The 115,343-nt window shown below is 44.0% G+C and carries 109 protein-coding genes and 2 riboswitches; of the genes, 29 read left to right on the plus strand and 80 right to left on the minus strand.

The features are described from left to right. Positions 1 to 94: 94 nt before the first annotated feature. Complete coding sequence (locus ACFPRA_RS20680) at positions 95 to 1,777, minus strand: methyl-accepting chemotaxis protein (RefSeq protein ID WP_381438940.1); 1,683 nt, start codon at positions 1,775 to 1,777, stop codon at positions 95 to 97. A 580-nt stretch (positions 1,778 to 2,357) separates the two neighbouring features. After that, entirely contained in the window at positions 2,358 to 2,618 is a 261-nt protein-coding gene (locus ACFPRA_RS20685; protein ID WP_381438942.1) for a DUF1871 family protein, read from the minus strand. A gap of 75 nt (positions 2,619 to 2,693) precedes the next feature. Here ACFPRA_RS20685 and ACFPRA_RS20690 point away from each other — a divergent pair, with 75 nt between their 5' ends. Continuing rightward, positions 2,694 to 3,869, plus strand: a complete 1,176-nt coding sequence (locus ACFPRA_RS20690; RefSeq protein WP_381438944.1) for a MalY/PatB family protein — start codon at positions 2,694 to 2,696, stop codon at positions 3,867 to 3,869. A gap of 118 nt (positions 3,870 to 3,987) precedes the next feature. Here the strand turns inward: ACFPRA_RS20690 and ACFPRA_RS20695 are convergent, their stop codons facing one another. Both ACFPRA_RS20695 and ACFPRA_RS20700 read right to left on the minus strand, forming a co-directional pair. Continuing rightward, positions 3,988 to 4,206, minus strand: coding sequence for a hypothetical protein (locus ACFPRA_RS20695; protein WP_381438947.1), 219 nt, complete (start codon positions 4,204 to 4,206; stop codon positions 3,988 to 3,990). A gap of 39 nt (positions 4,207 to 4,245) precedes the next feature. Next, positions 4,246 to 4,995 (minus strand): peptidylprolyl isomerase, encoded by a 750-nt coding sequence (locus ACFPRA_RS20700; protein WP_381438949.1) that lies wholly within the window; start codon positions 4,993 to 4,995, stop codon positions 4,246 to 4,248. A gap of 127 nt (positions 4,996 to 5,122) precedes the next feature. On the opposite strand from ACFPRA_RS20700, the gene ACFPRA_RS20705 reads away from it, so the two are divergent. Both ACFPRA_RS20705 and ACFPRA_RS20710 read left to right on the plus strand, forming a co-directional pair. Further along, entirely contained in the window at positions 5,123 to 6,355 is a 1,233-nt protein-coding gene (locus ACFPRA_RS20705) for an MFS transporter (RefSeq protein WP_381438952.1), read from the plus strand. A gap of 24 nt (positions 6,356 to 6,379) precedes the next feature. Beyond that, positions 6,380 to 8,233, plus strand: coding sequence for a transglycosylase domain-containing protein (locus ACFPRA_RS20710; RefSeq protein WP_381438954.1), 1,854 nt, complete (start codon positions 6,380 to 6,382; stop codon positions 8,231 to 8,233). On the opposite strand, the gene ACFPRA_RS20715 is transcribed toward ACFPRA_RS20710, so the two are convergent. Beyond that, on the minus strand, positions 8,230 to 8,787 hold the full coding sequence (locus tag ACFPRA_RS20715) for a YufK family protein (protein ID WP_381438956.1): 558 nt from the start codon (positions 8,785 to 8,787) through the stop codon (positions 8,230 to 8,232). The two genes, ACFPRA_RS20710 and ACFPRA_RS20715, sit on opposite strands and share 4 nt — an antisense overlap. 247 nt (positions 8,788 to 9,034) lie before the next feature. Here ACFPRA_RS20715 and ACFPRA_RS20720 point away from each other — a divergent pair, with 247 nt between their 5' ends. The 7 genes from ACFPRA_RS20720 to mnhG are packed head-to-tail and all read left to right on the plus strand — an operon-like array spanning position 9,035 to position 14,777. Next, positions 9,035 to 11,443, plus strand: coding sequence for a Na+/H+ antiporter subunit A (locus ACFPRA_RS20720; RefSeq protein ID WP_381438958.1), 2,409 nt, complete (start codon positions 9,035 to 9,037; stop codon positions 11,441 to 11,443). After that, a complete protein-coding gene (locus ACFPRA_RS20725; protein WP_381438960.1) occupies positions 11,430 to 11,852 on the plus strand; it encodes a Na(+)/H(+) antiporter subunit B in 423 nt (140 codons plus the stop codon). Before ACFPRA_RS20720 ends, ACFPRA_RS20725 begins: the two co-directional genes overlap by 14 nt. Beyond that, positions 11,852 to 12,193: a Na(+)/H(+) antiporter subunit C gene (locus tag ACFPRA_RS20730; protein WP_381438962.1), complete on the plus strand. Its 342-nt coding sequence runs from the start codon at positions 11,852 to 11,854 to the stop codon at positions 12,191 to 12,193. The genes ACFPRA_RS20725 and ACFPRA_RS20730 overlap by 1 nt, the downstream gene beginning before the upstream one ends. Next, positions 12,186 to 13,667, plus strand: coding sequence for a Na+/H+ antiporter subunit D (locus tag ACFPRA_RS20735; protein ID WP_381438964.1), 1,482 nt, complete (start codon positions 12,186 to 12,188; stop codon positions 13,665 to 13,667). The genes ACFPRA_RS20730 and ACFPRA_RS20735 overlap by 8 nt, the downstream gene beginning before the upstream one ends. Positions 13,668 to 13,673: 6 nt before the next feature. Beyond that, complete coding sequence (locus tag ACFPRA_RS20740; protein ID WP_381438966.1) at positions 13,674 to 14,153, plus strand: Na+/H+ antiporter subunit E; 480 nt, start codon at positions 13,674 to 13,676, stop codon at positions 14,151 to 14,153. Next, positions 14,150 to 14,431 (plus strand): Na(+)/H(+) antiporter subunit F1, encoded by a 282-nt coding sequence (locus ACFPRA_RS20745; protein ID WP_381438968.1) that lies wholly within the window; start codon positions 14,150 to 14,152, stop codon positions 14,429 to 14,431. Before ACFPRA_RS20740 ends, ACFPRA_RS20745 begins: the two co-directional genes overlap by 4 nt. Beyond that, positions 14,415 to 14,777, plus strand: a complete 363-nt coding sequence (gene mnhG / locus ACFPRA_RS20750) for a monovalent cation/H(+) antiporter subunit G (RefSeq protein WP_381438970.1) — start codon at positions 14,415 to 14,417, stop codon at positions 14,775 to 14,777. Before ACFPRA_RS20745 ends, mnhG begins: the two co-directional genes overlap by 17 nt. Positions 14,778 to 15,062: 285 nt before the next feature. On the opposite strand, the gene ACFPRA_RS20755 is transcribed toward mnhG, so the two are convergent. Next, positions 15,063 to 15,308 (minus strand): hypothetical protein, encoded by a 246-nt coding sequence (locus ACFPRA_RS20755; protein WP_381438972.1) that lies wholly within the window; start codon positions 15,306 to 15,308, stop codon positions 15,063 to 15,065. Between the two features lie 69 nt (positions 15,309 to 15,377). After that, entirely contained in the window at positions 15,378 to 16,883 is a 1,506-nt protein-coding gene (locus ACFPRA_RS20760) for a leucyl aminopeptidase (RefSeq protein ID WP_381438974.1), read from the minus strand. Between the two features lie 157 nt (positions 16,884 to 17,040). Between ACFPRA_RS20760 and ACFPRA_RS20765 the strand changes: the two genes are divergently transcribed. After that, positions 17,041 to 17,517: a divergent PAP2 family protein gene (locus tag ACFPRA_RS20765; protein ID WP_381438976.1), complete on the plus strand. Its 477-nt coding sequence runs from the start codon at positions 17,041 to 17,043 to the stop codon at positions 17,515 to 17,517. 165 nt (positions 17,518 to 17,682) lie between these two features. On the opposite strand, the gene ACFPRA_RS20770 is transcribed toward ACFPRA_RS20765, so the two are convergent. The 3 genes from ACFPRA_RS20770 to ACFPRA_RS20780 all read right to left on the minus strand — a co-directional run bounded on the left by ACFPRA_RS20770 (position 17,683) and on the right by ACFPRA_RS20780 (position 20,067). Next, positions 17,683 to 18,021 carry a YuiB family protein gene (locus ACFPRA_RS20770; RefSeq protein ID WP_381438978.1) on the minus strand — a complete coding sequence of 113 codons (339 nt, stop codon included), beginning with the start codon at positions 18,019 to 18,021 and terminating at the stop codon, positions 17,683 to 17,685. Positions 18,022 to 18,245: 224 nt separating this feature from the next. Beyond that, the gene (locus tag ACFPRA_RS20775) at positions 18,246 to 19,460 is read right to left on the minus strand and encodes an NAD(P)/FAD-dependent oxidoreductase (protein ID WP_381438980.1); all 1,215 of its coding nucleotides are present in this window, start codon (positions 19,458 to 19,460) and stop codon (positions 18,246 to 18,248) included. 244 nt (positions 19,461 to 19,704) lie between these two features. Then, on the minus strand, positions 19,705 to 20,067 hold the full coding sequence (locus ACFPRA_RS20780) for a HesB/IscA family protein (protein WP_381438983.1): 363 nt from the start codon (positions 20,065 to 20,067) through the stop codon (positions 19,705 to 19,707). A gap of 195 nt (positions 20,068 to 20,262) precedes the next feature. On the opposite strand from ACFPRA_RS20780, the gene ACFPRA_RS20785 reads away from it, so the two are divergent. Continuing rightward, positions 20,263 to 20,943: a DUF2225 domain-containing protein gene (locus tag ACFPRA_RS20785; RefSeq protein WP_381438985.1), complete on the plus strand. Its 681-nt coding sequence runs from the start codon at positions 20,263 to 20,265 to the stop codon at positions 20,941 to 20,943. Positions 20,944 to 21,175: 232 nt separating this feature from the next. Here ACFPRA_RS20785 and ACFPRA_RS20790 read toward each other — a convergent pair whose 3' ends face one another. Beyond that, positions 21,176 to 21,412 (minus strand): NifU family protein, encoded by a 237-nt coding sequence (locus tag ACFPRA_RS20790; RefSeq protein ID WP_239390895.1) that lies wholly within the window; start codon positions 21,410 to 21,412, stop codon positions 21,176 to 21,178. Between the two features lie 83 nt (positions 21,413 to 21,495). Here ACFPRA_RS20790 and ACFPRA_RS20795 point away from each other — a divergent pair, with 83 nt between their 5' ends. Then, positions 21,496 to 21,825 carry a YuzD family protein gene (locus ACFPRA_RS20795; protein WP_381438987.1) on the plus strand — a complete coding sequence of 110 codons (330 nt, stop codon included), beginning with the start codon at positions 21,496 to 21,498 and terminating at the stop codon, positions 21,823 to 21,825. Positions 21,826 to 21,994: 169 nt separating this feature from the next. Here ACFPRA_RS20795 and ACFPRA_RS20800 read toward each other — a convergent pair whose 3' ends face one another. Further along, positions 21,995 to 23,062 carry an NAD(P)/FAD-dependent oxidoreductase gene (locus ACFPRA_RS20800; RefSeq protein ID WP_381438990.1) on the minus strand — a complete coding sequence of 356 codons (1,068 nt, stop codon included), beginning with the start codon at positions 23,060 to 23,062 and terminating at the stop codon, positions 21,995 to 21,997. A 142-nt stretch (positions 23,063 to 23,204) separates the two neighbouring features. On the opposite strand from ACFPRA_RS20800, the gene ACFPRA_RS20805 reads away from it, so the two are divergent. Beyond that, a complete protein-coding gene (locus ACFPRA_RS20805; protein WP_381438992.1) occupies positions 23,205 to 23,441 on the plus strand; it encodes a YuzB family protein in 237 nt (78 codons plus the stop codon). A 347-nt stretch (positions 23,442 to 23,788) separates the two neighbouring features. On the opposite strand, the gene ACFPRA_RS20810 is transcribed toward ACFPRA_RS20805, so the two are convergent. From ACFPRA_RS20810 to ACFPRA_RS20945, 28 genes are all read right to left on the minus strand, one after another. Beyond that, on the minus strand, positions 23,789 to 24,550 hold the full coding sequence (locus ACFPRA_RS20810; protein WP_381439983.1) for a TIGR01457 family HAD-type hydrolase: 762 nt from the start codon (positions 24,548 to 24,550) through the stop codon (positions 23,789 to 23,791). Positions 24,551 to 24,552: 2 nt separating this feature from the next. Beyond that, positions 24,553 to 25,002, minus strand: a complete 450-nt coding sequence (locus ACFPRA_RS20815; protein ID WP_381438994.1) for a DUF86 domain-containing protein — start codon at positions 25,000 to 25,002, stop codon at positions 24,553 to 24,555. Positions 25,003 to 25,173: 171 nt separating this feature from the next. Next, entirely contained in the window at positions 25,174 to 25,488 is a 315-nt protein-coding gene (locus ACFPRA_RS20820; RefSeq protein ID WP_381438997.1) for a YutD family protein, read from the minus strand. Between the two features lie 28 nt (positions 25,489 to 25,516). Further along, complete coding sequence (gene lipA / locus ACFPRA_RS20825) at positions 25,517 to 26,470, minus strand: lipoyl synthase (protein ID WP_381438999.1); 954 nt, start codon at positions 26,468 to 26,470, stop codon at positions 25,517 to 25,519. A 193-nt stretch (positions 26,471 to 26,663) separates the two neighbouring features. Continuing rightward, complete coding sequence (locus ACFPRA_RS20830; RefSeq protein WP_381439986.1) at positions 26,664 to 27,371, minus strand: ABC transporter ATP-binding protein; 708 nt, start codon at positions 27,369 to 27,371, stop codon at positions 26,664 to 26,666. Then, positions 27,358 to 28,152 (minus strand): ABC transporter ATP-binding protein, encoded by a 795-nt coding sequence (locus tag ACFPRA_RS20835; RefSeq protein ID WP_381439002.1) that lies wholly within the window; start codon positions 28,150 to 28,152, stop codon positions 27,358 to 27,360. Before ACFPRA_RS20835 ends, ACFPRA_RS20830 begins: the two co-directional genes overlap by 14 nt. Beyond that, the gene (locus tag ACFPRA_RS20840; protein ID WP_381439004.1) at positions 28,142 to 29,092 is read right to left on the minus strand and encodes a branched-chain amino acid ABC transporter permease; all 951 of its coding nucleotides are present in this window, start codon (positions 29,090 to 29,092) and stop codon (positions 28,142 to 28,144) included. Before ACFPRA_RS20840 ends, ACFPRA_RS20835 begins: the two co-directional genes overlap by 11 nt. A gap of 13 nt (positions 29,093 to 29,105) precedes the next feature. Further along, positions 29,106 to 29,981 (minus strand): branched-chain amino acid ABC transporter permease, encoded by an 876-nt coding sequence (locus tag ACFPRA_RS20845; protein WP_381439006.1) that lies wholly within the window; start codon positions 29,979 to 29,981, stop codon positions 29,106 to 29,108. 158 nt (positions 29,982 to 30,139) lie between these two features. Then, a complete protein-coding gene (locus tag ACFPRA_RS20850) occupies positions 30,140 to 31,327 on the minus strand; it encodes an ABC transporter substrate-binding protein (RefSeq protein WP_381439990.1) in 1,188 nt (395 codons plus the stop codon). A gap of 184 nt (positions 31,328 to 31,511) precedes the next feature. Then, positions 31,512 to 32,291: a sporulation protein YunB gene (gene yunB / locus ACFPRA_RS20855; protein WP_381439008.1), complete on the minus strand. Its 780-nt coding sequence runs from the start codon at positions 32,289 to 32,291 to the stop codon at positions 31,512 to 31,514. Positions 32,292 to 32,368: 77 nt separating this feature from the next. After that, positions 32,369 to 33,742: a bifunctional metallophosphatase/5'-nucleotidase gene (locus ACFPRA_RS20860; RefSeq protein ID WP_381439012.1), complete on the minus strand. Its 1,374-nt coding sequence runs from the start codon at positions 33,740 to 33,742 to the stop codon at positions 32,369 to 32,371. Between the two features lie 4 nt (positions 33,743 to 33,746). Continuing rightward, positions 33,747 to 34,571 carry a sulfite exporter TauE/SafE family protein gene (locus ACFPRA_RS20865; protein WP_381439014.1) on the minus strand — a complete coding sequence of 275 codons (825 nt, stop codon included), beginning with the start codon at positions 34,569 to 34,571 and terminating at the stop codon, positions 33,747 to 33,749. Then, positions 34,571 to 35,434 carry a DUF72 domain-containing protein gene (locus ACFPRA_RS20870; protein ID WP_381439016.1) on the minus strand — a complete coding sequence of 288 codons (864 nt, stop codon included), beginning with the start codon at positions 35,432 to 35,434 and terminating at the stop codon, positions 34,571 to 34,573. The genes ACFPRA_RS20865 and ACFPRA_RS20870 overlap by 1 nt, the downstream gene beginning before the upstream one ends. A gap of 701 nt (positions 35,435 to 36,135) precedes the next feature. Then, positions 36,136 to 37,533, minus strand: coding sequence for a Fe-S cluster assembly protein SufB (gene sufB / locus ACFPRA_RS20875; protein ID WP_239390909.1), 1,398 nt, complete (start codon positions 37,531 to 37,533; stop codon positions 36,136 to 36,138). Between the two features lie 132 nt (positions 37,534 to 37,665). Further along, the gene (sufU, locus tag ACFPRA_RS20880; protein WP_381439020.1) at positions 37,666 to 38,106 is read right to left on the minus strand and encodes a Fe-S cluster assembly sulfur transfer protein SufU; all 441 of its coding nucleotides are present in this window, start codon (positions 38,104 to 38,106) and stop codon (positions 37,666 to 37,668) included. Next, on the minus strand, positions 38,096 to 39,325 hold the full coding sequence (locus ACFPRA_RS20885; RefSeq protein ID WP_381439022.1) for a cysteine desulfurase: 1,230 nt from the start codon (positions 39,323 to 39,325) through the stop codon (positions 38,096 to 38,098). Before ACFPRA_RS20885 ends, sufU begins: the two co-directional genes overlap by 11 nt. Next, positions 39,325 to 40,632, minus strand: coding sequence for a Fe-S cluster assembly protein SufD (sufD, locus tag ACFPRA_RS20890; RefSeq protein WP_381439025.1), 1,308 nt, complete (start codon positions 40,630 to 40,632; stop codon positions 39,325 to 39,327). The genes ACFPRA_RS20885 and sufD overlap by 1 nt, the downstream gene beginning before the upstream one ends. Positions 40,633 to 40,651: 19 nt before the next feature. Then, positions 40,652 to 41,431 carry a Fe-S cluster assembly ATPase SufC gene (gene sufC, locus ACFPRA_RS20895; RefSeq protein WP_381439027.1) on the minus strand — a complete coding sequence of 260 codons (780 nt, stop codon included), beginning with the start codon at positions 41,429 to 41,431 and terminating at the stop codon, positions 40,652 to 40,654. A 411-nt stretch (positions 41,432 to 41,842) separates the two neighbouring features. Beyond that, positions 41,843 to 42,703, minus strand: coding sequence for a MetQ/NlpA family ABC transporter substrate-binding protein (locus ACFPRA_RS20900; RefSeq protein WP_381439029.1), 861 nt, complete (start codon positions 42,701 to 42,703; stop codon positions 41,843 to 41,845). Positions 42,704 to 42,775: 72 nt separating this feature from the next. Then, the gene (locus ACFPRA_RS20905) at positions 42,776 to 43,444 is read right to left on the minus strand and encodes a methionine ABC transporter permease (protein WP_381439032.1); all 669 of its coding nucleotides are present in this window, start codon (positions 43,442 to 43,444) and stop codon (positions 42,776 to 42,778) included. Next, complete coding sequence (locus tag ACFPRA_RS20910; RefSeq protein WP_381439034.1) at positions 43,437 to 44,462, minus strand: methionine ABC transporter ATP-binding protein; 1,026 nt, start codon at positions 44,460 to 44,462, stop codon at positions 43,437 to 43,439. Before ACFPRA_RS20910 ends, ACFPRA_RS20905 begins: the two co-directional genes overlap by 8 nt. 334 nt (positions 44,463 to 44,796) lie before the next feature. After that, positions 44,797 to 44,902, minus strand: a riboswitch (SAM riboswitch). A gap of 53 nt (positions 44,903 to 44,955) precedes the next feature. Further along, complete coding sequence (locus ACFPRA_RS20915; RefSeq protein ID WP_381439036.1) at positions 44,956 to 45,255, minus strand: thioredoxin family protein; 300 nt, start codon at positions 45,253 to 45,255, stop codon at positions 44,956 to 44,958. Positions 45,256 to 45,366: 111 nt separating this feature from the next. Further along, positions 45,367 to 45,834 (minus strand): toprim domain-containing protein, encoded by a 468-nt coding sequence (locus ACFPRA_RS20920; protein WP_381439039.1) that lies wholly within the window; start codon positions 45,832 to 45,834, stop codon positions 45,367 to 45,369. Between the two features lie 57 nt (positions 45,835 to 45,891). Continuing rightward, complete coding sequence (gene gcvH, locus ACFPRA_RS20925; RefSeq protein ID WP_381439041.1) at positions 45,892 to 46,275, minus strand: glycine cleavage system protein GcvH; 384 nt, start codon at positions 46,273 to 46,275, stop codon at positions 45,892 to 45,894. A gap of 75 nt (positions 46,276 to 46,350) precedes the next feature. Beyond that, positions 46,351 to 46,710: an arsenate reductase family protein gene (locus ACFPRA_RS20930; RefSeq protein ID WP_381439044.1), complete on the minus strand. Its 360-nt coding sequence runs from the start codon at positions 46,708 to 46,710 to the stop codon at positions 46,351 to 46,353. Between the two features lie 95 nt (positions 46,711 to 46,805). Continuing rightward, complete coding sequence (locus ACFPRA_RS20935) at positions 46,806 to 48,593, minus strand: acyl-CoA dehydrogenase family protein (protein ID WP_381439046.1); 1,788 nt, start codon at positions 48,591 to 48,593, stop codon at positions 46,806 to 46,808. A gap of 90 nt (positions 48,594 to 48,683) precedes the next feature. Then, positions 48,684 to 49,859, minus strand: coding sequence for an acetyl-CoA C-acetyltransferase (locus ACFPRA_RS20940; RefSeq protein WP_381439048.1), 1,176 nt, complete (start codon positions 49,857 to 49,859; stop codon positions 48,684 to 48,686). 26 nt (positions 49,860 to 49,885) lie between these two features. After that, complete coding sequence (locus ACFPRA_RS20945) at positions 49,886 to 52,270, minus strand: 3-hydroxyacyl-CoA dehydrogenase NAD-binding domain-containing protein (RefSeq protein ID WP_381439050.1); 2,385 nt, start codon at positions 52,268 to 52,270, stop codon at positions 49,886 to 49,888. A gap of 211 nt (positions 52,271 to 52,481) precedes the next feature. On the opposite strand from ACFPRA_RS20945, the gene ACFPRA_RS20950 reads away from it, so the two are divergent. Next, entirely contained in the window at positions 52,482 to 52,802 is a 321-nt protein-coding gene (locus tag ACFPRA_RS20950; protein WP_381439052.1) for a thioredoxin family protein, read from the plus strand. Positions 52,803 to 53,081: 279 nt separating this feature from the next. On the opposite strand, the gene ACFPRA_RS20955 is transcribed toward ACFPRA_RS20950, so the two are convergent. From ACFPRA_RS20955 to ACFPRA_RS20980, 6 genes are read right to left on the minus strand one after another with little or no spacing between them, the layout of a single operon-like run. Then, the gene (locus tag ACFPRA_RS20955) at positions 53,082 to 54,503 is read right to left on the minus strand and encodes an aldehyde dehydrogenase family protein (protein WP_381439055.1); all 1,422 of its coding nucleotides are present in this window, start codon (positions 54,501 to 54,503) and stop codon (positions 53,082 to 53,084) included. Between the two features lie 15 nt (positions 54,504 to 54,518). Further along, entirely contained in the window at positions 54,519 to 55,271 is a 753-nt protein-coding gene (locus tag ACFPRA_RS20960; protein ID WP_381439057.1) for an SDR family NAD(P)-dependent oxidoreductase, read from the minus strand. A gap of 15 nt (positions 55,272 to 55,286) precedes the next feature. Continuing rightward, positions 55,287 to 56,666, minus strand: a complete 1,380-nt coding sequence (gene lpdA, locus ACFPRA_RS20965) for a dihydrolipoyl dehydrogenase (RefSeq protein WP_381439059.1) — start codon at positions 56,664 to 56,666, stop codon at positions 55,287 to 55,289. A gap of 14 nt (positions 56,667 to 56,680) precedes the next feature. Then, positions 56,681 to 57,997, minus strand: coding sequence for a dihydrolipoamide acetyltransferase family protein (locus tag ACFPRA_RS20970; RefSeq protein ID WP_381439062.1), 1,317 nt, complete (start codon positions 57,995 to 57,997; stop codon positions 56,681 to 56,683). A 14-nt stretch (positions 57,998 to 58,011) separates the two neighbouring features. Continuing rightward, entirely contained in the window at positions 58,012 to 58,992 is a 981-nt protein-coding gene (locus ACFPRA_RS20975; protein WP_239390929.1) for an alpha-ketoacid dehydrogenase subunit beta, read from the minus strand. An 18-nt stretch (positions 58,993 to 59,010) separates the two neighbouring features. After that, the gene (locus ACFPRA_RS20980; RefSeq protein WP_381439065.1) at positions 59,011 to 59,994 is read right to left on the minus strand and encodes a thiamine pyrophosphate-dependent dehydrogenase E1 component subunit alpha; all 984 of its coding nucleotides are present in this window, start codon (positions 59,992 to 59,994) and stop codon (positions 59,011 to 59,013) included. 172 nt (positions 59,995 to 60,166) lie between these two features. On the opposite strand from ACFPRA_RS20980, the gene ACFPRA_RS20985 reads away from it, so the two are divergent. Beyond that, a complete protein-coding gene (locus ACFPRA_RS20985; protein ID WP_381439066.1) occupies positions 60,167 to 61,828 on the plus strand; it encodes a sigma-54 interaction domain-containing protein in 1,662 nt (553 codons plus the stop codon). A gap of 130 nt (positions 61,829 to 61,958) precedes the next feature. On the opposite strand, the gene ACFPRA_RS20990 is transcribed toward ACFPRA_RS20985, so the two are convergent. From ACFPRA_RS20990 to ACFPRA_RS21010, 5 genes are read right to left on the minus strand one after another with little or no spacing between them, the layout of a single operon-like run. Next, complete coding sequence (locus tag ACFPRA_RS20990; protein ID WP_381439070.1) at positions 61,959 to 63,260, minus strand: TRAP transporter large permease; 1,302 nt, start codon at positions 63,258 to 63,260, stop codon at positions 61,959 to 61,961. 14 nt (positions 63,261 to 63,274) lie between these two features. Beyond that, the gene (locus ACFPRA_RS20995; RefSeq protein ID WP_381439072.1) at positions 63,275 to 63,763 is read right to left on the minus strand and encodes a TRAP transporter small permease; all 489 of its coding nucleotides are present in this window, start codon (positions 63,761 to 63,763) and stop codon (positions 63,275 to 63,277) included. A 42-nt stretch (positions 63,764 to 63,805) separates the two neighbouring features. Continuing rightward, on the minus strand, positions 63,806 to 64,840 hold the full coding sequence (locus ACFPRA_RS21000; protein ID WP_381439074.1) for a TRAP transporter substrate-binding protein: 1,035 nt from the start codon (positions 64,838 to 64,840) through the stop codon (positions 63,806 to 63,808). A gap of 14 nt (positions 64,841 to 64,854) precedes the next feature. Next, positions 64,855 to 65,607, minus strand: coding sequence for an SDR family NAD(P)-dependent oxidoreductase (locus tag ACFPRA_RS21005; RefSeq protein ID WP_381439077.1), 753 nt, complete (start codon positions 65,605 to 65,607; stop codon positions 64,855 to 64,857). Positions 65,608 to 65,651: 44 nt separating this feature from the next. Continuing rightward, a complete protein-coding gene (locus ACFPRA_RS21010; RefSeq protein ID WP_381439079.1) occupies positions 65,652 to 66,110 on the minus strand; it encodes a VOC family protein in 459 nt (152 codons plus the stop codon). Between the two features lie 501 nt (positions 66,111 to 66,611). Here ACFPRA_RS21010 and ACFPRA_RS21015 point away from each other — a divergent pair. After that, complete coding sequence (locus ACFPRA_RS21015) at positions 66,612 to 67,082, plus strand: STAS domain-containing protein (protein WP_381439081.1); 471 nt, start codon at positions 66,612 to 66,614, stop codon at positions 67,080 to 67,082. 24 nt (positions 67,083 to 67,106) lie between these two features. Continuing rightward, entirely contained in the window at positions 67,107 to 67,619 is a 513-nt protein-coding gene (locus ACFPRA_RS21020; RefSeq protein ID WP_381439083.1) for a cysteine peptidase family C39 domain-containing protein, read from the plus strand. A gap of 47 nt (positions 67,620 to 67,666) precedes the next feature. Here ACFPRA_RS21020 and ACFPRA_RS21025 read toward each other — a convergent pair whose 3' ends face one another. Beyond that, the gene (locus tag ACFPRA_RS21025) at positions 67,667 to 68,560 is read right to left on the minus strand and encodes a 5'-3' exonuclease (protein WP_381439086.1); all 894 of its coding nucleotides are present in this window, start codon (positions 68,558 to 68,560) and stop codon (positions 67,667 to 67,669) included. A gap of 165 nt (positions 68,561 to 68,725) precedes the next feature. Here ACFPRA_RS21025 and ACFPRA_RS21030 point away from each other — a divergent pair, with 165 nt between their 5' ends. Beyond that, the gene (locus ACFPRA_RS21030; protein ID WP_381439088.1) at positions 68,726 to 69,964 is read left to right on the plus strand and encodes an NAD(P)/FAD-dependent oxidoreductase; all 1,239 of its coding nucleotides are present in this window, start codon (positions 68,726 to 68,728) and stop codon (positions 69,962 to 69,964) included. A 7-nt stretch (positions 69,965 to 69,971) separates the two neighbouring features. Here the strand turns inward: ACFPRA_RS21030 and ACFPRA_RS21035 are convergent, their stop codons facing one another. Together ACFPRA_RS21035 and hutH are read right to left on the minus strand one after the other, a co-directional pair. Further along, positions 69,972 to 70,481 (minus strand): hypothetical protein, encoded by a 510-nt coding sequence (locus ACFPRA_RS21035; RefSeq protein WP_381439091.1) that lies wholly within the window; start codon positions 70,479 to 70,481, stop codon positions 69,972 to 69,974. A 127-nt stretch (positions 70,482 to 70,608) separates the two neighbouring features. Continuing rightward, entirely contained in the window at positions 70,609 to 72,087 is a 1,479-nt protein-coding gene (gene hutH, locus ACFPRA_RS21040) for a histidine ammonia-lyase (RefSeq protein ID WP_381439093.1), read from the minus strand. Between the two features lie 253 nt (positions 72,088 to 72,340). Between hutH and ACFPRA_RS21045 the strand changes: the two genes are divergently transcribed. From ACFPRA_RS21045 to ACFPRA_RS21055, 3 genes are all read left to right on the plus strand, one after another. Next, positions 72,341 to 72,970, plus strand: a complete 630-nt coding sequence (locus ACFPRA_RS21045; protein WP_381439096.1) for a hypothetical protein — start codon at positions 72,341 to 72,343, stop codon at positions 72,968 to 72,970. A gap of 466 nt (positions 72,971 to 73,436) precedes the next feature. Further along, on the plus strand, positions 73,437 to 74,954 hold the full coding sequence (locus tag ACFPRA_RS21050; protein ID WP_381439099.1) for a glycine betaine uptake BCCT transporter: 1,518 nt from the start codon (positions 73,437 to 73,439) through the stop codon (positions 74,952 to 74,954). 127 nt (positions 74,955 to 75,081) lie between these two features. After that, complete coding sequence (locus tag ACFPRA_RS21055; RefSeq protein ID WP_381439101.1) at positions 75,082 to 75,777, plus strand: ZIP family metal transporter; 696 nt, start codon at positions 75,082 to 75,084, stop codon at positions 75,775 to 75,777. Between the two features lie 68 nt (positions 75,778 to 75,845). On the opposite strand, the gene dctP is transcribed toward ACFPRA_RS21055, so the two are convergent. The 3 genes from dctP to ACFPRA_RS21070 all read right to left on the minus strand — a co-directional run bounded on the left by dctP (position 75,846) and on the right by ACFPRA_RS21070 (position 79,513). Beyond that, on the minus strand, positions 75,846 to 77,141 hold the full coding sequence (gene dctP / locus ACFPRA_RS21060; protein WP_381439104.1) for a C4-dicarboxylate transporter DctP: 1,296 nt from the start codon (positions 77,139 to 77,141) through the stop codon (positions 75,846 to 75,848). A gap of 112 nt (positions 77,142 to 77,253) precedes the next feature. Then, positions 77,254 to 77,952: a response regulator gene (locus ACFPRA_RS21065; RefSeq protein ID WP_381439106.1), complete on the minus strand. Its 699-nt coding sequence runs from the start codon at positions 77,950 to 77,952 to the stop codon at positions 77,254 to 77,256. After that, entirely contained in the window at positions 77,939 to 79,513 is a 1,575-nt protein-coding gene (locus ACFPRA_RS21070; RefSeq protein WP_381439992.1) for an ATP-binding protein, read from the minus strand. The genes ACFPRA_RS21065 and ACFPRA_RS21070 overlap by 14 nt, the downstream gene beginning before the upstream one ends. Before the next feature lie 105 nt (positions 79,514 to 79,618). On the opposite strand from ACFPRA_RS21070, the gene ACFPRA_RS21075 reads away from it, so the two are divergent. Further along, positions 79,619 to 80,680, plus strand: coding sequence for a DctP family TRAP transporter solute-binding subunit (locus ACFPRA_RS21075; protein ID WP_381439109.1), 1,062 nt, complete (start codon positions 79,619 to 79,621; stop codon positions 80,678 to 80,680). 374 nt (positions 80,681 to 81,054) lie between these two features. Here ACFPRA_RS21075 and ACFPRA_RS21080 read toward each other — a convergent pair whose 3' ends face one another. The 6 genes from ACFPRA_RS21080 to nikR form a co-directional block, all read right to left on the minus strand. Further along, the gene (locus ACFPRA_RS21080) at positions 81,055 to 81,657 is read right to left on the minus strand and encodes an ABC transporter ATP-binding protein (protein WP_381439111.1); all 603 of its coding nucleotides are present in this window, start codon (positions 81,655 to 81,657) and stop codon (positions 81,055 to 81,057) included. Further along, positions 81,647 to 82,570: an ABC transporter ATP-binding protein gene (locus ACFPRA_RS21085; RefSeq protein ID WP_381439114.1), complete on the minus strand. Its 924-nt coding sequence runs from the start codon at positions 82,568 to 82,570 to the stop codon at positions 81,647 to 81,649. Before ACFPRA_RS21085 ends, ACFPRA_RS21080 begins: the two co-directional genes overlap by 11 nt. 35 nt (positions 82,571 to 82,605) lie before the next feature. Further along, on the minus strand, positions 82,606 to 83,478 hold the full coding sequence (locus tag ACFPRA_RS21090) for an ABC transporter permease (protein ID WP_381439116.1): 873 nt from the start codon (positions 83,476 to 83,478) through the stop codon (positions 82,606 to 82,608). Continuing rightward, complete coding sequence (locus ACFPRA_RS21095) at positions 83,475 to 84,434, minus strand: ABC transporter permease (RefSeq protein WP_381439994.1); 960 nt, start codon at positions 84,432 to 84,434, stop codon at positions 83,475 to 83,477. The genes ACFPRA_RS21090 and ACFPRA_RS21095 overlap by 4 nt, the downstream gene beginning before the upstream one ends. Before the next feature lie 43 nt (positions 84,435 to 84,477). Continuing rightward, complete coding sequence (locus ACFPRA_RS21100; protein WP_381439118.1) at positions 84,478 to 86,097, minus strand: ABC transporter substrate-binding protein; 1,620 nt, start codon at positions 86,095 to 86,097, stop codon at positions 84,478 to 84,480. A 62-nt stretch (positions 86,098 to 86,159) separates the two neighbouring features. Then, a complete protein-coding gene (gene nikR / locus ACFPRA_RS21105) occupies positions 86,160 to 86,579 on the minus strand; it encodes a nickel-responsive transcriptional regulator NikR (RefSeq protein WP_381439121.1) in 420 nt (139 codons plus the stop codon). Positions 86,580 to 87,146: 567 nt separating this feature from the next. Here nikR and ACFPRA_RS21110 point away from each other — a divergent pair. Then, positions 87,147 to 88,145 carry a YpdA family putative bacillithiol disulfide reductase gene (locus ACFPRA_RS21110; RefSeq protein WP_381439123.1) on the plus strand — a complete coding sequence of 333 codons (999 nt, stop codon included), beginning with the start codon at positions 87,147 to 87,149 and terminating at the stop codon, positions 88,143 to 88,145. Between the two features lie 124 nt (positions 88,146 to 88,269). On the opposite strand, the gene ACFPRA_RS21115 is transcribed toward ACFPRA_RS21110, so the two are convergent. The 5 genes from ACFPRA_RS21115 to ACFPRA_RS21135 all read right to left on the minus strand — a co-directional run bounded on the left by ACFPRA_RS21115 (position 88,270) and on the right by ACFPRA_RS21135 (position 93,391). Further along, positions 88,270 to 89,337 carry a YkvI family membrane protein gene (locus ACFPRA_RS21115; RefSeq protein WP_381439125.1) on the minus strand — a complete coding sequence of 356 codons (1,068 nt, stop codon included), beginning with the start codon at positions 89,335 to 89,337 and terminating at the stop codon, positions 88,270 to 88,272. Between the two features lie 103 nt (positions 89,338 to 89,440). Beyond that, positions 89,441 to 90,553, minus strand: coding sequence for an o-succinylbenzoate synthase (gene menC, locus ACFPRA_RS21120; RefSeq protein WP_381439127.1), 1,113 nt, complete (start codon positions 90,551 to 90,553; stop codon positions 89,441 to 89,443). Further along, on the minus strand, positions 90,550 to 91,392 hold the full coding sequence (locus ACFPRA_RS21125) for a GNAT family N-acetyltransferase (RefSeq protein ID WP_381439130.1): 843 nt from the start codon (positions 91,390 to 91,392) through the stop codon (positions 90,550 to 90,552). Before ACFPRA_RS21125 ends, menC begins: the two co-directional genes overlap by 4 nt. Continuing rightward, a complete protein-coding gene (locus ACFPRA_RS21130) occupies positions 91,389 to 92,534 on the minus strand; it encodes a M20 peptidase aminoacylase family protein (protein ID WP_381439133.1) in 1,146 nt (381 codons plus the stop codon). Before ACFPRA_RS21130 ends, ACFPRA_RS21125 begins: the two co-directional genes overlap by 4 nt. Next, positions 92,531 to 93,391: a MurR/RpiR family transcriptional regulator gene (locus ACFPRA_RS21135; RefSeq protein WP_381439135.1), complete on the minus strand. Its 861-nt coding sequence runs from the start codon at positions 93,389 to 93,391 to the stop codon at positions 92,531 to 92,533. The genes ACFPRA_RS21130 and ACFPRA_RS21135 overlap by 4 nt, the downstream gene beginning before the upstream one ends. Positions 93,392 to 93,625: 234 nt before the next feature. Beyond that, positions 93,626 to 93,736: riboswitch (SAM riboswitch) on the plus strand. 86 nt (positions 93,737 to 93,822) lie between these two features. Here ACFPRA_RS21135 and ACFPRA_RS21140 point away from each other — a divergent pair. Both ACFPRA_RS21140 and metH read left to right on the plus strand, forming a co-directional pair. Next, a complete protein-coding gene (locus tag ACFPRA_RS21140) occupies positions 93,823 to 95,670 on the plus strand; it encodes a bifunctional homocysteine S-methyltransferase/methylenetetrahydrofolate reductase (RefSeq protein ID WP_381439137.1) in 1,848 nt (615 codons plus the stop codon). Next, positions 95,663 to 99,112 carry a methionine synthase gene (gene metH / locus ACFPRA_RS21145; RefSeq protein ID WP_381439140.1) on the plus strand — a complete coding sequence of 1,150 codons (3,450 nt, stop codon included), beginning with the start codon at positions 95,663 to 95,665 and terminating at the stop codon, positions 99,110 to 99,112. Before ACFPRA_RS21140 ends, metH begins: the two co-directional genes overlap by 8 nt. Positions 99,113 to 99,271: 159 nt before the next feature. Here the strand turns inward: metH and ACFPRA_RS21150 are convergent, their stop codons facing one another. Continuing rightward, on the minus strand, positions 99,272 to 100,402 hold the full coding sequence (locus ACFPRA_RS21150; protein WP_381439142.1) for a glycerate kinase: 1,131 nt from the start codon (positions 100,400 to 100,402) through the stop codon (positions 99,272 to 99,274). 447 nt (positions 100,403 to 100,849) lie between these two features. Beyond that, positions 100,850 to 101,824 (minus strand): Rpn family recombination-promoting nuclease/putative transposase, encoded by a 975-nt coding sequence (locus ACFPRA_RS21155; protein WP_381439144.1) that lies wholly within the window; start codon positions 101,822 to 101,824, stop codon positions 100,850 to 100,852. 299 nt (positions 101,825 to 102,123) lie between these two features. On the opposite strand from ACFPRA_RS21155, the gene ACFPRA_RS21160 reads away from it, so the two are divergent. Then, positions 102,124 to 102,339, plus strand: a complete 216-nt coding sequence (locus ACFPRA_RS21160; RefSeq protein ID WP_381439146.1) for a hypothetical protein — start codon at positions 102,124 to 102,126, stop codon at positions 102,337 to 102,339. 136 nt (positions 102,340 to 102,475) lie between these two features. Here the strand turns inward: ACFPRA_RS21160 and ACFPRA_RS21165 are convergent, their stop codons facing one another. The 6 genes from ACFPRA_RS21165 to ACFPRA_RS21190 form a co-directional block, all read right to left on the minus strand. After that, positions 102,476 to 103,192 carry a LutC/YkgG family protein gene (locus ACFPRA_RS21165; RefSeq protein WP_381439149.1) on the minus strand — a complete coding sequence of 239 codons (717 nt, stop codon included), beginning with the start codon at positions 103,190 to 103,192 and terminating at the stop codon, positions 102,476 to 102,478. Positions 103,193 to 103,194: 2 nt separating this feature from the next. Beyond that, positions 103,195 to 104,619 carry a LutB/LldF family L-lactate oxidation iron-sulfur protein gene (locus ACFPRA_RS21170; RefSeq protein ID WP_381439151.1) on the minus strand — a complete coding sequence of 475 codons (1,425 nt, stop codon included), beginning with the start codon at positions 104,617 to 104,619 and terminating at the stop codon, positions 103,195 to 103,197. Between the two features lie 38 nt (positions 104,620 to 104,657). Beyond that, complete coding sequence (locus ACFPRA_RS21175) at positions 104,658 to 105,374, minus strand: (Fe-S)-binding protein (protein ID WP_381439154.1); 717 nt, start codon at positions 105,372 to 105,374, stop codon at positions 104,658 to 104,660. 165 nt (positions 105,375 to 105,539) lie between these two features. Continuing rightward, entirely contained in the window at positions 105,540 to 106,271 is a 732-nt protein-coding gene (locus tag ACFPRA_RS21180; RefSeq protein WP_381439156.1) for a FadR/GntR family transcriptional regulator, read from the minus strand. A gap of 249 nt (positions 106,272 to 106,520) precedes the next feature. Next, entirely contained in the window at positions 106,521 to 107,819 is a 1,299-nt protein-coding gene (locus ACFPRA_RS21185) for an MFS transporter (protein ID WP_381439158.1), read from the minus strand. A 316-nt stretch (positions 107,820 to 108,135) separates the two neighbouring features. Continuing rightward, on the minus strand, positions 108,136 to 110,742 hold the full coding sequence (locus ACFPRA_RS21190; RefSeq protein WP_381439161.1) for a cation-translocating P-type ATPase: 2,607 nt from the start codon (positions 110,740 to 110,742) through the stop codon (positions 108,136 to 108,138). A 264-nt stretch (positions 110,743 to 111,006) separates the two neighbouring features. Between ACFPRA_RS21190 and ACFPRA_RS21195 the strand changes: the two genes are divergently transcribed. Further along, on the plus strand, positions 111,007 to 111,765 hold the full coding sequence (locus ACFPRA_RS21195) for an HpcH/HpaI aldolase family protein (protein WP_381439164.1): 759 nt from the start codon (positions 111,007 to 111,009) through the stop codon (positions 111,763 to 111,765). Between the two features lie 159 nt (positions 111,766 to 111,924). Next, complete coding sequence (locus ACFPRA_RS21200) at positions 111,925 to 113,100, plus strand: pyridoxal phosphate-dependent aminotransferase (protein ID WP_381439166.1); 1,176 nt, start codon at positions 111,925 to 111,927, stop codon at positions 113,098 to 113,100. Between the two features lie 135 nt (positions 113,101 to 113,235). On the opposite strand, the gene ACFPRA_RS21205 is transcribed toward ACFPRA_RS21200, so the two are convergent. From ACFPRA_RS21205 to ACFPRA_RS21220, 4 genes are read right to left on the minus strand one after another with little or no spacing between them, the layout of a single operon-like run. Then, positions 113,236 to 113,415: a hypothetical protein gene (locus ACFPRA_RS21205; protein ID WP_381439168.1), complete on the minus strand. Its 180-nt coding sequence runs from the start codon at positions 113,413 to 113,415 to the stop codon at positions 113,236 to 113,238. Positions 113,416 to 113,429: 14 nt separating this feature from the next. Beyond that, positions 113,430 to 114,038, minus strand: a complete 609-nt coding sequence (locus tag ACFPRA_RS21210; RefSeq protein ID WP_381439170.1) for an ABC-2 transporter permease — start codon at positions 114,036 to 114,038, stop codon at positions 113,430 to 113,432. Further along, on the minus strand, positions 114,031 to 114,900 hold the full coding sequence (locus tag ACFPRA_RS21215) for an ABC transporter ATP-binding protein (protein ID WP_381439172.1): 870 nt from the start codon (positions 114,898 to 114,900) through the stop codon (positions 114,031 to 114,033). The genes ACFPRA_RS21210 and ACFPRA_RS21215 overlap by 8 nt, the downstream gene beginning before the upstream one ends. Beyond that, entirely contained in the window at positions 114,900 to 115,277 is a 378-nt protein-coding gene (locus ACFPRA_RS21220) for a GntR family transcriptional regulator (RefSeq protein ID WP_381439174.1), read from the minus strand. The genes ACFPRA_RS21215 and ACFPRA_RS21220 overlap by 1 nt, the downstream gene beginning before the upstream one ends. Positions 115,278 to 115,343: the final 66 nt, after the last annotated feature.

Here is a 115,343-nt window from a genome sequence, read left to right on the forward strand (position 1 = left end):
AATACAGAGATCATCTTCTTAATACTGCCTAGGCTTTTTAAAAATGTCCTTTACAAGGGGTACAGTTTATCCATATCCATGGGTCTTTTCCTTTTTATAGTTTGAATTGTTGTACTAAGCCATTGAGCTCCTCAGCCAATTTGGCGAGTTGTTCGGCGCTTCCTGCAACTTCTTCCATAGAGCTGCTTGTTTGTTGGGAAGAGGCGGATGTTTGCTCGACACCAGCTGCTGCTTCTTCGGTGATGGCTGCAATTTCTTCGACTGCGCTGCCCATTTCTTGGCTGCCTGCTGTGATGTCAGCTAAATTCTCAGAGACGGACTGGATATGCTGTGCCATTTCAGTTACCGCATGATTAATCTGCCCGAATGTTTTGTTCGTAATTTGAATCTGCTCAGTTCCCTTTGTCACTTCCTCATAGCCCACTTGCAATGAATCCGCTACGGAGCTGGATTCCTGTTGAATGCTTCCGACAATGCCTGTAATATCTGTGACAGACAAGGAGACTTGTTCTGCCAGTTTTTTCACTTCTTCCGCTACAACTGCAAACCCTTTACCGTGTTCTCCCGCTCTTGCCGCTTCGATTGCTGCGTTTAATGCGAGAAGATTTGTTTGATCGGCTATATCTTTAATGACTTCCACCAATTTAGAGATTTCTTGGGCTTGTTCATCCAAGCCATGGATTTTTTGAACGGATTCTTGTACGATATGATCGATTTTTTCCATTTGTTCATTGGATGATTGCATCAGGCGACTCCCTTCTGCAGTCATTGTGAGTACTTCTTCAGACGACTGGTGAATCTGTTCTCCTTTTTCATTCGCTTCTTCCACCTTATGAGAGAATGCCTCCATTGACTGAGCCAAATCACCTGCATGATTGGCCTGCATTTCTGCCCCTTCGGCCAATTCATACATCGTCGTCGCGATTTGATTCGTCGCCGCTTTCACTTCAGTTGCCGATTGGGTTAACTCTTCACTTTGGCCTGTTACTGAACCAGAAACTATATTGATATCATGTACCAATTGACGGGTATTACCACTCATCTCATTAATAGCATTCACGAGTTGACCCACTTCGTCTTTTGAACGACTTTCGAGTGGTTCGCCGCTTAAATCCCCACTTGCTATTCTGTTCATCCGATCAGTTACCATTCGGACCGGTTTAGAGAGCGAATTAGCAGTCACTAGCGCTGCCGCTGTACTTAGTAAAATGACTAAAACGGTGACAATCGCAACAGTTCGTAATGTCGCTTCTCCACTCTCGATAATCGATTGTTCAACTTCGTTAATCGTCGCTTCACTATCTTTAGCCATTTTTTCATAACCAGACATGACTTCCCGGACCATTTCGGTGGATGCCTGTAAATTCCTACGGGCCAATTCTTCGTTTCCTTTATCATATTCCTGAAAAACTTCCGTATCGACCATCGTCCGCCAAGCGATTGTCTTCTCAATCAGGCGGTCGAATTCTTCGGAGTCGCGTATGCCTCTAATAATTGCTTCATATTCCTTCCCTTGTTCCGTATAGGCATTGAACCGCTCTTTATAGTCGCCACCGTATAGTACATAACCGCGGGCGGTCGATATACGATTCGCCATCGTCAATGCCATCTGCTCATTAGCTATCAATAACGGCAGCTCTTTCTCTATGATCATTTCCGCGTTCTGATTACTTTTCACAACGACTGAAATGTTATAAATACCAAGCAAGATGACGAGTACAATAACAATTGAAAACGCACTCAGTAACTTGGTTTTAATACTTTTAAACTGAAACATCTCTTTCAATCCTTCTCTCCATTATTTTCTTAGCAGGAAGTCCTGCACATCTTTATTACTATCGGATGAATTGAATTGATTTCAAGTGATTTTTGTTAATCAATTACGCCTCGGCGAAATTGCGTCCAGATTTTGAATTGAGGCCTACAGGATGTAGGTCATGCAGTCGTTGCGACAGGACGTCGCGCACTTAGACTGCCTTCCATAACTCCCTTCAAAATCTGTGACATCCGCCGGAGGCTTGGGCCAACAGGATGTTGGTCACTCAGGCGTTGCCAATCAAACAGCGAAGGGTTTGATTTGCCGTATTTCTGCGCTTTTTGCAGAAATTAAGGCACTTTCATTCAGGACGCGGCGAATTTAGCCTGAGTTCCTCTAATCAGCAATTCTATTTGTACTGAAAGCGAAGCGTCAGCTACAGGGAGTTTGAACCCCCTCTGAATTGAAATGCTTTCTGGCATTCATCCCGCTACTTATGGAAGCGGGGGACTTCTGCTGGATCAAGTTAAATTCAACCTTTTCTTAGCAGTATAATGAAATATAAAAAAGCCGCATCCCGATATCAGGTACGGCTCAGAGGTCAGACGATACATTTCGCCTCGTATTTTATCGCTAAAAGTTTGTAAGAAATTTGTACACAGTTTTCGATTGGAATCCATATTTCATAAGAATGCTCGTAAATCTCCCGAATACGCTTGGCCAAATCTGTCGGATGGTCAAGACGATGCAATTCTGAAACGACATCGACAATTTCCAGTTCATATGCTTTTGCGCCTACGTCGAATGGATCCCATTGTTCAAGAAGGGCAATCGCTTTTTTATTCATTTCGATTGTTCGCACGATGAGTCACCTTATTTTTTTGTTTTGTCTTGTTTATGATAACATAGTAAAGAAAAAATGAAAGAGGGGATATTCGTGAGTATATTCGAACAGATGATAGATAGACGTCAAACAAGGTCTGTCAAATGGGATCGGATGGAGGTCGTTTACGGCATTGAAGATGCATCAGATATCTTGCCGATGTGGGTGGCCGATATGGATTTTGCGGCTCCGGAGGCCGTCATCGATGCCATCAAAGAACGGCTGGATCATCCTGTCTTCGGCTATTCCTACATTTGTGAAGGGTGCAAGGACGCAGTCCGCACGTGGCTTTCGGAGCGTCATGGTTGGGAAACGAAAAATGACTGGATGCTGTTTCATCAGGGAGTTGTTCCTGCCATTGCATCCGTCGTGGAAACCTTCACTTCAGAGGGCGATGGCATTCTAGTCACTTCCCCTGTGTATCCGCCGTTTTTCAATATCCCTAAATTACAAGGGCGCCAGGTCATCGAATGCGTGATGAAAGAACAGGATGGAATCTATTCAATCGACTTTGAAGCGTTCGAAAAATGCCTGAAACAAAATGTCAAATTATTCATTCTCTGTAATCCGCATAATCCTGGCGGCATTGTATGGAAAGAGCATGAATTAAAAGAAATGCTGAGACTTTGTGCAAAATATGATGTGCTTATTTTATCAGATGAAATCCATGCCGACCTCGTCTTCCCGGGTCACACTCATCTGCCACTCGCAACTTTAGCGGGAGAAGAAGTGGATCGGATTATCACTTGTGTAGCACCTACAAAAACGTTCAACCTTGCAGGTATCCAAGTGGCTCTCATGATTGCCACTGACGAAAATGTCAGGGAGAAGTTGAGAATGAATGCGATGTTCCACGGTCAAATGGATTTAAATGCTTTCGCAGGTGCGGCATTGACCGCTGCTTACAATGAAGGCGGTCCTTGGTTAGAAAAACTGCTCACGACGGTTTCAGGTAATATGGATTATGTAATCCATGAACTAACAACAGCAGTACCCGGTTTGAAGATCGCCAAACCGCATGGAACATACTTGCTGTGGATTGATTATCGTGACACAGGTTTTACAGAAAAAGAAATGATGGACAAACTGTTGCAAAAAGGGAAACTTGCCCTCGAACCGGGGACGAAATACGGGGAAGCCGGTCGCGGATTCCTTCGCATGAATGTGGCGGCTCCTCGTTCCACGGTCGAAGAAGGTGTAAAACGCTTCATCACTGCGATGAACGGATGATCGATAGATTTGCTAGCGCTCCTATGATGTTTGATTGCACTCAGAAGCTGTTTGATTGCACTAAATCAGTGTTTGATTGCAAACCAAGAATTTAGTCACTACACCAAAAACAGCATCCTCAGTTTTGAGGATGCTGTTTTTCTTTAACTTCACGGCGTTCACGCAAGATGCGTTCTTCCAGTTCTTTCGTCTCGGCTTCTTGTTTTTTCGAATTGCGCCTAATCCATGTAAAGGTGAGGATTAAAAGAATCATGAAAAATACAAACGAAATGGCCGCCGGTATATATTCTGACTTATCTTCCGGAAAGTAAAGGAACGGCATTAAAAGTGCGTTCAATTACATACACTTCCTCGCTGCGTTATTTTCACATGACGCTTACTTTTGAAGAATTTCGATGGATTCAATCACAACATCTTCAACCGGCTTATCTTGTCGTCCTGTTTTCACGGATGCAATTTTATCGACGATATCCATGCCTTCGATGACTTGTCCGAAAACAGTATGCCGTTGGTCAAGATGTGGTGTGCCGCCCATTTTTTCATAAGCTTCAGCAATTTCTTCCGGCCAGCCGCCTTGTTTCATTTGCTCTGCTGAACCCGGTGCTTGCGATGCTTGAACGATGAAAAATTGGCTGCCATTCGTACCAGGACCGGCATTTGCCATGGAAAGCGCTCCACGTATATTAAAGAGATCCATCGTGAACTCGTCTTCGAATGTATCGCCGTAAATGCTTGCCCCGCCCATTCCAGTTCCAGTCGGGTCGCCACCTTGGATCATGAAATCTTTAATAATACGGTGGAAGATGATGCCGTCATAATAGCCGTTTTCCGCATGTGTTAAAAAGTTTTCGACTGTTTTTGGCGCCTGCTCTGGGAAAAGTTTGATTTTCATAGAGCCTTGGTTTGTGTTCATCACAACGAGCGCTTCGTTTTCTGCTACTTCATTGGACAATTGTGGATACATAATTGTTGCCTCCTTTTGATCGTTCACACTATTTTCTTCTACAGGAGCGAGTCCTGCTGTTTGTTCTTTTTTCTCCAGTTCCATGATCTTATCACCTGTCCCACAAGCGGTTAATAGGATAAGAGCAAAGAATGAGAATAGAGAAATAGACACTTTTTTCAACTTTCATTCACCCTGCCCTATTTTATCATATCAATTCGTTGATTTCGATGTTTAAGCACGTTTCTTCCTTCGAATATCGAAATGTTTTATACTAGTTAAGAGCACGCTACGGAAAGAAGGTTATTATTTGAACGTGCAAAAACGGAATTTTATTATTATCTGGATTTCTAACGTACTCGTAGCAGGGACTATGACGATGATCATGCCCTTTCTTTCACTCTATATTGAGACATTTGGCGATTATTCGGATGCCTATGTGCAAAAGTGGTCCGGTCTTATTTTCGGGGCGACATTTGTCACAGCTTTCATCATGTCTCCAGTTTGGGGACGGGTTGCCGACAAATATGGGTTTAAACCGATTTTGCTTGTGAATGGATTCGGAATTGCGACGTCCGTCTTTCTGATGGGCTTTGTCAACTCAGTCGAAACATTTTTCATCTTGCGACTTCTGAATGGCGTCGTTTCCGGTTTCATACCGACTTCCCTTGCCTTCATTTCTTCACAGACTGCAAAAGAGGAAGCGGGAAAAATGCTCGGGACGTTACAAATGGGCAGCGTGACGGGTACGTTATTTGGTCCATTGCTTGGTGGATTGTTGGCAGATGCATTCGGATTCCAATACACTTTCATCATCACATCCGTTTCCGTCATCATCGCAGCGCTTCTTGTCCTATTCGGCATTCGGGAGCAAATTCGGGTGAAAAGCTCGAAAGCGATCCCCTATTCACGCAAATCCATTTTGAGTGGGTTACTGCATCATCGCCTCATGCTGAACGTGATGATTGTCACTTCTTTAATCCAAATCGGCAATTTTAGTATCCAACCATTATTGTCGCTATACGTCGCACAATTGACAGAAGCAAAAGATGTCGCGTTTCTTGCCGGCCTGACGTTCAGTGCCACCGGTTTAGGTAATCTCCTATTCGCCCGGCAATGGGGGAAACTTGGAGATGATATCGGCTATGAAAAAGTGTTATCTCTATTGCTTGTCCTATCATGCGTTTTCATTGTTCCTCAAGCATTTGTCACCACGTTATGGCAACTGATTATTTTACGTATCCTTTTCGGAATCGCGATAGGCGGGATGATCCCGCTGACGACCGCATTGATTAGACGGGAGGCCCCGGTTCATATCCAAGGTGAAGTGATGGGGTACAATACGAGCTTTCGTTTCCTGGGAAATATTATCGGTCCGATGTTCGGCGGTATTCTAAGTGCATTTATTGGCATTTCTTCCGTCCTCATTGTTACCGGCTTTCTCTTCCTTCTCGGCTTTGCATTTCTATTTTATGCAAACCGGAAGCCTGGGAAAGATTTTGAAGACTTCCTGGCAAGTGAGGAACACTCACAAAAAAGTTAAATATCCCCAAATGGAGGAGCAATTTTGAAACAGGTCTTCGGCTTTATAATCATACTGACAGCAGTTCCCATTTTATGGTTCGTTCAAAAAGCGATTGCAGATGAATGGCAGCATGCCGACTCGTTCAAACACCAAATCAGTGACGCCATCGAATTGTCCTCCCCTCCAGTTGACGTGCCGATTGTGATGAAAGATCGACATGGTCATATTTTTGCGGAAGAGTATGTCGAGTGGCGCGAACCACTCCCGTTGTCGGACATCCCCCTATTTGTCCGACAAATCTTTTTGGAAAGTGAAGATCGGGGCTTTTTTGAACATCGAGGCTATGACGTTGCAGCAATTGTCCGTGCATTTGCTGTCAATGCCGCCAATGATGATGTGAGACAAGGGGCTTCCACCATTACCCAACAGTTGGTCCGCATGCGTTTCTTATCGACTGATAAGACGTATGAGCGGAAAGTGACAGAGCTTTTGTATGCCGCAGAATTGGAGAAGCAGGCAACGAAAGAAGCGATTCTTGAAATGTATTTGAACGAAATGTATTTCGGTAACCAAGTATATGGAATCGGCGCAGCCTCAACTTATTATTTCAGCAAACCTTTACATGAATTGAATGAAGCGGAAATGGCCTTCATCGCTGCGATTCCGAATAACCCTTCATTGTATAACCCTTTGGATCATTTCGAACGGACCAAACAAAGGCAGGAGCGGTTGCTCTCCACACTCTCCAAAAGCGGTTTCTTGACAGGAGAGAAAGCCGATGCCTTTGCTACTATGCCAATCGAATTGCATGTCAAGAAGAAGGAAAATCAATTCCCCGCTTATCAGACGTATGTCCTTGCAGAACTTTCCGATCTGATCGCTGAATCGGAGGGTATGAAGGACAAAATCGCCAATGCGGACGGCGACGCTGAAAGAACAGCTCTTCTAGCACAAGTGAAACAACGGAGAGATAAATTGGTGACAAAGGGGATGGTGATTGAAACAGCCCTAGATCCGCACAAGCAGCGCCAAGACGAGCGGACCATATCTTCCCTCTTGAAGCCGACAAACGTGCAAGCGGGCGCCGCTGTCATCGACAATGAAACGCGGGGAATCGTCAGTCTATTCGGGGGAAGTCATTATAAAAAAGCTGATTTCCACCGTGCCTTTCAAGCGGTACGGCAACCCGGCTCTGCCATCAAGCCATTGCTCGTCTATGCTCCCCTTTTCGAAAGTGGATCCTATACGGAAAATACGTTGATTAACAGTGGCAATATATGTATCGGTTCGTATTGCCCGACCAATATCGGTGGCTATGTGTACGGCAATGTTTCCATTAAAGAAGCTTTTCGGCATAGTCATAATACGGCTGCTGTCCGGCTATTGCGGACGGTCGGAATTGAGGAGGCATTCGGTTTTCTTGAACCTTTTGCATTTCAATCGGTGTCTACAAAGGATTGGACTTACGCAGCTGCACTTGGAGGATTTTCAAAAGGGGTGACGCCACTAGAGATGGCGGGTGCCTATACGAGTTTCATAGATGGCAGCTTCACACCTGTACACGCCATCCGTGCCGTAAAAGATAAAGAAGGGAATATCCTTTACAAGTGGCCGGACGAACAGGTCAATGTCTGGTCCCCGGCTACAGTGACGAAAATGCGCCATTTATTGTCCGATGTTGTACTCAACGGCACCGGAAAAGGAATTTCGTATGCGCATCATTATACAGGTGCCAAAACAGGAACGACAGACCATTACAAAGATTTATGGGTAGGCGGCCTCAATGATAACTATACGACCGCTGTCTGGATCGGCTATGATCAACCCCAATCCGTCAAACGGCTTAGCGATCAGAAACTGCATTTGCGGGTTTTCTCCGCCCTTTTACGGGACTAGAAAGGCAAACTCGCCATCACTCCATTATACAGTTTCAGCACAATATAGATGAGGCTGGAGATGAGAACAGACCAAACAATGATTTCAAATACGATTAGACCAATCGTATTTGTCATCGTCATGAATCGGCTCATTTTATAGACGATATAGACAAAATAGACAAAAGTGGTCAGAAGGAACAGCGCCGCTAAGATGTAAATTGAATGAATTCCGCCGGCTGAAGCGAGGGAGCCGAAAAAGTATATGACGTTCCCTCCCCGCGCTTCACTAAACGACTTTCCTTCCTCGTCTTTGGAAAACAACAGCATGGCAGTTTCGTGAATCGTCTCCGCAATCAGTTTTAACGCAGAAAAGATCATAAAAAATAGAAGTGCATACATAACCAACAGGAAAATACGTAGTTGCAAGTCAGAAAAAAACTCCCGCATACCTGCATATAAACCGATTTCCTTGAAGAAATCGACGGATAGCCCCACTGTATAAACGCCGAAGGTCAAACTGAATAGACAGATCGTGACAAACGGTAAATAACCGAATAGATAAGGATTTTTCATAAGACACCCCGAATACAGTTGATTCTATATTTCTATCATAGCAGAAATGAAGTTGCCAAGTACGCACACATTTCGATGTCTATTTAATTGTATGAGGTTTACAAACTTCCGAGGCTATGGTATATTGGCTTCAATCAGTTGAATGCACGTACTTGGAGGAGTCTGTCACCAAGGGGGTATCTATGCCCTTTGGTGACGGACTCTTTTTGTGTTTTTTTTGCGTTCAATTTTTGAAAGGGGGATTTTTTTGGAATTCGTGTATTTGATTTTTTTACCGATGGTGGTCGCTCTTATTATTCCTTTGCTTTTTAAGAAGCTGAATGGCGTCCATACCGGATGGTTCGTATTGTTCGTACCGCTTGTTCTATTCGTCTATTATGTGGGGTTCATTCGATCGATTAGGGATGGCGGACATGCCGTATCCGAATTGCAATGGATTCCATCACTTGGCATTTCTTTTGTGTCCTACTTGGATGGGCTGAGCCTGTTGTTCACCTTACTCATTACCGGAATCGGGGCACTAGTGGTGCTCTACTCGATCTTTTATCTCGATAAAAGCCGGGAGAAGTTAAATCACTTCTATGTCTATTTGCTTCTTTTCATGAGTGCGATGTTAGGTGTTGTCCAATCGGATAATATGATTTCTCTGTATCTGTTTTGGGAATTGACGTCCATCTCTTCATTCCTACTTATCGGGTATTGGAATACGCGAGACCGTTCCCGTTTTGGTGCGTTGAAATCGATGATGATCACTGTCTTTGGTGGGCTAATGATGCTTGGAGGATTTGTGTTGCTAGGCATCATGGGCGATACGTTTTCCATCCGTGAACTGATTGCCAGTTCCGCTTCTTTTATCGGACATGAGTACTTTACCCTCGCGCTCATTCTCATTTTACTCGGCGCATTTACGAAGTCCGCCCAGTTTCCGTTTTACATTTGGTTGCCAGATGCGATGGAAGCGCCTACACCTGTTAGTGCCTATTTGCACTCTGCCACGATGGTGAAAGCTGGCCTTTACCTTGTCGCGCGCTTCACACCGATTTTTGCCGTTTCGGAAGTGTGGATCTGGCTTGTGACTGGTATCGGGCTTCTGACGTTGTTCTGGGGGTCGTTCTTTGCCGTAAAACAGACCGATTTGAAAGCGATCCTCGCTTTTTCCACGGTCAGTCAGCTCGGGCTGATTATGTCGTTACTCGGTGCAGGTGCGATTGCTTTTCATAGCGATGATGCACTATTTAGGTTTGCAACATTTGCGGCGATTTTCCATTTGATCAATCATGCGACTTTTAAAGGCAGCTTATTCATGATTGCCGGAATAGTCGATCATGAAACGGGTACACGGGATATTCGGAAGCTGGGGGGCTTGATGAGCATCATGCCTGTCAGTTTTACGGTCGCATTCATCGGTTCTATGTCGATGGCAGGATTGCCGCCTTTCAACGGCTTCCTAAGTAAGGAAATGTTTTTGCAATCGATGTTGGCGCTTCGCCATTTTGAACTGTTCAACTTTGCTACTTGGGGTATGCTGTTTCCGGTTGTCGCTTGGATTGCTAGTGTGTTCACATTTATCTATAGTTTCTATTTCGTTTTCAAAACATTTGGAGGAAAGGGGAAAAAAAAGCCTCTTCCAAATACGCCGCACGAGGCACCATTCGGGATGCTCATTTCCCCGGTCATTCTAGCATCACTGGTCGTCGGAATTTTCTTCATTCCGAATGTGATTGGGAAATATTTTGTCAAACCCGCTGTGATGGCTATTCAACCTGAATTGTACAGCCATCCGTCTGACGTTGCTGTTCATGTCGCGGCTTGGCATGGGTTTGCCTCCCCGGAATTATGGATGACCATTGCCATTGTCGGGGTTGGGGCGATTCTGTATTTGACACTTGCCAAATGGCAAAAGCTTTACGATATTCAACCATCCTACTTATCGTTGAATGCGTTATACGATGCGACGATGTTATTTGGTGAAAAAGGAATGAACCAACTCTCCCGCTTTTATATGACCGGCCTGATCCGGACGTATTTGTTGTATATGTTTGCGTTTATCATCGCCTTGACGACAGCCACTTTGTTTATCAAGGAAGCGTTCGTTGTCGATATGGACAGCTTTTCAGCGTTGAATGCCTATGGACTGATGACGGCGGTTATTCTGATTATTGCCGTTTGCATGGTTGTATTAGCGAAAACACGATTGGCAGCTATTATCGCGCTTGGTGCTGTCGGCTATTCGGTCGCCCTATTCTTTGTCATCTTCAAGGCTCCAGATTTAGCGTTGACACAGCTTGTCATCGAAACGGTTTCCGTCGCACTGTTCCTATTGGCGTTCAAACATTTGCCAGCTCTTCGTAACCATGGGCAAACGAATCGGAACAAAGTTGCGAATCTTATCATTGCCGCAGGTGTCGGCGTGACGGTTGCACTGGTCGCATTGTCCGCGCATTCACAGAAACTGTTGCCGTCGATCTCACACTATTACAAAGAAACCGTAGCAACCGAAGCAGGCGGGGGTAATATCGTAAACGTCATTCTCGTGGATTACCGTGGATTTGATACGTTGTTTGAAATTGCCGTTTTGGCAATTGCCGGTATCGGCGTCCTTGGGATGATTCGTCTGCGATTGGCGAGAAAGGAGCGAGCTGATGAAAACAAATGATGTCATTTTACAGACGACGACCAAAGTCGTGTTTTTCATCATTTTTCTTTTTTCCATTCATATCTTTTTCGCGGGGCATTACACACCCGGGGGTGGCTTTGTCGGTGGTTTGCTGACAACGGGGGCACTCGTCCTTTTATTGCTGGCTTTCGATTTGAAGACCGTCCAACAGGCGTTGCCGTTCAACTTTACAATTGTGACGGGGATCGGATTATTGCTGGCTCTTGGAACGGCCTCCGCTTCACTCGTTTTTAATGTGCCATTCTTCACTCATGCATTCGACGATTTTAATCTACCTTTATTCGGTGAAACGTCCTTGCATACAGCGATGATTTTTGATGCAGGTGTTTATTTGGTTGTTGTAGGCGCCGCGATCACCATCATTCAATCGATTGGAGGGGACGCCTAATGGAATTCGTTATGGCAATTGTGATCGGCATCCTTTTTATGGCCGCTGTCTATTTGATCCTCTCCCGCAGCTTGCTAAAAGTGATTTTAGGGACAGGCTTGCTCAGTCACGGTGCCCATTTGCTCATTTTGACGATGGGCGGCCTAGGCGGATCTTCCCCGCCAGTACTTGCGGATGGGGTGACGGACTATGCTGATCCCCTGCCACAGGCCCTTATTTTGACTGCGATCGTCATCAGTTTTGGGGTGACTGCTGTCATTCTGGTACTCGCTTACCGGGCCTATGCAGTTCATAAAACAGACAATATGAATCTTTTGAAGGGAAATGACGAGCATGATTAATCTACCTTTACTGCCCATCATTTTGCCATTCCTGTTCGCGATTCTCCTGCTCTTTTTCAAGGAGAACATCCGTGTGCAGCGCTCATTGACGCTGATCGGGCTTCTTGCCAGCTTGGTTGCCGCATTGTTCCTCGTGTTCAAAGTGAAAACGGATGGCATTCAAACAGTCACGCTCGGTAGCTGGCCTGCACCATTCGGGATTTCCATGGTATCCGATATGTTGGCCGCGTTGCTCGTGACAACAACGATTTTACTAACTTTGTTTATCGTCATGTACAGCTTTTCGTCCATCGGAGAAGGACGGGAACGTTTCTTTTATTACCCGGCGATCCTTTTCATGGTGACAGGTGTCAATGGGGCTTTTACGACAGGGGACATTTTCAATCTATTCGTCTTCTTCGAAGTGTTACTCATTGCATCGTATGTATTAATTGTTCTAGGCGGCGAGAAAAAGCAGCTGCGCGAATCAATAAAATACGTGCTCGTCAATGTCATTTCATCTGCGTTGTTTGTCATTACGATCGCATTTCTCTACTCCGTCATTGGAACACTGAATATGGCGGATATTTCGGTGAAAATTGCGCAGATCGGGCAACCAGGGATCATTACGGTCATTGCCATCCTGCTACTGATTGTCTTCGGAGTCAAAGGGGCCATCTTTCCGCTGTACTTCTGGTTACCGGGGTCCTATGCTGCACCGCCGATTCCCGTACTGACGCTATTCGGTGCGCTTTTGACGAAAGTAGGCGTCTACGCCATTATGCGGACGTATACACTGTTCTTTGTGCATGATATCGGGTTTACGCACGGAATTCTCTCTGTGCTATCCATTTTAACGATTATTGCAGGATGTATCGGAGCGCTCGCTTATTTTGATTTAAAGCAGATCATCATTTACAACATCGTCATCGCAGTTGGGGTCATTTTATTCGGCGCTGCACAGATGAATGAATCCGGTCTTTCCGGTGCGATTTTCTATTTGATCCACGACATGCTCATCAAAGGGGCTTTGTTCTTGCTGATCGGCATCATCATTTACGTAACAGGGACATCCAATTTACGCAAAATGGGCGGATTGATACAGACCCATGCACCACTTGGCTGGTTTTATCTTATCGCGGCGTTCGGGCTCGCAGGCATTCCCCCACTCAGTGGATTTGTCGGCAAGCTGCTCATTGTAAAAGGGGCTTTTGAAGCGGGGAACAGCTGGGGGGCGATCATTCTACTCGCATCGAGTCTGATTGTCCTGTTATCGGTCATCCGGATCTTTATCTATGCGTTTTGGGGCAAGCCGGTTACCCTACCTAAAACAGATCGTCGTCCATATCGGCACATGATGATTCCAGCTGTCGCTCTCGTCGTTTTGTCCGTGCTTTACGGCATCGGTACGGAATGGCTATTCCCTTATATGACGGACGCGACAAACGGATTACTACAACCATCCATCTATGTGGATGCGGTATTAAAGGAGTAGATGTCGATGGCTTTTCAACTCATACTGAACGTTTTCATCGCAATTGTTTGGATGTTTGTGAATGGCTCGGCAAGCGCCTCCACTTTCATCATCGGTTACTTGATAGGGTTGATCCTCATCATGATGATGAGACGCTTTTTCAAGGAAAGGCTGTATATTGCGCGGCTGTGGGCAGCCTTTAAATTGACACTTCTGTTCTTCAAAGAACTAACGCTATCGAATATTTCGGTATTACGGGTCGTTTTACAGCCAAAAATGGCTATCCAACCGATGATTTTCGCGTTGCCGACAGACCTTGAACATGACTGGGAAATCACTTTGCTCTCCAGCCTCATTACATTGACCCCCGGGACGATTGTTTTGCATGTTTCGGACGACCAGCGGACGCTCTATATCCATGCTATTGACGTGGACGATGTCGATGATGCCATCGATTCAATTAAACATACATTCGAAAAAGCCATTAAGGAGGTTAGCCGCCCATGATGACATTTTTCTGGATTTGTCTCATCGTTGTCATTCTCTCGATGGCTAGTCTGCTCTACCGTGTCTTCCGCGGTCCATCTAATCCGGACCGGCTTATTGCACTGGATGCAATTGGAGTCATGCTCATTTCATCCATCGCCTTGTTATCGATTTTATTCGATACCGGCTTTTTCATGGAAGTCATTTTGCTCATTGCCATCATGTCTTTCATCGGCACGGTTTCATTTGCCAAATTCATTGAGAAAGGGGAGATTATCGAACATGACCGTAATCGCTAACATCCTTATTGTTGCGGCCATTGTTGTCGGGTTGCTGTTCACAGTCGTGGCGGTCATCGGTGTGTTGCGTCTGCCCGACGTCTATACGCGGGCACATGCCGCTTCTAAAAGTGCGACATTAGGCGTGCTAAGCATTCTAGTGGGTGTATTTTTGCATTTCTGGTGGAATAAAGACCACATCAGCATCCAGCTTCTTCTCGCCATTGCCTTCCTTTTCATCACCTCACCAATTGGTGGTCATTTAATGGGGCGTGCCGCCTATCTATCCGGCGTCAAACCAACCAAATTGACCGTCGGAGATGATCTTGCAGAAGTTGTGGAAAAAGCGAAACAAACACGAGATTAGATCGATCAATTACGCCTCGGCGTAATTGCGTCCGGAGGGCTTTATCTTCGTTCAGCAGGTGTTTGAACACCCACTGAACAGGAAACACAACCGCATTCATCTCGCCATCTATAGAGCTGAGAGTCTTCTGTAGCTGACGCTTCGCTTTCATTACAAAAACATTTGCTGAATGCAAATAAAAAAACACGTAAGGCAATGAAATTTTCAAGTTGCCTTACGTGTTTTTATTTTATCAATTATACCTTGGAGCAATTCTTTACTGCACCAGCAGGGCTATTTGGTCGGTCAATACCATCCGAATGGAGGATAACCGTATGGATAGTAAGGTGGATATCCAAATCCGTACGGTGGGTATCCGCCGAAACCACCGCCGAAACCACCACCGAAACCAGGTCCCGAAAACAATGCGCTTCCTAACAAACCACCTGTGAATCCGCCGAGGAAGGGAGCTCCAAATCCATCAAAGAAGCCAAATCCACGACCGAAACCTCCACGACCGAAGCCGCCTCCTCCATGAAAACCTCTAGACATTTTCCATCCCCTTTCTCACTTATCCTATTCAAGTGAAAATAATGGAATAGAGATCAGCGCCTATTATGCTTAATTATCCGAATCGGCCAGCCGTTCGATGAGCGTTGCCAACGTCCGGACCATAACACCTGTCCCACCTTTTGGACCTAGATCATGCGTTGCAGACGCATCCGACGTACCGGCAATATCCAGGTGGATCCAAGGTGTGTCACCGACGAATTCACCGACAAAACCACCACCAAAAATCATATGACCGTCACGTCCAGGTGAATTATTCAAGTCCGCTACATCGCTTTTACGAATCCGTTTCTTATCGTTCTCTGTCAATGGAAGTCTCCAGACGAACTCGCCCGTTTCTAATGAGGCTTGCATGAAATCCTCAAAGAAGGCCTCATCATTCGTCAATGCCCCCGTCTTATCATGCCCAAGCGCAATAATAACACCACCGGTTAGTGTTGCGATATCGATGATCGAGTTCGCCCCTGCTTGCATGGCATAAGTCACCGCGTCTGCGAGTACCAAACGTCCTTCCGCATCCGTGTTTAGCACTTCGATCGTTTTGCCGCTTAAGGAAGTGATGACATCATCCGGCTTGAACGCTTCCCCGGAAATCATATTATCTGTCGATGCGATGACAGCGATGACGTTTTTCGCAGGACGTAACTCCCCGATGATGTTCATCGCGCCAAGTACAGCAGCGGCGCCTCCCATATCGCCTTTCATCCCGACCATGCCGTCTTTCGGTTTTAATGAATAGCCGCCCGTATCGTATGTAATCCCTTTCCCGACCAGGCCTACGACATCTTCCCATTGTTCGGTTGCCGCATATTTCATGACGATCAATTGCGGTTCTTCCACAGATCCTTTGTTGACCGCTAAAATGGCACCCATTCCGAGTTCTTCCATCTCTTTTTTTCCGAGCACGTCGATTTCAAAATCATATTTCAGAGCCATTTCTCTTGCATAATCCGCCATCTTCGTAGCCGTCAATAAATTGGGGGGCATATTCACAAGCGTGCGGGCTTCATTGACTGCACTAGCATACACATTGCCCACTTCAAAAGCGGCTTTCAATTCAGCCGCATCCGCCTCGGATAAAAAGGTTATAGTTTCCAGCGTCACATCACGTTCGTTGGAATCCGTACGGTATCCTTCAAACTGGTAAGCACCTAGTACCATCCCCTCAGATGCTAAAAACACCACATCTTCACATGTAAGTTTGTCATTCGTAAATGGTGCAGTCCAAATCGCAACAGAGCGGGCTTTCCCTTTCAACAATTCTTTACCGACGTCCGCAAATGCTTGACGTAATCGATCTTCCGTCAATGCTTTTTGCGGGCCAAGACCAATAAAAAACACACGCTTATATGACCGTTCTTCAAGGGTCGGCATTTTGACAATTTTTTTGAAGTCAGTCTGAATATCTCCGGACTTTAACCACTCCGGTAAACGAGGGCTGAAGGATTGGACGAAATCTCCCCATCCCGTCATATTTTCCGGATGTTCCGGAACGCCGATGACAAGAACATCTGCCGACACTTTACTAAAATCCGGTTCCATTATGATTGCTTGCATTTGACAACCTCCCTTTATCACACATATATCTATTATAATCTACCTATTCGACCAATAGTATGAATTCGTTTGGAATCCATACAATCCAGTTTTGTCTCTGGAATGGGTGTGGTATACTGGCAGTAGAATTTTCGTTTTGAAAATGGAGGGGAACCAATTGGCCATCTTATACAACACCCCGCTCCTTGCGGCATTATTCGGTATCATTTTTGCTCAAATCGTTAAAATACCTATCCATTATTTCCTGAATGGCAAACTGGACTGGAAACTGATGACATCAACAGGAGGTATGCCAAGCTCCCATTCAGCCGCCGTCACATCGTTAACGACTGCCATCGCTTATGAAGAGGGTCTTGGTTCACCGCTCTTTGCCGTCTCCGCCATTTTCGGTGTCATCGTTATGTTTGACGCGACTGGGATCCGCTATCAAGCAGGACAACAAGCCCTCGTCATCAATCAAATGCGGGTGGATTTCCAAACATTCGTCCAAGAAGCAAAAGGCTGGCAACAAAAAGATGGTCAACAAAAAATTCAAGAGTTGAAAACATTACTAGGGCATAAGCCGAGTGAAGTTTTTGCCGGTGCCCTCACCGGTATTCTCATCTCCGTTGTCATCTATACATTTATTGTGTGAAATCCGCCGGAAGCTTTATCTTCGTTCAGCGGGCGTTTAGACACCCGCTAAACAGGAAATTCATCTTACCACCTAGAGAGGTAATAGTCTTCCGCTGAGTGAAGATAAAAAAATGGTATGCTCAAGTAAAATTGCTTGAACATACCATTTTTTATCTAGTCTCAATTAGAACATTTGATAACCTTGTTTTCTCAATAATTTAATGACAATACCTGAAATGATCGCTCCTACGAGCCCGCTTGCTAAAATGATAATATCGATCGAATGGAGTGCCATAATTTTTTCACCAAGTAATTGGAATGCATACTTCGGTTTTGTGAAGTATTCATACACTTTTACTTCATCAATGATCAACACGACGACAATCGGATAGATAATGGCCATTAACCAACTCATTCGAAGAAGCATATTCAATAAGAAACCGATACCAAAAAACATGACAATGAAAATCAATATGGATAAGACGGCGTGCGTCAATGAAATTGTCAATATGAATACCTCCATTTTCCATTCATCATTTTACAGGAATGGACAAATGCTTTCAATACGAATAACTTTCGTTCAATAATTTGTCGGATTTCATCAACATTCTTCAACGCCTTCATCATTATCTCTTGAAAAATAATGAAAAGGTTATACAACCGACTGAGCCTGTGGAACGATTAATGCTTCCACGCTGTGAAAAGCACCTGCCGTCAAGAAGAGGCAGGTGCTTTTTATCATTACTATTAGAAGAACTTGAATTTACCTTTTTTCATCGTCAGACCAAGTCCACCAATCAAAAAGAGTGATCGGTTATCGACTACTTTTTTCATGAAGGAAGCTTTTGTACCTGTCAATTTTTTACCGTAAACGACACCGATTGCATCGTCATGACCGAGTGAGCAAACGCTACCTTTTAAATCTGGTACAAACTGCGCTGTCGGTTGACCTTTCAATAGTGCGACAATATTGTTCGCACACATATCACCTTGTTGCATAGCAATTTGTGCTGTCGGTGGATATGGACGATTCGTCTCTTCATTGATCATCAGTGCACAGTCACCAATGATGAAGACATCCGGATAACCTGGTGCGCGAAGATCTTTGTCGATTTTGACACGAGCCCGCATGTTTTCAATACCAGTCTCTTCAATTAGACGGTTTCCACGGACACCCGCTGCCCATACAACTGTACCGGCTTTGATGAATTCAAACTCATCTTCGCCTTTTTTAATTTTAACGCCTTCAGGAGTTGCTTCAACGACCGGCGTACCGATTGAAAACTCAATGCCTTTTGCTTCCAATTGGCCTACTGCATATTTCACCAGTTCCGGATCGAATCCAGGGAGAACCATCGGAGCCGCTTCTACGCAAATGACTCGTACCTTTTCAGCTGGCACATCATATTCCTTGCAAAGTTCAGGTACACGGTTACCAAGTTCTCCAAGGAATTCAATACCAGTGAAGCCTGCGCCTCCCACAATAATCGTCAGACGACTATCATCTTTTTCATCTTCAAGAGACCATGTTGCAAATTGGTAATCGATATGATCACGGATTTGACGCGCCGCTTTTACATTGGCGATGGAAAGTGCATATTTGTCCAATCCTGGGATTCCGAAGGTCTCCCCTTCAAACCCTAGGGAAATGACTAGATAATCATATGTATGCGTGCCCGCATCAGATGTTACGACTTTCTCTTTTACGTCAATCCCTTTAACTTCCGCTTTAATGAATTTCACTTTTTGCTCGTTAATGACTCGTTTAATATCGTATCGGACTTGTTCAGGAGTCAATGTTCCTGCAGCCGCTTCATGGAGCCATGTTGCTTCATAGTGATAATCATTTTTGTTTATAAGTACGATATCAGCATCGTCAGTTCCTAGCGATTTTTGCAAATTGACGACTGTTGACAATCCGCCGTATCCTGCGCCTAAAACTAAAATTGTCGGTCTTTTCACGAAGATCGAAACCACCTTTAATTTTTTTATGTGACCGGCAACGTGAAATCGGTTAGTCCGAAAATTTACACAGTCCCGGCTTTTGTCATGTTCTCGACAAACCTCTACCTCTTATAGTAGCCCTTTTGATAGGTCATTTCAACACTATATTTGAAATAGAAAATCTTTGAAAATACTGAATATCATCGTCTTTAAGCAAAGAAAAACCTCCCATTTTTTTAGTATGGGAGGGTAGACCCGGCAATCAGCATTCCGCCGGCGTTCCTTTTTTTGTTGCCGTTCTAAAAGAAGTTCCACAACCACAAGCTGCAATGGCATTCGGATTATTTATTGTAAATCCGCCCCCCATGAGGGACTCTTTATAGTCAACTATTGTACCTTCGAGAATTGGAGCATCTTCACCGGATACGAGTATTTGTAAGCCATGCTGTTCCAACAAGAGATCTTCCGCCGACTTTTCAGCTTCAAATCCCATTCCATATGTCAGGCCGCTACACCCACCACCATTGACTCCAATTCGTAAGAAGGAACCTTCTTCCTCATTGTGTTGCATCATTTTCTTAACATGAAATGCCGCTGCTTCTGTAACTTCAACAACTTCAGCCAATCGTGCTCACCTTCCCTTTATTTTGTCTTTTAATCATAGCAGTAATTTAATGAAAAACGCAATTAATTGTGCTTCCTATAGCCATGTAAATTCCGTGACACCTCAGAGGGTCCTTCTGCTTAATAGGATTAAAAATCATCCTATATCTTTCGATATAAGTTATAATGAATTTAATAGTACGAAAGGGTGATACAAATGGAAGTCAGTCCATTTTACGCTAAACAATTCAACTGTTTGAATTGCCAAGAGAAATTCGCTTCTACAAAAATTCGTTCTCGGTTCGTTCGGGTTACCTCTCACGAAAGCGACTTCAAACCCGTCTACTCAAATTTGGACATAAATCCACTGTTCTATAACGTTTCTGTCTGCCCTCATTGCGGTTTTTCATTCACGGATGAGTTCTCCCCTTATTTCGCTCCAGGAACGAAAGAGACGATTGCAAGCAATATTACAGCGCAGTGGAATCATCGTTCATATAGCTCGACCCGGACAATCGATGAAGCCATTGAAACGTATAAATTGGCCTATTTAAGCGCTTTGTATAAAAAAGAAAAACCGCTTTTCATTGCCGGTATTACGTTGCGGATTGCCTGGCTCTACCGCGACTTGCATTCCGATCGTGAGGAAAAACGCTTTTTGTCGATTGCACGTAACGCCTATATTGATTCCTATTCGGCCGGCGATTATTCCGGAACCCAAATGTCCGAATCGAGGGTATTGTATTTGATTGGTGAACTTTCTTGGAAAATCGGAGATCGCGAAGAAGCAATCCGGAATTTTTCGCGGGTCCTTGAACAACAACGGACATCACATGAACCGAAAATCATTCAGATGGCTAAAGAACGTTGGCAGGAAATAAGGGAGGATATGAAATAAGCGGACCAAAAAATGGTCCGCTTTGCTCATACATCATTCGAGATCAATTACGCCTCGGCGTAATTGCGTCCAGATTTTGAATCGAGCTTGCTCGATTAACTCCTTTCAAAATCTGTGACATCCGCCGGAGGCTTAACTTGAATCAGCAGGGAGTTTGGACTCCCTCTGATTGAAATGCCTTCTGGCATTCATCCCGCCACTTATGGAAGTGGGGGACTTCTGCTGAATCAAGTTAAAATACTTGCTCTACTTCAACTACGCCAGGAACTTCTTCAAGCAAAGCACGTTCAATCCCCGCTTTAAGTGTAATTGTGGAACTTGGGCATGTGCCGCAAGCGCCTAGAAGACGAAGTTTCACAATACCATCTTCAATATCCACAAGTTCACAGTCTCCTCCATCACGCAAGAGGAATGGGCGTAATTTATCTAAAACTTCTTGTACTGATTCTGTCATCGTTGCATCTGTCATTGTTTTTTACCTCTCCTTTCCTTATACTTATTATAAACTGGATTCAATAAAAAATCCAACAATGATTCTGGAGGCGTTTTTTTATGGCGACAAACAAGGTAAAGATTGAAATCTTCGGGGCCGAAGTCGTTTGTGCAAGTTGTGTCAATGCACCTTCGTCAAAAGATACTTATGAATGGCTACAAGCTGCAATCGATCGCAAATATCCGAACCAGCCTTATGATATCGAGTATATCGATATCTATTCTTCCATCGCGGATGAACGGCAGCAAGGCATCGCTGAACAAGTGCAAAATGATGAGTTTTTCTACCCGCTCGTCATGATTGAAGATGAAATGATCGGTGAAGGCTATATCCAATTGAAGCCCGTTTTTAACGCGCTTGAAAAGCATGGTTATGTTGCACAAGCATAAGTGACGACAAACGACGGCATTGATAACAGTGGCATATAATTGAGAAAACCTTGGACTGAAAATGGCGCCCAAGGTTTTTTTGGCAATCATCGATTCTCCCACTGCTAAAGGTGGGAGAGTTCTCTATCTGATACTTCAATATCTGTACAAAAATATTGGCTGTTGCAAGTTACCCGTTATGCCATTTGTACATCCAAAGCACCCCGGATTTCAACAAACGAGCGATCCGGCCAGTTACTGTGCGATCCGCCAAATAAGCGAATCCTTGCTTTTTACCAAGGGAACCGAGGAACCCTTTTAGTTTGATTTCCGGCATACTTTCCGGTAATGCCTCATTATTCCAGACATTGCGCAACACGCGTACAATTTGCTCCGCCTGTTCTTCCGCAACTTGTGCACTTGGTGCATAGGGTAGGGAAGCACAATCTCCGACTACATAGACGTCTTTATAGTCCGGTAATTGATGATACATATTCAATTTTACTCGTCCCGAGCGGTCTTTTTCCGTATTCAAGTTTTGGACTGGCGTGACGGGACGAATTCCAGCAGTCCATACGACTGCATCGACTGAAATCGTCTCTTCATGGTTATATAAGACGTTCGGTTCAACTTTCGTAATATTAGAGTTGGAGACCACTTCCACATTATGCTTATCAAACCAGCTTTGGACATAGTTACTAAGCCTCTCTGGAAAGTCCCGTAATACCCGCGGACTGCGATCGAACAACTTGATGGTCAAATCCGGTCTGCTTTCCCGCAATTCACTCGCAAGCTCGATTCCGCTTAGGCCCGCCCCGACGATTCCGACAGTTGCTCCTCCGCCTAGTCCAAGCAATTTTTCATAAGTGACTCTCGATTTCCCGATTGTCTGGATACTATACGTATTCTCCGCCGCTCCAGGCACATTGTGGTAATTATCTTGGCATCCTAGACCAATTACAAGCTCATCGTAGGCAATTTGCTTTCCATCATCCAAATAAATACATTTTTCGTCCGGTCTGATGTCAGTGATTTCACCACCGACCACTTTCAATTGCTCATGCTCCGGTAGTGGAACACGCACTTCCGCGTCCGATACCGTACCTGCCGCAAGTGCATAAAATTCTGTCTTCAAACTATGGAATGGAGTCCGATCTACCAGTGTTATTTCGACATCTTCCGGCAGTTCTTTCGTCAATAGCCGCAACAAAATACGCATATTTCCGTATCCGGCACCTAATAATACAAGTTTTCTCATCGCTTTGCTCCTTCGTCATCCTAATAGTCCGCTCTTTTCTCAAGTTCGATTATATCAGTTTGTGACAAGTTTCACAATAAGGCGCAGAAATTGACCTGGAAGGTAAAAAGGAGTAGGATTTCTAGTAGGTGAGGTGAGCGTCGTGAATCCGATTGTCGAGTTTTGCATAAGTAATATTGCAAACGGTTCACATGAAACGTTTGAAACTTTGGAGAAAGATCCGAATTTAGATGTCTTGGAATATGGTTGTCTTAGCTATTGTACGAAATGTGCCGAAAGCCTTTATGCGATTGTCAACGGTGAAATTGTCGAAGCCGACACACCTGAGGAGCTGACGAACCGTATTTACCAATTCATTGAAGATAATCCGCTCTTTTGAGCATCAATTACGCCTCGGCGTAATTGCGTCAAGATTTTGAATCAAGCTTGAGGCCTACAGGATGTAGGTCATGCAGTCGTTGCGAATCGAACAGCGGAGGGTTCGATTTGCCTTAACTTCTGCGATCTTTGCAGAAATTAAGGCACTTTCCTTTTAGGACGTCGCGCACTTAGACTGCCCTCCATTATTCGTTCAGCGGGCTTTTGAACACCCGCTGAACAGGAAACAAAACTGCATTCATGTCGCCACCTATAGAGGTGGGAGTCTTCCGCTGAATGAAGATAAAAACTACCCGCAAATCGTTGCGGGTAGTTTTTACTATTTCACGTATTGTCCTGAATTGATGTTTATTTCCAATCAAGTAATGTAGGAACGTGGTAAGTCGGTTGCTCTGTTTTCGCGAGCAAATCTTCCTTGGAAGTAACTCCGCCTGCCACATGCAATGTATCGATGCCGAAGCGAATACCTGCCTGAATGTCCGTATCGTAATTATCGCCGACCATGATCATCTCTTCTTTTCGATAATCCCCCATCTGTTGGATGAATTCCAGCATATAAGGTTCTGGTTTTCCTACGAAAACCGGCTTCTTTCCGGTCGCCATCTCCATCAAAGCAACAAATGATCCATTGCCGGGAACGAATCCTCTTTCGGTCGGAAAAGCCTTGTCTCCATTCGTCGCGATGAAATGAGCACCTGCACGGATGGCCAGACATGCATCCGCCAATTTCGCATAGGTTATGCCTCGGTCAATTCCCATCAACACCACATCAGGATTTTGCTTCGTTAAACGAATACCCTCTGCTTCCAATGCCTCTTCCAACCCAGTTTCACCGATCATCATGACAGAAGCACCTTCAGCCATTTTCTTGCAATATTTTGCAGCTGCAATGGCCGATGTCATAATACGCTCCACATTAGCTTGGATACCGAACCCCTTCAGCTTTTCCTGTATTTGCACACGCGTCATTGATGCATTATTCGTAATAAAGTACGGGTCCACACCCAATTTCTGTGCAGCGGCAATGAACTCGACCGCTTCGGCAATCGGCTCGGTTCCACGGTAAACCGTTCCATCCAAGTCCAGACAAATCGCTTTGTAACGGTTAATCATCACTTTTCCTCCGGTAAAAATGCAGAGACCGGTCCAAGCTCATTCTCCAAATAGTGACGCACCTTATCCGGGAATTCTTCAAGAAAAGCGATTTCTCCGTAAATGATTTCATTGATTTCTTTTGCATCGACTTTCGTGAAATCACGTACGATCATTTTTCTTAATTCGATCACTCTTTTTAACGGCCCTGCCATCTCAGTCGAAATAACGCGCTCATCTTCCATGATGTCAATAATGTCCTCATAACTTCCTGGATCCCGCATGATGAACCCGTCTATCATCGCATTCCCGACATCGAGAATCGATTCGATGATGACATGGACAATTCTTTCCAATGCTAATGAACGGACTTCTTCATCCGCCCAATGGTTTCCATTTTTATAAATCGTTAATAATTCTTCCATATAATCGAGTGTTTCATTGATTTGGTTTCGGTCAACAAAATACACGGAACTTCCCTCCAGTTGATGTTGTATCTATTTCCATAATACCATATCTTTCAGCTTGAAGAACAATTGGTTCGATACGGATGACGAAAATCGAATTAGATATATCTGCCTATTCATCACAACCCATAAAAAAACGTGTATGGATTCAGATGCATCCATACACGGGTAAATTCATTCATTGGATGTGGAGGCAGTTGATGATTCCTGCTTTACACGTCCTGTTTTTTTCAATACAAAATAAGCACAGCCAAAATTGCAATATTCATATAGATAATCTTGCAAAGTACTGATTTTTGTTTCATAGGTCGACTTCTGATTACGGTCGTCGAAAAAACCTTTCAATCGAAGCTGACCGTATCCCCAGTCGCCCAATATATAATCGTATTTAAGGAGCACATCGCTATATCTGGCCAGCAATGCCTCCTCATTATAGCCATCACGGTAGTTTGTCACGAGCTCAAACTGCCAATTGTCTATCGTTATCATTCAGTGATCACCGCCATTGGAATAAGCTTTATTGGCCTTGCAAAGTTGCTTCAAGCTGTTCCTCACCTTGACGCTGTCTTTCTTTTGCAGCCGAATTTACTTGTTCGTCAGCGTGGTAGCTTGAACGGACAAGCGGGCCGGCTTCACAATGTGAAAAGCCTTTTGACATTGCGATTTTTCTTAGTTCTCCGAATTCTTGCGGCGAATAGTATTTCTGCACTTTCAAATGCTTTTTCGTCGGTTGCAAATATTGTCCGATCGTCATGATGTCTACATTATTTGCACGGAGATCATCCATCGTCTCCAAGATTTCTTCATGTGTCTCCCCAAGCCCGAGCATCAAGGACGATTTTGTCGGAATGTCCGGTTGCATTTCTTTAGCCCGACGTAACAGTTCCAATGAACGCTCGTATGTCGCGCGCGCACGCACTCTCGGTGTCAAGCGTCGAACCGTTTCGATATTATGGTTCAAGATATCCGGTTTGGCATCCATCAGACGTTTCAAATTATCATAATCGCCACCCATATCGGATGGAAGTACTTCCACCGTTGTGAACGGACTTTTTCTTCGGATCGCACGAATCGTCTCAGCGAAAATTCCGGATCCGCCGTCTTTTTGATCATCACGTGCAACCATCGTCACAACCGCATGCCTCAAATTCATAAGCGCTACGGAATCTGCAACACGTTCCGGCTCTGCCAAATCCAGTTCAGTCGGCAAACCTGTTTTAACCGCACAAAAACGGCATGCACGCGTACAGACTGCCCCTAAAATCATGAATGTAGCCGTACGGCGTTCTCCCCAACATTCGTGAATGTTCGGGCAACGCGCTTCTTCACAAACCGTATGTAAATTGTTCTCACGCATCAATTTTTTCAAATCTGTATAGTTATCATTCGTATTCAACTTAATTTTTAACCAATCCGGCTTTCTTACATGCTCCGTTCTATTTCCTTGTTCTGGTCTGCATGACAAGATCATCGACTCCAATCCATACGAACTTAAATACTTTCTATGATGTCAATGTATCATATATTCTGACTTCAAACAACCTAAGTGAAACATATACCAGATCGATTATCACATTTTCTTCAACCAAAAAGGAAAGTGCGATTTGTTAAGCACTTCCCTTTCTTTTTACCTTATTTCAAGACGAGGATATCCCCATAAACGATTAATGGCCACCGAGGTAAGCTTTTTTAATTTCCTCACTCGCTTGCAGTTCGTCAGGTGTCCCTGAAAGAATGACTTTTCCGGTTTCGATGACATAGGCTCTGTTGGCGACGGATAAGGCCATGTTAGCGTTCTGTTCGACAAGCAGGATGGTCGTTCCTTCTTTATTAATATCTTTAACGACTTCAAAAATGGTCTGCACCATAAGCGGGGCCAGCCCCATCGACGGCTCATCCAGTAACAGCAGTTTAGGCTTCGCCATGATTGCCCGCCCCATCGCCAACATCTGTTGCTCCCCGCCCGATAATGTACCGGCAGATTGTTTTCGACGTTCATGCAACCGGGGGAAGATGTCATAAACTTTTCCTAAATCCTGTTGGATGCCAGCCTTATCGGTTCTGAGAAAAGCCCCTAGCTCAATGTTCTCTTCTACACTCATCTCTGCAAATACTCGTCTTCCTTCCGGCACATGCGAGATGCCCGATTTGACAATCGCTTGTGCAGGCTTCCCTGCGATTGAATCATTCAAATAGTCGATCGTCCCGCTTTTCGGTTTCAATAATCCAGATAATGTTTTCAATAACGTGCTTTTGCCAGCTCCGTTCGCCCCAATAAGCGTCACGATTTCTCCCTGGTCCACATGCAAAGAAACACCTTTCAGAGCATGGATGCTTCCATAGTAAACGTTCAGGTCTTCAACCTTTAGCATGCTCATTTTGCACTTCCTCCCCTAAATAAGCCTCGATAACTTTTGGATTATTCCGGATTTCTTCAGGAGTTCCCTCAGCAAGAAGCACACCATGATCCAATACGTAAATACGCTCACAAATTCCCATAACCAAATTCATATCATGTTCGATCAATAAAATGGTCAAATTGAACTTTTCACGGATAAAAGCAATGAGCTCCATGAGATCCTTCGTCTCCTGGGGATTCATCCCTGCGGCAGGTTCATCGAGTAATAATAACTGAGGGCCCGCCGCCAACGCTCTCGCAATTTCTAGCCTTCGTTGTTTTCCGTAAGCCAAATTTTTGGCATCTTCATCTTTATATTGAGCCAGATTAAAAATTTCCAGAAACTCCATCGCTTTCTTTTCCATTTCTTTCTCTCCAGAAAAATGGGAGGGGAAACGGAACATCGAACTTAACACCGAATGTTTCGCCAATGAATGATAGGCAACTTTGACATTATCCAAAACGGAAAGTTCGTTAAATAGCCGGATATTCTGGAAAGTCCGGCTGATGCCAAGCCTTGTCACTTGGAAAGGAGCCAATCCATTAATGCGCCGCCCATTTAAGACAATATCGCCTTCTGTCGGTGAATAGACGCCTGTCAATAAATTGAAACTCGTCGTCTTTCCTGCACCGTTCGGACCGATCAGCCCGACCAATTCCCCTTGATGGATTTCCATATTGAAATTCGAAACGGCTTTTAATCCACCGAATTGGATGCCGACATCTTTCACTTGTAATAACGGCTCACTGCTCATGGTGGCTGCCTCCTTTCGAAAATCTCCACATCTTGAAGTAATCCGTAATTTCCATCGTACCCATCAACCCTTTCGGACGATAAAGCATGACGATGATTAAAACTAAACTGTAGATGATCATACGCGTTTCAGGATACCCTTGCAGGAACGTGGAGACGACGGTTAGCAGGATCGTTGCGACAACCGCACCTGATAAACTCCCAAGCCCTCCAAGAACGACGTAAATCAAAATATCGATGGACTTTAAAAACCCAAAGTTCGCCGGTTGAATAATATAGAAATTATGCGCATACAATGCTCCCGCAATGCCTGCAAAAAATGCGCCAACTGCGAATGCCAACACTTTATAATAGGTGGTGTTAATCCCCATCGCATCCGATGCAATCTCGTTTTCACGCACAGATATGCAAGCACGCCCATGTCTGGAGTTGGTAAAATTGACAATGACAATAATCGTGATCATCAGGCAGACGAACGTATACGTCCAAGTCGTTAAATGCGTGACTTGCATCCCCGCCGCCCCACCGACATAGTCGATGTTCAAAAAGACGATTCGGATGATTTCAGCAAAACCAAGTGTAGCAATCGCTAAATAATCCCCTCTGAGCCGCAAGCTCGGAATTCCGATGATCAGCCCCGCAATTGTCGCAACGATGCCCGCCGCCAAAATGGCAACGATAAACGGCAGATGGAATTTCATCGTGACGATGGCCGATATATACGCCCCAACTGCTAAAAATCCGGCATGCCCGAGTGAAAACTGTCCTGTAATGCCTATCACTAGGTGTAGACTGACAGCCAACATAATATTAATAGACATAAATATTAACGTGTTCGTATAGAAACTATTCAAATTCCCTCCGTTGATCATCATTTGAACAACCGCATACACCACGATGGCTACACCAATGAATACCCAAAATTGTTTTGATTTTTTCATAAACTGATGTCACCTACACTTTCTCTCGTGTATTTTTACCAAAGATGCCGGACGGTTTTAAAATGAGGATCAAGATCAAAATGACGAATGCTGCTGCATCTCTCCATAATGAAAAGCCGAGCGCACTGACAATCGTTTCGACAACCCCAAGTACAAGCCCTCCGACCATCGCACCGGGGATTATGCCGATTCCACCAAGAACGGCCGCTACGAATGCTTTCAAACCGGGAATAACCCCCATAAGCGGGTCAATCTTTGTATAGTAAATACCGAAGATGACACCTGCCGCTCCAGCCAAGGCAGAGCCAATCGCAAATGTGGCAGAGATGGTATTGTCCACATTAATGCCCATTAGTCTCGCTGCATCGGCATCATAGGATACAGCACGCATTGCTTTTCCGATTTTCGTTTTATGTACAATAAATTGAAGGATGATCATCAATGTTACGGAAACTGTCAAAATCAGAAGTGATTGACTGCTAATTTGAGCACCGAATAAGTTGAACGTTTTGTTGGCAAAATCGGAAGGATATGCCACCGGTTGTGCCCCTCTCATATAGATGACACCGTTCTGTATCAATAAGGAAACTCCGATCGCCGTGATCAAAGCGGCGATCCTTGTAGTATTCCGCAATCTTTTATACGCTACGCGCTCGATGATCACGCCGATAATCGCACAAGAGACCATCGAGATGAGTAGTGCAGGTAGGAAGCCAAGCCCCCACCCAGCAATCGTAAAATAACCGATAAAAGCACCGATCATGAAAATTTCGCCATGGGCAAAGTTAATAAGCTTTATAATTCCGTAAACCATCGTATAACCGAGTGCGATCAACGCATAGATGCTTCCGAGTGATATACCGTTTATCAGTTGTTGTAGCCATTCCATCCTTTCCACTCCCTTCTTAAAAAAAAAAGAAAAAGAACGGGAGGAGGATCATCCCCCTCCCGTTCCTCCCTACTTCATGACACTTCTGTGAAGTTGCGTCCAGTTTTTACATTGAACTTACTTCATCCCCTCACTCAAAGCTTGTCAAATGAGTGAAATCACGGATTGACTTTCGTTTTAAATACGGTTTCCCCATCTTGATATTCCAAAATCGTAGCGGATTTGATCGGGTGATGATTTTCATCGACCGAGTAAAGACCTGTAATCAGCTCAAGGTCTTTTGTTTCAGCCAACGCATCTTTTATTTTTACGGAATCCGCTCCACCTGCACGCTTAATGGCATCTGCCAGTAAATAAACAGTGTCATAACCGAGCGCGTTAAATGCATCTGGTGCTTTTCCATATTTCCCCTCAAATTTCTTGCTGAATTCTTGAATTTTTCCATCTGGATCTTCGGAAGAATAATGGTTGGTCGTGAATGTATTATTCAACGCCTCCGCTCCTGCCAAATCCAATAAAATTGGTGAATCCCAGCCATCCGCTCCCATCAATGGAACATCGATGCCCATCTCACGAGCTTGCTTGACGATCAAACCGACCTCTTCATAGTAACCAGGAATGAAAATGAATTCCGGATCCGCCGACTTGATGCGTGTCAGTGTAGAACGGAAATCCGGATCTTTCGCTACATATGACTCGTTCGCTACAATTTTGCCCCCTGCTGCTTCGAAATCTTTCTTGAAGGAAGCTGCAAGACCTTTTGAATAATCGCTTGCATTATCGGAATAGATTGCTACATTTTTTACTTTTAGTTCATTAGCTGCAAAGTTTGCTGCAACGGTTCCTTGGAAAGGATCGATAAAGGATGTACGGAATACATACTCATTGACTCCGCCATCTTCTCGAACCGTTACAGAAGGACTTGTCCCAGAAGGGCTGATGAGCGGTACTTGCTTGTCATTTGCAATTTGCGCTTGCGCTACAGTCGCACCACTCGTTGCAGCTCCGATGATGGCAACCACTTTGTCCTGTTCCGCAAGGCGGATTGCCGCACTTGTCGCTTCCGCGTTATCTGACTTATTATCGATTTTGACGATTTCAATTTGCTTGCCTTCGATCCCGCCTGCTGCATTGATCTCTTCAACAGCTAGGTCAATCCCCGCCGCTTCAGACGTTCCATACGAGGCAACCGCACCGGATAATTCCAAGTTCACGCCGATTTTAATCGTGTCGCTATCGTTGGATTCACCTGATTCCCCACTACTTGTGTCATTGTCTGCCCCGCATGCTGCCAACAAACCAACGATAAGTGTTGAAACAGCAAATACACTTAGCCACTTTTTCAACTTCAAATGTGATCCCCCCAGTTATCATTAGAGTTAAAAAGTTTACCATTTTCAGATTATTATATAATCTTATTGCCTAGTATATACGCCTATCTTACTATTGTCAAAACCTTTTTTCTTTATAATATTATTGGAAAAATAAAGAAGGAAGTGATAGGATCTCATCACTTCCTTCTTTATTTTTTTATTGTCCATCTGCGGGTAGTTCAATTGGAAAAGGAATCTCAACACTTGGTGAATTACCTCCGCCACTACTATAAACCGGTGGCACCTTGCCTGGAATATAGAGTTTTCCTACTAGAATTCTCTGCTCTACAACACTTTTTTGTGTCGCAAGTGGCACTATGATTTGGACATTCACTTTTATGACGACATTTACTTCAAGTATACCATTGTTAATACCGGATTCACTATTGGTTGTTTCAATATCCGCGTGAACAGCGCCAATAACATGGAGACGTATCGGAATTTTGGGTCCCAAATTCCCAAGTAATGGAATGTTCGCCGCTTGCCCGACTGGTACGTAAAATACCACCCCACCTTGTTTCTCCATCGCTTCTTGATTGTATTGGAAATCATCTAACAGAGGCAATACATCCATATTTCCCGATTCCGCCTCTTCCAGATAGGTAGTAACAAGCCGATGCACATCCGCCAACACCCTGCTTGTCGCTTCCCCATTGATCGTAATGGCTCCATTCGGATCATTTGGTATTGTTTGAAAAATCTGCTCAGTACTAGGCATTTTGAAATTTTCCGAAGTGAGCGCTTTGTTAATCACATGTGCTGCAATTTTCTCTGTTTGCACTTCGGCATACTGTATGTAGATAGGCGCGAGTCCGGCGTTGACCGCATAAAGGAAAAGACCGATTGATATTAACAATACAGGAATAAGGAGCGGAAATAGCTTTCTTTTCATTTTCCTTTTTCTTGTTTTCCTTGTCACTTGCCCATGAAATTTCAAAACAACTCCTCCCATTCCACATTATGCGGTATTGGAGGAGTTCATACGTTGGTTTATTTTTTTTAAAAGAATGGGAATCAGTCTATATTTTGTTCTTTTCCATACCATCCAAAAATATCTCTTATCAACTCGGGCATGTAATAGTCTTTTTCAGCCTCTTTCAACGCTGGAAAGAAAAAGCCGAACGTGAACATATCCAATGTTGCTAGCGTATATGTCTTTCCTGCTAGCACTTCCCGATTCCCAGCAAATAACTGACCATATCGATTTTGATAAAGCCTTTCATGGATCATCGCGCCCATTAAAGTCCCTCGAAAACCAAGTCCTTTGATTTCAATTTCAGGCCATTCCTTGTTTAAGGATTGTTCATAGACTTCCGTCAGCAGTTCACCATCTAGCGTGACGACACATGGATTGATCGGATGAGGCAAGAGCGCATGAAGATCGCCTTTTGACACCCATCCTTTTTCGAGGCTTCCTAGAAAAATGCCTGCATTAAAGAGGGCACAATCGGCTTCCGTATACGCGATGAGTGCTCTAGCAAAAAAAGAGGATAGTTCACTTTCTCCAAAAAGATTTTGCCGCAATGGGATCGGATTGAAAAACACTTTTTCGTTCATCGCCTGATTCCCTGCATCGATCAACCGATTTACTTCCCGCACATCTTCTTCCACATGCGCCAGCTGATCTGTTCGGTAGAGAACCGCTTTTCGATCGGTGATTTTCTTTGGATCCAAGCCGATTTTCAGCGTCACATGTCCTAGGTATTCCCCATATTTTCCTGTTGCCGCTAATAGGACAGGACCCACAAACTTGCCCTCGGGAAATAAATGATGGGTATGGGCCCCTAAAATGACGTCAATGATCGGACACTCCGCTGCAAGACGTTCGTCTTCGTGGATGCCCATATGCGATAGACAGACGATCACATCCACTTCGTCCTTCATCTGTTCAGCTAGTTTCTTCAATGTTTCCCGAGGAGGCGTGATTTGCCAACCGAGTTTTGAATAGAAAGCTTGGTACTCCGCCGTAGCTCCGATGATACCGACCCGCGTGCCTTTCCCAGTCGTGTAACTGACGGAGGGAATCGCCCATTCCGGGTATTGTCCATCATCCCACAAATTGCCCAGCACGATATCGAAGTTGGCATCCTCATAGAGTAAGTTCAGGGCCGTTTTGGACATCGTAATCCCTTCATTATTGCCGATGGTCACTGCATCATACCCCGCTTGATTCAACAAATGGGTGTTGCCTTTTCCTGCTGTCCCTTCCGTGAACGGATGCGAGCGATCGACAAAGTCACCGATATCGAAGACGAAACAAGCTTCCTCATGTTCGATATGTTGCCGTTTCCGCTCACGAAGATACCGGCTAATTTGTGGCCAGCTCTCAAAGTGACTGTGGACATCATTCGTATGATAGATGTGGATCGTTTCAATAATCTGTTCCATAAGGTCACCCCAAAATCCCGTCAATAATGGACCTGATTCCAAGCAATAGAAGCGTGATACGTAATGCTAAAACAAGCGTTTCCGATTTCATTTTCTGATTCAGGTACGCGCCGATTTTCGCCCCGATATAGGCTGCCGGAATGACCGGAATTGTATAGAGCCAAGGCACGTTCCCAAGCGCGATATGCGTAGCCGAATTGACGAGGGCCGATAGAAGCACCATGAACATCGATGTCCCGACAGCGACATGCGGGGGAAATAGAAATAGCAAAATCATGGCAGGTACGAGTATGGAGCCGCCACCGATTCCGAACAGACCCGATGAAAACCCGACAACGAAGGTCAGCAACAATGCAAACCAAACCGGATAGCCAAAGACGAAATTCTCTCCCGTACGATCCGTGAAACTTCGTTGTTTACCATGATTTACAAACCAACTAACGGGTTTCAAATATTTTCGAACCAGTAAAAGTATTGATAGTAAAATTAATAATATGCCAAAATATAAATTAAATGACGGTAAATCCAATCCTTTATTAACATAAGCACCTAAAATTGTTCCGGGAACGCTTCCCGCGAAGAAGATAAATCCACTTCTATAGTCAATCGTTTTTGTTTTCATATATGCTAATGTTGAAGAAAGCCCTGTAAAAATCATCATGACGACGGATAGGCCGACAACACTTTGCGGTGTAATCCCGCCGATCATTCCCAAGTTAATACCGATGAAAAGTGTGGCAGGTACCAATATGATCCCGCCACCTAATCCGACTAGTGCCCCGACGATGCCCGCCGCAAGGCCAATAACCGCTAAAATTACAAATTCCATTACCATTCCCCTTCGAAAAAGTCGAGCTGTTTAGGCGCCAAACTCTCGTAATTGATATCGAGCATTTTTTGAAACCGTTTCGCATTTTGTGCAGCGTGGCCACCCGAGTTGTTATTAAAGACGACAAACACTTCTTCCGTCTCCGCATTCAACTTTTGTACTGCCGTTTGGATTTCTTGTAGTTCAGTTTCAACATAATTATATAAATACCGGACTTTCCGCCATGCCTGATCATCTCCCGACAAGTTGCGCCACCCTTGGACATTGCGTCCATGAAGTCGGAACAGCACTTTATCTGTCCGTGTCGTCTCGGGGATGAGTGGAATGCTGCCAACCCCCGCTTGCGGCTCATCACAAACGGAATGAATGAGATTCCATTTACGTAAAAAACCCAAAGTCCCTTCTTGGTAATCGGACGAATACCAAGATTGATGCCTAAATTCAATCGCAATATCGAACCCTTCTAACCTTTTACATATGAAGAGGATTTCCTGAACATTTTCCTTGGTACAATCAAACCACGGCGGAAATTGCACGAGGACCATCGCCAATTTCCCCGCTTCCTGCAAAGGCTGAATGGATAATCTGAACTGCTTGTACATCTCTTCGACAGATGCATACGGAAGTTCCCCACGATGATGTCCTGTCATCCCTTGGTAAGCCTTGACAATAAAACGGAAATTGTCAGGCGTTTCCGCAATCCATTTACGAATATTGCGCTCCGGCTGAATCGCGTAAAACGTTGAATCCAGTTCGACAACTGGAAAATGAGCACTATAATCGACCAGCTTATCCTTCGCTGAAGAAGTAGGGGCGTATACATCAGGATGATCTCCCCAACCCGTCAAACCAATTTCAATCAATGCTTAGCCCTTCCTTTCTCATCAATTAAGCCTCGGCGTAATTGCGTCCAGATTTTTTCGAGCTTGCTCGAAAAGCTCCTCTAAAAAATCTGTGACATCCGCGGGCCTACAGGATGTAGGTCATGCAACCGTTGCCGCAGGACGCGGCGAACTTAGGTTGCCTTCCATTCTTCGTTCAGCTGGCTTGAACACTCGCTGAACAGAAAAACAAAACCGCATTTATCTTGCCACCTGTGGAGATGGGAGTCTCCTGTAGCTAACGCTTCGCTTTCAGTACAAAAAGATTTGCTGAATGAAGATAAAACAATACTATCATAGTATCATATCTCAGAAAGCCCTTTGTAACAATTGTGTTTGCTTGGAGGATTGAGCGTTGGGGGAGGCTTTTGAACGCGAGGGCATTGTTTTGAGCGCGGGTTCATCTCTTTGAGCGCGAGTTCATCTCTTTAGGCGCGGGATTCATTCTTTGAGCGCGAGTTCATCTCTTTGGGCGCGGGATTCATTCTCTGAGCGCGAGTTCATCTCTTTGGGCGCGGGATTCATTCTTTGAGCGCGAGTTCATCTCTTTGAGCGCGGGATTCATTCTTTGAGCGCGAGTTCATCTCTTTGGGCGCGGGATTCATTCTTTGAGCGCGAGGAAAAGCTGCTAATAAATCGCATGAAAAAAACCGGCACGAATGGCCGGTTTTTCTTTATCGTTATTAACCAATAGAGCCTTCCATCTCGAACTTGATAAGACGGTTCATCTCTACTGCGTATTCCATCGGCAATTCTTTTGTGAATGGCTCGATGAAGCCCATGACGATCATTTCAGTTGCTTCTAGTTCAGGGATACCGCGGCTCATGAGGTAGAAGAGCTGCTCTTCTGATACTTTGGAAACTTTCGCTTCGTGCTCAAGTGAAATGTTGTCGTTCAGGATTTCGTTGTATGGAATTGTATCGGATGTGGATAGCTTATCCATGATGAGCGTGTCACATTCGATGTTGGCACGTGCGCCGTCCGCTTTACGTCCGAAGTGGACGATTCCGCGGTAAGTCACTTTTCCGCCATGTTGGGAAATCGATTTGGATACGATTGTCGATGACGTGTTTGGAGCCAAGTGCATCATTTTTGCACCAGCATCTTGGTGTTGCCCTTTCCCTGCAAGCGCAATCGACAACGTCATGCCACGCGCACCTTCACCTTTTAGGATGATCGCCGGGTATTTCATCGTCAATTTCGAACCGATGTTACCGTCGACCCATTCCATCGTTGCGTTCGCTTCACAAACTGCACGCTTCGTTACAAGGTTGTAAACGTTATTCGCCCAGTTCTGGATAGTTGTATAACGGCAGTATGCGTCTTTTTTGATGATGATCTCTACAACCGCACTATGGAGGGAGTTTGTTGTATAGACAGGTGCTGTACAACCTTCGACATAGTGTACGCTTGCGCCTTCATCAACAATGATCAGTGTACGCTCGAACTGACCCATGTTTTCCGAGTTGATACGGAAATAGGCTTGTAGTGGCGTATCCACTTTCACACCTGGTGGCACATAGATGAATGACCCCCCTGACCAGACAGCCGAGTTCAAAGCAGAGAACTTGTTGTCGGAGTTCGGAATGACCGTACCCCAATATTTTTTGAAGAGTTCTTCGTTTTCCTTCAATGCAGAATCCGTGTCCTTGAAGACTATTCCTAGTTCTTCAAGATCTTCTTTCATGTTGTGATAAACAACTTCCGATTCGTATTGCGCGGAAACACCTGCAAGGTATTTCTGCTCCGCTTCTGGAATCCCAAGTTTATCAAACGTACGCTTGATTTCTTCCGGTACTTCATCCCAAGAGCGTTCTGTTCCTTCGGAAGGTTTAACATAATACGTGATTTCATCAAAATTCAATGAGTTCAAGTCGCCGCCCCATTGTGGCATTGGCTTGCTGTAGAAGATTTCAAGAGATTTCAAGCGGTAGTTCAACATCCACTCCGGCTCTTCTTTCATTTTCGAAATCTCTTCTACAATTTCACGCGTCAAACCACGTTCCGAACGGAAAACAGATACATCTTTATCTGCAAAACCATATTTGTAATCGCCGATTTCCGGCATTTTTTTAGCCATTACGATTCCTCCGTTCTCATAATTTGCGTTTGAAAAGGTAGGTGAACAGGGTCTCTTGACATCCTGCCGCAACAAACTGTATGACTTGTTTCCTGCGGGCCCCGATTTCACTGCTATTTTCAAACAACCTCTTTATTGGTCGGAGTCATTTCCGACTCCTTTTTCCATCGCCTTCCACGCAAGTGTCGCACATTTGATGCGTGCAGGGAATTTTGCCACACCCGAAAGTGCCTCAATATCCCCAAGGTCTACTGATTCATCCACTTCTTTGCCCAACATCATATCCGAAAAAATGTGAGCAACTTTCACCGCTTCTTCCGCGGTTTTGCCTTTGACCATTTGCGTCATCATGGATGCGGATGCCATGGAAATCGAACAGCCTTCGCCTTCGAATTTAGCGTTTTGGACAATCCCGTCTTCCATTTTCAACGTCAAGTGAATGACATCACCACATGTCGGATTGTTCATATCGACAGTAATATCACTTTCATCAAGGACGCCTTTATTTCTCGGATTTTTATAATGATCCATGATAACCGAACGATATAACTGATCTAAATTATTAATAGACATCTGCGAAATACTCCTTTGCCATGCGGAGTCCATCGACGAGGCGATCTACATCCTCTGTCGTATTGTAAAGGTAGAAGCTAGCGCGTGCCGTAGCTGATACATCCAACCATTTCATAAGCGGCTGTGCGCAATGATGGCCCGCTCTGACGGCAATGCCATTCATATCAAGTACTGTTGCAACGTCATGTGGGTGAACCTCGTTTAAATTAAAAGTGACAAGCCCTGCCCGTTTTTCAGGATCGAGCGGACCATAGATTGTAAGTCCCTCAACTTCTGACATACGTTCCATTGCATATCCGGCTAGCTCATGTTCATGCTTTTCAATCTGCTCAAGCCCGATTTCCTCAAGAAAATCGATGGCAGCCCCAAGACCGATCGCTCCTGCAATGATAGGTGTCCCGCCTTCAAACTTCCAAGGCAACTCTTTCCATGTAGATTCGTATAAACCGACGAAATCGATCATTTCGCCGCCGAACTCGACAGGTTCCATTTTATCTAGCAACTCTTTTTTACCATAAAGTACACCGATACCAGTCGGCCCACACATCTTATGCCCTGAGAAAGCAAAGAAATCACAGTTCAGCTGTTGTACATCGATTTTCAAATGCGGTGCAGCTTGTGCACCATCCACAACCATCACAGCACCATGTGCGTGTGCAATTTCTGCGATTTCTTTAATCGGATTCATCGTACCGAGAACATTTGATACGTACATGATAGAGACGATTTTCGTCCGGTCCGTAATCACTTCACGAACTTTATCGAGCGACAATGTACCATCTTCTTCAAGATCGATGTATTTTAACACGGCACCTTTTTCTTTCGCAAGTTGTTGCCATGGAATAATGTTCGAATGGTGTTCCATGTAGGTGATGACGATTTCATCGCCTTCACCTACATTTGCACGCCCATAACTTTGCGCAACAGTATTAAGTGCTGTTGTCGTACCACGCATGAAAATGACTTCTTCTGTCGATTTTGCGTTGATGAACTTCCGCACTTTTTCGCGCGCACCTTCATACCCTTCCGTCGCACGGTTCCCCAAAGTGTGTACACCGCGGTGGACGTTCGAGTTATCTAAATTGTAATAATTGCTGATTGCTTCAATGACTTGCCGCGGTTTTTGGGATGTCGCGGCACTATCTAGATAAACGAGCGGATGCCCATTTATTTCCTGGTCCAGGATCGGGAAATGTTTGCGGATCTCTTTATTGAGCATTAGCGCACTTTCCTTTCAATAACCTCCGTCAATTGTTTCTTCACGCCTTCAATCGGCAGCTTGCTGACGACTGGCGCAAGGAAACCATGGATGACGAGACGTTCTGCTTCTTGTTGGGAAATTCCTCGGCTCATCAAATAATACAATTGCAATGGGTCAACACGGCCCACAGATGCTGCGTGTCCAGCAGTTACATCATCCTCGTCGATGAGTAGGATCGGGTTCGCATCTCCGCGAGCCTTTTCACTTAACATGAGAACGCGTGACTCTTGAACAGCATTCGATCTTGTCGCCCCTTTGGCAATTCGGCCAATTCCATTAAAGATGGAAGAAGCGGCTTCTTTCATAACACCATGCTTCAAGATGAAGCCATCCGTATCCAGTCCCCAATGGACGATTTCAGATGTGAAGTTCTGGCGCTGGCTACCGCGTCCAACGACAACTGTTTTCATATCACAAGAAGAGTTATCCCCTACAAGATGCGTGATATTTTCAGAAATTGTATCGCTGTCGTTCATCAGGCCGAGCGCCCACTCGATACGGCTATCGCGACCTGTGACGCCACGGCGGTTCACATACGTCGTGAAACCTTCCGCAAGTACATCCACTGCACCGTATACGATTTTGGCATTATCACCTGTAAATACTTCGGAAACGATATTGACAAGTCCTTTTGCTTCTTCGACTGTAGACAAATAGTTTTCGACATAAGTCACTGAGCTGTTTTTCTCCGCAACGACGATTACATGATTGAACAGAGAAGCCTGTGCATCGTCATGTAAGAAAAGAACTTGAAGCGGCTCTTCTACTACAACGTTTTTCGGAACGTATACGAATACGCCACCATTCAAAAGCGCTGCATGGAGTGCTGTCAACTTGTGCTCATCGACTTTGACGCCATCTGTCATGAAGTACTTTTTCACCAGCTCACCATGCTCACGTGAAGCGGTGAAGACATCTGTTAAAATGACACCTTGCTCTTTCAAGCCCTCGGACAGTGAAAGATATGCCGGTGTATTATTATGCTGTACGTAAATATTCTTCTGTTGATCAACGTCCACTAGCGCACGCGCTGCTTCCGGAAGTTCATCCAATGAAGCGAAAGTTGTAGACTCTACCACATGGTTCGGGAATTCTGTGAAATTCCATTTATCGATTTTCGTTTTATCTGGTTTTGGCATTGGCAGTTGGTCCAGTTTCGCTAATGCATCAGCGCGGAAATCCGCCATCCAATCTGCTTCATTCACCTTCGCTGAATAGGAGCGGACGTCCTGTTCGGTCAATGCCAGTTTCGTTTCAACCGTCATTCTGAATCGTCCCCCTTTCTTATGCTTCCTGCCCGACAGTCTCGTCTTCAATGCCGAGTTCTTCTTTGATCCAGTCATATCCTTGCTCTTCAAGTTTCTTCGCCAATTCTGCACCGCCGGATTTGACGACTCTTCCTTGCATCATGACGTGGACATGATCTGGTGTAATGTAGTCAAGGAGACGTTGGTAGTGCGTGATGATCAGGCAGCCGAATCCTTCGCCGCGCATTTCGTTAATCCCTTTTGAAACAACTTTCAATGCGTCGATATCAAGACCAGAGTCGATTTCATCAAGGATTGCAAACTTAGGTTTCAACATCATCAGTTGGAGGATTTCGTTACGTTTTTTCTCCCCGCCCGAGAACCCTTCGTTCAAGTAACGAGTAGCCATATCTTCGTCCATTTCAAGGAATTCCATTTTGCTATCCAGCTCACGGATGAATTTCATCAATGAAATTTCATCGCCCTCTTCACGTTGCGCATTGATGGCAGAACGTAGGAAGTCAGCATTTGTCACGCCCGTGATTTCACTTGGATATTGCATCGCAAGGAAAAGACCCGCTTGTGCACGCTCGTCCACTTCCATTTCCAGTACGTCCTCACCGTCAAGTGTCACCGTACCTGCTGTTACTTCGTATTTGGGATGTCCCATAATCGCTGACGCGAGAGTTGATTTTCCTGTACCGTTCGGACCCATGATTGCGTGGATTTCATTTGTATTGATCGTCAAATCGACGCCTTTCAATATTTCCTTGCCTTCAATTTCAACGTGAAGGCCTTTGATTTCCAAAGTTGCCATTCCAATACCTCCATATGTTAAAGATGAACGGATATCCATTCTCAATTTAGTATCATTCTAATCTTAACGCATAAAGCATCCCCATGCAAATCATTGAGAACCTTATCGATTGATTAGAATACACTTAAATCAAGACTTTGTTATACCTGCTCTAGTAGATTCGCCGCATTTTCAATTATCTATTCCTGATTGAGAATTTTATCCTCATTCAGTAGAAGGCTCCGATCTCTGTAGCTGGCGAGATGAATGCGATTTTGTTCCCCTGTTCAGTGGGAGTTCAAACGCCTGCTGAACGAAGCAAGGAGGCAATTGAGCTTTGCTCAATTCAAAATCTGGACGCAATCACGCCGAGGCGCGATTGATTAAAGAAGCTCCATTAATCATTTTCAGATCAACGGAGCTTCAATTTAATTATTTTACTGGAACGATTTCGCCATTCCACTCTTCAACGATAAAGTCTTGAATTTCTTGTGATTGCAACACTTCTACTAATGTTTTAATTTCCGGTTTGTTTTCATCGCCTTCACGTACAGCGATGATGTTCACATATGGTGATTCCGAATCTTCCATTGCGATTGCATCTTTAAGTGGATTTAAACCAGCATCGATAGCAAAGTTCGTGTTAATCAGCACGATATCCCCTTCGCCGTTATTGAAAAACTGTGGCAAGATTGCCGGATCGTTTTTCGCGTCAAATTGAAGATTCTTCGGATTCTCGGCGATGTCTTTCAGTTCAGCTGATGTTTTATCAATTCCTTCAGCCAATTTGATTAGCCCTTTTGCTTCAAGCAACGCCAATACGCGTCCATGGTCAGCAACGGAATTACTGATCAGCACAGTAGCACCGTCCGGAAGTTCATCAAGTGATTTGTATTCTTTCGAATAAATACCGATCGGCTCAATGTGGATGCCGCCTGCATTGACAAATTTATAACCATGATCTTTGATTTGCAAATCAAGGTATGGGATATGTTGGAAATAGTTTGCGTCAAGATCTTTGCTTTCAAGGTCTTGGTTCGGCAAGATATAGTCTTGGTATTTTTGGATATCTAGTTCAATGCCTTTTTCTTTCAACAATGGTGCCGCTTTTTCAAGAATGATCGCATGCGGCGTGTTGGAAGCACCGACAACTAGCTTTGTTAATTCTCCACCAGTAGCCTCTTCACCATTGCTACCACTTGTGCTATTTTCATTTGTGTCATTTTTTGTTCCACATGCTGCCAGTGCAAGCAAAAGCACGGCCAATAATAATCCTGATAAGATTTTCTTCATCGTAGAACTCCCCTTTTCTATGTCATTTCTATAGTTAGCAGGCAAAACGCCTGGTGTAACCTACTTTCAACTTTAACGCTTGTCCAACTTCTTCACTGCTAAATCACCGATGGCCTGAATGATGAAAACGATGACCAAAATGAGGATGGTCGACACTTGCGTCACATCTTCCCGGCTGCGTTGGAATCCTTCCATATATGCAAGCGTACCGAGTCCGCCCGCTCCGATAATACCCGCCATTGCTGTATAGCCGACAAGCGCGATGGCTGTCACCGTAATGCCTGAAATGAGTGCCGGCATCGATTCAGGCAACAGCACTTTAAAAATAATGGTTCTCGTTTTTGCTCCCATCGACTTGGCTGCTTCGATTACGCCTTTATCAATCTCCTGCAGCGCAATCAATACCATCCGCCCATAAAACGGAGCCGCTCCGATAATGAGTGCTGGCAGAGCCCCTTCCGGTCCCCGGATTGTACCGACCAACAGTTTCGTAAAAGGTATGAGCAAGATGATTAAAATGATAAATGGAATCGACCGGAAGATATTGACGAATGCCCCCGTGATTGTATAGATCACCTTATTGGCCCATATTTGACCCGGACTTGCCAGGAACAACACTACCCCTAGCGCAATGCCGATGATAAAAGTAAAAAATGTTGAGATAGCGGTCATGTAAATCGTTTCGATAGTTGCTTCCCACATGACTTCCCAATCCACATTCGGAAATAGGTTTTCAATCATTGCCGATCACCTCCGTCTGGACATCTTGTTCATGGAGGTATTGAATCGCTTCGTCAATGAGTGCTGCCCCTCCTACGAGCTGGAGGATAAGTGTACCGTATGCTCCACCACGGGTATGGGATATATTTCCTTGCACGATGTTCACATCTACATTGAACTTCCGGATCAAGCTTGCCAAAACTGGCTGTTCCGTCCGATCACCGACAAAGACAAGTTTGACGAGCGTTCCGGTGGGAAGCTCTTCTTTAATATGTTCGATTGCCTGTTTCGCCTCTGCCGATTCTGTCACTTGGGAAACGAATCGCTTCGTAATCGGGGCTTGGGGAGCTTGGAACACATCAAGTACATTACCAAGTTCTACAACTTTTCCCGCTTCCATGACCGCGACACGATGGCAGATTTTGCGGATGACATGCATTTCGTGTGTGATCAACACAATCGTCAAACCGAGCCGCTCATTGATTCCCGTCAGCAACTCCAAAATGGAATCCGTCGTTTCGGGATCAAGCGCTGACGTCGCTTCATCACAGAGAAGAACTTCCGGATCGTTCGCGAGCGCCCGTGCAATGCCGACACGTTGCTTCTGCCCACCTGACAATTCGGATGGATAGGCATGTTCACGGCCACTTAGGCCGACCAATTCAATCAGTTCAGCGACTTTCCGTTCCCGTTGCGCTTTTCGAACGCCTGCGATTTCAAGTGGGAAAGCAATGTTATCCTTCACAGTTCGGGACCATAATAAGTTGAAATGTTGGAAAATCATGCTCACTTTTTGTCGGGCTTCTCTCAGGTCCTTGCCTTTAATCGCGGAAATCTCAAGTTCGCCAATTTCCACTCGACCGGAAGTTGGCTTTTCAAGACCGTTCAGCAGGCGAATCAACGTACTTTTCCCCGCCCCGCTATAACCGATAATGCCAAAAATTTCGCCATCCGCAATTTCAAGCGTTACACCATCAACCGCAGATATGCTATTTGCTCCTACACCATATTGTTTATCAATATCCGTTAAACGGATCATTTCTTTCACCTCAACACTTGAAAAGCAGAAGTGGCCTACATTAGATGCTCTCCCCACTACAGCTAGACAATAATAATCAATTACGCCTCGGCGTAATTGTGACCAGATTTTGAATTGAGCACAGCTCAATTAACTCCCTTCAAAATCTGTGACATTCGCCGGAGGCTTTATCTTCGTTCAGCAGGCGTTTGAACACCCGCTGAGCAGGAAAATAAAACCGCATTCATCTCGCCATCTCATAGAGATGGAAATCTTCTGCTCAAAGAAGATAAAAAAACCTTCCTGCAGACGAGCAGAAAGGTATTACGTTAGTTGTCACAAACGTTCATCCGATCTCTCATCTGTCAAAGCGATTGCTTTGCGTGATTTGGCACCATTTCACTTTCATGACGGTTGCCGGGCTTCATAGGGCACTGTCCCTCCACCTCTCTTAATAAGAGCAACTTATTCAACTATATGTTCAGACGAATAGTATCATGTTCGACAAGCTCTGTCAACTCAATTTTTCAAGGAGGTACGGAACAGAATGAAATGCGTAGATCTTATGCTGTATTTCGCCTTCCTTTTGGATCAGCAGACAAGGGACGCTTTCAATTTCATACTCAACCGCCACTTCCTGCACGTAGTTCAAATCTGCTTTCCCCATATGTAAATCTGGCTTCATAGCGGCAATGACATCCAACATTTTGGATGCAACGGCACAAGTTCCACACATCGGTGTATACAAATAATATACGGCTTCGGGTAATTCTTTCAATGCCTGTTTCCATTGTTCGCGCGTCCATTTTTCCATTTTTTTATAAATCATCCTTTATCATCAATTCCACTTCAGCAAGCGGTCCTATTGAATCTCGACTGCATGACATGCATCTTCACCATCTAATTGAAAGGGTATTTTGCCGAATCAAGTTAAAAATTCAGGGCGGATTTTGAATTCAGCGCCAAGCAATATGGAAGCGAGTACTTTGTCGGGGGTCGTCTCTACTTCCCGATAAGTCTTTTCCGTATACAAATGAATGGCATCTGGATATTCCCTTTTAAATAAAACACGTATCTTTTCCCCATCTTCATCCGCATCCACAAAGACAAATAATTCCTGTTCCTCAAATGGAGCAAGCAACTCTTCGAGACGATAAGGACTGATCGTCCCGTTCGTACAAATGATTGTAACGGGTTCGGCTAGGATTCTGACAAGCCGTTTCCGATCCGCCCCGCCCTCCACGATGATCACTTTTTCATCCACCACAAAGCCACTCCTTTGCGCACTGCCTGAAGAATCGATAGACAAAAACGCCGGCATAATCACACCGGCGTTTCCATCGAAAGATTTTTCGGATTTATTCGATAAATCTTTCCGGAAAATCTGTGACATCCGAAGATTTTAACTTCATTCAGCAAGTCATATTACAACTGCTGAAGCGAGTTCACCTTATTCTCCGACTGTCATTTTGTCATACTCTTCAGCAGACATTAACGTATCTAATTCTGCCGCATCCGTTGGTTCAACAACGATCATCCATGCATTTTCATAAGGTGATTCGTTGACAAACTCAGGGTTGTCCTCAAGCTCTTCGTTCACCTCAAGCACTTTACCGCTGATTGGCGCGTAAAGCTCAGATACAGTTTTAACGGATTCAACACTTCCGAACGGCTCATTCACTTTCACTTCATCGCCAACTTGCGGTAGTTCGACAAAAACGATATCCCCAAGTTCAGATTGTGCGAAATGTGTAATACCGATGCGGTAGTTTCCGCTTTCTTCTTTTACCCATTCATGCTCTTCAGAATAGCGTAGGTCCTTTGGTGTACTCATACCTTAACCCCTCCAAATAAATAGTTTCATGCCCTTCAATTTTGGCATATTTCATGACCGATGACAAGATAGGAATCAATTTGCCCAAACGGTGTCGAATTCCTCTTCTTTGAAACCGACAGTCACCTTGCCATGTCCGAATACAATCGGTCTTTTGATCAACATACCGTCCGATGCCAACAAGCTAATCTTCTCTTCATCTGTCATGTTTGGTAAGCGATCTTTCAAGTTTAATTCCCGATATTTTTTACCCGAGACGTTAAAAAATTTTTTAATGTCCAGTGAAGACGCCGCAATCATTTCTTTTAATTCTTTTTCAGCCGGTGGATTTTCTGCAATATTCACCTCTTGAAAATCCAGTTCATTCATTTCAAGCCATTTTTTCGCTTTTCGACATGTTCCACATTTCGGATAGCCATAATATGTAATGCTCATCTCGCTCAACACCTCCGTTTTCGCCATTATAGCAGAAAAACCATCCGAAGACCTCAAGGCATCGGATGGAAAGGTTTGTATGAATCGTTTATTTCTCAAACAATATATTTCTCAGCTTCAATTAGCTTAACAGACGCTTCACGTTTTTTCGCGATGATATTAAAAGGTGTGGAACGTGTCAATTTCCGCAAGGCAGAGAGCATCATGCGAAGATTGTCGCCCTCTGTTGCAGCAAGTAGCGTTTCTTTCGCATCTTTTTCAATCGCTTCAAATGCTTCTTGGCAAAAAATTTGTGTATATAAAATCTTTTGCTGTTCTTTCTCTTCTCCGTTGCGGGTAATCGCTTTTTCTGTACGTAACAAAGCCGATTCCATTGCGAAAATGTTATTGGCGATATCCGCGATATTGACGAGTACTTCTTGTTCCGCTTCAAGTTTCGTCCCAAAACGCTGTGCGGCGATTCCAGCTACAAGCAATCCGATTTTCTTGGCATTTTTGACAAGCACTTTTTCTTGTGCAAGTGCTTCCTCGTCAATTTCCTCCGGCATCATCGTGAGCAGTTCAGCTTGTAATGCTTGCGCTTGTTGTAAAAGTGGCAATTCACCTTTCATCGCCTTTTTCAAAAAAGTCCCGGGAATGATCAGGCGATTGATTTCATTCGTTCCTTCAAAAATACGATTAATCCGGGAATCCCGGTAAATGCGCTCAACCTCATATTCCTGCATGAAACCATATCCGCCATGTAATTGGACAGCTTCATCAACAATATAATCGAGCACTTCGGAGCCGACAACTTTATTGATGGAACATTCAATTGCATATTCAGCGATGGCCGCTGCGACGGCTTTCCCATCTTTTTGCTCTGCAGCGCTCAACCGGCTTTGCCGCTCCTCAAAATAGCCTACCGTTCGGTATATCAAACTTTCCGTCGCATACAATTTGGCTGCCATCGTAGCCAATTTTTCTTTCGTTAAATTAAAAGAGGAGATCGGTGTTTTAAACTGCTGGCGCTGATTGGCATAAGTGATGGCCAATTCAAGAGCACGTTTGGATCCGCCGATTGTTCCGGCGCCCAATTTATAACGTCCGATATTTAAAATATTGAACGCTATAATATGCCCCCGGCCGATATCGCCTAATAGGTTCTCAACCGGCACTTGCGCATCCTGTAAAATGAGCGTTCGTGTAGAAGATGACTTGATCCCCATTTTTTTCTCTTCCGCACCGACCGAGACGCCCGGGAATGCTTTTTCAACGATGAAAGCCGTAAATTTCTCCCCATCAATTTTTGCATAGACAATAAAGACATCAGCAAAACCGGCATTCGTAATCCACTGTTTTTCTCCATTTAAGATGTAATGTGTTCCTTCAGCATTCAACTTCGCAGTCGTTTTTGCTCCTAAAGCGTCTGAACCGGACCCCGGCTCCGTCAAGGCGTATGCAGATATTTTGTTACCGGCTACGGAGTTCGGTAAATACTTTTGTTTTTGTGCTTCATTGCCAAACAGGACGATCGGTAATGTGCCGATGCCTACGTGCCCGCCGTGTGTAATCGAAAAACCACCGGCTACGGACAATTTTTCCCCAATCAACGCAGATGAGATTTTGTCAAGGCCAAGACCGCCGTATTCTTCAGGTACGTCTGCACCGAGAAGACCTAGATCCCCAGCCGTTTTAAGCAATCTTAACGAGTTCTCAAATTCATGGTTTTCGAGTTTGTCTAGAACCGGGAGCACTTCGTTTTTCACATAGTCTTCCGTTGTCTTCGCAATCATTTTATGTTCATCGGTAAAGTCCTCGGGCGTAAAAACCCGATCTGCCGCAATCTCTTCGATTAAGAAGGCACCGCCTTTGATCAGTTCATCCGTTTGCAATTCAGTCATTGGAATTCCTCCTTATATTGTCGATAACTCACTCTATTGAAATAAAGAAATGACCTCGAACACGATGTGACGCTAGAGGATACCTTCCCCTTATAGCATTTCAAATACGCCGGCTGCGCCCATTCCGCCGCCGATGCACATCGTGACGACACCAAATTGTTTCCCTTGGCGTTTCAATTCATTCAGTAGGCGGATTGTTAAAATCGTGCCGGTCGCACCGAGTGGATGCCCAAGCGCGATCGCTCCCCCATTGACATTCACTTTGTCCAACTCCAAACCTAAATGGCGGATGACTTGCAATGATTGGGAGGCGAATGCTTCATTCAATTCCCATAGATCGATATCGTCGATGGAAAGTCCCGCTATTTTCAACGCTTTCGGCACAGCTTCGATCGGTCCGATACCCATCACTTCAGGCGGCACGCCCCCTACTGCAAATGCACGGAATTTCGCAATCGGTTTCAAGCCTTGCGCTTCTGCCACTTCACGATCCATCACAAGAACAGTCCCTGCGCCATCAGATGTTTGCGATGCATTGCCGGCCGTCACCGAACCAGTCACCGAAAATGCCGGTCGCAATTTTGCCAACCCTTCCATACTCGTTCCGTGACGGACCCCTTCGTCCATGGTGAATGTGAATGTCTTTTCATCATATTTTCCATTGTCATCGACAAAACGTTTGACGACTTCCACGGGCACGATTTCATCATTGAATTTCCCGGCTGCGATGGCCGCTCCCGCACGCTCATGCGAACGGACAGCAAAAGCATCTTGGTCCTCACGGCCGACACCGTATTTCACCGCCACTTGTTCAGCGGTATGCCCCATCCCCATGTAATATTGAGGTGCCGTTTCCGCTAAATGAATGTTCGGACGGATTGTATTGCCCATCATTGGCACCATGCTCATCGACTCGACGCCCCCTGCAAGGATCGCTTGGGAATGCCCGATCATAATCCGTTCGGCGGCATAGGCGATCGATTGCAAACCCGATGAACAGAATCGGTTGATGGTAATGGCCGGTGTCGTGTCCGGCAGTCCGGCAAGTGCACCGATATTCCGTGCAACGTTCATACCCTGCTCCGCTTCAGGCATGGCACAACCGATGATCAGATCATCAATGGGACCGTCATAGCCGCCCGCTCGCTTCAAAGTTTCTTTTATTGTCAATGCGCCTAAATCATCAGGACGGACGTTCACCAAAGAGCCTTTCCCCGCTTTTCCAACCGGCGTCCGTGCACCGGCGACAAGTACTGCTTCTCGCATCTCCACTCCTCCTTTTGCTTTACCGATCAGTTACGCAGTGGTTTTCCTTTTAACAGCATGTGTTGCATCCGCTGTTGAGACTTCGATTCTGCAATCAGACTTAAGAAGGCTTCACGTTCCAAGTCAAGCATGTATTGTTCATCAACGAGCGTTCCATACGGCACTTTACCGCCTGCCAACACGAACGCCAATTTCTTGGCAATTTTCAAATCATGCTCGCTGATGAAGCCAGAAAGGAACATCCCTTCCGCTCCGAGAAGCATCGTCGCATAGCCCGAATCACCGGTAACTGGTATTTTATCTTTTTTCGGTGCTGTATAACCATTTTCATAGAGTGCAAGCGCGGCTTGTTTCGCATCATAGAGTAAGTGATCGGCATTAACACTGATCCCATCCGCAAAATCGAGAAAGTTATTATCACGCGCCTCTTCCGCAGAAGTAGATACTTTTGCCATGGCAATCGTCTCGAACACTTTATTCGCCACATATTGGTAATCGACACGGACTCCGTTCGGCAAGCCTTTTAAATGCTTCGCATACAGATTGACATTGCCACCGCCTCCCGGGATGAGCCCGACACCTGTTTCCACAAGTCCGATATACGTTTCCGTCGATGCTTGGATATGCGCCGCCGGCAGACAAACTTCCGCTCCCCCGCCAAGCGTCATCGCAAACGGTGCGGCAACAACAGGCTTCTTGGAGTACTTGATTTTCATCATGGTCTTTTGGAACGTGCGAATGACAAAATCGAGTTCAAAAAGATTATCATCCTGCGCCTCCATCAGAATGAGACCCAAGTTGGCACCCACACAGAAGTTTTTCCCTTGGTTGCCGATGACAAGTCCTTTGAAATGTTGCTCGACTTCATCGACAGCAAAGTTAATCATCTGCAAAATGTCCAATCCGATCGCATTTGACTGGGAATGGAATTCAAGTAATGCAATGCCGTCTCCCATATCGATCAGGCTGGCGCCTGCATTTTTCTTAATGACGCCATGTTTCTTCTTAATGCGTTTTAAATCGATCACTTTTTCATTGGCCGGGACTACCTTGTACTCTTCCCCATCAAAGAAATAAAGTTCACCGTCTTCTTCCTTATAAAAAGTTTCATAGCCTTTTTCCAACAATCGCTGTACAAATGGAGGGATTGCTGTCCCTTCCTCTTTCATCTTTTCCACTGATTGTGCGACGCCGATCGCATCCCACATTTCAAACGGTCCTTGCTGCCAACCGAAGCCCCATTTCATCGCTCGGTCGATGGCGACGATATCATCTGCAATTTCACCGTTCAATCGTGCAGAATAGCGCAATGTCGGGGCGAGGATATGCCAAAGGATCTCACCCGTCCGATCCTTTGCATAGACAAGCGTTTTCACTTTATCGGCAAGCCCTTTTTGCTGCTTCGCCATTTCAATTGAAGGCGTTTTCAATTGTTTCGCCGACTCATAGTCAAAGGTCTCTGGATTCAATTCAAGAATCTCTTTCCCTTTTTTCACATAGAATCCTTGCTTCGCTTTTGCACCGGCCCAGCCATTCTCCACCATTTTCTGCATGAAAGCCGGCGGGACGAATACTTGCTGCTCTTCCCCTTCCGTTTTGTCATACACATTTTTCGCGACATGCATGAATGTATCGAGTCCGACCACGTCAAGTGTCCGGAATGTCGCCGATTTTGGTCTACCAATCAGCGTCCCCGTCACTGAATCGACTTCCCCGATCGAATAACCCCGATTCGCCATTTCACGGAGCGTGACAAGAAGACCATATGTGCCGATCCGATTGGCGATGAAGTTCGGTGTATCTTTAGCGATGACAACGCCTTTGCCAAGCCGATCTTCCCCGAATTTTGTCATGAACTCCACCACTTCCGGAGCCGTCGTACTGGCTGGAATAACCTCAAGCAACTTCAAATAACGTGGAGGATTGAAAAAATGGGTGCCCAAGAAATGTTTTTGGAAATCATCCGAACGCCCTTCCGCCATCGCTTCGATGCTAATGCCAGATGTATTGGAGCTGATGATCGTTCCCGGGTTACGTACCGCATCAATTTTTTCATAGAGCGCTTTTTTGGCATCGAGGTTTTCGACAATGACTTCGATAATCCAGTCAACTTCTTTCAACTTCTCCAAATCATCCTCAAAATTCCCCGCTTCAATCAGCGTCAAATTATTTTTGCTAGTGAGCGGAGCGGGCTTTTGCTTGAGCAGTTTCTGCAATGCTCCTGCCGCCATTTTGTTCCGCACTTGTACACATTCTAACGTCAGTCCTTTTGCCGCTTCTTCATCCGTCAATTTTTCAGGGACGATATCCAAAAGCAGTACAGGAATTCCAATGTTGGCAAGATGCGCCGCAATACCTGATCCCATGACACCAGATCCTAAAACTGCCGCTTTTTTAATTTGATAAGTCACAAGTGAAGCCTCCCTTTGACCCTTGAATGAATGGTCATTCATTTTTCATGCAAAAAAATTTGAAACATTTTCTAGTATTCTAAGTGTAATCTATTGTGTATTTTTTCGCAATATTATAATCTCTATTTTTCATCTTCTCTCACCAGAGCGTTTTGTTACCCGTCTGAAACAAAAACATTGTACACTGACCTTATAAGGAGGGGATTTAATAATGAAATCAATTACAACTGCAGAACAATTCAACGAAGTCATTTCAGGCGATTCTAAAGCATTGGTCAAATTCCAAGCAGGATGGTGCCCGGATTGCACGAGAATGGATATGTTTATCGATCCGATCGTTGAAAAATATGATATGTACACATGGTATGATGTCGATCGCGATGTGCTACCCGAAATCGCTGAAAAATATGACGTGATGGGCATTCCGAGCCTATTGATTTTCCAAAACGGTGAAAAGAAAGCGCATTTGCATAGCGCCAACGCAAAATCACCGGAACAAGTAACAGATTTCCTAGATAGCGTAGAAAAGTAAATGGCATTTGTTTCACCTAATTGGGCTGTCCGGAAAGTTAGTAAAAACTGATTTTCCGTAACAGCCCTTTTCTTCTACTAAGACCGCATCCTAGAACACGTCAATTTCCGGGGGCATAACTTCCGCTCCAATAGACCGATTCAACTTACCATACATCATCTTGTAATCTCCCTAAACCAAAAAAAACGAAGTAACCGTCCTTCCATTTTTAAGGATTGACGGCTACTTCTTATATAAAAGGACCAACTTCTTACATTGCAATGCATCTCATATAAGTCATTATTCTTGATTCCAAATAACGAGCTTCATTTCTGTCATTTCTTCTATTGTATATTTTAAGCCCTCACGCGAATTACCGCTTTCTTTCACGCCGCCATAAGGCATTTGGTCAACGCGATACGTTGGGATGTCGTTTATGAGAACACCGCCGACATGAAGCTTTTTAGACGCATGCATAGCTGTAGCAATATCATTTGTGAAAATACCTGCTTGTAGCCCATATCTGGAATCGTTAATTGCAGTAATCCCTTCCTCTACCGACTGAATCGCATTAATAGAGACGATTGGCGCAAAGACTTCCTGGCAAGATACTTTTAAATGGGGTGCAACACCGACAAGAACCGTTGGCAACAGCAAGTCGTTTTCGATCGTACCTCCTGTCACGAGTTGGACATCCGCCTCCACTGCTTCATCAATCCACGCCTTCGCACGATCCTGTTCTTTTCTTGAAATCAGCGCAGATATATCTGTTTTTTCGTCTAACGGATCACCTAATACGAGTTTCTCAGTCGCTTCTTTAAACTTAGCAGTAAACGCTTCTACGAGATTCTCATGCACATAAATTCGCTGAAGTGAAATACAAACTTGTCCTTGGTTTGAAAATGCTCCAACAACACATTTCGGAACGATTTTATCAAGGTCAACACCATCGTCGATAATCACACCCGCATTCGAGCCAAGCTCCAACGCTACTCTTTTTAAGCCTGCTTTGTTGCGAATGCCAATACCGACTTCAGGACTTCCAGTAAATGTTACCATACTTACTTTGTCACTCGTTACGAGGCGATCGCCAACTTTGCGGCCGCTTCCCGTCACAACATTTAAAGCTCCCTTTGGCAATCCTGCTTGCTCTAATAATTCTGCAAGGAAAAAGGCTGATAAAGGTGTTTGGGATGCTGGCTTTAAAACCACCGGATTCCCTACTGCAATTGCAGGTCCGATCTTGTGCGCAACTAAATTCATAGGGAAGTTAAACGGCGTAATGGCCGCAATAACACCAATTGGCTCCCTTACTGTATAGGCAAGACGATTGGCACCGTTTTTCGCTGCATCTAAAGGAATCATTTCGCCGTGGATGCGCTTCGCTTCTTCCGCTGCAAATTTATACGTTTCGATCGTGCGGTCCACTTCACCTAACGCAAACTTCAAGGGCTTTGACGATTCCAAAGAGATGATTTGAGCCGCGCGCATTCGATTTTCTTTGAACAGAACAACGAGCTTTTCAAGAATTTCCGCTTTTTCATAAGCCGTTAAATTAGCCATCGCTTCTCGTGTCGCATAAGCTGCATCAATGGCAGCATCTACTTGTCCGTCAGATGCTTGTGGAATTTCCGCTATTTTCTCCTGTGAATACGGTGAAAATAACTCCGCATATTGCTCTGCTTCGACCCACTCTCCGTTTATATACAACTTTTCCTTCATTGTTATCCCCCTTAGTTATCTCCCTAATACTCCGCCATCGACAGGTATTAACGTCCCAGTCACATAGTCCGAAGCTGGTGCAGCTAAAAATAACGCAACACCCGCAACATCTTCAGGCGTGCCCCAGCGCTTTGCCGGGATTCTCGCTTCTACTTGCGGTGCGCGAACGGGATCATTCATTAAGTCGGTATTCATCGTTGTTAGCATATAGCCCGGCGCAATCGCATTCACTTGGATGCCGTATGCCGCCCATTCATTGGATAATGACTTTGTCAATTGAAGGATGGCGCCTTTACTCGTTGAATAGGCGACCGCGTTATAACCGCCGAGTACCGAAACAATGGATCCCATATTAATGATTTTCCCAGACCCTTGTTTTTTCATTTCCGCTGCCGCGAGCCGAGATAGTTCAAAGACTGCCGTGACGTTCAGACCGAGGATGCGATGCCATGTTTCGAGCGATACGTCAAAAGCAGGTTCTCTTTTGATCAAACCGGCACTGTTAATTAAAATATCGACCTTCCCTTCAAGCTTCTCTAACGCTTCTTGAAAAGATTGCTGCAAGCTGTCCATGTCTAACAGATTCCCTTTTACGCCATGCACTTTAGCGGCTTTTTCGTTAAATTTAGCTGCCAACGATTCCACATTGTCTGAAATGTCGATGACCGCAACTTCTACCCCAGCTTGATGAAAAGCTTCTACCATTGAAAATCCTAGACCTTGTGCACCGCCCGTAATAATCGCCTTTTTTCCACGTAAATTAAACATACTTCCACCCTCTTCTTAAGAATGAATCCCTTTTCCGATTAATGCATTCGCCGATTCCATAAGCACTTCAGATAATGCTGGATGCGGCTGAACCATTTGGGCAAGCTCATCCACTGTCCCTTCTAGATAAAGGTAAGCGGAAGATTGGCTAATCATTTCCGTCACATGCGCACCGACCATTACAACCCCTAAAATTTCACCGTATTTCTCATCGATGAAAACTTTGGAGAACCCTTCTGTTTCCCCCATCGCCAATGCTTTTCCATTGCCAACAAAGGAATATTGGTGCGCTTTATAGACAATGCCCTTTTGCTTTAATTCTACTTCGCTCATACCGACGCTTGCAACCTGTGGATTTGTATAAATGCATCGCGGTATCACCGTATAATCCATTCGCTTTTGCTTGATATCTAAATTCGCAACTGCCGTTAATCCTTCAGCACTCGCCACATGTGCTAGCTGTAAGCCGCCAATGACATCCCCAACTGCAAAAACACCTTGAACGCTCGTCTCCAAATAATCATCAACCTCGATATGTGGACCGTTCATCTTCAAATTTAGTTCAGCGCCAGCTGATACGTTAGGTTTTCGTCCTACCGCCAGAAGAATATCATCAACAACGAGCGTCTCTTCTGTTCCATTGTCGGTTATAATGCTCACCGATTTCCCGGCTTCATTTTCCGCAATGGCTGCTACTTGGTGCTTCGTCAATACTTGAATGCCTTTTTTCTTCAAGTTCGAAAGCAATGCCTTCGACGCGTCCTCATCCTCTGTTGGAATGATCCGGTCTCCAAGCTCCACGATGGTAACCTTCGTTTGCAAACTCGCAAAAATATTGGCGAATTCGACACCGATGATGCCGCCGCCGACAATGACGATCGACTGCGGTATTTTTTCGATATCGAAGATCGTATCGGTTGTATGATAGTTCACTTCATCGATTCCCGGAATCGGCGGCACAACCGGTTGGCTTCCTGTCGCAATAATGATTTTTTCGCCTTGAATTTTTTGAGACTGTTCTTTTGCCTGAACAGAAACGGTTTTATCGGAATGGATTGTGCCGTATCCATTGTAAACATCAATTTGCCCTTTTTTTAATAAAAATTGAATCCCGGTTCTTAACGTCTCAATGACTTGATCTTTCCGCGCAAGCATTTCTTTCAATGAAAAAGTCAATTCGCCCGTATGAATGCCCCAGCTTTTCGCCTTTTCAATACTTTCAATGACTTCTGCATGCTTTAACAATGTTTTGGAAGGAATACAGCCGCGATTTAAACAGGTACCGCCTAAATGATCTGCCTCAACAAGCGCTGTTTTCTTCCCGTTTTTTGCAGCTCTTAGCGCAGCTACATAGCCGCCTGGACCGCCACCGATAATAATTACATCATAGACCAACTTTGTTCACCACCTTATATCATTAATGTTAACGGATTTTCGAGTGCATCTTTTAGTGCTGTTAAAAATGCTGCCGCAGGAGCCCCGTCAATAATGCGATGATCGAATGATAAACTCAAAGTCATCATGGAACGGATCACCATTTCATCATTTACAACAACTGGATTTTTCTGAATACGCCCAACGCCTAAAATTGCTGCGTTCGGCAAGTTGATAATTGGTGTAAAGCCGTCGATTGCGTACATGCCTAAGTTGCTAATCGTAAAGGTACTGCCTTGCATATCATCTGGAGCAAGCTTTCCTTCGCGCGCTTGCTTCCCTATTTTCTTCGATTCCGCCGTAAGCTCCGCAAGACCTTTCTGATCCACATTTCGAAGCACTGGAACGACTAATCCGTCAGGAACAGCTACTGCCATTCCTACGTTAATGTCTGAATGGAAAACAATTTCATTGCCTTCTAAAGAAACGTTCATATTTGGATGTTGCTTTAACGTAAAGGCAGTCGCCTTTATAATAATCTCATTAAATGAAATGCGCTGTCCTTCGATTTTTTCGATGACTGGTAGCAAATCTTGACGCAGCGATACACAATTCGTCATGTCAATCTCAGAGTAAAGCGTGACATGCGGTGCTGTATAAGCGCTCTCCGCCATTCGATCTGCGATGACTTTCCGCATGCCTCTAAATGGCACACGTTTATTTTCGACTTCAGGCGTTTGCCCGCTGTCTGTAGGCGGAATGATCACATCTTGCTTCATCACTTTGCCGCGCACACCTGTCCCATCGATTTGCTTATAATCCATTCCTTGATCATCCGCAATTTTCTTCGCCAGCGGGGTAATTCTTTTCGCATTCTGCGCTAAGAAGCTTTCAACGTCCACCTTATGAATACGCCCCTTCGAACCTGAGCCGACCACTTCTTGTAAATTAACACGATTTTCTTCTGCCAACTTTCTAGCCGCAGGCGTTCTTCGAATTTTATCGCCCGCTTGTGCAGATGTTACCGGCGCTGCTTCAACGGTTGTCTCTTGCTGTTGATCAACAGACTCACTTCCCGTAGGCGATGTTACTGCTAACCCATCGAGCGATTCACCCTCTTCGCCCATGTAAGCGATGACTTCATGTACTTTCACCGTATTTCCTGCGTCATGAACGGTCTTTAATAAAACGCCTGTCGTTTCTGCTTCAATTTCTATAACAATTTTATCTGTTTGGATTTCCGCGATCGGATCTCCTTCTTCTACTACTTCTCCAACCGGAACGAGCCAAGAAACAATCGTTCCCTCTTCCATCGTTGCCCCTAGCTTCGGCATGACAACTTCTGTAGCCATGTCTGCACACCTCCTTACTTATTCATGAGTTTTCTGCATTCCACCACAATGTCATCCACTTGCGGCACTGCTGCTTTTTCTAATGTCGGGTTGTAAGGGATCGGCGTTGCAAGGCCGCCTAACCTGCGAATCGGTGCATCTAAATAATCAAAGACATCACTTTCCGCGATCATACTTGCAATTTCTGCACCGTACCCCCCGCGTTTTACCGCTTCATAAACAACCAATACACGGCTTGTTTTCTTCACAGAGTTTAAGATTGTTTCTGTATCCAAAGGTACTAACGTACGCGGGTCAATGACTTCGACTTCAATACCTTCCTTTGCAAGAATTTCAGCTGCTTCTAGAGCACGATTCACCATAATGGCCGTCGCGACGATGGTAATATGAGAACCCTCTCTCTTAATGTCCGCTTGACCTAATGGGATTTCGTAATCCTCCGCCGGCACTTCACCTTTCGTGTTGTACAGCAATTTATGCTCGTAGAATAATACTGGATTATTATCCCGAATCGCCGCTTTCATCAATCCTTTGGCATCATAGGCGTTGGAAGGCTGAACGACTTTCAAACCTGGCACATGCGCCATCCATGCTTCCAAGCTTTGCGAGTGCTGCGCTGCAAATCCTGCACCAGAGCCACCCGGAAGTCTAACAACAACCGGAACGCTCGTTTTCCCACCAAACATATAACGCATTTTCGCCGCTTGGTTGACAATATTATCCATCGCAATCATGACAAAGTCGGAAAACTGAATTTCTAAAATCGGTCTCATGCCTGTCATTGCAGCACCGACCGCGCAGCCGCTAATCGCCGCCTCAGAAATCGGTGTATTACGCACACGTTCTGGTCCAAACTCTTCAATCATGCCGTTTGTTAAACCGAATGCACCTCCATAAACGCCAATGTCTTCTCCCATAATGAAAACGTCTTCATCTCTTCGCATCTCTTCACTCATCGATTCACGAATCGCTTCTAAATAAGTTAGTTCTCTCATGTCACTCATCACCTTTCCTTAAGCAAAAATGTCTTTCATCAATGTCTCTAAATCTGGTTCTTTGCTGTTTTCTGCAAACTCGACCGCTTCATCCATTTCGTTCGCTACTTGTTGCTCCATGTCGCTAAATTCGTCCTCTGTCAACACGCCCGCTTTAAGTAATTGCTCTTTGAACAAGGCAATCGGATCGCGCATTTTTCGCCACTCTTTTTCTTCTTCGCGTGTGCGATACTTTCTCGCATCACTTCGGGAATGCCCTCTCCAGCGGTACGTATGTGCTTCGATTAATGTTGGCCCTTCGCCAGTTCTTGCACGTTCAACGGCTTTTTGTGTCGCCTCTGCAACAGCCAGTACATCATTTCCATCTACAATGACGCCTGGGATGCCATAAGCTGCACCACGATCCGCAATATTTTCAACTCTTGTCATTTCCTTGATCGATGCGGACATTCCATACAAGTTGTTTTCGCAGAAAAAGACAACTGGTAAATCCCAAACCGCCGCTAAGTTTAACGCCTCGTGAAAGGCACCCTCATTGCTTGCGCCATCACCAAAGAAACAAACGACAACGTAGCCTAATTTTTTCATTTTTGACGTTAATGCCGCACCAACGCCAAGTGGTAAACCAGCTGCCACAATTCCGTTTGCTCCAAGGTTGCCGACATCTAAATCCGCAATATGCATGGAGCCGCCTTTTCCTTTACAATAGCCCGTTTCTTTCCCTAATAACTCCGCCATCATCCCTTTCACTTTTGTTCCTTTCGCGATGCTATGTCCGTGTCCACGGTGATTGCTCGTAATTTTATCTTCTATCGTTAAGGGTACACACGCACCGACAGCTGTCGCTTCTTGCCCAATGCATAAATGCATCGTTCCATGAATTTTTCCTTGTTGAAATAACTTTTCCACCATTTCCTCAAAACTTCTAATAACCATCATGTCATACAACATTTTCTTTAATTGTTCTGATGTATGAGAAGTTTCTTTTAACAAGTTTGTCATCTCGTTACCTCCTATTTTTCAGCAAAATCTCTTGTCGCTATTTATATTGCAAGTTTCATGCCAAAGTATTCCTCTGCAGTTTTCAGCCTTTTCCCATGTTAAATGATGTATAATTAAGAAAAACCGATGCAAAATTTCATCAAAAAAAGTAAATTGATGCAAGGAGGAACATATGAATACGTTTTTAACAAAAATTAATAGCTTCGGCGTTTTAGTCATCGATCTCCAAGGCCGGCTTCTCTATTCCAATGCGCTTGCAAAAAAATACAACTACTATATTGATGCAATCACCGAAGCCGCACTGAGCGGTGCAAGCACTTTCAGCTTGCTCCATTATCCTGCGGAAATCGAAAGTTTTCAGGACAACGGACAAATGATTGTGCTCATCAGCCCAACAAACGAAATGGTTCGTTTAAAAAAAGAAACGGACGCCTTGCAAAGCGTCCGCAACGAACTCAACGAAGTGATCAATTCATCATTTGACGGCATCGTCATTAGTGACAAAGACGGGATTATCATTCACCAGAACCCTTCGTACGAACAAATTACAGGATTGTCCGCAAAAGACTGTATTGGCCGCAGTCTCAAAGAATTGGAAGAGGAACATATTATCGACACATCTGCTTCCTTGCGAGCACTCGAAGAAAAGAAAGAAGTAACGATTATTCAAAAGATCAGTACAGGTGCAACTGTTCTCGTTTCTGCTGCCCCGATCCGAAATAAAAATGGGGAAATCGAAAAAATCGTGAACAACGTCCGAGATTTAACTCAATTGAATACCCTCGAATCGGAAATTAAGCTACTTGAACAGCAAAACCAGCAAATCCATCAAGAACTCGAATTTCTAAAGGAACAAAACGATCCGCGACTTTCCATTATTGCTCATTCCGATGCGATGAAAGATGTATTGGATCGAGCGATCCGCGTATCACAAATCGACTCCGGCGTACTCATCCATGGGGCTTCCGGGGTTGGAAAAGAGAAAATTGTGGAGCTGATTCATCAGCGCAGCTTAAGAAAAGAGTATCCTTTAATTAAAATAAATTGCGGCGCCCTGCCCGAATCGTTATTGGAATCCGAACTTTTTGGCTATGAATCCGGCTCGTTCACAGGTGCCAATCAAAAAGGAAAAGCCGGCTTGTTTGAAGCGGCCCATCGGGGGACGATCTTTTTAGATGAAATCGGTGAAATGCCGCTCCAATTACAGGTGAAGCTGCTTCGCGTACTGCAGGAGCATGAAATTACGCGAATTGGTGGAACAAAACCAACACCCGTAGATATCCGAGTCGTAGCAGCAACGCATCGCAACTTACCGGAAATGATCCAGCAAGGCACCTTCCGTGAGGATTTGTACTATCGATTAAACATCATCCCTATTTCCATTCCGGCCTTAAAAGATCGAAAAGAGGATGTCATTCCGCTTATCTATCATTTCCTGAATGGCATTAACCATAAATACGGACTGAACCGGTCATTTACAAACGATGCTTTAATTGCTTTTACAAATTACGATTGGCCTGGCAATGTGCGTGAGCTACAAAACTTCGTAGAACGAATTACCTTAATGAGCAGCAATTCAGAGGTAGGCATGACAGATTTGCAGAAAGAGCTGCAATTTACGAATGGTCTACAATTGGATACCGCACCAACCGCCAACTCCACTTTAAACGGCGCAGAAACAATGCCTTTACGGGAGCAATTAGAAGCTTTTGAAGCCGAGTTGATTAAAGAGGCACTGAATTATTATCCGAGCATCCGACAAGCCGCGATTGCCTTGAAAGTCGACCAATCGACGCTAGTGAGAAAGATTCAGAAATACGAAATTGAGAAATGAACAGTTGGAAATGCTGACCATAGAGCAGTTGGTCCCTTGATCAAAATTGGAGCCAATTAACAAAAGGGTTGGAAATCAAATCGATTTCCAACCCTTTTCGCTATACTCTGAAGCAATGTTTGTTTTATTATTATTTTCCTAAGAGATTTGGCAGAAATAATGTAATGGACGGCACATACGTGACGATGAGTAACACGATGAGCAACGCCCCGAAAATAGGCGCAACGTATTTGAATGTTTTCTCAAACTGAACGTTCGCGATGTTACTGCCGATAAATAAGTTAATGCCAAGCGGTGGTGTAATAAGCCCCAAGCTTAAATTGAGACAGATAATCATACCGAAATGGATTGGATCGATACCAAGCGGTAAAACAATTGGCAATAATAACGGAACAAAAATCAGGACCGCCGCGACCGTTTCCATAAACATCCCAACAATCAGTAGGAAAATATTAATTAACAGTAAAATAATCCATGGGTTTGTCGTCATTCCCGCAATAGTGTCTGCCAAAAATTGTGGAACTCTTTCAATTGAAAGGACTTGTCCAAAAAATGATGCCGCACTAACGAAAATTAATATGGAACCTGATGTATGTGCAGATTTCAAAAAGATTCCAACGAAGTCGTTCAAGCCAATTTCCTTATAGGAAAAAATACAAACGACTAAACTATAAACAACCGCAACGACAGCGGCTTCTGTCGGTGTTACAACCCCGCCGTAAATACCGCCCAAGATTAAAATCGGTGCAAGCAAAGCCCACTTCGCTTCATTTAGCGCTTTCCAAAAGCTGATTTTTTCAGTTTTCACCACAGGCGGTGCTTGCAGCTTCCCATAGCCTTCTTTTTTACAAATAATATAGTTAACAATTAACAACGCAACCGCGACTAAAATCCCCGGAATAATACCAGAAATAAATAGATCACTAATCGATGTATTCGACATGACCCCATAAAGGATAAACACAATACTTGGTGGAACAATCGGACCTAATGCACCAGCACTAGCTGAAATGGAAGCTGCATACCCCGGTGCATATCCACTTCTTAACATATAAGGAATTAAAATAGCACCTACACTCGCAACGGTTGCAGCTCCGGAACCTGAAATGGCTGCAAAAATAAAGCTTGTAATAATCGTAATGACACCTAGGCTGCCCGTTAAGGAGCGGGTGAAGCTTTGAATAAAGTCAACCAATCTACGTGCCATACCGCCTCGACTCATAATATCCCCAGCTAAAATGAAAAACGGAATAGCAATCAGCGGAAACGAGTCCATCGAGCTAAAGGATGTTTGAATAAATAGCGTTAACGGTACTGAACCTTCGATCAGAACAACTAAAATACTTGCAGCAGCCAATGCAATGGCAATTGGTACATTCAATAAAATTAAAACGAACAATATCCCAAATAACATTAACGTAACTGTCCCCATTAAACTCTTCCCCCCTACGCACCGACATCTTGAAGCGTCGGATTTTTCAATTCTTTATAAATTCGAATAAGCAAGCGACTGGACATTAGTAAGTAGCCGATCGGAATGCCTAAGTAAATAAATCCTTTTGCAATGCCAAGAGCTGGTGAGTTACCACCAACTTGCAACATCGTAACAGAATAATTGAAGCCGACATACGTAATGACAACTGAAAAGGCAAGCCAGATGAGCAAGCCAATCATTTTAATCGTCCGATGGGCAACTTTCGGAAAAATCGATAACGCTGCGTCCACCCGAATATGGGATTGGGTCGCCGTTACATAGGAGGCACTGATAAACGTCATCCAGATGAACATATAGCGCACAAGCTCTTCAATCCAAATGAAAGAGGAGCTAAAAACATAACGCGCGACGACTTCTGTAAACATAAGAACCGTCATGACAACGAGCAGTAAAACACAGAACAATCCTTCAAACGTAATCTTTATTTTTTCTTCGTTCATTCCATTCACCTCAAATTTCTTTTAATTGTGCACTTCGGCTCGTCAATTTTTTCCTAGTAGCTCCAATGCTTTTTGATAGTTTTTTTCGCCGACTTTATCAATATTTTTATCAATCGCAGGCTGAACCGCTTCTTTAAATAATTCAAGCTCTTCCGGTGTTAGTTCTACAACATCGACACCATCTGCCTTCATCTTTTCAATGGCATTCTTTTCAGCTTCTGTTGCCAGCTGTCTTGCATATTGAACTTGTTCTTCCGCAGCCTTATCAACTGCCGCTTTCAACTCGTCTGTTAAACTGTCGTAAAAAGTTTTATTGACCATCAAAATATGCGGCAATGGGAAATGGCGTGTTAATGTTAAATGATTGGAAACCTCATAAAACTTATCGGCAAAGATTAATGGTGTCGTTGTTTGTACACCATCGATGGTGCCTTGCTGCAGCGAGGTGAAAATCTCCCCATAAGAAATCGGTGTCGGATTCGCACCCATCGCTGCAATCGTACTTGCTTGCAAAGGAGTTGTTGTACTACGAATCTTCAGTCCTTTCAAGTCTGCAGGTGTTCGCACGCTTTTTTTATTGTTAGCGATTGCAAAAGACCCGATGCTAAATGTCCCTAAGTAATAAGCATTCGATTTTTCTTCCAAGCTTTTCTTTAAAAGCTCCCCATACTCGCCATCAATGAGTTCATACATTTCTTCTTCATTTTCAAAAAGAAAAGGGACGTCAAAAATGTTAAAAGCAGGAATTTGCGCATTGGCACCGACGATGAAACCTGCATTCGTTACGACATTCAAAACACCTGTCTGCAGCATTTCATATTCAATATCTTCTGATGGCGTCAATGTTCCATTGCTATAAATTTGCACTTCAATTTGACCATTACTTTCTCTTTCTGCAACCTCTTTAAACTTTTCATAACCGATGTTCAAAAAGTTGTCTGCCGACACTAAGTTGGCCATTCGAATGACCACTTTTTCACCGTTTGCACCTACCGTACCAGGCTCTTTCGCTGCTCCACATCCTGAAAGCAATAAGACAACCGCCATTAACACTAGTAAGATTGGCTTCAATTTCATGCTAAACACCCTCCTTATCTGCCTAAAAAGCCGCCATCGACCGGAATGATGGCGCCGTTAATATAATTCGATTTATTGGAAGCTAAAAATTGTACGGTTCCTGCAAGCTCCTCCGGCTGACCAAAACGTCCAGCCGGAATACGGCTCACTAGGGATGCGAACCGATCTTCATCATTTAAAATGAAACGATTCAACTCGGTTTCGTAATAACCAGGTGCGATGGCATTGACGTTAATGCCGCGTTGCGCCCATTCATTCGATAATGACTTGGTCAACTGCGCAACCGCCCCTTTACTCGTTGAATAGGCAGCCGCATTAAAACCCCCTTGCGTTGCCAATACAGAAGCAATATTAATAATTTTTCCTTTTCCTTTTTCACTCATCGTCTGTGCTGCAAGTCTGCATAACTGGAAGACCGTCGTCACATTGACGTCTAAAATCCGTTGAAAATCCGCAATAGGGATATCCATTGCTGGCATCGGCTTATGAATACCGGCATTGTTCACTAAAATATCAAGTTCATTGCCTAATAAATCGAGCGCCTGGTGAAAAACGGTTGGTATTTGCTCCTGATCGGATAAATCTGCTTGCAAACTTTCCGCTTGATAGCCTTTCTTTTTCAACGCTTCGACAACATGGGGTAAATTTGGTGACACATCAACGATGCAAACATGCACACCATACGTACAGAGACCTTCTGCCATTGCTAAACCAAGACCTTGCGCAGCCCCTGTCACAATCGCTTTTTTACCGTTTAAGTCTTTCATTTCTTGCCCTCCATTTGAATTCGCTTACATTCAGATACGAATTTTTATTTTCCTCTTTCCATTAATTCAATGATGTAGCCATCCGGATCAAGCATGTAGACTGCTTTTGATCCTTTATTGGCTCCTGCCGTAATATTCGCGACTTTTTTTGACTTAAAGCGCACGCCTTTTGCGGATAATGATTCGAACATTTCCTCTAAGTTTTCAACTTGTAAACAAATATGTCCCGTTCCATAATCACAAGAACGCGCATTCCCAGGATATGTATCCACGCCGACATACTCCAAAATTTCGAAAACATGCCCTCCAGGCACTTCCACAAAAGCAATTTTGATCTCTTTCAAGCCGGGAATCTCCACAATATCAAATATATAGTCGCTATCCGCCACCTGTGTCGACAAAAGCTTTAATCCCAATATATCTACGTAAAATTCAAGCGCCGTTTCCAAATTTTTGACCGATATCCCACTATGGATAAAGCCAACAATCTTCCCTTCCTTCATTTCGCTCCTCCTAATCATTCATTTTCTTACTAACATGGATAATGCAAGTTCCGTGCCAATCTATTTTCGACATAAAACTACACGAATTTACTCTTTTCTCAGTCTTTACTGATGCAATTTTACCTCAGGTGATGGGTGAATGCATTATATTTTTCATATATAGATCTTTTGTAAGCTCGAACGATAAATAATAACTGTTAACTCGTAGTTGATGACTGTCATATTAGCCATTGTTATTCTTTAAAATTTTCAACCAGAAATTCACATCTGATTATTCCATTTGTACAAAAATATCTATATTAATTTGAAGTTATAATTTCGCCTACTTCCTTAGTTGATTGACTGACAGATGGACTTTTGCGACCAAAAGCAAAGCGATGGGAGACAAGCGTGTAAAATAATTTATGTAACCCAACTGATATGATCAACCTTCATCAGTTTTTTCTGCACTTATTTTCCAAATGAAGTATACTAGAGAAAATGAGGTGAGGGGTGCAATTCATGAATTTAGAAAACGAAATTCAAGCATTGAAAACGAAGATCGCCTTTTATGAAAAGATGATAAATGAGATAGCCGTCCCCATAATTCCATCCATTGTGGATGATACGATTCTTGTACCGATTTCCGGATATACTACGCAAGATCGCCTTGAAACCATTCGTAACCGGATTCTTGACTATTTAGGAGAGCATCGGGAAATCAATTGTACCGTTTTTGATTTTACAGGCGTTGGAACAGATCAAATCCAAGACTTGGATTATCAAATTCTTGCACATGAAATCAGTCAGCTCGACGCCTCTTTGAAGCTGATGGGCGTACATCCCATTTTCGTCGGCTTCAACTATTTGCTCGTAAAGGAAATTGTCCATGCTGGCGTCCATGTTCATATCGAAACATACGTCAATTTCAAGACTGCATTAGCTACTTTATTGGATAAAACGGAAAAATCGGTTCAAACTTTGCATAAATAAAGAAAGTTGAAAGGTGACGGATGTATGAAGACGTTATTGAACATCCAAGGAAAATCGCAATTCGATCAGGATATTCAAGCAGCATACCGACCTTCCGCATGCGGACCCGTCACCGCCTTCGTGATTCTGCAGTATCATTTTCCATCCGCATGCCGTTATAACGTCAATGAGCTATATCGCCTGCTCGGCGGAACAAAAATCGGCCTTTTTAAATGGCGGTTTATCCGCAATATGCGCAAACTGCTAGGAGCCGCTTGGCTTGTGGCAGAATGCGATATTGAAGAAGCAATCAGGCAAATCGATAGTGGCCGGATCGTTGCTGCGAAATTTGATAAGTGGTTCAATTTCCGCTGGCGGGGCAGCTACGCATTTGATTACCACTGGGTGCCAGTAATCGGCTATGAAAAGGTGAACGATGACCTGCGATTGATCATCCATGACAACGGAGGAAGAAATCGTCCAAGCCAAGTACGGCATATTTCCTATAAGCGGAATAAGCCCGTGCTGTCATTTGTGAAGGTTGAACCAAAAAGCTGAATGTAAAAATCTCCCCATGAACTTTTTCGTAGGGAGATTTTTTATCTTCATTTATTTAAAAGAGAGTCTGCGTGTCTAATGATCATGGAGTATCCTTCTTGCTCCATCGCCGCCCTTACTTCTTCTCCGAATAAAGGTATCGTCATATCTTCGATCGGATCGTTTATGTCCAACTCACAATGGATGGCTGCGAGCTTCTTGGAAAGATGTAGCATGTCCATATCCTCTTCAATTTTTTTACGCATTCCCGGCGTTAATTCATCCAAAGCTTCAATAACACCTTCTACAGAACCATATGCTTGAATCAATTTCAGTGCGCCTTTTGGTCCGATTCCCTTAACGCCAGGATAGCCATCACTTGTATCGCCCGTAAATGCTTTTTTGTCAATGAACTGGAGCGGCGTAATGCCGTACTCTTCTACAAAGCGGGTATCCGAGTAAATATCATAGACATTGTAGCCTTTTTTAGTGAATGCGATTTGGACACCTGGTCTCAATAATTGCAATAAATCCTTGTCCCCCGAGACGATTGTAATATCCGCTTTCCCTTGCCATGACTGAACGAATGAGCCGATCAGATCATCCGCTTCCATTCCCGGTACTCCATAATTTTTCCAGCCAATCACTTCGGAAACAGTTCTCGCCATATCGAATTGCGGGGCCAGTTCCGGGGCCGGTTCAGGACGATTCGCTTTATACCCATCAAACAAGTCATTGCGGAACGTATGCGCCCCCATATCCCAACAAACTGCCATATGTGTCGGCTTGAAAATCGACAGCGCCGTCATCGTATGACGCACAAATCCTTGAACGGCATTTGTCGGGACACCCGCCTCATTCGGAAAATAATGCCCCATGGCAGACGTCGCAAAAAAAGAACGGAAAAGAAGCGCCATTCCGTCGACTAATAAAATATGTGGTTTTTCATTCGTATGTAACATTGTCATTCTCCCTAAACAGTTGTATTTTCAATTCGTTATAATGCCAGCCTCAATGATACACCTTTTCCATTTACAAAACAAAAATCCTATTTCGGGATCAATAGGAATGCTTTTCCCCTGACATTTGTGGGTAGAGAATGATAGAACACAATGGGAGGAGAACGTATGCATATACACGGAGGTTCACTCTATTGGCCGACTACGATGCCAATTGTACCAAAACGGAAACAGCCGCAAAAAGCCGAGCATTATGACGCCATCATTGTAGGTGGCGGAATGTCCGGCGCACTTTCTGCACTGGCATTGGCGGATAAAGGAATGAGTATCGCCATCCTGGATAAGCGGCAAATGGCCACGGGTAGCACGATGGCAAATACGGGATTACTCCAGTATTCAAATGACATCATGCTTTATGAATTAATTGAACAAATTGGTGAAAAAGATGCAGTGAAGTTTTACCAATTATGCCTTGAAGCGCTTAAAGATTTAAACGAAACAGCAAATCGACTACCCATCAATCCCGATTTCATTTACCGATCCAGCATCTATTATGCAAGCGATGAGCAAGATGCCGAACGTATTTTGAAAGAGTATAAGACATTAAGAAAATATGGATTTCCTTGTGATTACTGGAATCGGGAAAAGATGAGCAAGCAGTTGCCATTTTCAAAACCAGGAGCGATCCTGACCTATGGGGATGCCGAAGTGAACCCTTACAAATTCGTCAATGGGCTGATTTCTTTGTTAGGATCGAAGGGCGTCCATCTGTTTGAATTCACGGAGGTCAGCGATGTCATCGATGCTAATGAAACGTTACGTATCAATACGTCTGCGGGTGAATTCTATTCGGACAAAGTGCTTTTCACCACAGGATACGAAACACTTCCAATCGGGAAACGGATTGGCGCTGACATTAACCGTTCATATGTGATGGTTACCGAACCAATGGATCATTCTGCGATTTGGCATGAAAACGCATTGATTTGGGAATCCAAACGTCCCTATCTTTATATGCGAAAAACGGTAGACAACCGGATCATCATTGGAGGACTGGATGAAGAGAAACCGGAAGTACCCATCTCAGACGAACTGATCATGAAACGCGGGGAACAATTGAAAGCCCAGCTGCTGGCCCTTTTCCCGGATCTCTCGGTAGACATCGATTTCGCTTACTGTGCAACGTTCGGGGAGTCGATCGACAATTTACCATTCATCGGTGAACATCCGACAAAGAAGAATCACTACTATTTGCTCGGCTATGGCGGGAACGGTACGGTTTACAGCATGCTAGGATCAAAAATCATAGCAGCTCTTATGACCGGCAGGCATCACCCTGATGCACATATTGTCCGACTAGGCAGATCTCAATGCCCTGGTGTAGAAGGAAAGACCGTGATCGCATAAGGTTTTGTCAGACAATCGGCGGAATGAACAACAGGACGAAAATCAGAATCAGAACAGAGACGTTTGCGGATGTCAGGATTTTTCCTTTGCCCGAATCATTTTTGCCGTACCGAATAACGACCGATAAAATAAGCAAATAAAATAGGCTAATAAAATAGATGACCAGCACATCAATAAGCCATTTCATCGCCTGATTTAAATCGGCTAGCACAGTTAAACCGAGAGCTATAAAACTGACGATCGAAAGGAATAGGATGACACTCATAATGGCGGGCATAATTCGCCAGATTTTATGTACAAAAAGCGGCTTTCCTTTTTTCTCCTGCAAGATTAGCAAAGTCGCAAATCCCCAGATGATTAGAATAATGGTAAAAAATATAACAAGTATACTTGAAGGGATGAATGAATCAACAAAAGTGAAAAGCGTTGAAACTTGCTCCCTACATAGATTGATGAATGTTAAAAGTGCTAGTAACCCAGTAGCACCCAACAATTGATAGGCTGTCCATTTAGACAACGTGATTCCTCCTTTCAGTCCCATATCTACTTCTACGAAAGGAAAGTCCTTTTGGATTCAAACTGGAGCCCGGGTTGTGACAATGATAAAAAGCTGAGACCCATGATCGGTCTCAACTTTTTGTCATTCATCTCGTTAGTAACTGTGCAATCTTCTCAATATCCGGAGCGTAAATACGGTCTTCTCCAATCGGCGGAACAACTTCTTTCAATTGATCAAATTTCGCCTTTGTCTTCGGAGCCATCTGTTCAGCTCCACGGATATGACAGCCCGTCATGGCACAAAGCGCTTCCATTGCCAAGACATTTCTAGCGTTTTTAATGATGGATTGCGCATGCCGGGCACCAATTGTCCCCATCGACACATGGTCTTCCTGATTGCCGGATGATGGAATCGAATCGACGGAGGCTGGATGTGCAAGGGTTTTATTTTCCGAAACGAGACTCGCGGCCGAGTATTGCAAGATCATCGCGCCCGATTGCAAACCGGGTTCAGAGCTTAAAAACGGCGGTAGCCCTTCATTCAACTGCGGGTTGACGAGCCGTTCCAAGCGCCGTTCAGATATATTGGCCAGTTCCGCTACACCTACCTTTAAAAAGTCCATCGCAAATGCAATCGGCTGCCCATGGAAATTCCCGCCGGACACGACCGTCTCGCCTTCATCAAAAATAAGCGGGTTATCTGTCGCGGCATTCATTTCTATTTCGATTTTCTCTTTTACATAGCCGAGCACTTGCCAACTCGCTCCGTGCACTTGCGGGATACAACGGATGGAATAGGCGTCTTGCACACGTTTTTCACCTTGAATGGTCGTCAACTGACTATCTTCCAGCCAACCTAGCATTCGCGTCGCGACATCCACCTGTTCCGGATAACCGCGCGCTTCATGAATGGCAGGATGGAACGCATCCGTAATGCCATAAAGCGCTTCCATCGTCATGGCAGCAATCCATTCACTGTTGTAAGCGAGCGACTCCGCCTCCAAATAATTGACTACGGCTTGTGCAGTCATCGCTTGTGTCCCGTTAATGAGCGCAAGCCCTTCTTTCGCTTCCAACACAATTGGCTGTAAACGATGCTTTTTCCAAATATCCATCGCAGGAACCGGCTTTCCGTTTTGCCATACAAACCCTTCCCCTAACAGAACAAGCGCAAGATGCGATAATGGAGCCAAGTCCCCCGATGCACCAAGCGAGCCTTGTTGGGGAATGACCGGGTGAATGCGATGATTCACCATATAAGCGAACCGCTTCAACACTTCCGCACGAATTCCTGAAAACCCTTTGAGCAGCGCATTCAATCGAAGGACAACCATTGCCCGCGAAACGATTTCTGGGAACGGTTCTCCAACCCCGCAAGCATGCGATCGAATGAGGTGTAGCTGCAACGCCTTCGTATCTTTCTCATCAATTTTCACATCGCTGAATTTGCCGAAACCGGTGTTAATGCCGTAAACCGTACGATCTTCCCGCACAATTTTCTCCACCGCCTCACGACTTTTCGTGACCCGGATCAATGCCTCATCGTTTAACGTCACTCCACTCTCCTCAAATAAAATTGCATGCATCTGATCGAGCCGCAGTGACGAACCATTTAATTCGATCATGGCAATCACCCTTTCGTGTAAGTATTCCGTATTCTATATTTCTATCGTACACGAAGGTTGCCACGAAATGTTCATTTTCCCGAAAACTTGTTCCGTGGTAATGTGATGCTGTTTTAGTGGGATAAAGCGGGAAAGTACTCCTTCCCCGTCCGCTACCAGTAAATTTATGAAATCACCTTAGCCTATGAAAAGTCCACGCATTCCCTATGATGATTGCATAGGATAGGATGAATCATTTGGAAGGAGTGAGTAGATGGTTAATATGCAGCCGGGTAACCAAGGTGATTCACATTGGTATCCTAAATTACCCGAAGGATATGAAGGAAACCATACACAAAGCATGCCGGAATACGGAGGTTATGAAGCGTATGGATGGCAGGATAGTATGAGGCATTATGAAGCCCAGCGTAATCCATTCGGACCGGGCATGCCGGGATTCCCATCAGGGCCAGGATTTTCACCGGGACCCGGGAGACCACCTGGGCCGGGTTTCCCTCCTGGACCAGGTTTCCCGCCAGGGCCAGGGTTTCCGCCAGGGCCAGGGTTTCCACCGGGGCATGGAGGACCGCCTGGACCTGGTTTTCCGCCGGGGCCAGGTTTCCCACCCGGACAACAACATGGCGGGCAAGCACCGACATCTCCACCTCCGTCATTTACACCTGAATACCCATCTCATCAGTTGTTCGCAGTAGATCCAGGTGCCATTCGCGGTTGTCTCTACCGTTACACATTTGTTTGGATTTCGAGAAGACAAGGTTTTTGGTTCTATCCAGTATTTGTAGGTAGAAATTCTGTCGCGGGCTGGAGATGGCGCAATCGACAAAGAAGATGGGAGTATACAGGTATCTCCCTTGATCAGATCGACAGGTTCTCTTGTTTTTAACTTGATACAGCAAATCTCTTTGTACTAAAAGCGAAGCGTCAGCTACAGAAGTCCCCCACATCCATAAGTTGCGGGATGAATGCCAGAATGTATTTCAATCAGAAGTAGTCCAAACTCCCTGCTGCTTAGTGGAACTCAGGCTAAGTTCGCCGCTTCCTGCGACAACACCTGAGTGACCAACATCCTGTTGGCCCAAGTCACCGGCGGATGTCACAGATTTTGAAGGGAGTTAATTACGCAAGCGCAATTCAAAATCTGGACGCAATTACGCCGAGGCGTAATTGATAGAACAAAATTACGAAAAAGCGATTTCCTCATTAATGGAAATCGCTTTTTCGATTTTTGCAGTTTATTAAATTTTAAAAAGGGAATGGAAAGTTAAGGTATGTGCATGCCTATTCATAAAGTTGAGCATGATAATTATGCAAGATGTGGACCAAACAACCAAAGGAATTCAGGTGATCAGATGAAAAAAATTTCAAGTGTATTTTGGATTTCAGTCTTTATTGTCATCATTGCTGTTGCATATGGGGCACTTGCACCAAGTAGCTTCGAAGAAGTGACCAACAATATGAAAAACTTCATCACCTCTTCATTCGGTTGGTATTATTTACTCGTTGTCACCGGAATTGTCCTATTTTGCATCTTCTTTATCGTCAGTCCGATGGGGCAGATTACCCTTGGAAAACCTGATGAAGAACCGGAATATTCTCGGATGAGTTGGTTCGCCATGCTCTTTTCAGCAGGGATGGGCATCGGGCTCGTCTTTTGGGGCGCGGCTGAACCGCTATCCCATTTCGCCATCAACCCGGCGACCGCCCAACCGGGAACCGATGAAGCGTTCAAAGAATCGATGCGTTTCACCTTTTTCCATTGGGGCATCCATGCTTGGGCGATCTATGGCGTCGTTGCCATGTGCCTGGCCTATTTCCAGTTCCGAAAAGAAGAACCCGGTTTAATTTCTGCAACATTGAAACCGATTTTCGGCGAACGGATGAACGGCCCATTTGGTACATTGATCAATGTATTAGCCGTTGTTGCAACAGTCGTAGGTGTGGCAACGACTTTAGGTTTCGGTGCCATTCAAATCAATGGTGGACTGGCTTATCTCTTCGATATACCGAATAGTTTTTCCGTTCAGATTGTCATCATCGTCGTTGTCACAATCTTGTTCATTGCTTCCGCTTGGTCAGGACTAAGTAAAGGAATTAAATATTTATCCAATCTCAATATGGTTCTAGCAGTCATTCTACTTGCCTTAGTTGTCATTCTTGGTCCCACTTTACTGATTTTCAATACATTCACCGATACAATCGGGAGCTATTTGCAAAATTTGCCGCGCATGAGTTTCCGTGCCGCTCCGCTTGATGATGAAAATCGTGCATGGATCAATAGTTGGACCATCTTTTATTGGGCATGGTGGATTTCATGGGCGCCTTTCGTCGGCATATTCATCGCCCGTGTATCCCGTGGCCGAACCATCCGTGAGTTCCTGGTAGTGGTATTGATGCTACCTACATTGCTTAGCTTCTTCTGGTTTTCCGTTTTCGGTGCAACCGCAATGGATGTCCAAATGAAAGGAACAGACTTGTCCGGTTTACTGACAGAAGAGACCCTTTTCGCGGTTTTCAATGAAATGCCGATGTCGATGGTCTTGTCGATCATTGCTGTCATCCTTATCGCGATTTTCTTTATCACGTCCGCGGATTCAGCCACGTTCGTGCTTGGAATGCAGACCTCCTATGGATCGCTATTACCGCCTAACGGTGTGAAATTGACCTGGGGCGTTTCCACCGCGGCGGTTGCCATTATCCTACTTTCCGCCAATGGGCTGACCGCACTGCAGAATGCACTGATCATAGCCGCATTGCCTTTCTCCTTCGTCATGATTTTCATGATGATCGCGTTTTATAAAGCGCTGGATAAGGAACGAAAGGAAATGGGACTTATGGTGCGGCCTTATGACAAGCGCTATAAAAAATGATTTATAAAAGCCAAGATCGAACGCTTTTCCCGGTCTTGGCTTTTTACTGTCAAATCTCTATTATTCCCACCTTCTGCATGTGCGCCGGAACCCCGTGCATATAATTTGAAAATGACAGTGGTTGGGAATGATCAAATTGACAATCATCATACTAGGTATATGTCTCTTTCTCAGTGTTAGTACTGGAGGTGTACTCGCCTGGACGTTAGCCGGGCTATTCAAAGACAAAATTGGAGGGTGTTCACTCTTATGCGGAGGATTTTTAATAGGCTTATTAACACTTGACATCATTCCATCCGCTTGGAGCGCTTACTACCCATTCGGCTTATTGCTTGGGGGACTACTCGGTTTCTTCTTTATTCTTGTCCTCCATTCCATGTGCAATCATTCCCATACTTCCTCGCTCTATTTGCTAGCCGTTGCGATGTTCATCCATACGATCCCGCTCAGCGTGACAATCGGAAGTTTACTGGATGATCCGGCTCTTAGTCTTACAATGACAACTTCCACCATCCTGCATCATCTGCCTGAAGGTTTTGCCCTTGCGACAGTTGCCCTTTCCACAGGGAATAAATGGGGAAGTTTGACGCTTTGTTTTATTGGCTTATCCATTTGTTTCGCGTCGTTCATTTGGATCGGTCAACAAGCTCCTCTATCTTTTAAGATTCAAAGCATACTCATGGGCGTTTCCATCAGTCTGATTGGCTGTACAAGTATGAAGGAGTTTATCGGGCAATACATACGAACCGTGCCTTTGCCAGCTTTTTTAACCTATTTTGGCGTAGGCTACTTGTTCAGCGGCTTGTTCCACTTATGGCTATAAGCAGGCCACCCGCCCGGTCAACAATGCGATCGGGCGGGTAGCCAATATACATGGTAGCACTGCATTCTTTATTTGATTGTCGTATTCAAGACAGCAGATTGTCCTGCGTTCTTCAACGCTTTCATTTCCTTGATCGCTTCCTGATGTTTTGATTCATCAAACTCGTTTACACTTTTCGCGACGACCAATGTAGCGATTCCGTTTCCGATCAGATTCACAATCGCACGTCCTTCACTCATAAAACGGTCCACGCCAAGAAGCAATGCCAAACCTTCAAGCGGAATGATTTGTAAAGCAGCTAAAGTGGACGCTAACACGATAAACCCACCGCCCGTCACGGCTGCAGCTCCTTTAGACGTTAACATTAGAATGAGAATGACTGTAATTTGCTGTCCAATTGTCAAATCCACACCAAAGACTTGCGCCAAAAAGACAACAGCCATGGATAGATAAATTGATGTACCATCCAAATTAAAGGAATAACCTGTCGGGATGACAAGGCCGACGACCGATTTGGATGCGCCGTAACGTTCCATTTTTTCCATCATTCTTGGCAACACCGACTCCGAAGAACTCGTTCCTAACACAATTAATAATTCGTCTTTAATGAATTTCAGGTATTTCCATAGACTGATGCCATTCATCTTACAAATGATATTCAAGATGATAAAGATGAATAAAAACATTGTAATGTATACGGACATCATTAATTTGCCAAGCGGAACGAGCGAAGTAAGCCCATAATGGCCAATTGTATAAGCCATCGCCGCGAATGCACCGATCGGAGCGGCTCTCATCACATAGCCGATAATTTTAAAGAAGACTAGCGATAGCTTATCCAAAAACTCAATAACGATTTTCCCTTTTTCCCCAAGTGCCGCAAGACCGACTCCGAACAAAATGGAGAAGAACAATACTTGTAAAATATCCCCTTTAGCAAATGCATCGACCATATTGGACGGGACAATCTGCGTAACAAACTCGATCCAGTTGATACTCGCTCCGCCCTCGGCCGTATATTTAGATACATCCCCTTTTTCCAGCTCATCATAGTTAAGGCCTGCCCCTGGCTTCACAAGGTTCACGACGATTAAACCGATGACGAGTGCGATCGTTGTCACAATTTCAAAGTAAATAAGTGCTTTGCCGCCGACTTTCCCAACCTTTTTCATATCTCCCATTTTGGCGATTCCTAGGGCAATCGTTAGGAATATGATTGGCGCGATGACCATTTTAACTGCGTTGATAAATGTATCTCCGAGCGGTTTCATCTCTTTTCCGACATTTGGCCAGACAAGCCCGACGATGACTCCGATAACGATTGCCAATAAAACTTGAACCGTAAGATTCTTAAGTAACTTCATATTTTCTCCCCCTTTTGAAAGCTGAACATTTCACTAATTAATTAGAATGATAACGCTTCCAACGGGAGGTGAGAAGTTTCTGGTCATAACGGCTATTTTGGTCTTTTTGGTCTCACTTATGATCATTATTGCGGACGTAACGATTGACAGGTCGCCCGACGCCACCATACTGCACATCAAGCGTGATTCCGCCGCTTTTTTCTAAATAATCCAAGTAACGGCGGGCGGTGACTCGGGCGATGCCAATTGCGTTTGCCACCTCTTCGGCAGAACGGGGCTCTTCTTGACGATCGATATAGTGTGTAATTTCATTTAAGGTGAATTCATTCAACCCCTTTGGCAAATGATTGCCCGTGTTGCGGTTTGAAGACTGAGCGTGCAGCAATAAATCCAGCTGTTCCTGCGATATCGTTTCAGTCTGGCGCAAGCTGTTTCTATACTTCTGATACTTCTCCAATGCCTGTTGGATACGATGGATTTTAAAGGGTTTGATAATATAATCCATCGCCCCATTTTGAAGCATTAGTTTAATGGTTTCGCTGTCCTTTGCGGCTGATACAACTATCACGTCAGCCTTCAATTGTTGCTTTCTGAATTCCTGTAACGTCTTCGTTCCATCTTTTTTCGGCATATAGATATCCAATATGACGAGATCTGGTTTCATTTTTTTCACAAGTGTAATGCCTTCTTCACCGTTGTTCGCAACGCCTATGATTCGAAATCCTTTCACACTTTCGATAAATTCCCGATTCACTTCCTGCACCATCGGATCATCTTCGATCAACAACACCTTGATTTCATCTTTCTCCACCTACATCGTCCCCCATTTCCATCGGGAAAGTGATCAATATTGAAGTGCCTCCACCTTGGTCAGTTGAAACTTCAATGCAGCCATTCCCTTTTTCAACAATTTGTTTCACGAGAAAGAGTCCGTACCCTGTCCCTTCGGATTTATTCACCGTAAAGCCTTTGTCAAAAATTTTCGGTAAATAGGTCTCCTTAATGCCTGCCCCGTTATCTTCCACCAATAGCGCACAGACATTTTCGTTCTGTTCAATACTCAACTCTATTTTCTTGTCTTCGACCTCTACATGTTCGAAGGCTCCAAAGGCATTTTCAATGAGATTGCCCAATAACACGACGAAATCATGCTGATCCAATTGATTGGGAAAGGTTGAAAAAAAGCTGTTCTTATCAATTTCCACCGAAATCCCCAATTCCTTCCCTCTACCCACTTTGCTTAACAAAAGGCCTGCAAGCGCGTCATTTTTAATTTTTTCATGTAGAAATTTTGTGACGCCTTCTTGTTCTTCTGAAATCTCAAATGCAAGTTGTAACGCTTTTTCCGGCTTTCCAAGTTGGATTAAGCCGGCGATCGTATGAAGCTTGTTCATATGTTCATGGCTCTGCACCCTTAATGCTTCTACAAAGTTTTTTACACCTGTTAATTCTTCAGCCAGCTTGGCCACATCCGTCCGATCCTGAAAGATTGCTACAGCCCCGATTAATTCATCATCTTTATGAATCGGTACGCGGGTGCTTAAAATGACCTTGCCACTTACTTGGATGACCTCATTATAGACTGCCTGATCCCTTTCGACAATTTCCGGAAGTCTTGTATCTTCTAAAACAGCTCGAATCGGTTGACCGACAAATTTTCCTTTTACATTAAAAATTTTCTTCGCTTTGTCGTTGAATACCGTTACGATTTCTTTATTATCGATGGCAATGACGCCTTCATTCATCGCATGGAAAGTAGCGATTCTTTCTTCATGCATCCGTTTAATTTCATAAGGCTCCAACTGAAACATCTGCTTTTTAATATGGTTGGCCAACAAGATCGAGCCGAGCAATCCGAAAAGCAATGTCAAAACAACGATGAAAAGAATATCTTTGGAGACATTCATCATGATATCGAGAAATGCTGGAATCTTATTTCCGACAACAACGACACCGATTTGATTTAACTCGGCATCCTTAATCGGGACAAATGCCCGGATGAAGGTGCCGATTTCACCTTCCGCCTTGGAAAAATAAATATGCTCTGCGAAAGCCCCTTTTTCATCTTCCCCTTGCGATACTTTGCCTATCCTCTCTTTAACAGGATGCGAATAGCGGATTCGATCCATATTCATGACAACAATATAATCCGTTCCATTAATGACGCTAATTTCTTCAATGATCGGGTCCAAGGTTTCCCAGCCCTGCGGTTCCTGGATGGCATTTCGCACATCCGTCAACTCGGCTACTGTCCGCGCCGTATTCATCGACCGGATGCGCAATTCCTTTTCCTCGTTTTGCTGGATGCTCGAAATGATGACAATCCCACCCATCAATAGCGAAAAAATAACGACAATATACGATAACAGCATAATTTTCCATCGTATCGATAAAGGTTTCAATCTGCATCCACTCTTTTCGTCTTTACGAACTTTGATTTCCTCAGTATGCTTACAATAAGCGAATGAGGAGGTTTATTGGTGAAAAATACAATTATGATTCTATTATTTCTAGGCATTATTTTTGCAGGCATAGTAGGCTACCGTTATCTTTCCCCTGACGAAGAACTTCCTTTTGACGATGAACAGGAAGGGCTGAGCGAGCAAATCGTTTTCACCTTCAGCCATGTTGTCGCAGAAAATACACCGAAAGGGCGAGCGGCAGACAAATTTGCAGAACTCGTCAATGAAAAATCGAACGGAAAGATCAAGATTGTTGTCTTTCCCAATGGTAGCTTGTTCTCTGATATTGAAGATATTACAGCTTTGAAAGAAGGGCAAGTCCATTTCATCGCGACTTCCACCGCAAAAATGGGTGGTCTTTCTCCGGAGTGGGCTGTGCTCGATCTTCCTTTTGCCTTTCCGACCTATGAAGCGATTGAAGAAGGCATACACGGTCCGATCGGTACACATTTACTGGATTCATTACAAAAAAAGGGCATTTTAGGACTTGCCCACTGGTCAAACGGTTTTAAACAAATTACGTCCAATACTGGTCCTATCCGTTTACCTCAAGATTTACAGGGACAAACGATCCGCATTATGAACAGCGACACTCTCCGTGCCCAATATGAGTTACTCGGTGCTGAGGCGCAACCCGAATCCTTTAATGACACCTATCATTTAATCGAGGCCGGGAAGATCGATGGCGAAGAAAATACGATTTCAAATATATATTCTAAAAAATTTTATGAGGTGCAAAAGCATTTAACGATCAGCAATCATGGCTATTTAGGCTACGTCGTCATGATGGATCAAAAAGTTTGGGACCAGCAATCAAAAAATACTCAGCAAATTCTACTTGAAGCAATGCAAGAAACAACCGCCTGGAACGATCGACAAGCCATCAAAATAAATGAAGAACAACTCGAACTTATCAAACAAAACTCATCCATTCAAATCCACGAACTAAGCAACCAAGAAAAGGAACAATGGAAAAAGAAACTCGATCCTCTCTATGACACACTGGCAGCTACGATCGGGGATAAGTTGGTGGACGAGCTGAAAGCATTAAGAACGACTTATGAAATGAAAGAATAGGAAGACCTCTCATGGATCTCCCTACTATGAAATTGTACACTACTTGGCGTTTGCTGAGGATTTAAATTGGACATTTAGAGATGCGTCCAATCGGGATAGTGGAAGTTTTATGAGCTCTTGGAAACGACTTTGAGCTCTTTCGTAACTTTATGAGCGCATAACAACGGCTTTGAGCACTCCCGTAACTTTATGAGCGCCTAGTAAATTCTTTGATCACTTTCGTAATTTTATGAGCGCCACGCAACCACTTTGGGCACTCCCGCAACTTTATGAGCGCACACCCAACAACTTTGATCACTTCAAATTCTTTCATACTAGGAATAAACATAAAACAGCCCACCGAATTACCAGATGTGTAATTCGGTGGGCTGTTCTCATCTAGTTCCTAAATCAATAACTCGATGGCAAAGCCTTTTTACCAATTTTTCTTCATGACTTACAATAATGATGCCCATTTCGCGCTGTTTAGCGATTTCAAGGACGGCTTGCCAGATTTGAGCTTGGGTGATAGCATCGAGCATTGTTGTCATTTCGTCGGCAATTAGAAAACGGGTATGTGGAGATAACGCTCTAGCCACACAAAACCGTTGCAGTTCTCCCCCTGATAACTCGTTCGGCCAGCGGGTCAACCATTCCTGTTCAATGCCTAACAAATCGAGCAACTCCTGATCAGGCTTCCAACCTTCGTTCAGCACTTTTGCCATCTTCCACCGTGGATTGACGGCTTTTTCCGGGTGCTGAAAAACTAACTGGACGGGGTGAAACCCTTTTGGTGAAATAGGTGAGCCATCGATCGTAATACTTCCGGTCAAAGGCGTTTCAAATCCAGATAAAATCCGACAAAAAGTTGTTTTCCCTAAACCGCTCGGACCTGTCAGACCAACGATTTCTCCCGACTCTACTGTTAAATCTAGGCCTTGGAAAAGCCATGGACCATCTCCATAGCGAAATCCGATATTCTTTGCTTCAAGTTGCATGAATACATCTCACCACCCCATCCCGCAAACTGCGCATTTCAGGTTGCCTTTGATTGCATGCATGGGTCGCTAACGGACAACGCGGTGCAAACAAACAGCCCGATGGCAAATTATCCGGTCGGGGTTGCGAACCCGGTATCGGGATAAAATCGTTTTGCGGTAATGCTTGCCACAACGCCTTGCTATACGGATGCCGCAGCGCTTCGCCATTACCAGTAAAATCCTCTACCGGCGCTATTTCCACGGTTGTCCCCGCGTAAAACACTGCAATCTTATCGGCGATCGTCAAAGCCGACTCAATGTCATGCGTAATGAGCATTACCGCACATCCTTGATCCGCAAATTCCCGAAAATTGCTTAATGCTTCTCGCATGACTGCCGGATCGAGTCCTGGCGTAGGCTCGTCTGCAATGATCACTTTGGCTCCACTGACGATCGCTGTAGATAGAAGCGTTCTTCTCGCCATGCCGCCAGACAACTGAAATGGAAACATGCGCTCCACATTCGGCTGCAAATGAAGGCGTTTAAAAACCGAGCGTTGGACCGCAATCGCTTCCCCTTCTTTGGCTGCAGTCCTGACTTGTTTCCCGACACGCATCAACGGATCAAGGTAGTTGACCGATTGCGGAATCAAGGCGATTTCCGTACCGCGCAATGCGGCTTGGCGTTTCGCAGTAAGCTCGTCCCCATTATAAGCAATGGTCCCACTAACATTCGCATTATGTGGCAATATGCCAAGGATTGCATGAGCCAATAAGCTCTTACCTGAACCGCTTGCGCCTACAACAGCCAAGATTTCTCCTGCTTCAAGTGTGACACTTAAATTCGAAATAACTTGTATCTTTTGTTGTTTCAATCCTTTTGTATACTGTTGAAAAGAGATCGATAAATTCTCAACTTCCAAAACAGGCATGGGATACCTCCTTCCAAACCAGATCACGCGCCTTTTTACTTTTCATGGGCTCTCGTCGGATCGATGAGCAATCGGAGACTTTCCCCGATCGTTTCAAATGTCCGCACAATGATTAGAAGACAAAGCCCTGGGAAAAAGGCGAGCCACCACATCCCCGATGACAAATATTTCATGGACTCCGACAAGATGATGCCGATTGCCGGCTCGTGGGGCGATAATCCTAACCCGATAAATGTAACGGCTGCTTCATGTAAAATCACATGCGGAAACATCAACATAAAACCGATCAGCAATTGTGGGATCAAATGCGGAAAAATATGATGCAATGCAATCCACCAGTGGGATTTTCCCATCTGTCTGGAAATCCGGACATAATCGGCTGAACGGATTTGCATCACTTCCGCCCGGATGACACGGGCAAGGCTTGGCCAATGCGTGAGCATCAGCCCGATGACAATCCCTTTGAACCCTCCCCCTAATGTAAAAGCGATCAAAATCAAGGTAACCAAATGGGGGACACTCAAGAAGAGATCGATGAGCCACGATATGAAGCGATCCGCCATTTTCCCCATAGAAGCCGCAGCCATCCCAAGCAGTAGCGCAATGGATGTACTTCCGACTGCCCCCAATAATCCGACACCCATACTTAAACTGAGCCCCATCATCGTACGGGTAAACATATCCCGCCCTAACCAATCCGTTCCAAAGAAATGATCGAGTGAAGGCAGCAAATTACGCGCACCCAGATTCGTTGCTATTCTATCTTCATCCAGCAAAGCGCCACCCATGACAACGAGGAGTAGAAACACTGTTGCTACTAGTATTGTCAAGAGCGTCCTTTGCCTGCGATTCAAGTAAAATCGTTTCAATCCCTTTTCTTTCTTCCTGCTATCGAAGTGGGGCATCATAACGACCGTCCCTCCCTCGTCCTCGGATCCACGATGAAGTAGATCAAATCGGCTAGTAAATTTCCGACAAAAACAAATAATGTGCTACATAGCACCAATCCCAATAAGAGTGGGACATCTCCCCTTAACCCGGCTTCAACTGTCGCTTGTCCAAGGCCGGGATAGGAAAAGACTTGCTCAGCAAGCACCGCCCCACCAAATAATTCGCTGAAGGCAGCAAATTGTAAGGTGATGGCAGGCAACGCGACATTCCGTAACCCATGTCGCCAAAATAACATGAAACCACGTTCACCTCTTGCCCGCGCAAACAGTACATAATCGCTTGCAAGCACATCGATCAGCTTTTGACGCGTATGCAAAGCTACATTCGCGACGCCGACAATGCTTAAAGTCATTGCAGGAAGGAATAAATGCTGGAGGCGATCCGCCAAAGTGACGTCCCCCGCCAGCACACCCGCCGGTACACCCAAACCGATCGGAAACCAACCGAGCCACACAGCAAAGACGATAAGCATGAGCAGCCCCATCCAAAAAGTCGGTGTCGATGCCAATGTGTAACAATACCATTTAATAATCCGATCGATCCACGTATCCTTTTTCATAGCGGACACGACACCCATCGCAAAACCGATAACTCCCGATAACACCCATGCAGTTAACATGAGCGCTAGCGAATTCAAGAACCGTTCCCCAATGATTTCAGAGACCGGACGACGGAAAATCATGGATGTGCCGAGATCGCCTGACAGCAAAGCGGAACCCCAATTGAAAAACTGCACCATTACAGGCTGATCGAGCCCCCAATAGGCTGCAATCTTCTCACGCTGTTCGGGTCCCACTTTCATCATATCGGCTCCGATATAAGCTTGAATCGGATCGATCGGAGAGTTTTTGATTAACAGAAACGAAATCAGGCAGATGGCGAACAATAATGTCAGCATTCTTACGCCTTTCATAAGTAAAAAGATTCCGATCCTTGCACCGAACTGTTTACGCACGTTATTTACTCCATTTCCACTCAGCTATATTATCTGTTGCCGGCCAGCCATGCCCATGCACATGAATCCGTTGTTCGCCGATATCGAGGTTTTCTTTCATGATATAAAGATGGTCGATATTCACTAGCCATGCCCACGCTGCATCGCCTTTTCCACTTAAGCCGGTCGTTCCATCCCATTGCGCTTTTTGCCAAAACTCAATCGCTTCAGCTTCACTGTTCGCTTGTAGTGCCTTTTTAAAATACTCATCTACGGTTTCATTTTGATAAAAACCGGTATTATAATATTCGATCCCTGCATTCTCGCTACTATAAATATTATAGAGTTCGTGCGGATCATGACTTCCCCAGCCCATCAACACAGCTTCGGAATACATTTTCTGACCGATGACATCCCAGCTTCCGCCTTCTACTTTAATATTGATGCCAAGCGGTTTGATCATATCTGCAACAGCAATAGCCAATGATTGACGAACACTATCACTCGCCAGATAATACAAGCTGAATTCGGCTTTCAAAGAACCTTTTTCAAGAATGCCGTCGCCATCTGTATCTTTCCATCCGGCTTCTTCCAACAATTGACGCGCTCCGTCCAAATCAGCATCCTCAATGACCGTCTCCGGATTCCACCAAGGGAGACCATCCACAGATGTATAAGCAGGCGAACCATATCCTTCCAATACCCCATCGATCAATGCTTGTCGATCTACAGCCTGATCAATTGCATGGCGAATGGCCGGATCAGCAGTGACGTCATTCCCAATCGGATACCCATCTTCCGTCAATTCACCTGACTTCACAAATGGAAAAACGATTCCACGATTGTCCACCGTTTTCACCGCTTCCAACTTCATGCCCGGTATTTCTTTTTTGCTGAAGGCTGCAGGAATCGCTGCAAGATCGACTGTTCCCGCTTGCGCCGCAGCAAAGGCAGCATCTTCACTCAAAAATAGAAAAGTGATCTTTTTAAAATAAGGTTCTTTACCATAATACGAAGGATTTGCCTGAACGATTAGCTGCTGGCCTTTATCCCACTGGACAAACTGATAAGGACCTGAACCGATAGGATTTTCCGCATAGGTTTCATTATATGCATGTTTAGGTACGATCCCCGTGGCCACCAGATTATTGACAAATGTTGATTGAGCTTCTTTCAACATGAATTTCACAGTTGTTGCATCGACTGCTTCCACTTTCTCCACATTATTCAAGTCGACAATTGATCCGCTCGTAGCCGCTTTTTCAAACGTGAATTGAACATCTTCCGCCGTTAACGATTCTCCATCCGAAAATGTAACATCGTCACGCAACGTAACGGTCCACACTTTCCCATCCGAACTAACATCATAGCTTTCCGCCAAATCATTGACAATGTTCAGTTTGTTATCCCGCTTTAGCAAGGTACTTTGGAAAAGAGGAGATCCATACCGTCCCCATCCAGTGATCGGATCAAATCCAGTTTCAGGTTCGGAGCCAAATGCTAGCACCAGCTCGTCTTTCGGTTTGTCTTCACTTTTACTAGCTTGGTCACTCTTTTGACTCGATTTTGATGAAAAACAGCCTGCCAATAGCAGTGAGATCGCTAATAACGCGATCATGAATCTTCCATATTTCATCTTCATATACAAAACTCCTTTATCCGAATAATTGACATCTCTTTGGCAATGCCATTTTTACTTCTTGATCAGATTTGTTCTACAGGTGCCACAGTGAAGTTTCCATACGTCACGCCTTTCAAACTCGTCAATTTATGGCTTAACTCTTGGATTTCCTTCACTTTCCCTTTGACAACAATCAACTCCAGACAGCTGTCATGATTTAAATGGAAATGTGTCGTTGCAAGAATCAGATTATGCATGCCATGCTGAATATGGGTCATTTCTTCAAGCAGGTGCCGTTGATGATGGTTATAAAATAAAAGAATGCTTCCCGCAATGATTTGTTCCTCATCTTCCCAAGACTGTTTGATAATCGCCTCCCGGACAAGATCACGAACGGCTTCGGAACGATTTTCATACCCTCTCAATTTAACAAAATGATCAAACCTCCTGAGCAAATTTCCATCCATCGAAACCCCAAATCTTTTTAATGTTGAATCTTGCATCACGCAACCACCTTTCGTCCATTCTTAAAGTAGTGACACATTTCCCACAATTCGTAACACGTTTATGCATCAAGTCTTCTGATTTTGCAATCTTTATTAAAAGTATGACAATTATATCGTGCTACTTTCATCTAAAAACGTAACACGGTTGTCCCCAAACAAAAAAAGATTAGCCATTGATAAAATCATCCAACGTCGTTTTATCGGCTTATCCTCTAGTCTTCTTTTATGCACGAAAATTAATAAATTCAAAACAGAATGAAACGAAGTGGACCTTTCTTAGGCCAAATAAGGGGGAAGCCTCAACTCGGCTTTCAATAACGGGAAAACGATCGTTTCCCTTGACGTGGGATAGACAAGCGACTGACTGCAACCATCCGGCATGATGCATGAAGCGAACTCCTACGATTTTTGAATCCATCCAAATACTAATTATATGGAACGACGCTTACAAAAGCAATAAGTAAATGAATTCACAATTCTCGAAATGAGTATAGTTGAGGATTTGCTTGAACATACTTCCGCAGAAGATCATATTTCCCCAATGATCGATGAGGAGGAGTTAAATTGAATCAATTATATGACGTTGTCATTATCGGTGGAGGGCCTTGCGGATTAGCGACAGGGCTTGCACTACAAGAAAAAGGACTCTCTTATGTCATTCTTGAAAAAGGGGCGATTGTTAATTCCATTGTCAATTGCCCTTTACATATGACGTTCTATAGTACTTCGGATCGTTTGGAAATCGGGGAAATCCCATTTGTGTCCCAGGACGTACGCCCTAACCGAACAGAGCTTCTGAAATATTATCGCCTCGTAACAGAAAGGCAAGAACTGCCTATCAAATGCTATCAAAAAGTAAATAAAGTGATAAGAAACCCCGAATCCTTCACAGTCCATGCGGAAGATCGACATGGCAACCAACTTCCTTATGAAGCGCAAATGATTGTCCTAGCGACAGGTATTTTTGATACCCCACGGCAACTTGGTATAGCCGGAGACGATTTACCAAAAGTATCCCATTACTATCAAGAAGGACATCTTTACTACGGGCAACATGTCACTGTCGTCGGCGGGAAAAACTCTGCGGTGGAAGCCGCGATCGATCTATATCGGAACGGTGCCCATGTGACCCTTGTCCACCGGGGGGAAACCGTATTGGAAGGGATCAAGCCGTCCTTATTATTGGATATGCGTAATCTCTTGAAAAAAGGGCATATCGCATTTTACCCTTATTCCAGTGTTGCAACGATCGACGAAACAACGATTCAAATCCATTCGCCTGAAGGAACCGTCTTAATAGAGAATGACTATGTCTTTTCCTTGATCGGCTATCAACCCGATATATCGATGTTGGAACAACTCGGCATCGAAACCGATCCCGCTACATTGGTCCCTTCTTTTCATCCGGAAACGTATGAATCGAATGTTAAAAACGTCTTCCTTTCGGGCGTCGTTACAGGTGGTATCACCAATCGTGTTTACATTGAAGATGGGCGCTTTCACGGCTTGAAGATTGCCGAAGAAATTGCACAAAGGCTTTCAGTTGTTCGAAGTAAATCATGAAAAACAGCTCTTTTAATTACATTGACGTAATTTAAAGAGCTGTTTTTGATCTCCGTATTTTGGTTATGGTTCTGTTGAAATACAACTCCGACAGCATTTCATCCTAAACAATTGAAATTAATGATTACGATTCGACTACTTTTTGGGGTGCTCGTTTTTTCATCGCCCACGCAAAGATAATGGCGCCAATCAGCGTGAAGCCTAAGTAACCCATTGTCGGGTAAACCGTTCCAACAAGCGTGATAAATCCAACGAAGCTCGCTCCGAATGCAGCTACTCCGAATAACACAACGGCACCTTTGAATTTCTTCGTTTCTGGTTTCATGGTACGCGCTGTAAAAGCATAGAGCATACCGACAGCGGTATTGTAAATCATCCCAAGCAAAATAATAGAAAAAATCGTACTCATAACTGGGCTCATACTATCAGCCAACACAAGCATCGGCATCGGTACGGACGCAATTTCCTTCAACTGTGTAAGCATTGAAACGTTGATAAGGACGATGAGAAGACCGAGACCCAATCCACCGATGATGCCTCCCCATGCCGCCACTTTTTCATCTTTGACCGTTCCACCCATGACAGTTAGCATCGCGGCACCAGCCGCGATATTATATGACACATACAACACTGCCCCTAATAGCCAGTGGGACGCCCCGCGGCTTTGGCTCGCGGCGACCGCTTGCAAATCCGCGGATGCAAAATCGAAATTCATAACCGAATAAACCGTAATGATAATGACGATTAACAACAGAAAAGGCGTAAATGCACTAATAAGCGTAATCACTTTTTGAACACTGAAGGTCACGGAAATAATCGTGATAACGGTCATCAGAATACTTCCAATGACACTCGGGATGCCAAATTGCTGTTCGAAAATGGCTCCAGCTCCCGAAAACATAACGACCGTCACACCGAACAGGAAAAAAGTGATAATGATGTCAACAACAACCCCTAAATAGCGGCCGCAAATATGATAGATGACTTTCTGGTGAGAAGTGGTTTGTAAACGGCTCCCCATCTGTGTCAAATTCATCCCGATAAAAGCGAAAAATAACGTTGCGACAATCGAACCGGCAATGCCGATTGCACCGAAGCTCGTGAAAAACTGTAAAATCTCTTGCCCTGATGCAAACCCAGCACCGACAATAACACCGATAAAGGCTGCACCCATTTGAAAACTCTTTCTCATAAATGTTCCCCCTGCTAATTGCTAGTTGTTGATATGTTATAATATTCTGAATTAATACCCCGGAAGAAACCATGTGGGCAGATATCCACCCACATGATTTTGGTTATTCGGCTTTAAAACGATATGTTTCAACTGTAAACTTATCCATTGCACGGAAATTCGGTTCATAGCCGATACCATATGCGGTCGGAACGGTAATATAGCCATCTTCTACGACGACTTCCGGCGTAATGACATCTTCTTCCCAATAGCGGGAAGAACCGGCCGTATCGCCTGGCAAGATGAAGTTCGGCAATGTTGTCAAAGCGATATTATGCGCACGCCCGATACCCGATTCCAACATGCCGCCGCACCAAACAGGGAGACCTTTTTCCATACAGTAATCATGTATTTTCTTCGCTTCCGTCAAGCCTCCGACCCGGCCGATTTTAATATTGATGATTTTTGTACTCCCAAGTTCCACTGCTTTCCGCGTATCTTCCAGCGAATGGATACTTTCGTCCAAACAGATCGGTGTCGTCATCTGTTTCTGCAGTGTTGCATGGTCGATAATATCATCGGACGCAAGCGGTTGTTCAATCATCGTCAAGTCAAACGCGTCCAACTGTTTCAGCAGTTCGACATCATTCAATGTATAAGCCGAGTTGGCATCCGCCATGAGCGGCACATCTGGGAACTGTTTTCGGAGCTCGCGCATCACTTCAACGTCATAGCCCGGTTTGATTTTTACCTTGATGCGTTTATAACCTTCCTCTACAAAACCACGAACGGTGGCAATCAAATCTTCGACGCGTTCATGGATCCCGATACTAATTCCGACTTCGATTTTGTCGCGCTCGCCGCCTAAAGCTTGCGCCAATGTCATTTTATTGCGCTTGGCGTATAAGTCCCAAATGGCTCCTTCAATGGTCGATTTCGCCATATTATTCTTGCGGATGGCACTGAAAAGGCCACTTACTTCGTCGGGATGCCCAATTTCTTTTCCTAGTACGAGCGGAATCAGAAAATCTTGTAGCATATGCAAATTCGTTTCAAGCGTCTCTTCGTTGTACCAAGGCGCGCTGAATGCAACCGACTCGCCCCAACCGCTATTGCCGAGTTCGTCTTTTGCCTCCAGTAATAGAAAATCCTTTTCTTGCATCGTTCCAAAACTTGTCGTAAACGGATGCTTCATCATCATTTTCATTTTTCGGATCGTGATTTCTTGAATGATCATTCGAATTCTCCTCTTTCACTCGTATTCAATGGAATTGTATTTCTTTTGACCACTTGGTAATAGTGGACTCCAGTTGTTGTTCGATTAACGTTTACCAATGCATAGCCTTCACGGAAAAGCGTTTGGAAGATAGTCCTGATTTTTAGTCGCCAATCCAGTGCAAGTTGCGGCTCACTTTTTTTGATCAACTGAATATGTTCGGGGATCGGAATTTCGATACCGGCACTGTCCGTCGGTATTTCTTCTTCATTAAAATTTAGCATCGGGTTTCCTTGTTCAGATTTCCCTACTGGAAACGGACGATCAAAACGCTCAATCGTCGGAACCCAACGCTCTCTCACTCTTTCGCTCTTGATCCACCATTCGATTTTAAAACGGTCTGAAGGCAATCCTTTGTTCAAACCATCTTCCATTTCACCGTACCAATTTTCCAAATAAGTGCTACAAATTCCAGATAACTTCGATACATTCAAATATGCGTTCCGACTTTCCAAAGGATCGAATGTCCAGGTGATCAAGTCGTAACCCATTTCGATGGCATATGCGCGTTGCTCTTCTTTCAATGTTTTGCCGATTCCCATCAGCTGATAATCCGGATGGATCCCGAGCATATGGGAACATAAATAAGTTTTTCCATTTGCAAATCCGGTAAATCCATAGGAGAAGCCGACGATTGTCTCCCCATCAAAAGCACCGAGCATCAGCCCTCCATTGGTGATCGCCGTATAGGTTTGATGGACCGGAATCGGTTCCGATCCCCATACGGTTGTTTCAAGGGATTGGACGAGACGCATCTCTTCAATTGTTTCCAGTTTACGTGTTGTAATCGTTCGATTCATTGTGCCACTTCCTTTTGTTCTAACCGTTCAAACGTTTCGATCACTGCCCGTGTTAGAATTTCAATGCCGGTCAAAATACTGTCTTGGTTGAATGTCATCTTTGGATGATGGAGGCCGGGTGCAAGGTCACAACCGAGTCCAAGCATCGTCGCTTTTACGGAAGGACGTTTCAATGTGTAAAAATGGAAATCCTCTCCGCCTGGTGTAACAATCGGCGAGACTAAATGAGATTCCCCTACCGTTTCAGAAATCGCTTGTGCCATAATATCCACGGCCGTTTCATCCACCTCTGCTGCGGCAATTTCAGCGAGAAATTCATAGTGAATCTCCACACCAGTCATCTTAGCAACCGATTCAATTGCAGTTTGTACTTGATCAAACAGCTTGTCCATGACCGCATTCGTTTGCGCGCGCATATCAATGCTGAAGACGCCATTTCCTGGGATGATGTTGGCTGATTCACCGCCAGCTTGGAACATCGTCATTTTCGCCGAATGGGGCACCATCGGGTCGACATGGATGGAGCGGATCGCCTGTACGAGCAAAGCCATCACTTCAATGGCGTTTTGTCCGAGGTGCGGCCTAGCCCCGTGCGTGTCGGTGCCGCTTATGGTCCCTTTCAACATTTTCGCCGCGCCATGCATGATCGCCGGTGCCGAGTAACCAAGGCCGAGTTCCTGGATTGGGCGAAGGTGGACGCCATACAAGTAATCGACGTCATCGACTAGTCCTTTGTCGACAAACGACAATGCCCCCGTCCCTTTTTCCTCGGCGGGTTGGAAGAGCACTTTCAGTCGACCGTTCTTCGGATAGCCCAGCTTCTTCAGTGCGAGTAATGTCCCGACTGCCATCGTCATATGCGCATCATGTCCGCATGAATGATTCGCTTGGTACACGCCGTCGACTTCCTGCCAAAGTGCATCGATATCCGTACGGAGACCAACGCAATAGTCTCCAGCTCCCGCAGTTACAACAAGCCCTGTTGAATCATCAAATGTCGAGACCTCGAATCCTTCATTCTCGATGAGTTGTTGTAAATACTTCGTTGTTTCGACTTCCTTCCAACTGATTTCGGGGTGAGCGTGTAAATGCGCGAACACCTCCTCAACAATCGGTTTCAGCTCTTGCAATACCGTTTTCATTGTTTCTCCGCCCCTTCCACAAATAAAAAATCGCTATTCAATGATTGATAGGTTTGTTGACTTTTTTCGAAGTGCTCCTTTTCTTTCACAGACACACCGGCAACCAGCGCATTCATAAACGAAAACAAAGAAGTCGTCGCATCAAGTGTGGATTTATTCGGTGAGTAAATGGGAAACAGTACATCACTATGCGCTTGGATGGGCGCTAACAACGAATCTGTTATCGCGATGACATAGGCTTGCTGATCACGGGCCAATTCAGCGATGCGGATTGTTTCTTTTAAATACCGGTGAAAAGAAATAGCGACTAAAACGGATTGATCATTCATCGCACTTAACGTTCGAATGACATCTTCTGCTTCAGTGCGGATGAGTCGGACGTCAGGCCTGACCAGCCCAAGCGAATAGGAAAGCCAACTAGCCGCGGCATGGGAAGAACGAAGCCCCAATATATATACCGTTTGCGCTTTTGAAAGTTGGTCGATCGCCGTTTCATAATCCGTCTCATTGATCTGCTTAATCGTTTCCTGGATTGTACGACAGTCCTGTTCCATCACCTGTTCATAAAAATGAGGCGCTTGTTCCAACTCAAGCTTGGATTGCTGATAAGTGTGCAAACTGCTTTCTTGAAAGAGCAACTGTTCCCGCGTGGTCTTTTGCAGTTCAGAATAACCGGAAAGCCCGAGACTATAGCAAAAGCGGATGACCGTCGTCTCACTTACTCCGATCATCGCGCCAATTTCCTGTGCCGAAGACACCGCGACATTTCGGGGATGATCCAACACATAAGTGGCAACTCTCTTTTGACTTTTCGATAAGTTATGGAAATGCTCATGCACGAGCTCTTTTAATTTCATCATTGATCACCATTTGAAGTATAAGCATTTTTATTCCGACAAATGAAGTTAAAACTTCATAATTGATTGAAAATTATTCTAACATAAAAGTTTGCAGAGTACAACCTATTTTCTGAACCTTCTTGCGAAATTGTTACAGTATCAGAAACCAACTGGCCCTAGTATAAGGAGGGCTTGACGTTTACCAATCCCCCTGTTATGATAATTAAAATTATTCCCAAAACTAAATATTATGTCTTATCAAGAGAAGCCGAGGGACTGGCCCTATGACGCTTCAGCAACCAGCCGAAAGGTAAGGTGCTAATTCCAGCAGGATCATGACTTTTTTGATCCCGAAGATAAGAAGGTGCGAATGCATAATGTCGAAAAGCCTTCTTTCTAGAAGGCTTTTTTATTTTTTACTTTTTAATAATGAAAGGATAAGAATAACGATGAACTTGCTAGATACACTCAAAACGAATGTACTCACTGCCGATGGTGCTATGGGTACGATGCTCTATTCATATGGTATCGATTTTTGCTATGAAGAGCTTAATGTTGAAAAACCGGATATCATCGAGAAAATACACCAAGAGTACATCTCGGCTGGTACGGATATCATTCAAACGAATACATACAGTGCCAACGCGATTAAACTTGCTCGCTACGGACTGGAAGATCGGGTAAAAGATTTCAATGAGGCAGCCATTCAAATTGCCAAGCGGGCAGCCGCACCAGGTGGTCAATTTGTATTGGGGACAATTGGCGGGATTCGCGGGATTCGAAAAAGTGATGCTTCATTGGATGAGATTATAAGGTTTGTCCAGGAACAAGCGGAAGTCCTATTAGCTGGAAATCCAGATGGACTTTTACTTGAAACCTATTATGATTTTGAAGAATTATCTTCCGTCGTTACTCATTTAAGGAGACTGACTGATACACCTATTATCGCACAAGTATCGATGCATGAACCCGGCGTCTTACAAAATGGTATATCACTTAACGATGCCTTGCACCAACTTGAAGCGACAGGTGCGGATGTCGTCGGCGTCAACTGTCGACTCGGACCACACCATACAATACAAGCTTTCGAAGGTGTGACGCCTCCTAAAACTGCTTTTTTATCGGCAGCGCCAAACGCCAGTCTTCTTGATATCGAAGATGGACGGATTGTCTATGTCGACGAAGCAGATTATTTTGGACGCGCGGCGGTCTTGCTCCGCGATGAAGGTGTACGTTTGATCGGCGGATGCTGTGGCACGACACCAAAACATATCAAAGCCGTCAAGCAACGGATTGCGGATTTACCACCAATCGTCAATAAGATAGTGAAAGTGCCGAAACCGATTGTCATTCAAGAGGCCGATCCAAGAAAAAATGAACCTTTACATGAAAAAGTCAAAAGAGAACGTTCCATTATCGTTGAACTGGACACTCCTCGCCATCTCAACACACAGAAATTTTTAGAAGGCGCGGATGTACTGTACCAAGCCGGTGCTGATGCAGTGACAATGGCAGATAATTCACTCGCTTCTCCGCGTATTTGTAATACGGCAATGGGTTCTATTTTAAAGCATGCAAACAACGTCCGTCCCCTTGTCCATATTACATGTCGCGATCGAAATTTGATCGGTCTTCAATCCCACTTAATGGGACTCGATGCGCTGGGTATTCACGATATACTCGCCATCACCGGCGATCCGACTAAAGTGGGAGACTTCCCTGGAGCAGCGAGTGTTTACGATGTATCAAGCTTAGAATTACTTCAACTGATTAAACAATTGAATGAAGGCATTTCCTTTTCCGGGAAACCGCTGCAAAAGAAAGCCAATTTCTCCGTTGCAGCGGCATTTAATCCAAACGTTCGTGTCATAGAGCGTGCTGTCAAAAGGCTGGAGAAAAAAATCGAGTGCGGCGCAGATTATTTTATTACCCAGCCTGTCTATTCAAAAGAAAAAATTATCGAAATCCATGAAGCGACAAAGCATATAGAGACACCGATTTACATAGGGATTATGCCTTTGACGAATATCCGAAATGCTGAATTTTTACACCATGAAGTGCCGGGTATCAAATTATCTGATGAAGTACTTGAGCGCATGCGCAAACATGGTGACGATAAACAACAATCGGCGAAGGAAGGCCTTCAAATTGCGAAAGAATTGATCGATACGGCTGCACAATTATTTAACGGTATCTACATTATTACACCGTTCCTTCGTTACGATCTATCACTTGAATTAATCCAACATGTACAAGCAATTGATGCAAAGAAAGAGGGAATGGCAACTCATGTCTAAACACCTAATTGAACAACAACTCCAGAAAAGAATACTCATCATGGATGGGGCGATGGGCACCATGCTTCAAAATGCCAATCTTTCTCCCGAAGATTTCGGCGGTGAAGAATATGATGGCTGCAACGAGTATTTAAACGTGACAAGACCCAATGTCCTTGACCATATTCACCGTGAATATTTGCACGCTGGTGCAGATATCATTTCGACGAATACCTTTGGCGGGGCAGCGATCGTCCTGGATGATTATGATTTAGGCGATCAAGCCTATGATATTAATTTCCGAGCAGCGCAAATCGCAAAAAAATGTGCGAATGACTTTTCCACCCCGGAATGGCCACGGTTCGTCGCGGGGGCGATGGGACCGACAACAAAAACATTATCCGTAACGGGCGGCGCTACATTTGACGGTCTCTCACACGACTTTTATATTCAGGCAAAGGCGCTGATCGAAGGCGGTTGCGATTTACTGTTAATGGAAACCAGCCAGGATATGCTCAACGTCAAAGCTGGGACGCTTGGCATCAAGCGCGCTTTCGAAGAGACTGGACAAGAATTGCCCGTGATGATTTCCGGGACGATAGAACCGATGGGTACAACGCTAGCGGGTCAAAGCATCGAAGCATTTTATATTTCAATAGAGCATATCAAGCCGCTTTCTGTCGGTCTCAACTGTGCAACCGGACCGGAATTTATGACGGATCACCTCCGCTCCCTTTCAGAGCTGGCGACAAGTTATGTCAGTTGTTATCCAAATGCCGGGCTACCGGACGAGGAAGGTCATTACCATGAATCGCCTGAATCTCTTTCGAAGAAACTAGAAGGTTTTGCCGATAAAGGCTGGCTAAACATCGTCGGGGGGTGCTGTGGAACAACACCTGCACATATTCGTGCCATCCGCGAAGTTGTGGCGGATAAAAAACCGCGTCAAAGCCCGGAAATAGCGCATGGTCATACAGTGTCTGGTATTGAACCGCTCCTCTATGACGATTCGATGCGTCCACTGTTGATTGGCGAACGGACAAACGTCATCGGTTCCCGAAAGTTTAAACAGCTCATTGTGGACGGTAAGTTTGAAGAAGCATCAGAAATTGCGCGCGCTCAAGTGAAAGGCGGCGCCCATGTCATTGATATTTGTCTCGCAAATCCGGACCGTGATGAACTTGACGATATGACAAAATTTATGAAAGAAGTCGTCAAAAAAGTGAAAGTGCCTCTTGTGATCGACTCGACGGATGAAAATGTGATAGAAGAGGCGTTGAAATATTCACAAGGAAAAGTAATCATCAATTCCATCAACTTGGAAGACGGCGAAGATCGATTTGATGCTGTCCTGCCGCTTGTCAAAAAGTATGGTGCCGCTGTCGTTGTGGGGACGATCGATGAACCCGGAATGGCAGTTACGCGGGAACGTAAACTCGAAGTTGCCGAGCGGTCGTATGATCTCCTCGTTAACAAATGGGGATTAGCGCCGGAAGACATCATCTTTGATCCGCTCGTTTTCCCAGTTGGAACAGGTGATGAACAATATATTGGCTCTGCTGTAGAAACAATTGAGGGGATTCGTCTCATTAAAGAAAAAATGCCGCGTGCGTTGACGATTCTTGGTGTGAGTAACGTGTCTTTCGGGCTCCCCCCTGTCGGTCGCGAGATATTGAACGCTGTGTACTTATATCACTGTACGCAAGCGGGACTCGATTACGCGATTGTCAATACGGAGAAGCTTGAACGTTATGCTTCTATTCCTGAAGCGGAAATTAAAATGGCGAATGATCTGCTCTTTGCTACAACGGATGAAACGTTGGCGGAATTTACAAATTTCTATCGCGGGAAGAAAAAAGAGAAAACGGAAGATGATATACCGAAAACGGTCCCGGAACGACTTAGCTATTATGTAGTGGAAGGAACGAAAGAGGGCTTGATTCCCGACTTGGAAGCGGCACTTGACCTGTATGACGCGCCTCTCGATATTATCAATGGACCGTTAATGGACGGCATGGCGGAAGTCGGCCGCTTATTTAACAACAATCAACTGATTGTTGCAGAAGTGCTGCAAAGTGCCGAAGTGATGAAGACATCTGTCTCCTTCCTCGAGCAATTTATGGAAAAAAATGAGGGAGACACGGGCAAGGGGAAAATCGTTCTAGCCACCGTAAAAGGCGATGTCCATGATATCGGAAAAAACCTGGTCGATATCATTTTGAGCAATAACGGCTACACAGTCGTCGATATTGGGATTAAAGTAACTCCATCTACACTGATCGATGTGATCCGTAAAGAAAAACCGGATATTGTTGGATTATCAGGCCTACTTGTCAAATCCGCCCAGCAAATGGTCATCACTGCTCAGGACTTCAAAGCTGCGGGAATCGATTTGCCCGTGCTCGTTGGCGGTGCAGCATTGACGCGAAGATTTACCGATACAAAAATTGCGACAGAATACGATGGTCCGGTTTTATACGCAAAAGATGCAATGTACGGGCTCGAACTTGCCAATCGTCTTCAAAACAAAGAAGAGAAAGCAACACTCTTAATGGAACTACACGAACAACGAGAAAAACGAGCAGCAAACGATGCCATTAAGGCGGAAAAACAAGCCAATGCTCCCGCGGTAGCCGTTGCAACACGACCTGTAAAAACGGTACGCGAGGATGTTCCAGTGAGAGTTCCAAAAGATTTACGGCGTCGGATTCAAAAAGATTATTCCATCTCCCATCTCTATCCGTACGTCAATATGCGGACATTGATCGGCCATCATCTTGGACTGCGGGGCAATGTCGATAAAATGTTGGAAAATAAAGAACCACGTGCTTTGGAGCTGCATGAAATGGTCACCGGTTTTTTAGAGTCAGGCAACTTGACAGCATCCGGTCTCTATCAATTTTTCCCGGCCCAATCCGATGGAGATGACGTCATTATTTACGATCCAGCAGATTCAAAAACGGAAATTGAACGCTTCACTTTCCCGCGTCAAAGTAAGGAACCCTTTCTCTGCTTAGCCGATTACTTAAAGCCAATTTCTAGCGGCGAGATGGATTATGTCGGATTCATGCAAGTGACAGCAGGACACGGCGTACGCGATTTCGCAAATAAATTAAAAGAAGAAGGGAAGTTCCTAGAAAGCCACGCATTCCAAGCGACCGCACTTGAACTCGCAGAAGGATTTGCGGAACGGATCCACCAAGAAATGCGCGACCAATGGGGCATTCCAGATGCAACTGATTTTACGATGCGCGATCGCTTTGCAGCAAAGTATATCGGGCAACGATTTTCCTTCGGCTATCCGGCCTGTCCCAACTTGGAAGACCAAGCTAAATTATTCAAATTGCTAAAACCAGAGGACATTGGTGTCCATTTAACAGAAGAATTCATGATGGAACCAGAAGCCTCGGTTTCCGCAATCGTTTTTGCCCATCCAGATGCGAGATATTTCAATGTTGACTAACTCGGAAAAATAATAAATGAAAAGGCAATAAGAACGCACTGCCATCAGGGCGTAGACAGAGTTATTTTATGACAATGTCTACGCTCTTTTTTGAAATTAAACTGTCGACACTTGTACCAGTCCTGTCATATTATCACTTCGATTTGACAGCCCTTTATTTTAAATGCCCAAATATTGTTCCAGCACTTCTTTTGTTTTTTGTTGTAAATAATAAGCAGCATGCTTCATTAATTCATCTACCGAACGGGTTCCATCGGATACTTCATGTAATTCAGTAAAAAACGGTTGCAAGGCCTCCCTGCTTTCTTCATCCACCATACCCGAAATTAACAGGACTGGTTTTCCTTCCTGACGTGCCACTTCTGCTATGCCGAAAGGTGTTTTTCCCGATAACGTCTGTATATCGGTTTTGCCTTCTCCCGTTAAAATCAGATCCGCTTCATTTAGCTGTTCGTGAAATGCAATCGCTTGTAACACGACATGAATGCCTTGTTGCATTTCCCCTGGCATAAATGCTTGAAATGCACCACCTGCTCCACCAGCTGCACCTGCCCCTTTTTTCGCGTGAAGTGATATGCCTATTTGTTGTTCAACGACATTCGCAAAGGTGTTAAGTGCTTGATCGAGATGAGCCACCATTGCAGGCGTCGCTCCTTTTTGCGGACCGAAAACAGGAGATGCACCTGTAGGACCGATAAAAGGATTTTCAACATCTGAAGCAATGAGAAAATGGCTTTCCGCAATTCGCTTATCAAAATGAGAACTGTCCATTGTATGTAGTTCATTGAGAGCACCGCCTCCCGGATTCAGCTCTACGCCCTCTTTGGAAAGGAATTTCATGCCAAGTGCTTGTAACATCCCGGCTCCTGCGTCATTCGTCGCACTACCGCCAAGCCCGATGATGAATTTACGAAAGCCAGCATCTAGTGCATATCGGATAAGTTCTCCTGTTCCATAAGACGACGTAACGAGTGGATTCCTTTCGTCTTCATGTAAAAGCGTAAGACCCGAAGCTTCCGCAATTTCAACGACACACGTTTCCCCATCCCCAAGCACACCATAGTTTGCTTCAATAGTTCTACCTAGCGGATCCTGGACAGCGCAAGCCACTTCTGTCCCTTGCGTGGCCCCCACTAAACTATGCATCGTCCCTTCTCCACCGTCAGCGGCCGGTAATAAAACAGTCGTAATGGTTGCATCATAGTCCTTCACTCCAGCAGCCATTGCTTGTGCCGCTTCCACCGCGGTCAGACTCCCTTTAAAAGAATCCGGTGCTACGATAATTTTCATCATGGTCACCCCTTCATTATCATAATCATTATGCTTACAATATTACACTTCCAAATCAATTACGCCTCGGCGTAATTGCGAATCAAACAGCGAAGAGTTCGATTGGCCGTATTTCTGCGTTTTTTTGCAGAAATTAAGGCACTTTCAGGACGCGGCGATCTTAGCTTGAGTTCTTCTAATTAGCAAGGAGTTTGGATTCCCTCTGATTGAAATGTATTCTAGTATTCATCCCGCCACTTATGGAAGTGGGGGACTTCTGTAGCTGACGCTTCGCTTTCAGTACAAAAAGATTTGCTGAATCAAGTTAAACGTTAATTGTTGCAAATGTATAGATGCTTCTATAACAGCATTTCGCCATTCGAAAAGGAGGCAAATTCAAAATTTGCCCCTTAAAACGGATTCATTTTTTCATATCCGCTCAACGCTAACTAAGTATAACACCACTTCCTATCCATTCAATTTTCTCAACTTCTCAATCGCCTCTCTATCCAAACGTGTCACTTTGGCGATAAATTCAACGGAAGAACCTTCTTTTAACATTTCAAGCGCTACTTGTTCAATACCTTTTACTATACCCTGTTCAATTCCTTTTCTTTTCCCTTCTTCTTGAAAATGTGCAAAAATTGCCTCCATTGTAGGGGATAACTCTTCCCCGTTAAATTGAACCATGTCGTTCGCCTCCTTCTGTATTATCGGGATCATTGTTTCATGAAACTTTTTGGATAATTCCTCTGGTAAAAGTAGTAAATAGTCGATAAAGTAAAGTACAGCCAGAATCTCTGAACGGGAATTTTTATTATCGGTAATAATTTTCTTCATTAGTTTCATCTTAAACGCATATCGTTTGTCTACATCTTCCCGTGTGTCGTTCATATATTTTGCCGCAAGGACAACTTTGCTGAAGAGCTTATCCGATTTCTCCAGCTCTTCATTATCATAATCGTTAAGCTTACAATTAGTATACGCATAGTGTAGCTCCGTGCCAAAATAAGAGTAGTTGAATTGAGTCGGAAACCTACTTTCATGCGGCGATGTCATGACAGCGATTGCGACAATCTCCTTATGATAGCGATCATAAATCCGATAAAAGTATTGAAACATGCGCTCAGCAAAGTCCTTTTCATTGTCGCTTTGCACTTCTACGTGCATCAATATCCACTTTTCCTCACCGTCTTTTAAATGCACTTTGACAAGTTGATCCGCCCACTGACGACCTTTCTTTTTATCCATGATTTTCTGGAAAAGCTCCTGTTGCAAAAACTCCGCTTCTTTCGTAAAATCGACTTGCGCATGTAAATCCGGTTTGAAAAATAACAAAAAGTCTTCAAAAAGGTCCCCAATCACTTTCTTCCAAAGCCCGTCCTGATCGATAACATCCGTCTTATAATCGGACGACTTTTCCCATACCAATGCTGTTACCATACTTTCACAACACCCCCTAAGCAAGTTTTCAGACTTCTATCCTCACCCTATTATACTTCCAATTAAAAGTAAATTGTTGCAAATGTATATACACTTCGATAAGAGAATTTTGCCATTCGAAAAGGAGACAAATTTAAAATTTGTCCCCTAAAACGACCCTACTATTTTTTAAAGACCCTCAAACTTCTATTTCTCATCCATTTCTAATCTTCGTCTCACCAGTCTATCATTTACAAACGGTACGCTATAACTACAGAAAGACAACGGCTGACACCACACAAAAAATGGAGGGATTCTTGATGTTGACCAAACTTCAAACTTTAAAAGCATTTATCCAAAATAAAATCCATGAACGCTTTTCATACTCCATTTCCTATGAAGGACAAGTCTATAACGGGCTCTATGACAATGCGTTCATGAACTGGTTCAATCCGAATCCATTGAGTAAAGATGAAATCAAAGAAATTCAACAGGTGAAACGTGCTATCAACGCTAAAATGCACCATTTGATTTAAACCCCTTATTTTCCAAACAGACCCGAAAAGATGTCTACCCCTTTGCAAATCGGGGATTCTGGCAAGGGATAGACAGGGAACTATAACAAACGCAAGTTTTTCAGTAGTCTTCTGGCTATGACAAACCATTTCTATTCTATAAATCTTCAACAACGATATAGGTCGCTTTGATCGGCCCATGAACACCCACAACGAGGATCATTTCGATGTCTGCTGAGTTGCTAGGTCCTGTAATAAAGTTAATGCAAGAGGCTACTTGCTCTCCGCTTTTTACTTTTTCACGAATGATACGAGCAGCTTGTGTCATTCGTGGAACAATGCTGCTTTTCGGAATAATGATGACAGAATTAGCCGGTAAAAAGCTGACCGTTCTTCCTTTATCCTTACTACTAAAAAGGACAGCTGTTCCTGATTCCGCTAGGGTGATATCACTAATCGTGATTCCGACGTTTGCAACATTAGCCTTATCAATATTTACTTCCTTTTTTGTATGGTCCCACACATGAAGATCTACACTGTCCCGCGGCCATTCTTCATTCATTAGCTTAGCTAAGCTATATTGAGCAAAACGCTCATCTTTCCATGAAACGACCGGGCCTCCGCCGTAATTGTTTACAACTTCTTTCAGTGAGCCGGAAAGCCCCGCTAAATTGGTGAGCACAAAATTGGTATGGATATTTTTACATTGTTCTTGTAATACACCGACTAAGTCATCTTGTGTAGCATTTTTTAGCACTTCGTCTTGAGGGTGGAATTTCCATTCGGGTCTTTTTACAACCTTTTTTCGGTCACGGCCCAAACGATTGGCGATTTTCCCTAAAAAGGCTTCACGATTCTGTATCGTGCCATTCATGATTATTCCCCTCCCTTTGGACGGTTATGAAACCAATCCCGGAATCTTTCTTTATTTGGTGCTGGGAATTCTCTAGCCTCTGTCCAAGCTTTTAGTGGACCGGGGCCTTTTGAAATTTTAGCTCCCTTTGTAAAGGGCGACATGGCAGGTGACGCCATTTTTGAACCAATTTTATATAATGCGGGTGAGGATGCGCCAAGACCAAAAGCTTTCATGACTAACTTTTCAGATACCGGGGCGCGTCCTTCCTTCTCTACGATGACTTGGCGATGCTTATGAAGAAGTTCGTGTAATGGGATTTTTACTGGACAGGCTTCTGTGCAGGCACCACATAAGGTAGAAGCGTAAGGTAATTCTTTATAATCATCATACCCGCCAAGTAACGGTGATAAGATGGCTCCGACAGGACCCGAATAAATGGAACCGTAAGAATGACCTCCCACATGGCGATAAACCGGACAAGCATTCACACATGCTGCACAACGAATACATTGCAGAATCGACTGGAATTCTCCACCCAGAATATCAGATCTGCCATTGTCAACGATGACCAGATGAAACTCTTCCGGACCGTCGACATCTCCTTCTTCTTTTGGACCCGTTAAAGTGGTAATATAGCTCGTTAGTTTTTGCCCCACTGCACTTCTCGTCAATAAACTTACAAGAACTTCCATTTCTTCAAAAGTAGGAACAAGCCTCTCCATTCCCATCACCGTAATTTGCGTTTTCGGTAATGCAGCAACTAAATCCGCATTTCCTTCATTCGTTACTAACGTGATGGAACCTGTTTCAGCAATGGCAAAATTACACCCTGTAATTCCTACATCTGCAGTTAGGTATTCCTGACGCAGTTTTTCACGTGCATGTAAAGCAAGCTCTTCTGGTTGTTCCGTTTTATCGTAGCCTTGTTTTTCTTTAAAGACATCACGGATTTGTTCTTTATTTTTATGTAAAGCAGGAACTACTATATGTGATGGCGGTTCATGGTCATCCACTTGCAGAATGTATTCGCCAAGGTCTGTTTCAATAACTTCACAGCCCAAATTCTCCAGACCCGCATTCAAGTTGATTTCCTCTGTCACCATCGACTTGGATTTCACAACTTTCTTTGCATTTTTCTGTTTTACCACGTTTTGAATATATTCTGTTGCTTCTTCAGCAGTCTGCGCAAAGTAGACATGACCGCCTCTTTTGGAGACATTCTCACTCAATTCCTCTAAATAATAATCCAAATTCTCTAGTACATGCTGGCGGATTTCCTCTCCATGCGAGCGCCAATCTTCCCAGTTTCCTAACTCTTTTGCGGCAGCTAAACGACGTGTTTGAAATCGCTCTTGCGCACTAGAGACCGCACCGCGCATAAACGAATCCTGTAATCCTTTATCTACACGATCATTAAACTTATCAGTACTTATTTTCATTGCCATTTGAGAAGATCCCCCTTTCTAATCGTTTATTTATTCCTTTATCGACTATTCAGCACCTCAGCAATATGCATCACTTTAATCGGCTTCCCTTGCCGATCAATTCTGCCTCCAATATTCATTAAACAACCTGCATCCGCGCCAATTAATAGATCTGCCCCTGTTTCTTCCACATTACATACTTTTTCATCGACCATTTGCTCTGAAATGTTCCCCATTTTCACAGAAAAAGTTCCACCGAACCCACAGCATCGCTCTTTACCTGGGAGCTCTGTATATTCTAAGCCTTTGACGTGATTTAATAACTTCATAGGCGCTTGTTTCACCCCTAATAATCTCGTCATATGACAGGAAGTATGGTAAGTAGCTTTTCCTTCTAAATGAGCGCCTACATCTTCCACTTTCAATACATCAACGATAAATTCAGTGAATTCATACGTTTTATCTGCCAACGCCTGTGCTTTTGGCTCCCATTTAGGATCACCTTTGAAAACATGTGGATACTCTTTGAACATGTATGCGCAAGAACCTGACGGGGATACGACATACTCAGCATGCTCAAACGTAGAAATCATTTTTTTCATCGCATTTTTCGTATCTTCTACGTATCCGCTATTATATGAAGGTTGGCCACAGCAAATTTGCGATTCCGGAAATTCAATTTCACATCCGAGTCTTTCTAACACCTCAACGACAGCTTTTCCAACATCTCCTTGAAACATATCTACTAAACAAGTTGCAAAAAGAGTTACTCTCATATTTCCTCACTCCCTTAACATTTACGCTATTCCCTGAGCCCATCAAGTCAACCGGTCATCTGATGATTAGTGAATAGAAAATTCTTATCTATTTATAGGCTACTGTAAATTAATGAATAAAAAGGAGGGTCTCCTATTGAATAACCTCCCTTCCTTCTAAATTTCCTACTGCTTGTCAATTGCTTCATGAAAATATTTCTTCAAGATATTTTCTACATTTTCAATATGGGACATCATCGCTTTTCGAGCTTTTTCCTCGTCCTTCTCTACAATCGCTTGATAGATTTTTAGATGTTCTTGGTATAGTTTCTCGATCGTTGTCTGTTTTGAGAAGAACCATATACGTCTTGTTTCTTTCATTGTTTCAACCATGAGTTCCGATACTTGATCTAGCAAAGTGGATAATATCGGATTACGAGATGCGGCAGATAAGGCTAAGTGAAACTTTAAGTCCGCCTTCTCACCAAGTTCTTCGTCACTGGTCCCTGCTTGCTTCATTTCTTCTAAAGCTTCAGCCATAATCGCTAAGTCTTCTGTATTTCGGTTATTTGCTGCTGATGCAGCAGCTCCTGTTTCAATAATCTTCCTGACTTCTAAAAGATGGGAGATATCTTGTTTGTTCATAAGGATGGCAGTTGATAAGGGGAAAATTAGTTGCTCCGCTTCAAACTGCTTTACAAAGGTCCCTTCCCCTTGTTTCATTTCAACCAAACCCATTGCCTTTAAAGCGGACAAGGCCTCTCTTGTAGCTGATCTACTCACCTGAAAATTTTCGGCTAGCTGTTGCACGGATTCGAGCTTATCGCCTGGCTTTAATTGGCCAGTCCGAATCATTTCATGTAAAGCCTCAGCTACTTCCTCATATATCTTTTTGGGTTTTATTTGTTTATATTGCAACCCATTCCACCTCACTGTCCCCTTTAAATAGTTACATTGTAACTATATTATACATCATAATTTTTGAATCAGACTTAAAAAACTCAAATCCCCTCGCTCTCCCGTTTTTTCAATCAAATTAGATAGCCTCACTTACAATTGCATTTTCAATTTTTATGTATTTCTTTCGTTCAATCGATAGGTTTAATCGGCAAGGTTTTCCCTACGCCGATTAAACGTAATAAGTAGAAAAGTATCTTTCCAACAAACTTAACTGCTAACTTCAAGTTTCGAATCTATACGTTCCTTTGTTTGACTGTTGCCCTTTACAGAAGCAATGGCAATTAGACTGATCACTGCAGCCAAAATCATATAGAGGGCAACCGGAACGTAAGAACTATTAAAAGTAGCCAATAAGGCTGTTGCCACAAGCGGCGCCGTTCCTCCTGCAACTGCTGCACCAAGCTGATAACCTAATGAAATACCGGTGTTACGAATTTTTGCTGGGAAAAATTCCGACATCATCGTTCCCTGTACAGCATTGAGAGATCCCCAAATGACTCCAAGGCCAATAACTGTTGCTAAAGTTAGTAAAAATGCCGAACCTTGTTGCAACATCCAGAAATATGGAAAAGCGTATAATACAGTCGCCACAATACCAAATAAGTAAATTTTCTTTCTACCAATTCGATCTGATAGATGCCCAATAATCGGAATTAGAATCGTAGCAACTACTGAGCCAATGACAACAGCATTCAAAGCTTCAGTTCGATTAAATGACAAATGGGATGTTGCGTAGGAGACAATAAAAGTTCCGTATATATAAAATGGTGCCGTTTCAACCACTTTCGCCCCCATTGCGATTAACACTGCTCTCCAATGGAAACGTAAAGTATCTGCAATCGGAAGCTTTGAGATTTCACCTGCTGCTTGAGCTTTTTTAAAGTCAGGTGTTTCATCAATCCCTTTCCGAATCCATAAGCCCACTAAAACAAGTAAGGCACTTAATAAGAACGGTACTCGCCATCCCCATGACATAAACTGAGCTTCTGGTAAACGGGTCATCACGGACATAGCCAGCGATCCTAAAATTAAACCAATGGAAATCCCCATTTGCGGCACACTTCCAAATAACCCTTTTTTATTTTTCGGTGCATATTCAACCGCTAACAATAAAGCACCGCCCCATTCACCACCAAGTGCCAATCCTTGTAAAAAACGTAAGCAAGTTAGAAAAATTGGCGCCCAAATTCCGATCACTTGGTAAGTAGGCAACAAACCCATAGCGAAAGTGGACAAGCCCATTATACTTAGCGTCATTACTAACGTCTTTTTTCTACCTAAACGGTCCCCAATATGACTAAAAACAACCCCACCGAAAGGTCGTAAGAAAAAGGCAATGGAAAAGGAAGTATAAGCGAGAATTAATCCCATTACTGGATCCTCACTTACGAAGAATAACTGATTAAAAACTAAAGCAGCTACCGTCCCATATAAAAAATAATCAAACCACTCAATCGCGCTGCCTATTAAACTAGCGGATAATACCCTCACATTCAACTTTGACATTGTGTTTCCCCCTTGAATAATGAATTCTCCCACATTTAAACCGCTTACAATTCCTTCACAATTCATATAACATCAAGTCATCAGATGACTCGATAACCTTATGGTCGTATTCTATCACGAGGTTTGAAGCTTGTAAATATCACTATTGCAAAAAATAAGTTTTTTCCGACATTCTATTTTATTTGACTTTAAAAACGTCCACCCCTTGCGAATCAAGTATTCTCGCAAGGGGTGGACGGAGCTATAGCAAACTCACTTTGATATTTACTTGTGGTATTGTAAGTTTCTTAAAGTGGAATCCAAAATAGAATGACCATCATTTCCTTCTAACAAACAGCACTTTAACCCATTGATTCACCAAGAACGGCATAAAGGCCAAACTATAAATCCACCAAAATTGTTCGATACTCAATGTTGCAACCTTAAACACACCAGCAAGTGCTGGGACAAACAAGACAAGATGCAAGGAAAGAATACCTACAAAAAACGCCACCCAGGTGTATTTATTTGTAAACAAGCCAATTGCGAAAATGGATTCCTTGGATCTGGAGTTGAAACCATGTACCAATCTGGCCAAACATAAAGTTGTGAACGCCATTGTGCTTGCGGTAAGCGTATCTCCTGTTGACAAACCCATTCGAAAAGCGAAGATTGTAGCGATTGCGATCAATAGACCTTCGAGCATCACTTGCGTGGTAAAGGCTTTATTTAATAGTGGGGAGTGAATATTTCTCGGCTTGTCCTTCATCGTTTTTTTATTATGCGGCTCTAAACCGATCGCAATGGCTGGCAAACTATCCGTCAACAAGTTGATGAATAATAAATGCACCGGTGCAAAGGGAACAGGTAAACCTAACACTGTTGCATATAACACTACGAAAATGGCACCTGCATTTCCGGATAATAAAAAGAGAATGGCATTTTTTATATTCGTATAGATGCTTCTTCCATTCGAAATCGCTTTGACAATCGTTGTAAAATTATCATCCGTTAAAATCATAGAAGATGCATCTTTCGCGACTTCGGTACCGGTTCTCCCCATTGCCACACCGATATCGGCTTGTCTCAAGGCAGGTCCGTCATTGACGCCATCCCCCGTCATCGCGACGACATGTCCTTTCTCCTGCCAAGCCTTCACAATACGAATTTTATGCTCTGGCGTTACACGGGCAAAGACAGAGACATCTTGCACTTTTTCTTGGAGTTCTTGATCGGTTAAGCGTTCGATTTCATAACCTTCGATCGCTTCTGATGGATTTTTTAAGATCCCGATTTGTTGAGCAATGGCCGTAGCAGTTATTTTATGATCGCCTGTAATCATGACGGGTTTAATCCCCGCTCTTATACAACTTTCAACGGCTGCTTGCGACTCATTTCTCGGAGGGTCCATCATTGCCACTAACCCGACAAAAGTAAAATCCTTTTCGTCATTTACATCAATTGTTCGATTTCGCTGTACCTCTTTATAAGCAATTGCCAGTACCCGAAGTCCACTCATCGAAAACTGACGATTCACTTCTTCGATTTTTTGACGTTGTGCTTGTGTCATCACTCGAAGACCGTTCGCAGTTTCGATCTTCACTAGTTTAGGAAGAAGAACATCCAATGCTCCCTTTGTGATCATGACTGTTTGCTGATTAAACCGATGTACCGTACTCATCAGCTTCCGCCCTGAATCAAAAGGCAGTTCTGCCACCCGTGGATACTGCTCTCTGACAGTCAACTCGTTGAAATCGTATTGTCTCCCTAATTTCACCAATGCCATTTCAGTAGGATCACCGATTTCTTGCTGCTCTTTTTCAAATGCGTCATTGCATAGCAGTGCTTGTACAATCAATTTGTTTTCGATGGCATTCGCGGTTTGTAGTTCATTATACGGAATGACTTTTTGATCCACATAGACGTTTAGGACCGTCATTTTATTTTCCGTTAACGTGCCTGTCTTGTCTGAGCAAATGACCGATACACTTCCAAGGCTTTCAACCGCATAGAGCTTGCGGATAATGGCATTCTCCTTCGCCATTTTTCGTGTTCCAAACGCTAACACGATGGTAACGATGGAGCTCAATGCCTCTGGAATGGCCGCAACTGCAAGCGATACGGCAAACATGAACGATTCTACCAATTCGCGTCCCCGCACAAGATCAATCGCAAAAATGGCTACGCAAATCATCGTAATTCCTAACGCCAATTTTTCGCCGAAATGGTCTAAGCTGACTTGTAAAGGGGTTTTCTTCTCTTTTGCACTATCCAATAAGTTTGCGATTTTTCCAATTTCCGTTTCCATTCCGATTGCCGTCACAACAGCTAGTCCACGTCCATTGGTGACAAAGCTACCCGTGAACACCATATTTTTTTGATCGCCAAGAGGGACATCCTCGTCATCGATTGGCACGGTACTCTTCCCTACAGCCAGCGATTCACCTGTCAGCGAACTTTCATTGATCTGCAAATTATGGCTTTCGATTAATCGTCCATCCGCACTGATAAAATCCCCAGCTTCCAAATAAAGAAGATCGCCAACGACGATATCTGCAGATGCAACCTCTACGATTTGATTGTTCCGCACCACTTTTGCAACAGGCGAAGTCAACTCTTTCAAATTATCCAAAGACTGTTCTGCCTTCACATGCTGGACAGTACCCAAAACAGCATTCAAGATGACAACAATCAGGATGACAATCGTACTGCCCACTTCGCCCAATAAAAATGAAATGAACGCCGCAACGAGTAAAATAATGACTAACAGATCTTTAAACTGCCCAAAGAACACGGCAAATGCGCTTGTCCTTTTCCCTTCCAACAATTCATTCGTACCGTATACTTCTTGTCTCATTTGGACGTCATAATCACTCAGCCCTTCACGGGTCACGTCCAGCTTCTCCATCACTTCAAAAGATGATTTACGATGATATTCTGACATATGGCTTGTCCTTTCTCATGCTAATAGTCAATTGGGTGAACTTGTTTTCCCACTCTACCTCCGTCATGCTTACATCATCGTATTCTTCAGACGCTTGGAGTATGCCTACAAGGGAGATAGAAAAAGGACAAGTCCAACCCATGTATCAAACCTTTTAAAAATCTTGTACTCTCTAGGGTGGCTCTGATTTTAAACAGTTTTATATAGAAGATGTCAGGTACAATGATATAGTTAGTCTATTAATTGATGAGTGGGGGTTGTTGGATGATGGGTTCATTAAAGAGTAGGTTGTTAGGTGGGTACAAAGCGGTGGGTGTCCTGATTGGTGATTATTCCCCGTCAATGGTTGAAGTGTATGGTCATCTCGAATTTGATTTTGTTTTCATCGATGATGAGCATGGCGCTTTCAGTTATTCGGAGTTGGAACATATGGTGCGCGCAGCAGATGCGGTACAAATCGCTCCCATTGTCAGGGTTTCCTATGATGAGTCCGGCATACAGAAAGTGTTGGATCGTGGTGCTAAAGGAATCCATATTCCGATGGTCAATACGAAAGAAGAAGCGGAAAAAGTCGTACAACAGGCTAAATTTCCACCACATGGGAAAAGAGGAGCCGCTTATTATATTCGTGCTGCACAATATGGCAAAGTTCGCGGAACAAACTATTTACAGAGCGCCAATGAGGAAACGTTGGTGATCGTCCATATCGAAACTCCACAAGCAGTGGCAAACTTCGATGCCATTATGAGTGTTCCGGGCATTGATATGGCTTTCATCGGATCGACAGATTTAGCGGTTAGTATGGGGTATACAGATGGTCCTGACCATCCGGAAGTCCAAAAAGTAATCGAACAATTATTTGAGAAGGGCCGGAAATTAGGCGTACTAATGGGAGCTGTTGCGGCAAGTAAAGAACAAGTCAGAAGGGAATTTGAGCGAGGCGCAAATTATGTCGCAGTAGTCGGCACTTCCGTCATTTCAAAAGCTTTTCGTGAGGTACTGGATGTGGCAAAAGAATCATAAGTGATTAGGAAATACTATGAATAATTCAAGAGCATATACCTCTAAAAATTGTTATAATGATAAATGAATTGTAAAAATCGTCATTAGTATAAAGATAAAGATTAGTTTACACATTTCTACCAAAAATCGTTGACTATTCAAGGGAAGGAAGAAGAATGAATGGCTAGTATATCTGAAGTTATGGCAAAAGGTTTACAAGGTGGATCTTGGGTTCGAAAGTTATTTGATGAAGGAGCAAGATTAAAAAAAGAGTTCGGCGAGGATCAAGTTTTTGATTTTTCACTTGGTAATCCATTTAATAAACCACCCGAAGCATTTACAAAAGCCTTACTTGAAGAGGCAGGACAGGTTAATCACGGATATATACCAAACCAGGGAATTCCTGAGACAAGAATGAAAGTAGCAGAATTCCTAGCCACTCGGTTCAACACTGAAATTTCGTTTGAGCATGTTGTCATGACTGTCGGTGCAGGGGGAGCCTTGAATTCCGCATTAAAAAGTATTTTAAACAGTGGTGAAGAAGTGATTGTACTTTCACCTTATTTTGCCGAGTATGATGCATATATTGAAAATTTTGGCGGCAAAGTGGTTCGTTGTATGCTAAATGACCAGTTTGAAATTGATATCGAAGCGGTTAGGCAATCCATCACCCCACTCACAAAAGGGATTATTATAAATACACCTCATAACCCGACGGGCACAATACTGAGTCAAGAAAACCTTAACGAACTTGGAGCATTATTAAAAGAGGCAGAAGAAAAAAGCGGAGAACCGATTTATATGCTTTTTGATGAACCTTACGCCCAATTGATATTTGAAGGCGAACAAGTCAATCCATTTCTTTCACATGATAAAGTCATTTTGGCTAGTTCCTTCAGTAAAGACCTTGGGATCGCTGGGGAGAGACTTGGTTATATCGCATTAAACAAAAACACACCAGATGCTGACTTGTTAATAAGTGCGTTCGTTTATGCTCATCGCACGCTTGGCTTTGTCAATGCACCCGCTTTGATGCAACGTGCAATTGCCAAAATGCCTGATTTAACAGTGGACGCAACTCCTTACAAAGTGCGAAGAGACAAGATTGTCGAAATTCTATCCGATGCCGGATTTGAATTCGCTGTGCCAAAAGGTGGTTTCTTTGTGTTTCCAAAGGCACCGATTGCCGATGATGTGGAATTTTGCAATCATGCTGCACAGAAATATAAATTACTAATCGTACCGGGTACCGGATTTGGATTAAGCGGTCATTTCAGACTATGCTACAGTGTACCATTGGAAACCATCGAGAATTCACGTGAAGCCTTCATTTCTTTATATAATAATTTCAAATAAATAGATTTAGGGGGACTCTTCTTCCGATTCTAATAAAAGTTGCCAGCTGCTAAAATTATTTTAGAGCTGGCAACTTTTTTGCTATTCTTTTTTCTCAGCTTCTCAATCACCTCCTTATCCAAAATTGGAGGGATTTCATTTTTTATTTTTTCTAAGTCGAGATACACCATAAATAATTGCCAAAAGCACGAAGCCAATTAGAATGAGTATATTCGTCAGTGGATCAGTAATGCGCGGTATTGAATCCTGAAATACCTTTAAAAGAATTAATAATCCAATACCGATAATAATTCCAGCGACTGTTGCTTTTGACATTATTTTTTCTCCCCTTAAAAAACTTTTCTCTCATAAATACGAATTGACAATAGCCATGAACATGCATAGAGCGTCAAAACTGCCAATGCGATGATCAAATAAAGCTGAGCAGTTTGTACAGTTAATAACACTTGCACAAACTCCCTCATTATATCGTTTAAATTCGGAATAAAGAAATTAACGACAACGAGATAAATAGCAAAGAAAACAACCGAAGCTATAAACATATATTGGCTTTTAAATTTATACGAAAAGGGGAAAAACAATGAAATGGCCACCATTACAAGGCTAACCATAAACAAAATGTCTTTCCATGCTGTTATTTCTTGATGGATCAATAAATTACCTATAAAAATGATACAAACAACCAAACTCATGAAAATAAAAGCACCGATGTATTTCGAACTGACAATCTCTTTCCGTGTATACGGCAAAGAATTCAGTAGCATATGGATTGAAGTCTTTTCGTCGTTCGCAAAAGCATTCATGATGATGACTACGCTAAAGACAATCCCTACCCAAATCGATGAAGTATTTAACAGCAAATAAACAAGCAAAGCAGGCAACAAAATCAGTAACGTTGATTTTTGTAAGACGATATCTTTACGAATTAAATTAAACATGCTGCTCCGCTCCTTTCTTCGTATAGAACATAATATCTTCTAGCGTAGGTTTCTCTGTCAAAACCATATCTCCAAAGATAGTTCTGACTCGTGCCTTACGATCCGTTAATGCTACAAAACCATGAGCGGATTTTCGAATTGCTATAAATTCCCGTTCTGTATCCGCATCTAACAGCTCCATTCCGCCTTTCACAATGGCATAATCTTCTTCAATTCGGTAAAATTCCTTTGTGAAAATATGCTCGCCGTTATGAATAAACGTTATATAATCTGCAATGCGGTCTAAATCAGTCGTAATATGTGTAGAAAAGAAAATGGTTTTCTCTCCATCTTGCATGAGATCATGCAAGATATCCAATAACTCCCTCCGAAAAATCGGATCCAAACCGGATGTCGGTTCATCCATAATAATTAATTCCGCCTGATGCGATAAAGCGACGGTTAACGACGCTTTCATCATCATTCCTTTTGAAAATGTTTTAATCTTTTTCGTTAATGGCAATTCAAATGTTTGAACATAATAATCGAAGAGGTTATCATCCCAATTGGAGTAGGACGGTTTTATAATTCTTTTCATTTCTGCCAATGTTACATTTTCATAAAAAATATTTTCATCAAAGACAAAACCGATACGCTGTTTGATTTCTTTTTCATGATCTTTATAATTCAAACCGAATAGGGAAACCGTTCCGCTATCTGGTTGCAATAAATTCATAATCAGTTTAATCGTCGTGGACTTCCCAACACCATTTCCACCAATAAACCCCGTTACGAAGCCTTTTTTAACGGTCATCGAAAAATCCTTTAGTTGAAAACCATCAAATGATTTATGAACATGCTGTAATTCGATTACGTTTTCCATCATTCACCCTCCGTATATAATAATGTCAGCATTTCCTTTAATTCTGTTAAGCTCAAGCCCATTTCCTTTCCATTTTGGATGGCCATACTTAACTTTTCTTCAATCGCTTTCATCTTTCTTTCCTTCATCATCTCTAAATTTTGCTCCGCGACGAACGAACCTTTTCCTACTATGGAATAGATAAAACCATTTTTCTCAAGTTCCTCATAAGCACGTTTCGTTGTAATGACACTAATCTCCAAATCCTTCGCGAGCTGGCGCATCGAAGGAAGTGACTGCCCCTCTTGCAATTCGCCTGTTAAGATAAGCTTTTTGATTTGCGCATAGATTTGCCCATAAATCGGCTCTTTGGAACTGTTCGAAATGATAATTTGCATGCAAAAACCTCTTTATGAATTATTGTATATATACTATATACACACTATATACATATTATTCTTCTT

The sequence above is a fragment of the Sporosarcina soli genome (genome assembly GCF_042655805.1).
Lineage (GTDB): Bacteria > Bacillota > Bacilli > Bacillales_A > Planococcaceae > Sporosarcina > Sporosarcina soli.

Coding starts and splice junctions, on each gene's coding strand:
- ACFPRA_RS20770 (WP_381438978.1), bottom strand. CDS start 18,021: ATGGAGGTATTCATATTGACAATTTCATTGACGCACGCCGTCTTATCC.
- ACFPRA_RS21220 (WP_381439174.1), bottom strand. CDS start 115,277: ATGCAAATTATCATTTCGAACAGTTCCAAAGAGCCGATTTATGGGCAA.
- ACFPRA_RS21000 (WP_381439074.1), bottom strand. CDS start 64,840: ATGAAATTGAAGCCAATCTTACTAGTGTTAATGGCGGTTGTCTTATTG.
- ACFPRA_RS20785 (WP_381438985.1), top strand. CDS start 20,263: ATGGAAGTCAGTCCATTTTACGCTAAACAATTCAACTGTTTGAATTGC.
- ACFPRA_RS21175 (WP_381439154.1), bottom strand. CDS start 105,374: ATGAGAGTAACTCTTTTTGCAACTTGTTTAGTAGATATGTTTCAAGGA.
- ACFPRA_RS20990 (WP_381439070.1), bottom strand. CDS start 63,260: ATGGGGACAGTTACGTTAATGTTATTTGGGATATTGTTCGTTTTAATT.
- ACFPRA_RS20735 (WP_381438964.1), top strand. CDS start 12,186: ATGATTAATCTACCTTTACTGCCCATCATTTTGCCATTCCTGTTCGCG.
- ACFPRA_RS21210 (WP_381439170.1), bottom strand. CDS start 114,038: ATGTTTAATTTAATTCGTAAAGATATCGTCTTACAAAAATCAACGTTA.
- ACFPRA_RS20975 (WP_239390929.1), bottom strand. CDS start 58,992: ATGAGAGAACTAACTTATTTAGAAGCGATTCGTGAATCGATGAGTGAA.
- ACFPRA_RS21045 (WP_381439096.1), top strand. CDS start 72,341: ATGGTTAATATGCAGCCGGGTAACCAAGGTGATTCACATTGGTATCCT.
- sufU (WP_381439020.1), bottom strand. CDS start 38,106: ATGTCTATTAATAATTTAGATCAGTTATATCGTTCGGTTATCATGGAT.
- ACFPRA_RS21215 (WP_381439172.1), bottom strand. CDS start 114,900: ATGGAAAACGTAATCGAATTACAGCATGTTCATAAATCATTTGATGGT.
- gcvH (WP_381439041.1), bottom strand. CDS start 46,275: ATGAGTACACCAAAGGACCTACGCTATTCTGAAGAGCATGAATGGGTA.
- ACFPRA_RS20935 (WP_381439046.1), bottom strand. CDS start 48,593: ATGACTGAATTGCAAACGGATGAACTGATCAAAGGCGGTGCCTTCTTA.
- lipA (WP_381438999.1), bottom strand. CDS start 26,470: ATGATCTTGTCATGCAGACCAGAACAAGGAAATAGAACGGAGCATGTA.
- ACFPRA_RS20740 (WP_381438966.1), top strand. CDS start 13,674: ATGGCTTTTCAACTCATACTGAACGTTTTCATCGCAATTGTTTGGATG.
- ACFPRA_RS20755 (WP_381438972.1), bottom strand. CDS start 15,308: ATGTCTAGAGGTTTTCATGGAGGAGGCGGCTTCGGTCGTGGAGGTTTC.
- ACFPRA_RS20900 (WP_381439029.1), bottom strand. CDS start 42,703: ATGAAGAAAATCTTATCAGGATTATTATTGGCCGTGCTTTTGCTTGCA.
- ACFPRA_RS21140 (WP_381439137.1), top strand. CDS start 93,823: ATGAACTTGCTAGATACACTCAAAACGAATGTACTCACTGCCGATGGT.
- ACFPRA_RS21100 (WP_381439118.1), bottom strand. CDS start 86,097: ATGAAGATGAAATATGGAAGATTCATGATCGCGTTATTAGCGATCTCA.
- ACFPRA_RS20800 (WP_381438990.1), bottom strand. CDS start 23,062: ATGAGAAAACTTGTATTATTAGGTGCCGGATACGGAAATATGCGTATT.
- ACFPRA_RS21050 (WP_381439099.1), top strand. CDS start 73,437: ATGAAAAAAATTTCAAGTGTATTTTGGATTTCAGTCTTTATTGTCATC.
- ACFPRA_RS21020 (WP_381439083.1), top strand. CDS start 67,107: ATGAAGACGTTATTGAACATCCAAGGAAAATCGCAATTCGATCAGGAT.
- ACFPRA_RS20795 (WP_381438987.1), top strand. CDS start 21,496: ATGGCGACAAACAAGGTAAAGATTGAAATCTTCGGGGCCGAAGTCGTT.
- ACFPRA_RS21150 (WP_381439142.1), bottom strand. CDS start 100,402: ATGAAAATTATCGTAGCACCGGATTCTTTTAAAGGGAGTCTGACCGCG.
- ACFPRA_RS21085 (WP_381439114.1), bottom strand. CDS start 82,570: ATGCCTGTTTTGGAAGTTGAGAATTTATCGATCTCTTTTCAACAGTAT.
- metH (WP_381439140.1), top strand. CDS start 95,663: ATGTCTAAACACCTAATTGAACAACAACTCCAGAAAAGAATACTCATC.
- ACFPRA_RS20930 (WP_381439044.1), bottom strand. CDS start 46,710: ATGAGCATTACATATTATGGCTATCCGAAATGTGGAACATGTCGAAAA.
- ACFPRA_RS20865 (WP_381439014.1), bottom strand. CDS start 34,571: ATGGAATTTGTAATTTTAGCGGTTATTGGCCTTGCGGCGGGCATCGTC.
- ACFPRA_RS21015 (WP_381439081.1), top strand. CDS start 66,612: ATGAATTTAGAAAACGAAATTCAAGCATTGAAAACGAAGATCGCCTTT.
- ACFPRA_RS21030 (WP_381439088.1), top strand. CDS start 68,726: ATGCATATACACGGAGGTTCACTCTATTGGCCGACTACGATGCCAATT.
- nikR (WP_381439121.1), bottom strand. CDS start 86,579: ATGCAAGATTCAACATTAAAAAGATTTGGGGTTTCGATGGATGGAAAT.
- ACFPRA_RS21195 (WP_381439164.1), top strand. CDS start 111,007: ATGATGGGTTCATTAAAGAGTAGGTTGTTAGGTGGGTACAAAGCGGTG.
- ACFPRA_RS21025 (WP_381439086.1), bottom strand. CDS start 68,560: ATGTTACATACGAATGAAAAACCACATATTTTATTAGTCGACGGAATG.
- ACFPRA_RS21135 (WP_381439135.1), bottom strand. CDS start 93,391: ATGAAATTAAAAGAGCTCGTGCATGAGCATTTCCATAACTTATCGAAA.
- ACFPRA_RS21170 (WP_381439151.1), bottom strand. CDS start 104,619: ATGGCAATGAAAATAAGTACTGATAAGTTTAATGATCGTGTAGATAAA.
- ACFPRA_RS20915 (WP_381439036.1), bottom strand. CDS start 45,255: ATGGAAAAATGGACGCGCGAACAATGGAAACAGGCATTGAAAGAATTA.
- ACFPRA_RS21165 (WP_381439149.1), bottom strand. CDS start 103,192: ATGAATGGCACGATACAGAATCGTGAAGCCTTTTTAGGGAAAATCGCC.
- ACFPRA_RS20955 (WP_381439055.1), bottom strand. CDS start 54,503: ATGAAGGAAAAGTTGTATATAAACGGAGAGTGGGTCGAAGCAGAGCAA.
- menC (WP_381439127.1), bottom strand. CDS start 90,553: ATGATCATTCAAGAAATCACGATCCGAAAAATGAAAATGATGATGAAG.
- ACFPRA_RS20980 (WP_381439065.1), bottom strand. CDS start 59,994: ATGACAAACTTGTTAAAAGAAACTTCTCATACATCAGAACAATTAAAG.
- sufC (WP_381439027.1), bottom strand. CDS start 41,431: ATGGCAACTTTGGAAATCAAAGGCCTTCACGTTGAAATTGAAGGCAAG.
- ACFPRA_RS21055 (WP_381439101.1), top strand. CDS start 75,082: ATGATCAAATTGACAATCATCATACTAGGTATATGTCTCTTTCTCAGT.
- ACFPRA_RS20885 (WP_381439022.1), bottom strand. CDS start 39,325: ATGCTCAATAAAGAGATCCGCAAACATTTCCCGATCCTGGACCAGGAA.
- ACFPRA_RS21005 (WP_381439077.1), bottom strand. CDS start 65,607: ATGAAAGACTTAAACGGTAAAAAAGCGATTGTGACAGGGGCTGCGCAA.
- ACFPRA_RS21190 (WP_381439161.1), bottom strand. CDS start 110,742: ATGTCAGAATATCATCGTAAATCATCTTTTGAAGTGATGGAGAAGCTG.
- ACFPRA_RS20950 (WP_381439052.1), top strand. CDS start 52,482: ATGAAATCAATTACAACTGCAGAACAATTCAACGAAGTCATTTCAGGC.
- ACFPRA_RS20820 (WP_381438997.1), bottom strand. CDS start 25,488: ATGATAACGATAGACAATTGGCAGTTTGAGCTCGTGACAAACTACCGT.
- ACFPRA_RS21125 (WP_381439130.1), bottom strand. CDS start 91,392: ATGAATCGAACGATTACAACACGTAAACTGGAAACAATTGAAGAGATG.
- ACFPRA_RS20760 (WP_381438974.1), bottom strand. CDS start 16,883: ATGCAAGCAATCATAATGGAACCGGATTTTAGTAAAGTGTCGGCAGAT.
- ACFPRA_RS21200 (WP_381439166.1), top strand. CDS start 111,925: ATGGCTAGTATATCTGAAGTTATGGCAAAAGGTTTACAAGGTGGATCT.
- ACFPRA_RS21080 (WP_381439111.1), bottom strand. CDS start 81,657: ATGCAACTTGAAGCAAAGAATATCGGATTTCGCTATGGAGATGGTCCA.
- ACFPRA_RS20970 (WP_381439062.1), bottom strand. CDS start 57,997: ATGGCTACAGAAGTTGTCATGCCGAAGCTAGGGGCAACGATGGAAGAG.
- ACFPRA_RS20745 (WP_381438968.1), top strand. CDS start 14,150: ATGATGACATTTTTCTGGATTTGTCTCATCGTTGTCATTCTCTCGATG.
- ACFPRA_RS21010 (WP_381439079.1), bottom strand. CDS start 66,110: ATGAAGGAAGGGAAGATTGTTGGCTTTATCCATAGTGGGATATCGGTC.
- sufD (WP_381439025.1), bottom strand. CDS start 40,632: ATGACGGTTGAAACGAAACTGGCATTGACCGAACAGGACGTCCGCTCC.
- ACFPRA_RS21115 (WP_381439125.1), bottom strand. CDS start 89,337: ATGAGAAAGAGTTTTCAAATGGGTGCAGCCTTTATCGGTGTTATTGTC.
- ACFPRA_RS20910 (WP_381439034.1), bottom strand. CDS start 44,462: ATGATCCGTTTAACGGATATTGATAAACAATATGGTGTAGGAGCAAAT.
- ACFPRA_RS20680 (WP_381438940.1), bottom strand. CDS start 1,777: ATGTTTCAGTTTAAAAGTATTAAAACCAAGTTACTGAGTGCGTTTTCA.
- ACFPRA_RS20845 (WP_381439006.1), bottom strand. CDS start 29,981: ATGGAATGGCTACAACAACTGATAAACGGTATATCACTCGGAAGCATC.
- ACFPRA_RS21090 (WP_381439116.1), bottom strand. CDS start 83,478: ATGATGCCCCACTTCGATAGCAGGAAGAAAGAAAAGGGATTGAAACGA.
- ACFPRA_RS20725 (WP_381438960.1), top strand. CDS start 11,430: ATGAAAACAAATGATGTCATTTTACAGACGACGACCAAAGTCGTGTTT.
- ACFPRA_RS20715 (WP_381438956.1), bottom strand. CDS start 8,787: ATGAAAAATCCTTATCTATTCGGTTATTTACCGTTTGTCACGATCTGT.
- ACFPRA_RS20840 (WP_381439004.1), bottom strand. CDS start 29,092: ATGAAAAAATCAAAACAATTTTGGGTATTCATTGGTGTAGCCATCGTG.
- ACFPRA_RS20860 (WP_381439012.1), bottom strand. CDS start 33,742: ATGGAACAGATTATTGAAACGATCCACATCTATCATACGAATGATGTC.
- ACFPRA_RS20905 (WP_381439032.1), bottom strand. CDS start 43,444: ATGATTGAAAACCTATTTCCGAATGTGGATTGGGAAGTCATGTGGGAA.
- ACFPRA_RS20995 (WP_381439072.1), bottom strand. CDS start 63,763: ATGAACGAAGAAAAAATAAAGATTACGTTTGAAGGATTGTTCTGTGTT.
- ACFPRA_RS21130 (WP_381439133.1), bottom strand. CDS start 92,534: ATGAAAACGGTATTGCAAGAGCTGAAACCGATTGTTGAGGAGGTGTTC.
- ACFPRA_RS21070 (WP_381439992.1), bottom strand. CDS start 79,513: ATGCTGTTATCGTATATTGTCGTTATTTTTTCGCTATTGATGGGTGGG.
- ACFPRA_RS20985 (WP_381439066.1), top strand. CDS start 60,167: ATGAATACGTTTTTAACAAAAATTAATAGCTTCGGCGTTTTAGTCATC.
- sufB (WP_239390909.1), bottom strand. CDS start 37,533: ATGGCTAAAAAAATGCCGGAAATCGGCGATTACAAATATGGTTTTGCA.
- hutH (WP_381439093.1), bottom strand. CDS start 72,087: ATGATCGAATTAAATGGTTCGTCACTGCGGCTCGATCAGATGCATGCA.
- ACFPRA_RS21155 (WP_381439144.1), bottom strand. CDS start 101,824: ATGGTAACAGCATTGGTATGGGAAAAGTCGTCCGATTATAAGACGGAT.
- ACFPRA_RS20835 (WP_381439002.1), bottom strand. CDS start 28,152: ATGAGCAGTGAGCCGTTATTACAAGTGAAAGATGTCGGCATCCAATTC.
- ACFPRA_RS21095 (WP_381439994.1), bottom strand. CDS start 84,434: ATGAAAGGCGTAAGAATGCTGACATTATTGTTCGCCATCTGCCTGATT.
- ACFPRA_RS21160 (WP_381439146.1), top strand. CDS start 102,124: ATGTTGACCAAACTTCAAACTTTAAAAGCATTTATCCAAAATAAAATC.
- ACFPRA_RS20940 (WP_381439048.1), bottom strand. CDS start 49,859: ATGCGAGAAGCAGTACTTGTCGCCGGTGCACGGACGCCGGTTGGAAAA.
- ACFPRA_RS20730 (WP_381438962.1), top strand. CDS start 11,852: ATGGAATTCGTTATGGCAATTGTGATCGGCATCCTTTTTATGGCCGCT.
- ACFPRA_RS20830 (WP_381439986.1), bottom strand. CDS start 27,371: ATGCTAAAGGTTGAAGACCTGAACGTTTACTATGGAAGCATCCATGCT.
- dctP (WP_381439104.1), bottom strand. CDS start 77,141: ATGAAGTTACTTAAGAATCTTACGGTTCAAGTTTTATTGGCAATCGTT.
- ACFPRA_RS20960 (WP_381439057.1), bottom strand. CDS start 55,271: ATGTTTAATTTACGTGGAAAAAAGGCGATTATTACGGGCGGTGCACAA.
- ACFPRA_RS21205 (WP_381439168.1), bottom strand. CDS start 113,415: ATGTCAAAAGCAACAGTCGCTGGAATTATTATCGGTATTGGATTATTA.
- mnhG (WP_381438970.1), top strand. CDS start 14,415: ATGACCGTAATCGCTAACATCCTTATTGTTGCGGCCATTGTTGTCGGG.
- ACFPRA_RS20790 (WP_239390895.1), bottom strand. CDS start 21,412: ATGACAGATGCAACGATGACAGAATCAGTACAAGAAGTTTTAGATAAA.
- ACFPRA_RS20920 (WP_381439039.1), bottom strand. CDS start 45,834: ATGTCACAGATTTTCCGGAAAGATTTATCGAATAAATCCGAAAAATCT.
- ACFPRA_RS21185 (WP_381439158.1), bottom strand. CDS start 107,819: ATGTCAAAGTTGAATGTGAGGGTATTATCCGCTAGTTTAATAGGCAGC.